This window comes from Candidatus Woesearchaeota archaeon, from assembly GCA_026394965.1.
In the GTDB taxonomy this organism is placed as follows: Archaea; Nanobdellota; Nanobdellia; order Woesearchaeales; family 0-14-0-80-44-23; genus JAPLZQ01.
The window spans coordinates 1-84,092 of sequence record JAPLZQ010000103.1; the positions used below are offsets into that span (position 1 = coordinate 1).

An 84,092-nucleotide genomic window follows, 5' to 3' on the forward strand; every position below is an offset into this window, starting at 1 on the left:
CGGCAAATATGTCACTGAGGAGAAGCCTGACTACTTCATCACCCGCGAGGAAGGCGAGCCGGACATCATTGAACAGGAGGTAAGGAAACTCAAGGATTTCCTCTTCGCGGACGAGAGTACGTTCTCGGACGAGAAATACAAAACCTATCAGAAGTTCACGAACGACAGAATCATGCGACAAGTATCGGCCATGGCCAAGCGCTTCATCGTGAAAGGCCAGAGCAAAGCCATGCGGGCAGCGCTGCAAGGCAATTCAGTGCTGAGCTTCCTGAACAGCATCGGCATCATCGTAGAATATGAGAGCGATGTGGTAAGTAATGAGAAAAGAAGCTTATAGGTTGTGGGGGTTAATCAGCGCAGTAGTTGGCGGGCTGGTGATTGCGGTTGCTCCAGAAGAATGGCTTGGGTATATTCTCCTTTTGTTGGGTTTCCTCATGTTCACACAACACAAGATCCTCGCCGAGCCGTGGGGTTGGGGTGGTACTCGTGAGCCAATCAAGCGTGTATGAACTATTGGAGCAATACAAAGAGCACGCACTGACCTGTAAGCAGATAAGCCAGATGCTCGGGTTAAGTAAAGGCTCGGTGGTAAAGTCGCTCAATGTGCTTATCCATCTCGGCGAGGTTGATATTGCGTTCCAGGGAGGAATCAACCGACCAGTATATAGGTGGAAGGGATGAGGGCGGCTATATATGTTCGGGTGAGCACAAGCAAGCAGGATGCAGACAACCAACTGCTGCAGCTGCGGCCCTATTGCGAGCGCAGCGGCTATGAGGTAGTATGTGAGCATAGCGATGTAATGAGCGGCAAAGAGACGAGCCGGCCGGCCTACGATCGGCTCTTCCAGGAAGCGCACCAGCACCTCTTCGATGTGGTGGTATTTTGGGCATTGGATAGATTCAGCCGCGCCGGCACGCTCTACACGCTCCAAAAACTCAAGGAGCTTGAGAATCTCGGCATAGAGTGGGATAGTTACCAAGAACCATACCTCCGCAGCGCAGGGCAGTTTAAAGACGTGGTGCTGGCAGTGATAGCCACCGTGGCAAGAATGGAGCGCGAGCGGCTCAGCGAGCGCACCAAGGCCGGCATCAACAAGCCCGGGGTGCGTGAGCGGGTTGGCAAGCGCGGGAAGGACAAGAGACCCAGGAGCAGGGCAGGGTACTTTAAGCCAAAAAAAGGGTATCTAAAAAAGAGCCCCTCTCCTACGAGTGAAATCCCTGCAGGAATCCTCTGAGAAAAAACGGGCGTTTTTTTAGAAAGATTAATATACTACCTTTAATTCCTTTTTAGTAGCTAATTTTAGGGTTTGATTTGATGGAAGAATCGCTTACAGCTCTACGGTTCAGAAAGCTCAAGGAGGCATTTCTCTATGTCACCCTCGGAAGAAAGACCTTTTCCGAAAAGAAGAAATATTCTCTCACAGACTTATTCTTCCCTTTTTGGCCTTTAAGATTAATCAGGCTTTGTGTAGTAAGTGACTCCTGTGTATAAAGTCCGAAAAGTGTGTAAAAAGTAGGCAGATTCACTTAAATATGATTTTTGGAGCTTCCAATATTTGAGTTATTGCCTCTATTTCCTGGGCTCTTGCATGCTTGGCTTTTTCAATGTTCAGCATAATTGCCTTTGTGATTTTATCTTTGTCCTTTGGAATTGGAATGATAAGATTTTCTTTCAGGTATTCATCATTAAGCTCTCGTTGAGTATAACCACTACACAGATGAAAGAATTGCTTTTGAATGATGTCTGAACGGAATATTGCCCACAAAAGAGAAGCCTCTGCATAATCTTGTGGTCTAATACCATAAAATCCGTTGCTTGCAAGCTGATTGTCCAATTCTTTTGGTATGATAACTACCTTTTTTAATGACCTAAAAGGTTTAGAGAACAATACATCATTCTCCCGAATGGGAAGTTTAGCTCTTGCCGCAAGTTCCTTTCTCGTTCCCATCTCCCAACCATCTGGGACTATGAACCCTCTCTCCTTATCAATGGCACTTATTTCTATATACTTATATTCCCTATCGTCCTCTACATCATCTTCGCTAGTAACGGGGATTTGTATTCTTGAATAATCAGCTAGTTTTTTAAGAATACATGTGCCCTTTCGTTCTCTTTCGTTAAGCGTTTTGAGAAGGCGATTATATGACGGCTGGTGAAAGAATACATCAATCCTGTCAGTCAGTCTTTCAGGACTAATCAGAAATAAATGGTCGTTCTCGTATTCTCTGATGGGCTTTTCTCCTCCGAGGAATAACTTACCTTCCCGTTCATATCTTTCATATTCTTTCAGCACTATATCAAAATCATCTGTGCTTTCTTCCTTACCTGAAACATTATGACCTACATTGTCAATAACCCTAGCAAACACGCATGGTTGTTCTTGTTGCTCACTCTTACGCTTTTCCAAATAGAGTATAGAAGTGATACCTCCCGCCTCTTGATTGACGAACATGTGAGTTGGCAGTTGAAATACAGCTTTAATGAGGTAATTACGCCTAATGAAATCCCGATATTCTTTGTGACTAAAAGTGTTCAACACGCTGTTATCAAGAACAATTAGAAGCTTTCCACCCTCTTCGAGCAAGTCAGCATACCTAGCAATGAAAAGCACATTGGACTTCACGCTTGCTTTAAGTTTTTGAGTTCCTGCCTCGAATGTAAGATTTTCCTTTTCATTTGTGCTGCCATACTGTTCAAGAATTGCTTTTTCTCCCTTCTCCTTTTTCCGATAAGACATACTGAATGGTGGGTTTGAAAGAACAACCTTGAACTTCCTATTTTTTGTAACGATTATGTTCTTGAGCTCCTCAATTTCTCTCTTGAGTTCGGGTTTAGTGCCAGACCTTATAGTAATTTCTTTATCAAGTGAATCCGAGCAATATATTCTACTACCCCCATCCCCATGAACATACATGTTCATACGAGCAATGCGAGAGATTTTGGGGTTGGCTTCAATTCCAAAAATTGCTTCGGTCTGTATGGCTTCAAGTGCTTCCTTCTTATATGGTTTTAAAGCAGGATTATCCTGCACTTTATCAAGCAAGTCAGCCATCGCATCAATCAGAAAACCGCCACTGCCACAGCAAGCGTCCATCACGGAATCAATTTCAATCTCACCATTAACTCTCCTAATCCTTAAATTGGCGAGTTTGGTCATGAATTTAACTGCTTTTCTTGGTGTAAAATACTGTCCGAGTTCCCTTCCTCTAATTGTTGCGTTAAGAAATGTCTCAAACATACGCCCATTTAGGTCTTCGTCAATACTATATAGGTCATAGTTTTGTAGCACCTTCACAACTTCAGCAATGGTCTCTGTATGCAGGTCAATACCTTCGTTTGGGGTGAAAATTGGTTTTTTCTTGTTTTTCTCAATTTGTTCCTGAAGTATTTTTTGTAACTCTGCGAAAAGTATGCTACTTAACGGGTTTTCCGTCTCGGTTTCTCTCTCTTCAAGCCAGTCCATTGAGAATTTGAAATCATTGCGTTTTGGTTCCCGTCCAGCATCAATAATTGCCCGTATTCTTTTGTCTTCATTAAGTTTCACAAAGATGATTTTTGAAAATTCATAAAATGCATCAGTTGGGCTAATCTTTTCCTTTTTCCAAATGATTTGGTGGCATTTGTTAAAAGCGTTCTTGACTTCCTCCACTGTTGGTTTTGAGAAGAAAGTAGCAAGGGCAATTTCATTCTTTCCTGTCTGCTCTTTTATATTCTCAAAACTAATTAATTCATAGAGCTTTTTATATTTAACATTGTCAGGAGAGAAGTCTTCAAACTTCATGTTAAGGATTGATTCTTCCTCATCCCATTTATAGAGTTTGAAAGTCCCGCCATTCATGAGTATGGTAAACCTTACAGGATTTTCACCTCTGAACTGCTTGTTCAATGCCAACGCATATCCTGATACTTGATATGTGAAATTATCAATAATCTCATCAGGATGTTTGGCATCCACAACTATTTTGGGTTTGCGTTCACAGAAGCAAACATAATCAGGTTTGTAGTTTTCTTTATGCGACCCCTTACTTACAACCAATTCTGACAGGGATTTCTTTGTCTTAATATTCTTGTCTTCATATCCCAGCTTTTGCAGTAATCGTATTGTGAAGAACTGTTCAACATCACTCTCATTTTTTAATGTTGATTTGTCGCAGAACATATTTGTAGTCATGCTTAACTCACCTCCTGATAGTTGAACTTATAGTATTTTCTTTTCCCTTGCTTGTAGAGGATGACAACATTTTTTACCATCAATTTTGGTATGTGTTTTTTGACTGTTACCCAACTCACTCCTGCTAATTTGGATATTTCCATCATACTCATTGGGCGATGTTCCTGATACATGGCTTTTAAGATGAGTTTCTGGGTTTTTGTCCATTTCTTTTTCATTCTTTCATCCTACCTATCAAAGCGAACTTATCGCCTTCTCTGATGGCTCTGAACTCAAATTCTTCGCCACCTTTGAGGTTAAACATCCTGACGAATTTTTTGGGTATTCTGATGGAGTATTGGGTTTTGTCGTAGATTATCGTCATTACTTTCGGCGGTAATTCCTTTTCTTCTTTCAAAAACTCCTTCAATTCGTCTTTTTCGTCCTTCTTTAACGTCATTATATGAATAAGTATAGTCCTACTAATATTTAAGCATTGTTGTTGTTTACGATATAGTTTAATAAAAATAGTCCGAAAAATAGTAACATTTATATAGTTAGGCGTATTATCTATTATTAGTCCGATAAACTATAAAGGAGATACAAAAATGGAACAAGAACAAATCCAAGCAAGGAAACAAAGGGGCTTACAATTAGCCCAAACAACAACAATCAACCGCACACCAAGAGGGTGGTGGAAAGTGCCGAGCCAAAGTGGGCGTGGCTACTACTATGTTAAGAGCAACGGAGCAGAAACAAAATGTTCATGCCCCGACCATGAATTGAGAAACTGCAAGTGTAAGCACATTTGGGCAGTTGAATACATCGTAACGAGAGAGATAGACAACGCAGGAAACACAATCGTCAGAGCAGTCAGGCGAACTTATAGTCAGGACTGGAGAAGTTACGATATGGCGACTATAAACCAAAAGGCTCTTTTAATGAAGTTTTTAGGAGATATAACCAACCAGATACCTAATCAAGAGTATAAGTTTGGCAGACCGCAGTTGCCTGTGGGCGACATGGTTTACAACAGCGTGATGAAAGTGTTTACAACCTTTTCTTTGAGGCGGTTTATGAGTGATATGGCGATAGCACAGGAGAAGGGATATATCAAAACCAAGCCCTGCTACGCTTCTGTGGGACATTTCTTGCAGAGGGAGGACATCACACCAATACTACAAAGGATAGTTACGCTTACAAGCCTACCCTTGAAGTCGGTGGAAACTACTTTTAGTGTGGACAGCACAGGCTTCGGGACTTCGGTGTTTCAGCGATGGTTCAGTTTCAGGCATCAGAGGGAAATCAGTAGTAGGAAATGGGTAAAGTGCCATTTTATCAACGGAACAAAGACCAACATAGTTACAGGAGTTAAGATAACCACAGAGTTTGACAACGACTGTCCTGAACTGCCTGAACTTGTGAGAGCCACAGCACAGCATTTTGAGATGGATGAGGTTAGTGCTGATAAAGCGTATTTGAGCCAAGAGAATATGGAGCAGATAGCCGAGCAGGGTGCAACACCTTTCATTCCGTTTAAAAGCAACAGCAAGGCGAGAAACAATGGAGCAGTATGGAAGCGTATGTATCATTTCTTTATGCTGAACAACGAGGAGTTTTTACAGCACTACCATAGGAGAAGCAACGCTGAAACCACAGTAAATATGATTAAAAGCAAGTTTGGGGATAGTGTAAGAAGCAAGGAATGGACAGCACAGGTCAATGAAGTCCTGTGTAAAATCATCTGCCATAACATCTGTGTAGTGATACAGGAAATGCACGAACTCGGTATTGAACCGCTATTCTGTGTAGAAAGTCAAGCATCTGTGTAATAAGTCAGGGCTTTTCCCTACTTCTTACACAAAGCCCCAATCGGCACTCAAATTGTTAATTGCAAATTTTTATAAAAGAAACGGGTTTAGAAGATTGGATGACAGACAAGTTTGAAAAAGAGGTTCTCGTGGTTCCCAGGGCAAAGCTTTTTTTGGAAGATGAATTCACCGGATTCAGAGAGATGAAAGGCGCAGAATATCTAAAGCGCATAAAAAACTCGTTTGAATTCATAAAAAGGGGGCTCGCTGAAACAAACCCTTCATACAAGCAGATAATCCCATATGCAGTGATAGCCAACAAGAAAAAGGGAAAGGCATATCTCTATACACGGGGCGCGGGAAAGGGGTATTCTGAAAAGAGATTATATTCAAAGGGCTCAATGGGCGTAGGAGGGCATATAGAGCACGAGGACTGCAACGAAGGGGAAAAGGGATTCCTGGAAAAGGCAATGCTCAGGGAAATCTCAGAGGAAATCTCAATAAAAGGAAAAATGGAATACAAGCTCTTCGGATTCATAAACTTTGAGAACACAGAAGTAAGCAGGGTGCATTTCGGCGTTGTTTACCTTGTTGAAACCGATGCAGAAGAGGTATCCTTCAACAACGAAGAGATAGCATCTGGAAAAATGATTTCAGGAGAAGAGCTGGAAAAAGCAGCAGGAGAGATGGAGCTTGAGGAATGGACAGAGATTCTCATTGCCCCGATAAAGAAATACCTTGCTGAAAAAGTTCAGGCCAGAAAGAAAGAAAAAGGAATCAAGGAACTTAGTAGGAAATAATATGCAATGACAATATCATCTGCCTGTATTTAAGAGAAACTAATTATTGTTTTTTATAGTTAATATAAGTTAATATAGGTTAATATATACTATAATATAACAATACTTATATATAACCCTAGTTTATTTTTAGATCTAATTAACTCCCTTCTGTTGTAAAGCCTAAAAACTTTACAACGGAAGGCACCATTTTCTTAAATAATTTAAAACGAATATTTAATAAATGAGTAAGTAATTTATTAAAACAATGGAAATTAAAAAACAGAGAGTAATTGCTTATTATGATGGTAGTAACTTTTATCATTTAGCTAATGATAATTTTGGACTTAAAGGATTCAATTTTCTTACTTTAACTAAAGATTTATTGCAAATTAATGAAGAATTAAAATTGATAAAGTATTTTACTGCACCAGTGAATCAACAAGAAAAACCAGGTGATGCAGTAAAACAACAGAAATTTTTAGCTTATTTGGAAAAAGAACCCTTAATCAAAGTATACTATGGTAATCTTGTAACAAGAAATTTAGAATCAATTAAGGTACATTGTAATTATTGTAAGAAAGATGTAATCACTGAAGATGTGAATTGTCCAATATGCGCTAGGCTCATAGATTTAGCTTACGCAAAGAAAACAAGAGAAAAAGGGGTTGATGTAAAACTTGCTATAACTTTAATGTTAGATGCTATTGAAGATAAATATGATACTGCTCTACTTATAAGCAGTGATGCAGATTTTGTACCCGCTGTAGAATATATTATCCAACAAAAGAAGAAAAAAGTGGTTTATTGCCATTTTCCTGAACCATTTACCAGCGATTTAGTGCATACTTGTTCAGATACACACCTTTTAACAAAGGATCTCCTTCTGAAGCATCATGTTTAATGCTTTAAACCTGATTTTAATGTTCCCATTTTGTTTTTCAGATACATTTTTAAAGTAATTAAAATCCCAAATCTTCTATGCGGGGATGCCGGAGCGGTCAAACGGGACAGGCTTAGGACCTGTTGGCTTAGTGCCTCCGTGGGTTCGAAACAACCGGTTACGCTCAGTTGACGCGCAAGAGCGTGGCGGGACATTCCTTCGGAAGTCCCGCAGTAGAAAATGTAACTGGTTGGCGAAAGTCCTACTCCCCGCACTTTTTTACAAAAAACTGCGCTAAAAAGAGATGAGACATAAAGCCTCATAACCGCGATATCAAAGTTGCATTGATTTCGCGGTAGTGGAGCCTTGTGCTCCACCTTGCGTATTAATCGAGCGTAACCAATTATTTTAAAAAAAGATGCATTAAAACTAGTCAAGTGGGACATAAAGTCCCACGAAATATCCAAAGATTTTAAACTTGCATCAAAACTAGTCAAGGAGGGCGTAAAGCCCTCCGAACTTAACGAAAAACAAAAACCTGCGCTAAAAAGAGATGCAGCGTAAAGCTCCGTTTTGCAGCGCATCAAAGTTTATTCATGAAATATTCCGCCGGTAAATTGGTATTTTAACTATTATTGCGTGGTATGGATTAATGAATTTGGCGTTAAATTTTCTACTTTATAGTTACATCATAATAGCGCAAGATTTATAAAATAATGGCGCATCTCCAATGATGAAAGCAGTGATTACAGGGAAGTAAGCCTTGAAACTTTCCTCGAGACATAGTGATAGCCGAAACGTTAGAAGTGAATTCTAATTGGAAAGATAGCCCAACAAAAGAACTTGGACAAACACTAAAATGGAGGTGTTTTAATTGAATAAAGCAATAAAGAGAATTATAGCATTAGGAACTGGAGTAGCCATGCTTGGCGCAACAGTGCTTGGTGCTATGGCTGCAGCTGATCTGTCTGCATATCCCAAGCCATTTGTACAGGATGGGAAATTCAACGGACTGATCGTTGTAGGAGCAGGAGCAAAGACTGAGGACGTAATCGGAGCCACAGAAGTTGCCATGAGCCTACAGGCAGCAAATGTAGTGACAAAATCACTACCAGGAACAGCAACAACAGCCGTCGAAGGCGGAGCTGGAGTCCTGACAAGCGGGCAGAAGTTGTACTTAACAGACAACATGACCTCTGTCAAGGAAACCATAACCGCAACAGACCTGCCAGTTTTCCTGAAGAAGGGAACATTAACTGACACAGACGGAACAAGCTATGAATACACACAGCAGATAAAAGTTGTGAACAACAGCGCAATGGTAAAGTTCGGAACACCATCTGGACTCAGCAATGAGCCACAGGTTTACCTTAACTTGCCAGACAACGCAGTTTACACAATGGAACTTGTGTTCCCAACAGCTGTTGATACTCTGAAGCTTGACAACAAGGTAATAACAATATTCGGAAAGGAATACACCTTCGCAGGAACAGATTCCGATCTGAATGCCTCAGGGACAAACGGACTTGTCATGTACGGAAGCGGAGTTGACAAGACCTTAACAGCAGGAGAAGCAGCAACAATATCTGTTTCAGGCGCTGACATCCCAGTTGAAGTGATTGGAGTCAACACAAAGACAACAACAGCAACAGCAACAATAAAAGTCAATGGCGAGCAGCAGGCTGTAACAGCTGGAAGCACCTATCTCCTTGGAGGAGTCAGGGTATATGTAAGAGACATCTTCGCATATACAGTTCCAACAGAACAGGGAGCAGTAAGGCTTTTCGTCGGTTCTGACAAAATCAGAATCAAGGATGGTGCTGAAATCAGAAAGGGCTCAGTAGACATTGACGGAACAGCTGCACGCGTAAGCGCAACAGGCGGAACCTCTGTCTCAAAGATAAGGTTCGATGTTGAGCCATACGGAGTTGACCCAGAAGTGAAATACCTCAAAGAAGGAAAGGAAATGATTGATCCAATCTTTGGAACCTTCAAGGTATCATTCACAGGACCAACACCTGCATTTGAAGCCAGCACAAGGGACAGCATAAAGCTGATGCCAACTGCTGAGGACAAGGCAGCTATTGAGTTCACCAACAGGGCAGGACAGAAGTATTCCAGCTTCAACATCCTGGCGGGCAACGAGACATCAGGAGGAACATTCCTCGTAAAGCACGACGAATATGACATCATAACAGACACAACAACTAATATTGATGTCGGAGACTTCTTTGTTGTCACACCAGGCGGCGGATACTCCCACATTTTCGAGCTGAAGAAGATTGATACAAGCCCGAAGATAATAAGAGTCAAAGACGCTGCAGTTGGCGGAGAGACAAAGGAAATCTCATGGGATGCCACAAGCGGAGCAGGAACATTAAATGTCGACGGTTATGACGTAACCTTGATAGTTAATGACCTTACAACTCCAACAAAGCTGAACAGCACAACTTATGGAACAGACTATGTCTACACCAAGAGCGGAGCAAAGATAACCCTGCCAGCCAACAACGGACATGTGCACATCAGAGAAGAAACTGACTACAATGACGGCACATACAAGTGGGCTAGCGGAACAACTCTCGGCAATGCAGATGTAACTGTTACATTTGCCTACTCATCACAGGCAAGCACCTATGATATGCAGGTAAATGCGCCAACAGGAGAAGGAATTAGCGTCCAGAGCATCGGAAGCACATATGACCAGAGAGCTTTGACCTACTACGGCACATTTGTGAAGTACAACACCAATTCAGACCAGCTTGAATTCTTTTATTCAGGCGAGGCCACACACTTTGGAGTGTACTTTGCACCAACTGCTGCATTAACAACAACAACTGGCGGATCCACATACACAGAAGTGCAAAGGATAGAAGTTGGAGCAGCTGTGCTTGACACAGAAGTGGCTGACTACACAGCACAGAATGTGATTGTTGTAGGAGGACCATGCGTCAACTCCATCGCGGCTGCTTTGATGAAAAACCCAGCTGACTGCACCACAGGATTCGAGCAGGGCAAGGCAATCCTCAAGTTGTATGAAAGCAACGGAAAGGTTGCACTGCTTGTAGCTGGTTATTCAGCAATGGATACCAGAAGGGCTTCAAGAGTCCTTGCTGACTACAGCAAGTACAAGCTCGCAGGCGCTGAAATGGAAGTTACTGGCACAACAATGACTGATATTGCAGTCGCTGTGCCACAGACTGCATAAGTAAGCAAGTGAAGGCTTTGTAAAAAAACAAAATTTTTTATTTTTTTTTATTTTTCTTCTAATTTATTGTTGAAACATATTGAATCTTTATTGTTATAAAAAAGATTCAAGAATGGGCTCATTGGAATTTAACAATATCAAGTTTTAAGAATAGGAACGAGCAGGATTAACACTTTTCTTTGATTCTATTACGCACAAAATCAAAGATTTTGTTGGCTAAATATCTCTTCAATCTTTGTAATAAACTCATCAGCATCATCTAATGCGGTTTTTGCCATTTCTTTGGAAATTGCAGGGGTTGCATCGTATTGCGCAGTTTCTCTCTTTGTCTTTGTCTGGATAAGCTTTGTTATTAACTGTTCGCTTAAATCATAAGCTTTTGCGAGTTTATGAATGTCTTCTGTTTCAAGCTTCTTGTCCTTGACAAAGTTATGCTCCAAAACAGCAATTGTTGCTGCATGGCTTTTTGATTTATATCCAAGCTTTGCAAGTGCAGATAAACTGGAAGAGTACATTGAATAATAAGAAACTATAATTACCCAATCATATATTTCAAAATCAGATGCGAGACTGAGCATTTTTCTCATTTCTTCCTGCTCTGAAATCTTAAAGAGAAGATTAGCAACCGCAAAGTTCTTTCTTGCTTTTGCCAAAAACGGCTTTTCGAGTTTTTTATGCTCATCATTCCTGAAAAGCTGTTCTTTTTTCTGATAACCCTCGATTTTTCCTTTTAAGAATTCATGCCTGCTTTTCATGAGATAATCCTCCAGAACATTTCATGCCCGTATAAAGAAATTCCGTGTTCTCTGGCTTCTTTTCCTACATTTAGCTCTTTTGCTCTTAGCATTTTTTTTAATTCCTCAACATCTGTAATTAAAGGGCTTATTTTGATATTGTATGAATATTGATAGCTCGCACTTTCTCTTTCTATTGATTCTCTCAGGTTTTTATTCTTTAGATTATTCACTATGAACATTAAATCAATGTCAGATTGCTTTGTTGTTGTGCCTTTTGCATAGCTTCCGAATAAAATAACCGAATGGATTTCAGAAAAGTATTTTTCAGCAAGTTTTGAGATTAAGCCCTCTATAATCGCGTTTAGCTTTGAATGCTCTTGGTATAGCTCTTCTTTTTTTATGATATCTAAGGATTCAAGCAAATGTCTTGTTTTTGCACCAGCAAGATTTAATTTGCACTGTTTTGAATGCCCTATCTTTTGCACCTGAATTATCTGTTCTTTTTCCATTTCAATAATATGATTGTATGCTGGACGGTACCCTATTCCAAGCTGCTTGGAGATTCCTAATATAGTCTGCCCTTTGTCTAATTCTTTTCTCATGAGCCTGATAATTTTAATAAGTGTTTTTTGCCTCATTTTTAATTATTCACCTAATGAATAATATTATTCACTTTAGTATTTAAATGTTTCGTTCATCCGCCCTCTCGTTTGCCGTTTAGAAATGACTCCCAGACAAATAATGAAGTGTTAAAGTAATAGCAAGACATTCTTTTCCATTAAATGCGAATCCTGGTTTATATGCACTGCTGGAGAAAAACAAAGGAATTTCCGGAATACACATTTTTGCAAAGCAAAAGTTTATATATCCGAAGTATATACTATGGATATATGACTACTCAAATGATAACTCTGAAGCTTGATTCAATGTTCCTGAAGAGAATAGACGCTGCTGTAAAGGAAAATGCATACCAGAACCGGACTGAGTTCATACGGGCATCGCTTCATGAGAAGATAGACCCAGAAAGAGAAGCAGAGGTCAGGAAAGAGCTTGAAAGCGCATTAAAAGAAATAAGAAAAGGGATAAAGCACAGAAAGCCAATAACTGATGAGGAGTTTGAGCGGACAAGAAAAGAAGTATTCAATGAATCCTCAAAGAAAAGGGAAAAAGACCCGCTTTACGGGAAAAAACGTCTGGAAAAAATCCCAGGAAAATTCATTGAAGAAGTTCCTCGGGCTTGAAATGCTTGGATACATAATCCAACAAGCAAAAGTGATTATCCCTTGAGATGAGGATTGAATTTGTTCTTTTTGCAAGCAATGCGTGCAGTGCATCGCCGGAAGGCACATTTTTTAAGGACGCAAGCAAAGCTGCTTCCCTTCGCTCTTTGGAAGTTGAGAATACCTTAAGCATGTTTTTCTCAAACTGGCGAAAAAGCCCGTTTAGTTCCTCAAGAGAAAAATATCTTAAAAGCTCATCCAAGACTGCATCAGATATCACAATCTTGTTTCCTGAGGAGATGATTTGCTCCGCGAGCTTCAAGCCATATTCACCCAAGGGCTCATTCTGAAAGCCAACCCTGTCATTAAGAATATCAATCCAGATTGCAGTATCAAAATAATAACGGGGCATGCCATTATCTGTAAATTCTGTCTTTATATGCGTTGCCTGAGAAAAGCACAAAATTTTCGGCACGCTCACAAAATCAAATGCTTTTTATATCCCTGCTGAATTACTGATTTTATGGCTGAGCTTAAGTTCCAGGACATTTCCTTCTCAGAGGGAAAGGATTCTGTCAGGGCAAATTTTCTAAGAATATTCTGCTTTGAAATCCCAAAAGAAGAGCTTTCAGGAATAGCTCCGTTTAAGATAGATTCCCACAGCATAAGCTTTGAATGCCCTGAAAAGAGAGCCAGCAGCAGGTTCTACAACCTGCTTGAAAGGGGCTTTCTAAAATTAAAAAATTCCATAAACGGGAGAAAGGCAGTTTACATTCACAGGAACTCAGGAATTCCCCTTATCGGGAGCAATGCTTTTGGGATAGTGGACAGAAACACATCCTGCGTTGAAGTCAAGCCAATAACAGGATGCAACATTGACTGCGGCTTCTGCTCAGTTGATGAGGGGCTCACGGGAAAGAAGACAAATGACATTGTGGTTGAGGAGGAATACCTCATCAGCGAATTCAGGAAGCTTGCTGAGAAGAAAAAGTGCGGGCTTGAGGCGCACATAAACGCAAACGGCGAGCCCCTTCTTTATTCACGGATTGTGGATTTAATCAGGGACCTTAAGGCAATTCCCAATGTAAATACAATATCCATAGACACAAACGCAACAATGCTCACAAAAGAGCTCGCAGGGGAGATGGCAGAAGCAGGGCTGACAAGGTTCAACATATCCCTGAGCGCAATTGACGATGCTGAGAGCAGCAGGATAAACAGGTGCAGACTGGACACACGCCATGTAATGGAAATAGTAGAGTATGCTGCAACAATCGCAGACGTTATAATTGCGCCTGTCTGGATTCCAGGGCTTAATGACTCTGAAATCCCGAAGATAATAGATTTTTCAAAAAGAATCAGGAACAAAAGCCAGAAAACTCCATTTATCGGAATCCAGAACTTCCTGAACTATCCCCACGGCAGAAACCCCGTGAAGGGGATTGAAATGGAGGAATTCCGGAAAAGGCTGGCTCTGATTGAGAAGAAATCAGGCGAAAAGCTTATTCTTGGAAAAGAGGATTTCGGGATAAAAGAAACAGAAAAGCTCCAAAAGCCGTTCAAAAAAGGGGACATTGTCTCAGCAGAGATAAAGTGCGAAGGCAGGTTTCCCAGAGAGAGGATAGCATGCGCAAAGGACAGGAACATAACAATCCTCAGCTGCGACAAGGACTCAGGCATTGTTAAAGTGAAAATTCTAAGAAGCAAGCACAACATCTTCCTCGCAAAGAAGATATAGATTATCCGTGTGCATTTTTAAGCAATTTCAAAAAACTTAAATAATCAGACATTTCCCAAGAGTTTTATGGGAAATGCGGGGGATGGCGACAAAAGCGTTGTGATAACATATGAAACCCTCTTTGAGATTCAAAGGAGGGAAAAAAACAGGGACGACCTCCAGAAGCTTGACCCGACCTTTTTCTCAGATGTGGTGAAATACCTTCAGGACAAGAAGAACATACTTTCGCAGGCGCAGTCAACCCTTTTCTCATCAGAAGAAAAGGAAAAGACAGAGATTCAGGTTCAGAACATAAGAAAAATCATAAAAGACCTCTATGACAGGAGGGAAAGGAAGATAATTGAGACTGCAATAATAAAATCAAAAACCAAATCCTCGGCAATAGCAATAGAAAACATGCTCCCTGAAGAAAAGCACATATTCAATGAAGTTGTAAAGGTTCTTGACCTTGCAAGGGAAGATGTGCTTTACAGCATAATAAATGCAAAAGAGCCCGAGCTTATGCAGGAAATCCGAAAAGAGAAAAATGAAGAGCATGAAATTAAGCATGAAGACGAGAATGCGCCTGAAAAGAAGGCAGAGGGAAAAGACGATAAGAAGGAAACAAAGATGGTGAGGTTCCTGCAGGCAGTCCCGAGATTCTACGGATTTGACTCTGAGATATACGGCCCCTTTGAGCAGGAGGACATAGCGTGCCTGCAGAAGGAGCTCGCAGACGTATTAATTCTGAAAGGGCGCGCAGAGCAGATAAGCGACGGAAAATAAGAAAAAAAGAAAAAAGGGAAAATTGTCCCTCAACATCATTAAAATATGAATAGCCCCGCCCGGATTCGAACCGGGGTCCCCAGCTTTCCTCAAGCAATTTTATATTGCCTCCAAAGGCTGGGATGATTGGCCACTACACTACGGGGCTTTGCGAGGTAAGTCAAATTAAATGCCGGTTTTAAATATCTTTGCAAAAATAAAAAATTACTCCTCAGGAATCATCGTCCAGCCGAGCGATTTCATCTTTCTGGATAAAGAGCCTTTCACAAGCACCTCAATATGGTATCCCTGCGGGCATGTCTTGCACGCATCGCAAACTGCAGTTCCATCAGGAACAGCAATTCTCCTGTAGCCGAGAACCTCAATATCAAAGGAGTTTGAAAAGTATGCTGTAATCAGCTGCTCCTCAGTCGGCGCCTTTACAAACTGCACATGCCCCTCAGAATACCACTCCTCCCATGGAGTTTTCTCGCACTGCATTGGCTGGAATCTGAACCAGAGCTCCTTGGAATATGCGCAGGAAGAAAGGACAAGTGAAGCTATGCAAAGCGCAATTATAATGTATTTTCCATTCATGAAAATTCACCCCTTTTTTATTACAGATAATCAGAAATTGTTTTTTATTTAATAAACTTATTCAATTGCTGTCCTTCAGCGGATTAATCTGATAATCTGAGTTCCGAGCAATTGCACTTTATTCCGAAAAATTTATAAATGCACCCCTGTTCTTAAAAATAAGCCTTTCTAATGATTCTATCCAAATTAGAGGGGACTAGAAAGATTGAAACGCTCACAAAAACGGAAAAAATGAGGGATTGTAATGGCAATAAAGAAAGGGGATTTTATTGAGATTGCATTCACAGGAATGCTTGACGACGGAATGGTTTTTGACACAACAGATGAAAAAACAGCAAAGGAAAGCGGAATCCACAATGCAAATTCAGAATATGGTAATTTAATCATGTGCGTTGGCGAGGGGCATGTGCTTTCCGGGCTTGACACAAAACTCATCGGGAAGGAAACAGGAAAGGAATACGATTTCAGGCTTACTGCCGAGGAAGGATTTGGAAAAAAGGACACAAAGCTTCTGAGGCTCATTGCAACAAGCAAATTCACAAAGCAGAACATAATGCCCCAGCCAGGGCTTCAGGTCAGCATTGACGAAATAATGGGGACCATTAAATCAGTAACAAGCGGAAGGGTGATAGTTGACCTCAACCATCCCCTCTCCGGAAGAGCCCTTGAATACAAGGTGAAGATTGGAAGGCTTGTTACAGATTCCAAGGAAAAGGCAAATGCAATCCTCAAGATGAGGCTTGGAATAAGGGATGCTGAAATCACAATTAATGAAAGCGCGTGCGCAATAAAACTGAAGAGCAAGGTTCCAAAGACAGTTTTAGACACAGTCACAGAAGAGATAAAAAGATTATGCGGATTTTCAAGCGTTGAATACACAGAGCCGGAAGAAAAGAAGGCAGAAAGCGCAAAAGAGCCGGAAAAATCCAAATAGAACTTTTTGAAAGGTTATTTGCAACAATTCATGTTCAAGGGATTTGCGGAAAAATTTAAATACCTGAAAAACCAAAGGTAAAACACAGGACAATTACGCTTAAAGAGGTGCACAAATGGCTTATATCCCGGGAAATGCAGTACACAGAAAGACTCTGCCGATAGACGCTGAGCTGGAAGAGATTGTCGGAAGGCAAAAGGCAACAATAAAAGTCGTCGGATGCGGAGGAGCAGGCAACAACACCATAAACAGGATTACTGAAGTGGGGGTTACCGGAGCAGAGACAATAGCAATAAACACAGACGCCCAGGATTTGCTTTACACAAACGCTGACAAGAAGATAATCATAGGGAGGGAGCTCACCAAGGGATGGGGAGCTGGTTCAGACCCGAAAATCGGCGAGCAGGCTGCAAGGGAAAACGAGCACGAAATCAAGGAAGCCCTTATCGGCGCTGACATGGTTTTTGTAACATGCGGGCTTGGCGGAGGGACAGGAACCGGTTCATCGCCGATTGTAGCAGACCTGGCAAAAAAATCAGGCGCGCTGACAGTCGGGATTGTTACGCTTCCATTCTCAATGGAAGGGAAGAGAAGGTTTGAAAACGCAATAACCGGGCTTGAAAGACTGGAAGCTGTCGTGGACACTCTCATTGTGATACCAAATGACAAGCTTCTCGAGCTTGCGCCTGACCTTCCGGTCCAGACTGCATTTAAGATTGCTGACGAGGTATTGACAAACGCAGTCAAGGGAATTGCCGAGCTTGTGACAAAAGCTGGGCTGATAAACCTTGACTTTGCTGACATAAAATCAGTAATGTCAAACTCGGGCGTTGCATTGATAGGAATGGGAGAGTCAGACACAAACGACAGGGCTACAGAGTCAGTTGAAAAGGCGCTGGAGAGCCCGCTCCTCGATGTGGATGTAAGCGGCGCAAACGGAGCATTAATCAACATATGCGGAGGGCCTGACATGACTCTTGAAGAGGCAAGGAAGGTTGTTGAGACAATCTCAGACAAGCTTGACCCCAATGCAAAAATCATATGGGGCGCCCAGATAAGCGAGGACCTTGCAAAAACAGTGAGGACAATGCTGATTGTAACAGGGGTTAAGTCCCTGCAGATTTTAGGCCCTGTCAATAAGACAGTTGACCGAAAAAGAAAGGACATAGAAAACGAGCTTGGAATAGAATTCATAAACTAAAAAAATAACAGGCAAAGGTGGAATGAGATGAGCTTTGGTTCAAAGGTAAAGGATTCAATGAAAAGGATTAAGACATTTGTGATTGAGTGCAGGAGGGTGTTACAGATTACAAAGAAGCCCTCAAGGCAGGAATTCAGCGCAATAGTCAAGGTGGCAGGGCTCGGAATGATAGCAATCGGGGCAATTGGCTTTGTGATACAGCTCGCAAGGACTCTTCTAACCCAGTAATTATCTGACAGCACATAGTCTAAATAATCTAAAAAAAAGAGATTTCAGGAAGGTATTTTAAAATGGCAGAAGAAAAATCAGGCGAATCAAAGATATTCGCATTAAGGGTTACAGCAAACAGGGAAGACCAGATAATGGACTTCGTTTCAAGCAATGTTGAAAGGAAAAAGATAAACGTTTTCTCAGTCATAAGGCCGCACGGCATGAGAGGCTACATTTTCCTCGAAGCGCCGACTGCCCAGGATGCAGATGAGGCAGCGAAGAATGTGCCATACGCAAGGGGGCTTCTACCCGACACAGTGGCTTACGAGGAAATAGAGCACATGCTTGAGCCCAAGAAAAAGTCTGAAAGCGGCGTTAAGAAGAATGACATAGTTGAGATAATAGGCGGACCTTTCAAGAGGGAGCAGGCAAAAGTCATGAGGATAGACAAGACCAAGGAAGAGGTTGTTGTTGAGCTCCTTGAGGCAGCTGTCCCAGTCCCGATAACCCTGAAGCTTGACTCTGTCAAGACAATAAGAAGAGAATCTGAAGAGGAGGAAGAAGACAAGGATGATTCTAGAGATGATTACTAAAAGCCCAAATTTAGAAATCTTTATAAATTAATCCTTAATCCCAAAACTCAAAATGACAAAAGACACAATTGAAGTTTTAGTAGAAGGCGGAAAGGCAACAGCAGCGCCTCCGCTTGGACCGGCATTAGGACCTGCAGGAGTGAACATCGGGCTTGTTGTGGCTGAAATCAACAAAAAGACAGCAAGCTTCAAGGGCATGCAGGTGCCTGTAAAGGTAATAATTGAAACAGACACAAAGACCTTTGAGATAAGGGTGGGAACACCCCCGGCATCACAGCTGATATTCAAGGAAGCGGGAATTGAGCACGGCTCAAAGAACCCGAAAGACGAAAAGATTGCTGACATCAAGATTGAGCAGGTAATCAAGATTGCAAAGATGAAGGAGGATTCCCTGCTCGGGAAAAACCTCAAATCAAGGGTAAAGGAGATAATGGGAACATGCAACGGCATAGGAATCCTTGTTGAGGGAAAGCCTGCAAGGGAAAGCATAGCAGATGTTAATTCCGGCAAGTTTGATGAGGAAATCAGGCTTGAAAAGACAGAAATCTCAGCAGAAGAAGTAAAGCAGCTCCAGGAAGAAAAGACTCACCTCGCAGAAGAACTCGAAAAGAGAAGAGAGGAGTTCATGGCAAAAGCGAAGGAGATAATGAGCGCAATGCAGGGCAAGGAGAAAAAGGCAATAAAGATGAAGATGAGGGAAGCAAAGATTCCAGACGAAATCATCACAGAACTCCTGCCGGCAGAGGAAGTGCCGGGAGCAGCAGGCGCTCCAGCTCCAGGAGCAAAAGCCGAGGCAAAGCCGGAGCAGAAGCCGGCAGCAGGGAAGAAATAAAACACTTCCCGCTTTTTTATTTTTTTAAAACTTCTTATTTTTTAACCTGATTATTTGAACACTCACCATAATTACTGAAAAGAATTTGTTTTTCTGGTGTTGACGATTACAATTTTTTAATAATTATGATGAGACGTTTGTTTTACGTTGTTGACGAATACGAAAACAACTATTTTTTTATAATTATAATTTTAATATTTTCTCTGAAAGTATTTTCGCATAATCCGATAATGTTAAATATCACCTCAAATTTTGGCATTGAGAGAAAAAGAGAGTGAAAATAGGATGAATGGGCTGGGAATAAAAGATTCAGGAAAAGCTTCTTCAAAAGAAACTGCCAAATTGAAAGAGGATGAGAAAAAGGCAGAAATCGCATCCAAGCTCAAGCCAGTCATTGAAGAGGAGAATCCAGAAAACAGGATTCTGATAACAATCCCGAAAGATGCAATAAAGGAGCATAAGAAGGGGATTTTGGACCGGATTATACCTGATGACGGCAAAAACAATGAGACCAGCAAAAAAAGCCTCAAATACTCAATAATTGAGGGCTCTGCAAACTCAGTGATGACTGGATTCGGAGAGAACTACATAAGCTCATTTGCAGTAAAGCTCAATGCAACTGATGTCCAGCTCAGCTTTATTGAGACATTCCCTGTTCTCATAGCATCATTCTTCCAGCTCTTCAGCGTGGGCGCAATTGACAGGATAAAAAACAGGAAGAAGATAATACTCTCGGGAATATTCGCACAGGCGTGCACATGGCTTCTTATAACCTCAATTGCGCTGTATTTCAAAAACCCAATTCTTCTTTTGATATTCTTCACAATGGAAGTGAGCTTCAGGATATTTGTCAATCCCGCATGGAGCAGCATGATGGGAGAAATTGCCGAAGAAAAAATAAGAGGCAAGTACTTCGGGATAAGAAACAAGATTGCCGGCGCAATAAACTTTTTTGCAATGCTCATAGCAGGAAGAGTGATATACCTGTTCTCAATAAATGAAAAAAAGGACTTTGTGCTATACGGCTTTGCAATTCTCTTCGCGCTTTCATTTGTCGCAAGGATGATATCCTGGCATTTCATGAGAAAAATACATGAAAAGCAGTATATCATTGAGGAAAAAAACAAGTTCACCCTCTGGCAGTTCATAAAGAACATGCGGATGAACAACTTCGGGATATTCATAATTTTCCTTTGCATCTTCAATTTTGCAGTTTATGTGTCATCCCCTTTTTTTACAGCATACATGCTGAAAGGGCTCGGTATGAATTTCTGGCTTTACACAATAGTCAACAGCGCAACAACAGTTGTGACATTCCTTGTCATGAGCTACTGGGGGAAATACTCAGACATATTCGGGAACAGGCACATATTTGAGATAACCGGATATCTAACACCTTTAGTTCCAATACTTTTCATACTCTCCCCAAACCCTTATTACCTTTTCATAATCAATGCATTCTCGGGATTTGTGTGGGCTGGATTCAACCTGAGCTCATCAAACTACATTTATGACGCAGTAAGCCCCCAGAAGAGAGTTAGGTGCCTCTCATATTACATCTTCCTTGACGGAATTGCAATATTTTCAGGAGCACTTGCCGGCGGCTTAATAATGTCTGCGATAAAAGCGCCGATAGCGCTTCCGATAATCTCCCTTTCAAAATACCATGTCATATTCATTGTATCAGGGCTTCTAAGGCTTGCCGCAGTCGCCTATTTCATGCCGAAAATCAGGGAAGTGAGGCTCGGGATAAAGGAGGTTGCGAGCGAGGAGCTTTTCGTGAAGCTTATTGCAATAGAGCCAGTGAAGAGCTTCTTTTACATGACGACAAGAAACATAAACTACGGGGTCGGAAAGATAGAAGAAATGGGGAAGAACTTCATAGAGCTCACTGAACTGGACAAGATTGTGAAAAAGAAAAAGAAAGAGTAAGCCATTAATAGCAGAGATAAATCAGATTGCAAAAAAAATGGTTCCTTAAATGCCTAAAGGTTGTTTTTTACCTTGTCAATATTCTCGGCAACATCCTGCCCCTTTTTTGTAAGGGTAAGAAGCTTTAGTCTGCCCTGCTTCTCGAAATTGATAAGCCCTGCCTTCTGCATCTCCTGCAGAATCTTCACAACATGTGAATAGGTGCAGTCAATCACTTTTGCAAGTGATGAGGCGTATATCTCAGACTTGGCATTCCTGAGCTCCACGAGCATCATTGCCGGCTTCTCTCTAAAAATCACATTAAAAATTTTCTTATTTTCCATAAAGTCCACCCCGCACCCATCACCTCGGGTTAAACCAGCGTGAAATCAAAAAAAACTCTTTATTTCCCCAAAAAAAATAATTATTAACTAATATTTAAATCTTTGTTTTTCCAATAGTTATTTAGAAATGGTTATATTAAAGAGTTATTTCGGGCAGTGATAAAACAGGGCAAAAGGTTTATTAATAGAGGGGGAGTATTTTTCAGCATGCGCAAAGCCAATGAGAAATTCAAGGTGTGGGGGGATGTATTTGACAATTTCGCGCTTGTTACCATAGAGAAGCTTATAGACAAGAACTGCTTTGATGAGCTGGAAAGCCCGATATCAGTTGGAAAAGAGGCGAATGTGTTCTCAGCGAAGCGGGGCAGTGACAGGGTTGCAGTAAAGATATACCGCCTTGAGACCTGCGACTTCAACAGGATGTATGACTACATAAGGGCAGACCCGAGATACATCGGGATGAAGAAAAAAAGAAGGCAGGTGATACTTGCCTGGTGCCAGAGAGAATACCGAAACCTGATGAAGGCAAGAGAAGCTGGCTTAAGCGCACCCTACCCGATAGCGTTCCTGAACAATATTCTCGTTTCTGAATACATCGGGGATGAAAACCCTGCGCCAAAACTCAAGGATGAAATCCCAAAAGAGCTTTCCGCATTTGCCATTGAGGTATTCACGCAGGTTAGAAAATTTTACAAGGCAGGGTATGTCCATTCAGACCTTTCGGAATTCAACATCCTCATTTTTAATGAAAAGCCGGTGTTCATAGACTTCAGCCAGGCAACAACAGATAGGAATCCAAATTTTTCAGAATACCTGAAAAGGGACATAAAAAACATGTGCCACTTCTTCAGGAAAAAAGGACTATCTCTCGATGAGGATAAAATTGCCGCTTACATAAAGGGCGACAAGGAAAAGCTTATAATATAAATTGAATAAAGCCGCAGAAAATAAAAGGTGAAAATGATGAATACATTTTTATGGATACTTCTTGCAACCGTGATTGACGGGCTTCTTGCATTTGTAGGGATATTCACATTCTTCATGAAAAAGAAAACTCTTAAGAGCACAATCTTCTCCCTTGTCGCATTCTCAGCAGGCGCCCTTATGGCAGGAGGGCTTTTTCACATGCTTCTCGAGGGGCTTGAAAAGATGAAGGCAGAGCTTGCCCTTTCACTTTTCCTTCTTGGCTTCCTTATCTTCTTTGCAATAGAGAGAGTCCTCAAATGGAGGCACTGCCACGAGGAACACTGCGATGTGCATCCGATGACATCCCTTGTTGTTATTGGCGACAGCGTCCATAATATTGTTGACGGGCTTGTAGTTGCAGCTGCTTTCATAGTAAGCGTAAGGTTCGGGATAATCACAAGCCTGATGCTTTATCTGCACGAAATACCCCAGGAGCTCGGGAATTTCAGCATAATGGTGTACGGGGGCGAAAAGAGGAAAAAGGCGCTCCTGTACAATTTCCTCGCCCAGCTCACCTGCATAATCGGAGGAATCATCGGATATTTCTTCTCGGCAGGCTCATCATTCAGCACATACATGCTCCCGATTGCGGCAGGAGGATTCATTTACATCTCTGCTTCTGATTTAATACCTGAACTTCACAAAGAGGCAGACCTGAAAAAGTCAATGCTGGCATTCGGGATGTTTGTTATCGGAATGGCGTTCATGCTTGCAACAAAGTTCCTGCTTGGGGCATAAAAGCAATAATCAAAATGTTTAAATAGGCGCCCTTCCCTCTAAAAAAAAAGAAAAAGTGTGTGACAGAATGCATAATAAAAAGGCTCAGCTTGCGGTTTTCGTTCTTATTGGAATTGTGATATGCGTGGCATTCGGAATATTTTACTTTGCGAGCCAGAACATCAAAAGCTCAAAGGAAATCCCGTCAGAAGCAATAATGAGCCAGTCAATAGAGTCATATGTCAAGAGCTGCTTTGACTTCACATCCAAAAACGCAGTATTCCTTATCGGAAGATACGGCGGATACCTTTACCCTGACATTAATGTAAATGAAATAAGCACTGACTTCGGCAAGGCAACCTATCTGTATGATGAGAACAATCCAAACGGGAAGAAATGGCTTCTCTCAATTGAAGAGATGCAGCAGGAGATTTCATACTATGTCCAGGGTGAAATCAGGAACTGCGTGGATTTTGAGATTTTCAGAAAGCAGGGCTACGAGATAGAAGAGGGAATTCCTGAAGTAACCTCAGTGATAAGGGACAGCTCAGTCCTGCTGAAGATGGACTACCCAATAACTGCAATAAGGGGAAGCACCTCAATAAGCCTGAACAGCTTTCAGAATGTGGTTGATATACAGCTCGGAAGGATAGTCAAGACAGCAGAGAACATAATTGAAAGCGTTGAATACTCAGAAAATGAGGCAGATATTGCCCTAATCGCAGAAACAGGCGGCAGCCTTCAGAACAACCCCTTATTTTCCTACAATTTCCTGTTCAGAATAGTGACTAAGATGGAAACAGAATGGGCATTCCTTAATGACAGGATAAGCACGCTCTGGGTGATTTACGACAGGAAGGCAAATCCTGAATACATGTTTATATTCGCAACACGGCACAAAAAGATAATATGAGAATTATGAAATGGATATATACGAGAGGAAAATAAAAAAGAGATAAGAATTATAATATCATAATGAGATAAAAGGCATCAAAAGCGGTAAAATATTATGATTATATTATGATTAAAAAAATTGAGATGCATAAGATGAGAAAAAGGGATTTATGGATGGCTGCTCCGTTAATCATATTGCTTCTCTTCATAGAACTTTCAATTGCAGAGTGCTCAAAAAGCGAGGGAACAGACCCAAATTCAGAATATCCGCTGAGATTTTTTGCAGGAGTATGCACAGATAATATTGGGGCGCATCCTGACGAGATAATTGAAAAAGAAGGGAAGTATTACCTTGCAGAGCAGGTATGCAACATATCATCGGGCTTGTGCACTGACTATTTTGATATTAACGGAGCATATGGAGGAAGTGTAATAAGCGGGAGAAATGCCCTTTCCTGCAGCTATGATCTTCCTGAAAAAGGGCTCAGCGAAGAGGAGAAAAAGGGCTCTGCTGAAAACTTTACAGTAAAAATCGGAGAAATTGAGTATCAATCAGCAAGATGCTGCAGAAATGAAAATTCAGTATGCACTGATTCTTCTGAAAATCGCACTGATTTGAGGGCATGCTGCGCAGGATTTTCATGCATAAGCGGAAAATGCGCAAAAATTCCTGAATGCATCCCTTCTTCTGAACTCTGCTCAGACGGGATTGACAATGACTGCGACGGAAAGGTTGACTGCGATGACACAGACTGCTTCAGCCAGGATGAAAAGCCCCTTTTCTGGGATGCGATAAAAGATACTGACTGCAAGAGCTCATTTGCAGAGGGCTTTCCAGGATGCAGGCTTGCGCAGTGCGGGGAATGCATGCCTGACGGAACAGGAACAAGATGCGAATGCAGCATATTAACTGCTGAAAAAAGGGAAGAAGGAAAAGAATATGTTCCTGCTGTAAAGAGCTGCATCCAGAAAAATGATAATTCATGCATAAAAAGCGAGTGCGCAAAACTTGGAGGGATGTGCCTGAACAAGTCAATACTCACAAACTGGAACTGTGGGGAAACAGAGGGGCTCTCTGAAGCAATTGGCGTTCCAGAGAGCGCATGCGGAAACTGCGAATTTGACTGCTGCATTCCAAAGCAGGAGCCATCATGCGGAGCTGAAAACCAGCCCTGCTGCATATACGGCTGCGGATTTTTCAATGAGGGATTAAGCTGCTGCGCAGACAATGTCTGCAGGAAATCCTGCACTGCGCCTTCAAGCGCTATTGAAAGAATAACAAAAAATGAAGAGGGCATAATAACTGTATATGCAACCTTGCTGGATGGAACATATGTCAGGGTAACAATAGCAAATGACGGAAAGATAATATCTGCGGAAAGCGACGGAAACATTGAAGACACAGCAAAAGACGAGAGAGAAGGAAAATTCAAGGCAGATGAAAACTTGAAGAACAACATTAAACTTCCTGAATCAGTAAAGGCATATGCAGAAAGGAATAATGTAACAAGAACTGATGAAAAGCCGAAAAGCGCAGAAAAGCGCTCATACCAGGAACAGTGCTCAATTGACAATGAACCCAAATGCGATGATTCCGCAGGGCTTGTCTGCGTGAAAAAGGCGCTTTATGAGTGCGACTGCATGGCTGATTTCAAATGGGATGATTCTGCAAAAAAATGCATTGAATCAGAGCCAGAAGAGGTATTTGACACATGCAGGTTCAGGAACCCGACTGGAATTGCAGTAAGGTCGAGAGATGAGATATTTGTAACAGACACAGGAAACAACAGGATTATAGTTTTCAAAAGGCCTGTTGAAACTCTTGATGATGAAAAGCCATCTTTTGTCAAAAAATACATTTTTGGAAATCCTGACGGAAGCGCAGGGACAATTCCGGGAAAAGAGTTCAATGCTCCTACAGGAATATCAGTTGACCAGGGCGACTACAACAGGGTTTATGTTTCTGACTCAAACAACAACAGGGTGCAGGTGCTTAACTACTGCGAGCCCTCAAAATTATACACTTTCATAAAGCAGGAAAGCTCTGCCGGAGGAACACAGTTCAGCTTCCCTGCAGGGATAGAGGTTTATGATGAGAATCTCTTCATAGCTGACCTTAAGAACAACAGGATTGTAGTATTAGGAAGCAGCAGGGACAGGACTCTGGAATTTATCAGGCAATTCGGCTCGCACACTGAATCAGAGTTTGAAGAGGGAAAATTCAGGGAGCTTTCAGACATTACAGTTTATTCAAACGGGATATTTGCAGTGGACAGCCAGAGCAGAAGAATCCAGGTTTTTGACAGCCAGGAATATTTCTCAAGCGGCAATTTCAAGCTTAAAGGAACAATTGAATTTGAGGAAAGCGCAAGGATTTACGCAATTGCCACAAAGGGAAAATACATTTATGTAAGCGATTCAGTCAACGGAAAGGTATACCAGATAGACAGCGACGATTACAGCAAAAGAAAGTCAATTGACGGCTTGGACACTCCAACAGGGCTTGATGTGATTGATGAGCCAAGAGACAAGGGCTTTTCCTACCTTTACATATCTGAATCAGGAAAGAACAGGATACTTGTCTACAACACAAAGTCCTATTTTGAGGAAGGGATAACAGAGCCGGCTGCGATAATCGGCCCTGTAATCTGCTGAGAAAAAGCGAAGGGAAAAAATGAAAAGCAAAAAGACAGAGTTTATAATCATAACATTTTCAATTCTGATAATCCTATTTGCTTCATCAGGATGCATGAAGAAAACACAATGCTCCCCTGACGACCCAAAATGCGCAAACACATTAAAGGACAGCGATGCAAGGCGGGAATGCGCCTCAGACTTCTGCTACTGCCAGGTTTGCGAGAAGGGAGAATGGCTTAAAGTTAACAAGGCAGAAAATAACATAAATAGCTGGGGCGACTGCGCAGACTACTGCGAAAGAACAGGCAGCTCGCCTGACTCTGACAAGGGCTACTCATTTGTGTGCAGCGATATTGTATCCCATGTTGCCCCAAAATGCAACTGCCCAAATGGATATAGGTGCTGCAGAGTAAAGGCATACAAGGCAGAGAACCAGTGCATTGACATAACTGACTTCTGCCCTTACACCTGGCAGCCTGACGAACTGTGCAGCAGCTGAAGACATTAAGAAAGAGAATTAAGAAAGAACGCCTTTACTAAATTTTGTTTTATTCTTTATTGGGTTTTTAATTTTTCTTCCTGAAGGAATAATTTTTTTCTGCTGTGTGCCAGAATGCATCAATGTCATCTGTTCTTTCATAGGGGCGAACAGCAGTTTCAGAAAGACTCTGCCTTGCCCCTTTCTGGTGCTCAAGAAGCCCGAGCCATGAAATCATAGCCCCGTTGTCCACAAGAAGCTCAGGAAGAGGCGAAAAGCATTTTGCACCACGCTCATCGCACATTTTTTTTGCCATCTCAAAAAGGCGCTTGTTGCAGGCAACCCCTCCGCCCATGAGAAGCTCGCTCTTTCCGCAGTGGGCAATAGCCCTCTCAGAAACCTCAACAAGCATTGCAAAAACAGTCTCCTGAAGGGAATAGCACAAGTCAGGAACAGAATATTCCCTGCTTTCATACTTTTTCCCGATGTTGGTGAGTATCCCGCTGAAAGACACATCCATCCCTTTAACCACATAGGGCAGTTCAATGTAATTCTTTCCTTCAAGGGAAAGCTGATAAACTTTAGGCCCTCCTGGAAATCCCATCCCAATCTTCCTTGCAAAGGTGTCAATCATGTTTCCAATTCCCATGTCAAGGGTTTCCCCGAAAATCCTGTATCTCCCGCCTTCAAATGCGATTATCTGGGTGTTTGCGCCTGATGCATACATAAGAACCGGGTCCTTTGAGTCAGTAACAAGCCGCCCAATTTCAAGATGCGCTATGCAGTGATTAACACCTATAAGCGGCTTATCCAAAAGCACTGAAAGTGTTCTTGCAACAAATGCTCCAACCCTTAGGCAAGGCCCTAATCCGGGCCCTTGAGAGAAGGATATCAGGTCAATGTCGGAAAATGAGACATTTGCATCAGAAAGCGCCTGCCTTATAACAGAGTCAAAGCATTCAGAATGGTGCTCTGCCGCCTCCCAGGGGATAATTCCCTCCTTTTCAGAAGTGTATGCGGACTTCACATTTGCAAGAATTGAGACTTCGCGATTTTCCTCTTTCACGATTCCCACTCCAAATGTGTGGGCTGTGCTTTCAATCCCAAGGCATATCATTTTATGGAATTAAAAAGAGGTTGGTTAAATAACTTTTTATTGCATAAGAAGAAAATGATAAAAAGAATAAAAGGAGAAAAATAATGGGAGTTTACTCCTCATTAATCTTTATTGCAGAGTGCGGGCACTGAACCTCGCATGCCCTGCATCCTATGCACTCATTTGGCTTCTTGACGACTGTCTTCCCCTTTTCCTCGGCATACACGCTCATGGGGCAGACGCTTATGCATGTCTTTGTATTCTTGCATTTCTTATAGTCAATAACAGGTTTGAAAGAAATTTTAATCCGCCTCCAAAAAACTTATTCCGAAGATTCCTTCTCTTCTTCAATATCTATTGGCAGGTCTTCCGGATGCTTTTCAGAATCAGACTCCTTCTTCTTGATGTTCTCAATTATCCTCTGATCCTCTGACTCGCCTTCCATCTCCTCATCCTCTTCAGGATTGGAGAGAATCTCATCCTGCTTCCTGAGCTTCTCAATCCTGACTGCCCTTGTCGGCTGCAGAACAGAGAATGCCCTTATGTCACACACCTTCAGGGGATATTCCTTCCTGATGAACGAGTTCATTTCGCTCTGGAACTTTCCCGAGATTATTTCAGAAACAATGTCATCATAATTCTTCTCAGTTGCGCTCTTTATTATGAAATACCTTTCAGCCCTCCTGAGACTTGCAATTACGTTCCTGCTTGTGTTTCCCGATGTTATGAAAACCGGCTTGAACTGGACAATCTTGCCGTCCAATGTCTTGACTATGAACGAGTCGCTTATCTTGTCCCTTCCGCGCCTTACAATCCTCTTTATCATGGCAGGCATCATTTCATACCCGATAAGTTCGGTAAGGGCGTGCTTGTTGTCCTTTATTTCAGTAATCCTGAACTTGACATTTATGTTCTGCTTCTTGATGTTCCCTGTGATATTCATCAGGTTGACGCTTATTGTCCTTCCGATAAGCGAATTTGGGGAAGCTGTAACAGTCTCTCCCATAGAGACCTCATTGAAGTTCTTTGAAGCGAGAATCTCATACCATTTCTTTTTCTCTTTCTGTGTCTTGTCTAATTTTTGTGCTTTAGCCATCTTAATGAAAGGGAAAAAACACCTGTTTATAAAGATTTTCATTTTTGAGGAAAAGTTTGGAGAAAAAGCATATTCCGGTTTTTAGAATGCGGCTCTCAGGAATTGAGCTGAAAATAACCCCGGCTCACCAAAAGGTATTTATATAAAACTGATTTTCAAAAAAGCATGCTATACCTAACAAAAAAACCAAAAAACGCAGTTGTGATAGAGGCTTTCCCGGGATTCGGGCTTGTCGGAACAATAGCAGTTGAATTTCTCATAGAGCACCTCAAGACAGAGCATATCGGAAGGATAAGCCTGAAAGAGGAAATACCGCTTGTGGCAATCCACGAGGGAAAGCTTGTTGAATCCATGGGAGTCTTCTACAGCAAGGAATACAACATAATTCTCATTAGAAGCGTGAACAAGATTACCGGGCAGAACTTCCGCGAGCTTTCAGAGGACTTCATGAAGCTGGAAGAAGAGCTTGAGGTGAAGGAGTTCGTAAGCCTTGAAGGCGTTAATTCCCCTGCAGCAGGAGGGGATGTTTTCTTCTTCTGCAAGGAAAAGGAAAAAGAGAAGGACTATGAATCTCTCGGGATAAAGCCCCTGAAAGAGGGGATAATCCTTGGGACAACAGCGGCGCTCCTCACATGCCTGAAAAGCATAAGCGGGCTTTTTGCAGAAACAAATTCAGAGCTGCCTGACAGCAAGGCATCTGCCGAGCTGATAAAGATTCTTGACAAGCGCTTCAGCCTCAAGGTTGACTACCAGCCGCTCCTGGACAATGCAAAGAAATTTGAGAACAAGCTCAAGCAGGTAATAGAGAAGAGCAGGGCTGCAACAGACGAGCAGGAAAAAAAGAAGCTTAACTACGTCGGATAAAAATCCGGCATTTGATTCTGCTGCTGTTTTCTATGCTTTTTTTTTCAATTCTTTTAATTTCAATCCTGCAATATCCCGGCAATTCTTTTTAGAAAAGTTTTTAAATACCCCCTTAATCCTCATCATTCATGAAGATTCCAAAGATAATAAAAAGGTATTGCGCGCACTGCAAGAAGCATACGCCTCACAAGGTATTCCAATCCAAAAAGAAAAAGCCAAGCTCCCTGAGCTACGGCTCAAAGTACCGGGCCAGGAAGAGGGGGCGTGCCAGAGGGCAGGGCGGGCATGGAAGGTATTCCAAGCCAGCAGTAACCGCCTGGAAGATGGCTGGAAAAAAGCAGTCAAAGAAGACTGACTTCCGCTATGAATGCAGCGTGTGCAAGAAGAGCAGCGTGCAGAAGGAAGGAAAAAGGGCAAAAAAGGTTGAATTCGTATAAACCCTGATTTTATGCTTTTATTTTTTTAATAAAACAAAATTGATAACGTCGAGAGGCAGACCGGTGAAAGCTTGTCTGCGCTGGAGAAACAGTTTTTGATTTCTCCTATATTAAAAAGGCAGGATATCATAAAAATCCGCTGAGAGCGTTTGATCGGACGCTCTCTTAATCGCGGATTTTTAGGATACAAAAAGGCGCTGTATCTCGCAACTAAAGTAATGAGTTTTAGCGCCTTTTTTGTATAATCTCTGCTGAAAAATGCGAGGAAGGACAAGAATGGCAAGAATGCATTCAAGAAGGAAAGGAAAAGCCGGAAGCAACAAGCCGAAGGAAGCAACCAAAAAAAGCTGGATAAGATACGCTCCCAAGGAAGTTGAAATGCTTGTTGCAAAGCTCGGAAAAGAAGGCAAGAGCGGCTCAGAGATAGGAATGATTTTAAGGGACACATACGGAATCCCTGATGTAAAGGCTCTCACAGGAGAGACAATCTCAAAGATACTCGGAGACAAGAAGCTCCTCCCAAAGCTCCCTGAAGACCTTATTGCGCTCCTCAGAAGGATAGTCCTGATAAGGAAGCACATTGAGAAAAATGCAAAAGACCAGAGCGCAAAGAGAGGGCTGATACTCACTGAGTCAAAAATCAGAAGGCTTGTCAAATACTACAAGATAACAGGAAAGGTTCCTGTTGAATGGAAGTATGAGCCTGAAAAGATAAGGCTTTACATAGAGTAAGCGCCTTAAATTATTTTATTATTTTTTATAATATTTTTCATTATTTTATTATTTTTAATCTGATTATCTGAATTATATTCTTTTTAACTTATTTTGCAGATACAATATATTTAATAAGCGGCTTCCTTAATTTCAGATTCTGCTTTACTGCGAATCTGTGCGGTTTTAATTTTAAGAGGTGGATAGGAAATTGGGCGATGTTGAAGAGTGCAGGGCAAAGGACTCTCTTGAAGCATTCATGAAGAATGTAAAGATTGCTGCTGATGAATTTCTGGCGCTTGACAAGGGGGAAACAATAAGGCTTGTGTCCCACCTTGACTGCGACGGAATAAGCGCTGCATCAATAATGATAAGGATGCTGAACCGGCTCAACCGCAGATACGCCCTTTCCATAATTCCCCAGCTGGATGAAAAGGCAATATCCGAGCTTTCCAGGGAAAACTACAAAACCTTCTTCTTTACAGACATAGGCTCGGGGCAGATTTTCAGGATAAGAAAGTTCATGAAAGAGAAAAAAGTATTCATACTTGACCACCACGACATTGAAAGAAATTCTGAAGAATCTGAAAAATCAGACGGAATAGTTCATTTAAACCCCCACCTTTCGGGAATAGACGGCGATTCGGAAATATCAGGAGCAGGCGTTGTATTCCTTTTCGCAACTGAGATTGACAAGAAAAATGAGGACATGGCGCACATTGCGCTTATAGGCGCTATCGGGGACATACAGGACAGGAACGGATTCTCAGGCATAAACTTATCCATCATAAAAACCGCTGAAAAAAACGGCAGGATTAAAGTGGAAAAGGGATTAAGGCTCTTCGGAGCCCAGACAAAGCCCATCCACAAGCTCCTTGAGCAGAGCACAGACTTCTTCATTCCCGGAATTACAGGCTCTGAAAGCAGCTCAATACAATTCCTGAAAAGCCTTGGGATAAATCCCAGGAACAGCGAAGGGAGCTGGAAAAAACTCCCAAATCTTTCAAGTGAAGAAATGAAAAAGCTTGTTACAGGAATAATCCTTATGCGCCTTGAAGAGAAAAATCCAGAGGACATCCTTGGACAGGTCTACACAATCCTGGGAGAGGAAGAGGAATCGCCCCTGAGAGATGCAAAGGAATTCTCAACCCTTCTCAATGCCTGCGGAAGGATGGGAAAGGCATCATTTGGTATAGGCGCATGCCTTGGGGATTCGCGCGCAAAACAGCAGGCGCTCTCAACGCTTGTTGACTACAAAAAGGAGATAATGAAATCCCTAAAGTGGTATGAGGAGAACAGAGAATCAAAGGCAGTTGTGTCAGGCGACGGCTTCATGATAATAAATGCCTCGGACAAAGTGATTCCAACAGTTATTGGAACAATGGCTTCAATCATCTCAAAGTCAGGAATGATACCTGAGGGAACAATAATTGTGTCAATGGCTCAGGCAGAAAGCGGAAAGACAAAGGTGTCTGGAAGGGTTGCAGGGAGAAAGCAGTCAGAGCATGACATGAGCGCTGTTATGAGAAAGATAACATCCATTGCAGGCGGTGAAGCAGGCGGGCACCGGAATGCTTCAGGCGCAGTGATACAAACAGAAAATGAGGAAAAATTCATAGCAGCAGCCCAGAGCGTCCTCTCAAACATCTGCAAGGAAGAAAAGGTATTCTAAAAAAAGGCATTCTGAATTATTGGAAAAATCAGCCCGAAAATATTTCATGCTTTTAATTTTTAGAAATTGATTCTGTAGTCCTGCCGCTGCTGCTATTTTTTAAAAAAAAGAAAAAAAAGAAAAAATAAAAAAAAAGTTCTCCATTGCCTCACGGCAAGGAGACAAACGTTTTTGCCTTCATTTAGGTTTGTGGGGGTGGGAAAATGAAGGCAGAAAGTCAACACCCGAAGGTGAGCGTGAATAAGTGACTTTTTGCGATCCCTCTCAATCATGAATTTGTGAGCGTGAAAATGCTATAAGGCTCCGGAAAAGCCCGGAGCAAAAAACATTTTACTGATTTGCCTTACTGAAGGATTTCAATCCCCAGCTCGTCGCTGACATGGTTTGCAACAGCCCTGTTCGCAGCTGTCATGCTTCTCTTGTACTCGTCTTTTCCGAGGAGCCATGGAGATTTTACGCCTGTTATTATTGTCATCACAACAAGCTTGCCCTTCATGTCCTCCTGAATCCTTGCTCCCCAGATGACATTTGCATCTGTGTCCATGGATTCTGTCACAAGTTCGCCTACCCTGCTGACTTCTTCAAGAGTCATGTCTGGGCCTCCTGTCACATGGATTAAGGCTCCTGTTGCTCCCTTGTAGTTGATGTCAAGAAGCGGATTTGAGAGCGCTCCGTTAACTGCCTCTTCAACCCTGTTGTTGGTATCAGATGAGCCGACTCCGATTGCTGCGACTCCGCCGTTGCTCATGATTGCCTTTACATCTGCGTAATCCAGGTTTACAAGGCTTGGAACCGCAATTGTCTCGACAATTCCCTTAATCATTGTTGCAATGAGCTCGTTTGCTACGGCAAATGCCTGCTGGATTGGAAGCCCGCCTGCAATCTGGACAAGCCTGTTGTTGTCTATAACGACAACTGTGTCAGAAACCTGCCTTAACTGCTGGAGCCCGAATTCTGCCTTGTCAACTCTCACTCTTTCAATCTTGAAGGGCATTGTTACTGTTCCTATGACAATTGAGTTTATGTCCTTTGCAATCTTTGCAATGACTGGAGCTGCTCCTGTTCCTATTCCTCCTCCCATTCCTGCGCACACAAAAACCATGTCCGCATCCTTGAGAGCCTCTTTCAGCTCCTGCATGTTCTCCTTGGCTGCCTCAGCTCCCTTTTCCGGGAATCCTCCGCATCCGAGCCCTCTTGTCACATCCCTACCGATGATGAATTTGCGATCAGCTTCAGTTATGTCAAGGTGCTGCTTGTCTGTGTTACAGGCTAGAATCTCAGCTCCGCGTATTCCCTTCTGGTAGAGCCATGAAACCATATTGTTTCCTGCGCCACCAACGCCTATAACCTTAATGTTGGCCTGCCCTTCAAGTCCCTCAACTTTCCTGTCCGAATGTTCCAATGCGTTCTGTATTATATAGTCCATTTTTTCAACCCCCTTTTGTCTGTTTTTGCTATTTGTTTGTAAAAGCCCACACATCGTTCCAATCTATATTCTGGAAAAAACATAATACAAAACCATAATATTTATATTCTAGTATGGTTTTTACTACTTTTAGAAAAAGATACTTGCGCCAACAGGTAACCTTTTCGGTAATTCAACTATTTTACGCCAAAATTCAAGAAACGATTGCTTCAAACGAGGTTTCGCCAAAAACTTTGTTTGAAAATTTTATATTTTCTTCATAGTTAATAAGTATATAAATATTTCTGGAATCTGAAATATATTTTCAAAAATCTATATCCATATAGCGCATTTATATATTAATACTCAAAATGGGCTCTTTAGTATTTCAGTATACCTTTAATTATATTCAAAAAACGGGGTTTTCCGACGGGAAAAAAGCGCAGCAGATTATCATAAAGATTTAAATATTGAATCAAAATAATTCCAAACTGGATAAAAATGGCGCTTTACCTCATAGGACTAGGGCTGGGTGACGAAAGGGACATAACCCTGAAGGGGCTGGAATTTGCTAAAAAATCAGATTATGTCTATCTTGAGAGATACACTGCCATCCTTCCTGCTGGAAAGGAGAAGCTGGAAAAGCTCATCGGAAAAAAGATTTTAGACGCTGAAAGGATTGATATGGAGCAGGGCTCGTCTGAACTGATTGAAAAGGCAAAGAATTCTGATGTTTCAGTCCTTGTCGTAGGAGACCCCCTCAGCGCAACAACCCACGCCGAGATAATGCGTGAAGCAGAGGAAAAGGGGGTAAAGGCATTTGTGGTTAACAATGCCTCAATCCTGAATGCAATAGGGAGTGTTGGGCTTCAGCTCTACAAGTTTGGAAAAACAACAAGCATTCCCTTTCCTGAGGAGGGCTTCACTCCTGAAACTCCCTATGATGTTCTTGCAGAAAACCTCTCAATAGGGGCTCACACCCTCATTTTGCTGGACCTGCGCCCGAAAGAAGGCAAATTTATGACTGCAAACGACGGCATAAAATACATGCTTGATATTGAGGGCAGGAGAAAAAAAGGGATATTCACAGAAAAAACCCTCTGCATCGGATGCGCAAGGATGGGCTCAGATGATTCAACGATAAAATCAGGAACAGCAAAACAACTTCTTGCCGAGGACTTTGGAAAGCCGCTTCACTGCATAATAATCCCGGGAAAGCTTCATTTTGTCGAGGAAGACTGCATAAAGAGATGGAGAGTTTAGAATGCGGAAGGTTTTTAATAAAAAAAAGCAGGAAAAGAAAAAGCCATGCGCGATAGATAAAGATGATTCAGGAATGGCAAGCGCTGAGGAGCTTTTTGAGCTTGCAAAGAGCGGGGTTGAAACAGTAGAATCCCTTAAGAAGAGAATAGAGAACATGGAGAAGTGGTTTGAAGAGGAGATAAAGAGAAGGGATGCAATATTAGACAATGTGCACAGGGAGAAGCAGATGCTCTTCAACTCAGCTGTGAGCGAGGCGAACAAAAGCGGGGAGATGAAAATTATAATTGAGCGCTACAAGAAAAAGGTAATTGCGCTTGAAGAGGCACTCTCTGAAAAAGAAAGCCCGAAGAAGAGGGCAATAAGAAAAGAGATATGATTAACATATTGTGCATAAATGAATGAGCATCAATGAATTTTCAAAATCAAACAGCAAAACAGGATAATTATAAATAAACTAAAAAAAACAATCCAGATAAAATGAAAGAAGAGATTAATGAAAAAAAGAAAATCGCTTCCCTCCTTGCAGAAGCAACAGGGAATAAGGAAGAGGATATTGAAAGCCTGATTGAAGTTCCTCCGAAGATGGAGATGGGCGACTATGCATTTCCATGCTTCTCATTTGCAAAGTCAATGAAAAAGAGCCCGGCGCAGATTGCCATGGATATAAGCAAAAAGGCAAATTCGGCGCTTTCTGAAAAAAATTATCTGTTCATTGAAAGGGTGGAAAGCACAGGGCCCTATCTTAATTTTTTCCTGAAAAAAGGGATTTTTGCAGAAAAGGTCCTTAAAGAAATAATAGCAAAAGGCGATTCATACGGCTCAGGAGAAAAGAAAAAAGACAAGGTGATGGTGGAGTTTTCTGACCCCAACACCCACAAGGCATTTCACATCGGGCATCTCAGGAATGCATCAATCGGGGACTCCCTTGTGAGGGTTATGAGATTCTCAGGATACAATGTTACAGCAGCCAACTACATCGGGGATGTCGGGGCTCATGTCGGAAAATGCCTCTGGGCTCTTGAAAAATTCCACAGCGGAGAGCTTGGAAAGATTCCAAAAAATGAAAGGGGGGAATTTTTGGGGCAGGTTTACACTGATGCAACAAAAAGAATAGCAGAGGCAGAGGAGAAAAAGGATTCCTCGCTAAAAGAAGAGGCTGCCCTCATTGCAAAAAAGCTTGAGGAGGGCGACAGCTCACTAACAAAACTATGGAAAGAGACAAGAGAATGGAGCATTGAGGAATTCAAGAGGATATACAGGGAGCTCGGGATAAATTTTGATATTTATTTCTTTGAAAGCGAGGTTGAAAAGAAGGGAAAGGAAATAGTCAGCGAGCTCCTGAAAAAGAAAATAGCAGAAGAAAGCCGGGGCGCAATAATAGTTGACCTGAAAAAATACAATCTTGATGTTTTTCTCATACTCAGGACAGACAAGACAGCCCTTTATGCCACAAAGGACCTCGGGCTTGCAGAGGACAAGTTCAGAAAATATGAGATAGACAGAAGCATATATGTTGTCGGCTCAGAGCAGAAAATGTATTTCCAGCAGCTCTTCAAAACCCTTGAACTCATGGGATTTCCCAATGCAAAAAAATGCTACCACCTTGCGCACGAGCTTGTGATGCTTGAAGAGGGAAAGATGTCCTCAAGAGAGGGGAATGTTGTAACATACGGAACTCTTGCATCAGAGATGATGAAAAAGGCAGAAAGCGAGATTGAGAAGAGGCATCCTGAATGGGCAAAGAAGGAAAAAGAGGATACAGCAAAAAAGATAGCCATTGCTGCAATGAAATTCTCAATGCTCAACCAGGACAACAACAAGCCGATAATATTCAGCATAGTAAAAGCCCTTGACTTTGAGGGCGAGACAGCATCCTATGTGCAGTATGCCTGCACAAGGGCTTCATCAATCCTGCGAAAGGAAAAGGAGGAAAACAAAAAGTTCATCCCTGCTGAAGAGATTAAATCAGCTGATTTATCAGTCCTGAATTCAGCTGAGGAAAGCGCGCTCATCAGAAAGCTTTCAGAATTCCCTTCAGTAATCTCAAAGGCAACTGAGGAATACAAGCCGTTCATAATCCCGAAATACCTGCTTGAGCTTTCAAAGCAGTTCTCAATATTCTACCGCGAATGCCAGATTATGAAAGCAGAAGAGAAAGTCAAGAAGGCAAGGCTGATTCTCACTGAAAGCGCAAGAACAGTCATAGCAAACGGGCTTTCCCTGATTGGTATTCCGGCGCTTGAGAGAATGTAAACAGAAATCTTTATTCTTTTTATTCCCTTATTTCAACATTGTCAATAATCCCGTCTGAATCCAAATCAACCCCTTCCACAACCTTTGCGCCTTGTCCCAGAATACCTTCTCCCTGCAAGGATAAGAATGCTTTTTCCGGGGTTAAACGGGTTCTTCGCCTTGACAATTATCCCGATCTCGTCATTTGAGTATGATTTGCCTGAAAGGGTTGAATAAACGCTCCACACATCCTTTTTCTCAAATCTCACAGGAAGCTTTGGATTTACCTCCTTCACAATCCTGTTTGTCACAGGACCTCCTATCAGTATAAGATTCTCCTTAAGGTCCTCATCCTTTACTTCAGTATCGAGCTTTACAGTAAATGAGGGCACATAATTGAGAAAGGTTCCAAGGAAAAGCGCAAAGTCAACTGCATAATATCCGTCCCTTGAGCGCGCCTTGTCAGGGCCGTGGGGGTCAGGGCTTCCCACAATGAAGAAAGCATCCAGCTGCCCATCCTTTATGAAGGGCTCAAAAAAAGGGCTTTCTCCCCCAAGGTGAAGCATGTTCGGGCTGTTCTCAAAATCCCGGAACTTGACTACAAAAGAAGGCTCCTCAAGAGCATAGTATTTTGCAAGAGCGCCCTGCTTGCTTTCGCTTTTCACAACTTTCACAATGCCTGCCTTTTCAAGCTTTCTGACGTGGTAATACACCTTCTGCTCATTCACCTTCAGCGCTTTGGAAATCTCAATGACATACATCTCTTTTGCTGAGAGAAGATTCAGGATTTTTACAGCAAGCTCAGATGAAAGATGCCTGGAATCCCTTGCGCTTATCTCCTTTGCAGGGAGGGAAAGAATCTCATTCTTGTTTTTCTCAACTATGAACATTAATGCGCCTCTCTTTGCTCTTATTAAACAAACACTATTGATAAGAAGAGCTATTATAAAAAATTTTTTATTTCTGCTAAAAATCATAAAAATCCGCTGAGAGCGTTCGGACGCTCTCTGATTCGCGGATTTTTAGGATGCCAAAAACGGCGCTTTATCTCTAAACTAAAGTACCAAAAATTCGCTAAGCGAATTTTGGAATCATAAAAATCTGCAATGGCAAATTTTTAGGATGCAAAAAGTGGCTTTGCCGCTTTTTTGCACATGAAAATCAAAGATTTTCAGTTCAAGAAATCATTTGATTTCTTTGTATTGAGTTTTAGCGCCGTTTTTTAGCATAAATTGCAAGTAAGATAGAAGATAAGATTTTTAATTAATTCTTTCTGTTCAGAAATCCTTTGTCCGCATCACTTTTATCCCGCGCGCTTTTGAGATTCCCTCTGCAATCGCATCAACCTTTTCCTTGTACTGCCCCATGCCCTTCCAGTCCAGGATTATTGACTCGGGCTTTGGAACAGTCCTTTCAATTGCCTGAAGAACTATTTCCTCATCAATATTATCAAGCATGTATTTTGGGCATACATGCCCGACTGCAATCCCGGATTCTATTATGATTTTCTTGAAATTTGAAAGGGTGTGAAGCCCGCCTATCCCGACAGCAGAAGGGCACTCCGGAACCTCATTTGAAAGAAGCTCAAAAAGGGCTTCCCCTATGATTTTGCCTGCTTTCCTGTCTTTCCAGCGCTCAAGCTCAGAGCCGATTTCAATGAACATGCACGGCTTTTCAAGGAAAGGGCCGTGGTGGGTGCACTCCTGGACAACATCATACCCCGAGCCATTTCCCCTTATTTCAAGAATCTGCATCGCCCTCTTAAGAAAGGATGCCGGGCAGACGCAAAGCTCCCTATCCCTGCCGCCAAGCCCTGCTGAACCCCAGTTTCCTGGAGAGTGCACGCTTAAACTGGGAATTCCAGATTCGCTTCGATGCTTGCTCATGAAGATGAAAAAATCCGCTGAGATAAGCCGGTCAAGGTTCTCGTAATGCACAAGCTCTGAGTCAGTTGTATAAATCCTTGCCTTGACTTCATTAGAGCCCGCATGAAAAGTTCTCTCAAAAACAGGGTATGAATCAAAAACCCCGCATTTCATAAATTCAGCTGTTTCAAGGAAAGAATCCTTTATGTTCATTCCTGCATGGTCCTCTGTTGAGCAGACTAATGCGATATTGTGAAACATGGCAGTTAATTAAGGGGGTTTAAGTTAAAAATATATCTAAAAAGAGGGGGATGGATCAACAAGAATGTTTCATTGGTGAAAAAACAAAAAAATTTATAAATTTGGAGGTAGTTAAATCAAAAATCCGATGAATCTGCAACAGATAATTCAAAAAAAACACTTAAGGCTTTCTGTATTATTGGCTCTTCTTTCAATAATTGTAATTTTTATGGGGGTATTTATAATAAGGCCGTCAATAACAGGATACGCGGTTTACCAAGAGATGGTCAAAATAAATTCTTCTTTTGAAGAATATATACAAAATCTGGATGAACTTCACGAAGAAATACTTTCAAAAAATACAAACTTATCTGTATGCTATAACTTCAATGAACAACTATTTTCTGAATTTGAAAAGTGCAACAATATTAGTCGGGAATACAAAGCAAAACTGGATGTTCTAAGTTTGAACTGCAGCAAGTTAATGGAGAATAAAAACGCAAAAATAGAGGAGCTGCAATCGCAAATTGATTCAAAAACAAAGCAATATGAGGAATTAAAAACTGATTATGACCTTTTTGTAAAAAGCGTTGCTGACAACATCTGCTGCAAGACAAAGGTTGACAACCCTAATATAAAATATTACAGAATAGAAAATCACAAAGTTCTATGCCTTGAAGAAGGAACCCAGCAGATAAACTGTTAAAAAAACTAAACCATCTCATTCTGATAGATATCTAAGTAATTTCACTCATAAGATTATTTAACAATTAAAAAAGAGAATAGAACATAGAATTAAGAATATTCAAATCTTACTCTATGACTGCGCCGCACTTCTTGCAGTACACTTCATTGTCCTTCCTGACAACTTCTGTGCTTCCGCATTCCGGGCACTTCAGGATTCCCTCGCCGCTCACGCTCTGAAGCGACTTCTCACTCGGGGATAATGCCATGCCTAACTTTAGAATTTTATGATATTTAAATCTTTTGAATTACTCGCAAAAGAAGAAATCTGAATGCCAAAAAGGGCTTTTCAGCCATAAAAGAAAAGCGCGACAAATGAATTAAAAAAGACAACGCAACAGGATAGTATAACAGAATAATAAAATAATAAAATAATAAATTAATAAAATAAAAAAAGCTTATTTCCTCTTCTTTGCCTTTTTTACCACATGCTTAACAGTGCTTTTTTCAGTTTTCTTATCCTCGCAGAAAACCATTGCAAATGCAGTAATCGATGTTATCCCCGCAGTCATTGAATAAATTGAAGAGGACAGCATTTCAAGGAAACCTGTTGCGCTGTAAAAAATCATGGAAAGAAGCACTGAAATAATGGCGCTGTAAATCCCTGTGAAAACTGATGTCAGAAAATACTTTGCTGAAAAAGCCCTCCTGAAAACCTCTTTTATCCTGAATGCTTCCCTTATCTTCCAGTCCTTTGCATATTTCAGCCATGCTGAAGGCATGACATACACTGCAAGAATGAAGAGCACTGCAAAAGCAGCAGAGAGGGGGACTGGAATTAACTTAACCACTTCCCTTATGATTTCAGGAGTCAATCCTGATGCGTCAACTACTCCTGCAATGTCAAACAGGTATGAAACCTTTGCAATGAATATCGCTGCTGCAGCTGAAAAAACAGCAAGAGCAGGAATCAGGTAAATTATGGATATAAAAATGGAGCAAAGCCCCCTTATGAAGAGATTTCCCCAGTCAACCCATTCTGGAAGCCCAAGCTTTTTCTTGAGCGAAAGGTTTCCTGCGGTAAGAACGTAGCCCGAGACAAAAAGGTTCACAATGGGAATGATTCCGAGAAGAATCCCGATTATCAGATTCCTGAAATCTGAAAAAGGGCGCTTAATTGCGCTGATATAATCAACCATTCAAAACCACCTCTTTAATTTTATGACATCCCGAAAACGGACATTCTGATTTCAATCATTTATTGATTAAAAATCTTTTGATTCTGCGCATCCCAAAGTTTCATCAAACGGGAATATAAGTATTTTTTTAAGTATAAAAATAATAAAATAGAAAAGTATTTAAATAAGCATTAATATAAGTATATTTGGCCGAATAAAACCGAATCAGAAAATGAGAGAACTCACAAGAAAACTTTACAGGAGGGGAAGCAGCTACGAGACAACTATTCCAATGCCTCTCCTATTTTCACTTGAGCAGAACAGGAAGTATGAGGTTGTGTTCTCATTGGAAAAAAACAGGTGGTTCATAGATTTCCGCGAAAGGAGGGAAAAGGGACGGAAATAACCGGAAAAAATTCACGATTAAAAAAAGAGGTGGTGGAGATAACAGAAGGAGAAGAGGTGAATAAATGGAAAGGAAGCTTACAAGGATAATGGAGGATATTTCCTACGAAGACCTCTACAAGATGAAAAATGACCTCGAGAGCGGGGGAGACCACCTTAAAAGGCTTGTAGAAAAGAAGATAAAAGAGGTTGAAAGCCAGGAAGTGAAAACATGCGCGACATGCGGGAATCCTGTGAACCTTATAACAAATAAGTATTACAGCATAATCTTTGGACCCCCTGACTTAAGGAAAAAGGCGTATTTCTGCGCTCTGGACTGCCTGGACTATTTCATTCAGAGGCTGAAAGAAGTGGAATCAAAGAAGATAAAACTGATGCAATGAACAATGCAATTATTAAAAAAATCCTGCGCCCAAGCAGTGCGCAGGTGAAATACGCTTTTATTTTAATCAAAAAAAACATTTTGAAAAAAACAAAGGTTTAAAAGAAGCCTGATTTTCGCAAGAAAGATGAGAGAAAAAAATGATGAAAAGGGAAAAGTGAAGATTTCTGAAGAGGAAAATAAAAAACATTCCCCTTTGGATGAGCCAAGTGCAGAATCATCTGATGAGATTGATGAGGATGAATTTTCTGCAGAGATAGACTCAGTCAGCCCTATGAAGCACTCAAAAAGGGCGGATGAGGAGCTTTTTTCATACACAATAAAAGTGCCTGGCGACAGGATAGCCGCAGTAATCGGGAAGGGCGGAGAAACCAAAAGAGAGATTGAGGCTGAAACCGGCTGCATCCTGGACATTGACAGCCATGAAAATGAGATTGAAATCTTCAGCAAGGACTCAATAAAACTATACACTGCCAAGGAAGTGATAAGGGCAATAAGCCGCGGCTTCAACCCGAAGATTGCAGTCCAGATGCTCAAGTCAGACTACACTTTTGAAGTGATAGAGCTGAGGCATGTGATAAGCTCTGTTTCCCAGATGAAAAGGCTGAAAGGCAGGGTTATTGGAGAAGGCGGAAAGGCAAGGAAGACAATAGAAGACCTGACTGACACAAACATAAGCGTCTACGGAAAGACAATAGGCGTAATAGGCGAGGCATCAAGGGTTGCGATAGCAAGAAAGGCAATAGAGTTGCTCCTCAAGGGAAGCGCCCACCACTCAGTATACACATGGCTTGAAAGGAAGAGGAGAGAACTAAGGGATGATGAGTTCAAAAGTGAATTCGGCGCAACAGACGAGAAGGAAATAGCCGAGAAAAAAACAGGCGCGAAAAAGGATGAGGCTTCTAAAGAGGATTTTCCAAAATAAAGCAATTGCTTTAATCTCATAAAAACCATTCAATTTTTTAAAAAAGCATATGCTGAAGAAAAGATAAGCTTATAAGAAAGACATTAAAATTGCAGGAAGGCAAAATGGCAGAGAAAGAAAAAGCGGAGAAAAAGCCCGAAGGCAAAATCACCGACTACATTGAGAAAAAGCAGGAAAAGAAAACAGAGGAGAAAGAGCATAAAAAAGAGATTGAAGAGAGTAAGAATAATGGTTCAGATAATGTAATCGCGTTTGAGCTTGCAAAAAAGCAGCAGGAAATCTCAGTTGCGGAATTCTTTGAGAAAAACAGGCACCTTCTCGGCTTTGACAACAAGAGGAAGGCACTCCTCACTGCAATAAAAGAGGCAGTGGACAACTCGCTTGACGCCTGCGAGGAGGCAAGAATACTTCCCGAGCTCCTTGTTGAGATTGTGGAAATGGGGGAGGAAAAATTCAGGGTGTCAGTTGCAGACAACGGACCTGGAATAGTTAGAGAGCAGATTCCAAACATATTCGCAAAGCTTCTCTATGGAAGCAAGTTCCACACGCTGAAGCAGGCGAGGGGGCAGCAGGGGATAGGGATATCTGCTGCAGCGCTCTACGGACAGCTGACAACAGGGAAGCCGATAAGGATAATCTCAAAAATTTCCCCAAAGCATCCTGCATACTACTACGAGCTTCACATTGACACGAAAAACAACAAGCCGGAAATCCTGAAGCAGGAAGAGCGGGAATGGGATATTGAGCATGGCACAAGAATAGAAATAGACCTTGAGGCAATTTACCAGAAGGGCGACCAGTCAGTTGACGAGTATCTCAAGCAGACAGCAATCATAAATCCGCACGCGACAATAACCTACACAAACCCCAAGGCAGAACAGTTCATATTCGCAAGGGTGTCAAAAGAGCTTCCTGCTGAAGCAAAGGAGATAAAGCCCCACCCATACGGAGTGGAGCTCGGGCTTCTCCTGAAAATGCTGAAGAGCGCAGAGGAAAGGACGCTGCAAAGCTTCCTGACAAGCCAATTCTCAAGAGTAGGCGCTGGAACTGCAAAAGAGATATGCGAAAAGGCAGCAATGCTTCCAAATTCAAAGCCCCATGAGATAGACCGGAACCAGGGAGAAAAGCTGATTGATGCGATAAGGAACACAAGGATAATAGCACCCTCTCCGGACTGCCTTTCACCTATAGGCGCACAGAATCTTGAGAACGGGCTCCGAAAGGAGATTAATGCTGAATTCTACACTTCAACTGCAAGACCGCCATCTGTCTACAGGGGAAACCCGTTTGTGATAGAATGCGCAATCGCATACGGCGGGCAGATTCCGGGAGACAAGCAGGCGACAATTCTCAGGTTTGCAAACAGGGTTCCCCTGCTTTACCAGCAGGGAGCCTGCGCAGCAACAAAATCAATAACAGCCACAAACTGGAAATCATACGGGCTATCCCAGAGCAACGGGGCAGTGCCTGTAGGACCATGCGTGATAGCAATACACCTTGCATCTGTATGGGCTCCGTTTACAAGCGAGGCAAAAGAGGCAATAGCCCACTACCCTGAAATAATCAGGGAGATGAAGCTTGCCCTCCAGGAATGCGGGAGAGAACTTACAAAATACATACACAAGAAATACAGGGTAAATGATGCGATAAAGAAAAAGTCCTACATTGAGAAATACCTTCCTCACATAGCACTAGCGTTAAAAGAGCTTCTCGGGCTCACTGAAACCGAGGAGAAAAAACTCCAGGCGGCAATAAAGGAGCTCCTTGAAAAGACAAGGCAGATTGAAAGCATTTCAGATGAAGGCTCTGAGGAAGAGGACAACGGAAGGGAGAAATTCGGGATAAAAGGGAATGTTGAGGAAGAGCTTGAGAATGCCGAGGACAGCGATGATGAGGGCAGTGAGTAAGGAGCGGAAAAATGAAAGATGAAATGATAAAAAGAATAAAGGAGCTCTCAAGGAATCTGTATGAGAGCATAATTCAGCAGAAGAAGCCCCAGCTTTCAATGCCTGTTCGCTCGCTATCAAACGTGGATTTTGACAAGGCAAAGGGATATTTTGAGATAGGAAATGAGAAGAAGACAAGGACTCTTACTGTAAACACATCAAAGACATTCGCTCAGACATTAAGAATGTTGTCGCTCTCAAAAAGCCTTATTGAAACAGATGACATTGCAACAAAGAGAGAGGCATACTATGTGTCAAAGAACTGGGGCGAGGCAAGGTTCCTTGAGCAGCCGGAATCAGACATGGTAATGGATGACATTGAAGCAATGTTCATGGTTAATAGGGAGCAGATAGGGTTCATTCCTGAGGAAAAGGGGGGCGATGTCTCAGGAGAACTTATTGTAGTGGATAAAGACCCCGAAACAGGAAAGGAGATAAAAATTGACTGCACCAAGATGGGAACAGGCGCATACTCAATCCCGAGCAGCGTCGAGCACCTGCAGTTCGAGACAACGGCAAATTTCATACTTGCAATAGAGACAGCTGGAATGTACCAGAGGCTTGTAAAGCATGCCTATTTCAGGAAATCAAAATCAATACTGATATCGCTTGGGGGAGTCCCGACAAGGGCATGCAGGCGGTTCATAAGAAGGCTTTCTGATGAAAAAGACATTCCAGTCTATGTGTTCACAGACGGAGACCCATACGGATACCTGAACATCTACAGGACTCTTAAGGTGGGAAGCGGAAATGCAGCCCACATCAACAAGTTCTTCTGCGTCCCAAAGGCAAAATACATGGGAATCACCCCGGGAGACATAAACGATTACAAGCTTCCAACCCATCCCCTCAAGGAAGTGGACATAAAAAGGGTTAAGGACGGATTCAAGAACGACCCGTTTGTCAAGGCATACCCTGAATGGCAGAAGGCCCTAAACCAAATGGTTGAGATGAAAAAGAGGGCTGAGCAGCAGGCGCTTGCACAGCACGGGCTCAACTTTGTGATTACTGACTACCTTCCGCAAAAGCTGGAAAACCAGAAAACATGGCTTCCTTAAAATTTCCTAATAATAATAAAAAAAATTTATAAAGCAGCAAGAAAATAAATTTATAAAGTTTAACGAATTGTACAAAGATATGAGAAGTTTCAACAACTTGTTTAAGAAAAAAGTTATTGAAGAAAATAAAAACAACAGAGTTATTCCTTCTGGTATCACTTTTAAAATTATAGTAAATCCGTCGTTAAGTGAGGATCATCAAAAAGCGTTAAGATATGTTATCATCAAAAATTCTGGGTTAGATCAATATTTTAAAAATATTGATGTGACTTTTTATGATAGCTATAATGGGAATAATGTGAGCAATGATAAACTTAAGGGAAAACAAATGCTGGTTAAAGTTTTTTGCCCAGAACCCATTGTGAGTATAGAAAAAGATAAAGAAGACGAGTTCTATAAACAGCTAAAATCTAAAGTTACAGAATATATAATAAAAGCTATTCAAAAAAACACTGAAAAAAAATATAAAGCTAATTTAGAAGAATTTCTATTTACATACAGATTAGAATTTTAAATACTTTATTTCTTAAAAAGTAATCTATAAAATAAAGAGGAGATAAACTAAATTTATTTTTCTGCGAGCTTGACCAATTCTGCGTAGAATCCCATTGAAGAGAAATACACTGCTGAAATAACAAAGCTGAGCGCGAAGTAAACAAATGAAAGATCAGAGCCTTCATCTGTTTTTAAAACAGAGGGGTTTTTGAAACACTTTACTCCGCAATTGGCGCATGCAGTGATTGAATCAATGTTGGGGCATGCAGCAATTGAATCAATGCTTTTTGGCATCTGGCCCTTCACTTCAGAAATTGAATCAATGCTTTTTGACGCACTGCCTTCCTGCCAAGAAATTCCAAGAGTCATAATTGAAGCAGCAGTGCGTGGAGAGATTTCATACTGCGGGTAAGTGTTCAGCCAGTCATGCTCTCTGTTTTCATTTCCCCATCTCATTTTTATCACTCGAAAAATTCTTTTAGATTTTTTCAGATACCCTAACTCCCTCGCTCTGATTTTGCAGGCATAGCCAGATTAAATAGAGAAGGATATTTTAATTTATCGGGAAAAAATAAAAAACGGCTTGGAAAAGAGAGAATTATCATAAAAATCCGCATAAACTTCAAAGTCCAAAGAATTACTGCATGGACTCGTTTTGAAAATATCCTGCCAATTTAAAAGCTATGAGGGATTAGTTACCATTATTTGATAGTGAAAAAACCGAAATATTTATAAACCCTTTCTGAATTGTTATCACTGCCAGTCAATAATAAACCGGCAATAATCTCATTTAAAAGGATTGGGGGTAATAACATGTTAGGCATCGGACAGAAGGCGCAGGCAAGTAATTACCAGCAGCAGATAAGGGATATGGTTTCTTACATAAATCAGCATTTCATAGCAGAGGCTCCAAAAGACATATACCTCAATGAATCGCAGGAGGGTATAGGCGGGCACACAAAAGGAGCCCTTCTTAAAGAGGCAATAGAGAGCGCAAAAAGCAAAAAGCCGATTTCAGAAAATATCCTTCCCATCACAACCACAATGCTTGCATTAAACTCTTGCATCGGAAACAACACCCTCATTTCAGGAGATGTTGGGACAGGAAAGACAAGGCTCGCAAGCGTAATAGGCTCAATGGTTTACCAAATCCCAGTTGAGATTTTTGACTGGAGAAAAATTGTCGGAAGCCCGGGAGCAACAGTCAATGACATTTATGCAACTCACGACATCGCTGAACTAAACAAGGGAATAGACATGGCATTTCTTTATCTCCCATTCCATATGCCTTACCTTATCATAGATGAACTCAACAGGTTCTCTGAACTTGAGCAGAACAGGATAAGAGAGGGCGTTGCAAATGATGTGTGGAACTATGCAAACCACTCATGGAAGATAGACAAACAGGTTGTTGTATCAGCAATGAACCCCGATGTTTACGGAGGCACATTCTCCCTCAATGAAAATCTTGTGGACAACTACTCAATTCTCCTTTGGCCGCCAACATACAATCCAATAGCGCACCAGCATCTTGTAGAGCACGCCGATGAGAAGATAAAAGAGGGGCTGGGGCTTGAAGACAAGGTGGGCGAGTTTTTTGAATTCTACAAATCCCACAAGAACGATGCAAAAGCAATCAAAGATAAGATATCAGATCTTCAGCAGGCAACTGTCCAGGAATATGAAAGAAGGAAAATCCCGATAATCAAGAACGGATTTGTGTCAGAGATAAAAAAAGAGATTTCGGAAATAAGGTTTGCAGACGAGCCTCTTCTCTTCTTCTATTCAACGCTTTCTGAGATATCCCAAAGCACAAAGTTCGGGGAAAACCGGTTTGAGGATCCAAGGTCAGATGACGAGCATGACAAGAGATACCTCTCAACAAAAGTGCTTAGGGGGCTTGCAGGAAGGTTCATGAAGGACTGGGAAATGATGTCAAAGGGGCTTGCATGGTACCTTGGAAGGGACAGAGTTACAGTTGAGGATGTGAAAACAGCATTTGTATTCACATCAGCAGCAAGGATAAACCCTGAAGAAAGATTCAAGCAGAAGGTATGGAACAGCCAAAGAAGCCTCCCCATAAGGCACGCTATTGCAAAGCAGGTTATTGATGACTCATTCAAAAACTACACTGATTACACAAGCGCAGACAAGTCATTTGAGCATGTCAGAAAGGCAATACTCATGATAACTGAGAATGAGCTTAATGCAGAAACAATCTCTGAAGCAAGAAAAGACCTGGAAATGAGCGACCATCCTGTTGCAAGGACAATTGAAGAAGCTCTCCTTTGCATGCAATATGAAAGCATGCAGAACAGAAAGTAAGCGAATCACTTGGCTTGAGAATAAAAAAAATGACTCTTTTTGACATGTCTGGAATAGAGAAAAGGGAAACAAAGGAAAACTCTCACGGATTAGAGGCGCTCCTCAATGCAGGAGACGCATTCTTCAATGAATTCGGGAGGTTATCCTGGAAAGAAATGATTGACTTAATGAAAAAAAACAGAAATTATGCCAAAGAGTTCATAAAAGAAAAACTTAATGGGACAGAGTATTCTACAGAAGACATAGAGGACTATGTTATCATAAAAAGCGCAGAAGGAACAAGGAATTCAAGCTCCCTAAATTCAAATGTTCTTGGTGAATACTCGGGAAAAATTCTCAGCCTTCTCACAGAGGAAAATTCAAGTAAAGGAAAAAAAACAGTGATAAAAATTGACGGAAAAGGCGGGACTTTTGACCGTCTTTTTTACGGCGCAGAATTCTTTGATGAAGTATACATCTCAAACATGAATGGAGAGGGAATATGCTCATCAATGGCGAACGGCAACATCCTTGCCCTAAACAACTGCAACGGGGGTAATACTGCAACATTCATCGGCGCAGGAAGCAACGGAGGCGTTAAGGCAGCAATACTGAACAATGCAAATAGCACGCACAATCTATTTTACGATGCTGCGTTTATAAACGGGCACATAGGGCTTGCCATGCTCAACAACTCAACAGACAGTTACCATATAGAAATGGCCCTTTCTCTGATATACCCGGGAATAGAGCGGCTTGTAATACGAAACAAATTCAATCCCGAAAAATTCCAATTTGAAGATTTGCCTGTTGAGGATGGAAATGAAAATAAAGATTTCAAATTTTATGCTGATGAATATGCATTTGGAATAGAAAACGATTCAGAGATAATGGTTGCAAACAACGTCAGAAATAAAAGAGAATATGGCGGGCATCTATTCGGAAGGATGATTGAGCCAAACACTGAACTGCAGGAATTCCTGAAAAAAAACGGGATTGACAGAATGGCTGAGCTTTCAGACAAAATGGTGGATGCGGACTTAGACACTATTCAGGAAAATGCCAGAATGATTTACCATATTCACAACGAAACTGCAACAAAAGAAATGCTCGAAGGAAGAGACAGATATTATCATACAATAAGACTTTTTGAAGAAATTGTTCCTGATGTTCTTGAAGAAATCCCCAGAAAACCAAAAGATGATTCAAATAATTATCCAAATCAGGAAAAAATCTATGAAAACGCCGGAGAAAAGATACAGAAGAAGGCAAGCAGGTGGATTAAAAACACATGGTATGACATAAGAGAAATATTTTTCATAAATCAGATAATGGACAAGATAAGGGGCAGATGAAATTCGGTGAAAAAAATGGCATTCAGCGATCTTACTGGAATAGAGAAAAGGGAGAAAAAGGAAATAATTTCTTCTGGATTAGAGATGCTTCTTCAGGCAGGAGACGCATTTCTAAACAAATTTTCCAGACTATCAATTGAGGAACATGTGGATTTGGAAATGAACAACCACAGTTATGCTGAAGATTTTATAAAAGAAAAACTGAGAGGAGTTGAGTATTGCGCTGCAGACATAGTGGACTATGTTATCATAAAAAGCAGGGAAAACGCACAGGAGCGCGGATATCTCGAGGAAGAAGATCTTGCCAGATATTCAGGGATAATTCTAAGCAGGCTTACAGAGAAAAATTCGAGGAAAGGAAAAAAAACAGTAATAAAAATTGACGGAAAAAATGGTACCTTTAACAATCTTTTTCGTGGAGCAGAATTCTTTGATGAGATATACATCTCCAACATGAACGGGGGATGGCTGTGCTCAGCAATGGCAAACGGCAATATTCTCGTGCTAAACAACTGCAGCAGCAACGGCGCTGCAGCATTCATAGGAATGGGAATGAACGGCGGAGTCAAGACAGCAATATTGAACAATGTAACCGAACCTTCATATAAATTAAGACAGGCATTTGGATCAGTCGATAAATCCGATAAATTTTTTAATATTGCAAATTTAGAGGGGCATGTCGGGCTTGCTATGATCAACAATTCGGCAAACGATGAGGTCATGCAGTCTTATGATATTGAAACGTTGCATTATCATTCAATCACACATTATTCAATAGCAGAACAGCTGGTAATACGCAACTTCCCTTATCAAAAAAACCCATTTAAAGAATGGCATCTTAAGAGAATAGGCGACTCTGCAAACTGCGGATTGTATTCTGAAAGCGGGGCGGTATTATTTTCTTACAACATATCCCCCTTACCAGTAATCGACTGCTCGCAGGTAATTATTGAAAATAATTTCTATAATTTAGGATTATATACTAACCATCAATTCGGAGAAACAACAGACCCAACTGCTGAAATCCAGGAATTCCTGAGAAAAAACGGGATGGACAGAATCATTGCGCTTGCAGATGAAATGACTGAAGCAGACTTAGACACAATACAGAAAAACGCCAGACAGATTTACCGGATTCACGAAGAAACCGCAACACCAAAAATGCTCAAAGGAAGAGAAAACTACTGTTTCTCAATGAGACGCTCCAAAGAAAATATTCCCGATGTTCTCGAAGAATTCAGTTCAAACATTCAGAATGGTTCAGATTCAGGAAAAATCTACGAAAGCGCTGAAGAAAAAATACAAAAGAAAAGAGACAGATGGATTAAAAACGCTCAGTATGACATAAAAAAGATGTCTTTCATAAAATGGGCAATAGACAAAATAAGAAGATAAAATTCGGTGAAAAAAATGGCAGAAGACAAAAAGCAGGGCGCGGAAGACAAAAAGCTTGAGGAAATCATAAAGAAATGCTTTGAGGAGACAAAGGACCGGTATCTCAGACCTCCGATAAGCGGACCTCTGATAGTTGACTCTGAAATTGAAATGAACGGCTTGGGAACAGCATTTCTGAACTTCCTTGACTTATCCATTGGAATAAATGCCCCTTTTCTTAAAAAAATGGCAGGATATGCCAATGGTGATATTGAAAAGATGGCAAAGGGAATTTTCACCCACGAAATCGGGCATTATATGTTTTTTCCCCAGAATGTAAGCCTTTCACTTTACCTCTCATATGAGGCAGAGGAGAATTTCAAGGAAAACAGCGCAATAATATACGCCCTTTTCGCTGACTATGTCAACAATTCTCTCATCTATTACCAGCAGGTTGAGGCAGAGAGTTTGAAAGGGCTACTTGCAAGCTCATATCTCGACAAAAAAAACAGGGCAACAAACAGCGCAATGGCCTTAAGCTACGGAAAAAGGATGAAAGAGGAATTCTCCGTTGACCTAAGCGGCTTTGAAGAGGAAACCATGAAAAAAATAATCAAGGCAGCAGACGAGATTGATTCAGTAACAGTTAGCATGAGCAGGAACTACAACCTGCAGTATTCCCAACTCCGAAGATTCGGAGAGGCAATACTTCCCCTTCTTAATATTGACAGGCAAAAAATGAAGGAGAATCAGAAGAATAACTGCGACAAAAATTGCCAAAACAACGGGGGGCAGGGTGAAAACCCTTGCAATTGCCCTTCTGGCGGGGGCTCAAGAATAATAACCAAGGAAGATTTTGACAAGCTTCCCGCTGAAGATAAGCAGAAGATAAAGCAGGCAATAAGGGAAATGATAAAGCACATGGACAAGAAGAAATATGAAAAAATAAAGGAGCATTTCCTTGGAAAAGAGAGCGCTAAGAAAGACAGGGCTCCTGGAATCGGAACAGGCATAGAAAATGTGGAATCTGCTGAAGATAAAACAACTGAGTACTACAAGGAGCTTGCAGCAGAATACGGGATATTCATAAGGCCCAAGAAAACAAGAACCTTATCCTCAACAAAGCAGGTTTTCGGAAAAGAGGACTTCAAGATGGACAGCCCGCCGATAGGGATAGACACAAGATACTCCGGCGGAAAAATACTTCCGGGGCTTACAAAGAAAATCAGGATAGAGTCAATACCTTACCTAAAAAACTCACAGTCGCTCCCTTCTCTCATAATATACAAGGACGCATCAGGAAGCATGCCTAATCCCCAGCAAGAGACATGCTATGCAACCCTTGCCGGAACAATATTCATAATGAGCTATTTTCGGAGCGGATGCAATGTGGGAGTTTCCCTGTTTGACTCGGAAATGACAGACATATTCAGAAGCGAGGATGAGGATGAGCTGATAAAGATGATTTGCAGCTACAAGGGCGGCGGAACATCAATTGATTTGGACAGGTTAAAAAAAGACATAGCAGAATCAAAATCAGAGATTCCAATAGACCTGAAGAAAATAAATGAGGAAGAAATCAGGAAAAACCCGCTTTTCAGGAAATACCTGAACAAAAACGGAAGGATAAGCCTTCAGGAGCTCACAAGCCAGAGCTATGTTGACCTGATGATAATAACAGACGGCGGAATCATGAATGTTGATGAGCTGATTGACTTCATGAAAAACAACGAGAAATACCGCCCTACAATAATACACACCGGCACATTCCAGCTAGATATACCGGGATATGACCAGCAGCACACCTGCTCTTATGGGGGAATAACCGTGTTCAAGGCGGACTCAAAAGAGGACCTTGTGAGAATATCGCAGGACATAATTGAAAAGAACCTTATTTCAGGCAACTAAAAGCAATAGGGGTGATGGGGAAGTGAAAAATGCCAATAGAAGAACTATCAAAAGTGGAGAAGAGGGAAACAATAGAGCACAAAAGCACCGCAGAGGAATTCATAAAAAAATGCGGGGAAGCAACAGAAGAGATAAGCGCATTATGCGCCCAGAAGAAAAACCGCGGTTTTCAAATTGACACAATACGCGACGTATACACCCCGATGGACCGGCTTCTTGAAAAAAGCCTTTCAGAGCTCGACTATTCGGCAGCGGACATTGAAACATTCATAAGTTCAGAGTACCATCGAGAAATTGCAGACGCAAAAAGATTGCCGCTGGGAGTCTGCACCAGAATAACACTGGAAACCCTCACAAAAAAAAACAGGGCAAAAGGAGAAAAAACAGTAATAAAAATTGACGGCAGCTGGAATGAATTTAACTACTTATTTTTCGGCATACAAAACTTTGACGAGATATACCTCTCAAACATGAAAGGAGAGAGAATACTCTCAGTATCTGATGGAGGCAAGTGCGGAACAGCTGTCCTAAACAATATTGAAGGAAGCGGTTTGTGCTCATACCTTGATTACAACATTGGTTCACTTGATAATCTAATCTGCAATATGTCTAAGACGTTTTATTTTAAGGATATGCACCGGTCTAAACCAAGAAATATTGGCTTTGCCCTGTTAAGCGATTGCATGGTAAATTCTGATGATCAATTCAACTGCTGCTATTTCAGAGAAATTTTGGGAGAAAAAGAACCAATTAAGGAAGACAAGGAAAAATATGAGATTATCCTTGAGCTTGCAGCAAAGATGACTGACTCACCAATAGATGAAATAGAAAACCTTAGCCGGCAGATAATACAAATCTATCGCTCAGATAAAGAGGATGAGAATATCATAGAGAAAACCAGCAAAACAGGATATGCCCATTTCAAATGGCTTAAGAGATGAAAAAAATCAAAAAGAAGTGATAAGGAAAACAAAAAATGCCGCTAAACGAGCTTACCGGAATAGAGAAAAGGAATAAAAAGGAAAAGGGAGAGGACAGGACTGAATATTTCACAAGAATCAGCAACGGAATAGTCAAAAGCATGCTCAAAGAGTTCGTGAGAATGAGAAAAAGAATCCTTGTCAAGTTCATTGAGGAAACAGATGAGGAAAGAAAGGAATTTGTCAAAAACGCTATTGGAAGCTTTGAATACAATGAGAGGGATTTGGAAGGGTTGATACAGGCAAAAATTGAAGATGAGAACAAATCGCCAATGCTCGGTTACTATACAGGAATTCTTCTGGAAATGCTTACTGAAAGGAACAGAAAAAAGGGAATTGAGACAACTGTCAGGATTGACGGATGCGGAAGGGACTTTCCCTACCTTTTCATGGGAGCAAGAAACTTTGACAATGTCTACATCTCCAACATAACCGGAGATAAAATACTTTCAAATTCGCTTGATGGAGGAAGGGGAAAGACAGCGGTTATAAGCGGGCTTAAGGGAGATTCTGCAGCATACTGGATGGCGCGCAAGGGAATGCTTGACCTGCTTGTGATAAATGATTCTATCGGCGAATTCACTGCAGCAGGAATCGCTGAAGGAGGCTGCATAAAAAGGGTGGTTCTAAGGAACATTACAAGCGACACTGGTTTAACACTTGAATTCGCGAAAATGAACAACGGCAAAATCCCAGAACTGATTTATGATGCAAAACCGGGAATGTTATCCGGCATAGGCGATTATATCACTATGAAATTCGGGCGCGTTCCAAGAAGGAGGGGCTCCCTTGAATGCGCAGCCAAGATGAGCGGCGCATCAGTTTATGACATAGAGAAATACGCAAATGAGATAAACAGCCTGTTCAGAGAAAAAAATGCCACTAAATGAGCTTATTGGAATAGAGAAACGGGAGAAAAATGATAACCCAGAGAGCCAACTTGAAAAGCTGCTTGAAATCGGGGAGGATGTTGTAAAAAAATTCGGGAAAAGCGAGCTTGCGGACAGAATTACATATGACAACCGGTTTGAGCCGATTTCAAAATTAAGGGAGAAGATAGAAATCTACTGCATGAGAAGCATTGAAAACATTGAATACACAGAAAAGGACATAGAGTCATTTGTGAACGGCAGATTGGGCGTCTCACGGGATACTGGTGAGCAGGTAACCATAGGAACTTATTCTGGAATCATTTTGGACATATTAACCATGAAAAACCGGGAAAAGGCAAAAGGAACAAGAATAGCGATTGATGGGAAAGGCGAAGAGTTTGACTATCTGTTTTCCTGTGCGAAAAACTTTGATGAGGTTTATGTCTCAAACATAAAAGGAGACTACATCTGCACATATGCGGGGGCAGAAGGATATGGAAAGATGATAGTCCTGAATGATATTAAAGGCGACTACATTGGAAAATCAATTGCTGCATTGCGCGGAAATGTTGAGATTGCAGTTATAAATCGCGCAGAAGGATTAGGAACCGGGCATGAAATCGCCTCATACCACGGGAATGCTGGATTAATTATTGTAAACAATGCGATTGGAAGGGAAACATTGATGGACGTGGCTGTTGAAGGCGGAAGCATAGGGCTCGCTTTGATAAACAAGGCAATTGGCGATTATACTGCCTGGTGCGCAGCTTATGATTCAGGGAGCATTGGGGACCTCGTAATAACAAACTCAAAAACCAAATCAGAAAAAGGATTTGATATTGATGTAACCAGGATAAAAAACATCCTCCTGAAAATGAATAAATTCAACTTCTCAAACAAAACTGGCAAAGGAATGCTTATTGGAAACAATGAAGATATGGAAAAGAGTTTCAATGAAGATTACCGAATAAATGAATTATCAGATGCTGTTAAAAAAATCGTAAAGAAAAAAGAAATTGAAGGGATTATAAAACAGGCAGGAAAGATACAGTCAATATATGAAACCATAAAAGAGAGAGTTGAAGGAGACCTGGCATGGATAAAGGAGCATTCGGAGATTTAGACGCAATAGAGAAGCGGGAGAAGAAGGAATACCCGCACACACTTGAAGCGCTGATAGAGGCAGAAGAGAAAATAAAACCAAAAATCCTGGGGAGATACCCGTCCTATCCAAGAGAGACAGACAAGTATCTTGATGTGCTTTCCCTTGCTGGAGAAGCCCTCAAAAAAACTGATTACACGGAAAAAGACATAGAAAACTTTGTGCTTTCCCAATCAGGAAGCGGGGAAAATGAAAGCGAGGAAATGTTTATTGGGATTTACGCGGGAGCAATTGTGGAAAACCTTGGAAGGAGAAAAGGCAGGAAAAAAACAATAATTGCAATTGACGGAAAGGGAAGGAAATTCAACTACCTCTTCCACTGCATAAGGAATTTCGGGGAGATATACCTCTCAAACTTCAACGGCACATACATATGCCACAATGCAGCAAGCTACGGAAAGGGCGAAATCCTTGTGCTCAACAGAGTTAAAGGAAATGGAAACGGCGGATATGCCGGCTCAAAGGGAAAAATAGGGCTTGCAATACTTAATGAAACAGGCGCTGTAAATGAATTCACAATTCTCAGGCAGATGATAAATTTCGGGTACAATGAAAAATTCAACATAGAACGCTTTGTGATAAAGGAAAAAAATGTCAAGCTTAGCAAAATGGCGCAGGTTTTCAAAAGGGAAATTGAAGTTCCTGAACTGCTTGAGGTTTACAAACTGTCAGAAGAAACAATAAACGGAAACAAACCAGGCAGTTTATACGAAACTACAAGAGTCCAGAAAATCAAAATCAAGAGTAAGGAAAAAAAAGAGATAAACAGTTTAACAGAAGAGATGGAAAGCGCAGAAATCGGAGAAATGGCAGATATTGCAAAACGCATAAGGGAGCTGTGCTATGAACAATAGAAAAACGCCTTTTGATGAAATGTCAGGAATAGAGAAAAGGGAGAAGAAGGAATATTCGCACACACTTGAAGCCCTAATTGAAGAATCTGGACATTCTGTAAAGAGGATGCTTTCAATGATGATAAAAGCAATGGCTTGGAATGACCTTAGCGGAATGTACATTCACGCATTTCATGAAGCATCAGAAGAACTTGAAGGGGTTGAATACAACGAAAGAGACCTGTCTGACTTCATAACAGCAAACAGTGGAATTCCAATGGAAAGCGATGAAGAATGCGCTCTTGGAGTATACTCTGGGATACTGCTTGACCTGCTTACAAGAAGGAGAAGAAAAGAGGGGAAGAAGTCAGTTGTAAAGATTGAAGGCGCAGGAAAGGAATTCCATTATCTCTTTTATTATGCAAAAAACTTTGATGAGGTTTACATATCAAACATTGAAGGCGACAAAATCTGCTCAAGGATGGGAAGCCACAGCGGAAGCGGAAATTTCATAGTGCTTAACAATGTGAATGGAAATTTCATCGCAGACACAGTAGGATACAGCAGCGGAAAAGTGAATATGGTTGTGATAAACAATTCTCGCGGAATAATGGCTGGAAACAGCATTGCTGAACGCGGAAGCGCTGGATTAATAGTCCTGAACAGCATAAATGCTGCAGGAGATATAGGATGCGCAATTGCAAAAGAGGGGGAAGCCGGAACAGTCATATTAAACAATCTTAACGGAGACAGGATAGGAGATTACTGCGGAAGCGCTAAAGGAAAAATCGGGAATATTGCATACCTGTCAATAAAAGCAAAAGAATCAGTCGGCGAATTTGTGCCTGATTATGAGAGCGAAATCGGGAAGATGATAATACTGGACAGCCATGTTAAAAATCGCAATGTTGGGGCGGAATTCAGCGGATTCGGCAGATCTGAAATAATAACTGAACAGGAAAATGAAAAAGCAGAAAGGGCGCTGGAAGAAACAGGGATTAAAGAAATAATCCTGCTTGCAGATGAAATGGGAAAATTTGGCGCTGAAAGATATGAGGAATACGCTCATAAGATTTATTGCTCATACAAAATGGCAGGTGGAAAATATGCCTTTTGATGAGCTTTCGGGAATAGAGCTGAGAGAAAAAGCAGGGCAGGATAAAAATGCTCTTGAAAAAATCCTTGAAATCTGCGATTATCTTTGCAGAAACACTTCAGAGGTATACCGCTACCTTTTCGACACCATGAACTCTGATTCAGAATTCTATTCACATGTGCGCTCCTTCGCTCTCTCAAAAACCAGGAATATTGATTTCAATGAAAAAGACATTTGTGACTTCATTATTGCAAAATCCTATGAAAAGCAGGAAAAGGAAGGGGTAATAGGGCTTTTTTCAGGAGTTCTCCTTGACATACTTACAGAAAGAAACAGGAAGCAAAAAAAGAAGACGATAATCAAGATTGACGGCAAAGGCGCAAAATTCAGCTACCTGTTCTACGGCGCAAGAAACTTTGACGAGATATACCTTTCAAACTTCAACGGCAGATACATCTGCGCAAAGATAGGGAGCGAAGGGAGAGGCGGGATAGCTGCGCTTTCCAGAATTGACGGAAGCTACACAGGAGAATCGGCAGGGGCATTCTCTGGAGGAATAGATGCGCTGATTGTAAACTCGGCAACTGACAATGAGCTCTGCTCAAAAATTGGTTTTTCCGGGGGAAAAGCAGGATTAGTGCTGATAAGCAATTCAAAAGCATTTCTTGCAGGAAGCTCAATTGCAAGAGATGGCTCTGCAGGCATGATTGTCCTTAACCAGATAATTTCAGAGCACATTGGCGATTACATAGGAGAAGGAGGGCATGTTAAAAAGCTTGCAATGAACAGCCTGTCGGGCTCCTATGTTGGCAGAAACATCGGGACAAATAATGGAGAGGTAAGCGAGATAGCGCTCAGGGATATAAAAGCGAGCTATGTTTTTTCATCAGCAAATTTTGAAAGGACAAGGAGCCTCATCAGGTACAATGATAATGAAGCTGAAATCTATTTCAGGAAAAACCGCATTGACAGAATCATCTCGCTTTCAGAGGATATTGATTTGGCAGATGATATTGATGAACTGGAAAGGATATCAAAAAAGATTTATCGGGAATACAGAAAAGGGATGAAAAATGGGGCTTGAAGAGCTTTCGGAAATAGAAAAGAGAAAACCCAGCATCGCAAATAAAAGCGGGCTTGATGCGGTAATATCTGGAATGGAAGAATGCGTGAGCAGGGTAAAGACAATGATGATTCTTCCTTTTCCACTCTATTCCATACAAAAGGTCTATGAGATAGCAGAGAAAAGGCTGGAATCAGCAGATTATTCTGAAGATGAGATAATTGACTGCATAATTGCAGGCAGGAAATATGAAGATTATGGGAACAAGGCAATAGCAGGCGCATACACAGGAGCTCTCCTCAGCATCCTTACTGAAAGAAACAGTAAAAAAGGCAGGAAAACAATAATGTATGTTGATGAAAAATGCAGCGGGTTTGACTATCTGTTCTACAATGCAAGAAGCTTTGATGAGGTTTACCTGAATAATTTCAACGGCGATTATGCATGCTATGGAATGGAAAACGGAAGAAGGGCAGTTGTTAACAATTCGCATGGAGACACAATGTTCTGGGACATTGCATCTGGAAAAATTGAAAAAAGAGACAATGCGCATCCAAATGCGGAAATGATACTTATTAACAATTACCAGCCAAATGTTTATTTCAATACTGAGATAGGCTCTTTTGCAGGAGCATACGGGGGCTCAATAGGGCTTTTCCTTGCAAACAGCTGCTGCAGCTGGCAGACAGGAAGGGACATTGCCTACAGCGAGGGCTTTGCAGACACGGTAATACTCAACAAGACAAAAGGGGATGAAATCGGGAATGGAATTGCATGCAACAGAGGAAGGGTGAATAATCTTCTCATAATCGGAGGAAGCCAGAATTTTGTAGGAAATGACATTGCTCAGGTAGGCGGCTCTGTCGGAAACCTTCTTGTGCAGGGAAAGAAAGGAAAGGTGATGTGCGGGGCTAACTTTTACCGGGTTGAAAGGCAGATAAGCAGGAGCAGGAACAAGAGAAGGTTCATGGAAAAAAGGGGAATACCAAAGATTCTTGCATTAGCCGAGCAGATGAAAACAGCTGGAAAAGATGAGATTATCATGCTCTCTGAGCAAATCTGGCAGGAATACACAGAAAACAGAAAATGAATTTTTATTAAAATCAATTATTTAAAAACATATTTATATTGCAACACTCATTTCCTGTGATTATGATTAAAGCAGTTGCTTTTGACCTGGGAGGAGTGTTGTTCTCATGCGGAACACCTATTGCAGTTGAAAGAATCTCTAAAAAGCACGGCTATGAAAAGAATCTCATAAGCGACCTGCTATCCTCTGAAAAGAGCATAAAGTTAAGAAAGGGGAAGATGAGCGATAATGCATTTTGGAAATGGGCTGAAAAAACCCTGCCTGCGGGATACAATGTTGCGACAATCAAGAGGGAATGGTATGACTGCTACATCATAGACGGAGAGGTATTTCAGCTGATAAAAGAGCTCTTCATGAACAAAAGAATAAATCTTCTTGTTTTCTCTGGAAACATACGCTCAAGGGTGCTTTATCTTAACAAGAAATACGGCTTCCGGAAGTACTTTGACCATGAGGTATACTCATTTGACCACGGCTGCATGAAGGGCAGCAAAGAGTTTGTGAAGAAACTCATATCCGAGGCAGGATGCAAACCGCCTGAAATCCTTTACATTGATGATAATCCAATCCAGGCGAAGCCTGCTTCTATGATGGGAATAAACCTTCTCATATACAAAAAGGGAAAAATTGAAGAACTTAAGGAAGGGATAAAAAGATTCGGGATAGCGCTGAGATAAGAACAGGAAAGAATAGCAAGCTTTAAAAACAGCTTTTTAATTCTCTCCTGCATCGGGTCCATTGCCTAGCCTGGATAAGGCGACAGCCTTCTAAGCTGTAGATCGGGGGTTCAAATCCCCCTGGACTCACTTATTATTTATAATTTATTTTTAATTTCTAAATTATTCAGTCGTTTCTTTTTCCATCCATGCTTTTTCTTATTAAAGAAAAAGGATGGGTGCGCTAATCCCCCTGGACTCATTTTTCTTAATTTATCATATTAACTTTTAGAAATAATAAGATTTAATAATTAAGAAAAAAAAATCAGAGAGAATTTCTTATTCTTTCTCCCCGAGGAAAGAGTATTCCCCCTTTCGGTTCACGATGAGCCTTATGCAGGGAAGGAAAATGAGCTCGTCAAAGATGTCCTTTTCTGCAGCCCCTTTTATGGCATAGTAAGAGGCATTGTACTGGACAACACCGATTGCAGTCTGGTTGTTCTTGTGAAGCCGCTCAAGCTCTATAATCTGCTCAGTCTCCCCTATCTCAGCATATCCTGGCTGGGATTTCTGCTCAGGGAAAGACACATCCTCTACTTCCAAATATTCAGAGCTCCTGTCTCCAACAAGATATGCAACGCCTATGTTGCTATCGAATCTTCTTGAGAGCTTTCGCACAATCATGTCTATTGCAGACTTGTCAATTTCCATAAAAAAACACCCCAGAATATAGAAAATATACGAGGTTCATATATAAACTTTTATCTTTTTAAGCATATACAATCCCCTGTGAAATATGGGAATTTCAGGGGGAAATCAATTCAGAAATGTTTATAAACCACCTAGGTTTTATGATTTTTAAGGCGCGGGGGTAGCCAAGTGGCTAAGGCAATCGCCTGCAGAGCGATCATTCGGGGGTTCGAGTCCCTCCCCTCGCTTTTTATTGTTTATGAATTAAATTATCATAAAAATCCGCGGAGAGTTTCCTGCTCCGCAATAAAGCACAAAGACATCTTTAAATCTCACCAAAAGTTTAATAAACTTAAGAACATATTTTATATTGCATGGATACGCCTGCAACTGCTGAGCTCATTAAGTGGGTATTCAATGGAATCACATTAGTTCTTGTAACCATCGCGTCTTCATTGGCAGCAAAGAAAAAGCAGCATATAGCCATCCTTATCGTGTTTGTAGCAAATGCAGTTGCTCTTTTTGTTCTTCTCTCTCCTCTACTGGCTTGGATAGCTTCAATTGTATGCATTATCCGGATATCATCACTGAAAGAAGCAGGGCAGAATGAACAATCTTTAAAAAATCCAAAGCCTTCTACAGGCAATAATAAGAAGGCGGGAAACATAATTGGGCTTCTTTTGGGCATAGGATTTGTAGCTGCACCTCTGATAGGATATATCAGGAAAGAAGCGTCATTTTATGATCCCAACAGCCAGGGCTGGATTATTTTATTTGCATTGATTGGCGCTTTTATGATAATAAATAATATCTTTGCCCTTCTAAAAAAAGAAGAAAACACTCAACCAGCTGTCACACCCATTGTACAAGAAACCAAAGACACTGCAGAGCCGCCTTCTAAAGAAAATCCTGTTGCCAAAAAAGAATCTGAAAAATCTGCGGACAAAGTCAGATGCCGTTACTGCGACAAATTGTATAATGCCAACTATAACGGTTGTCCATATTGCAAGAAGAAATGAATATTCTTTAATGGCGATATTGCCCGCCCCTAACTTTTTTATTCTTTCTTGAAAAGAAGCCAGTTCTTCTCGCCGGTTTTTGCAAACTTTAGAAGCACATACTTTCCAATCATTTTTTTTCCTTTGAGAACAAAAACAATCTTTTCATCCTTCCTTGACTCAAGTTCAAATGTTCCAGAGTCCCAGATTTTAACTGTTCCAGCACCGTATGAGCCTTCAGGAATTACCCCCTCAAAGTTGATGTAGGAAACATCATGGTCTTCAACCTGAACAGCAAGGCGCTTGATTCCAGGCTCAAGCGGTGGCTCTTTTGGAACAGCCCAGCTCTTGAGAACAGAATCAAGCTCAAGCCTGAAATCCCAGTGGAGATGGGATGCATTATGCTCCTGGACTACAAACCTTTGCGTTATCATAGGATAAAAGAATATTATGAGATTAATAAATTTGACTCCTTATTTGAGAAAATCAAAGTTTCCGTGGATTGCATTCTTGTATATCCCAATTCCGTGCGTAAGCTCCTTAATTAAAAAAAATGCATTTCCCGTTGCGTGGTTTGATGGTGTTCCAAGGTCCATCATCAGCGAGAACTCTTCCCGTTCATTTGATGTGGGCATAAGATAAGAAAATTTCGTCCGGTTTTCGTTAAGCTCCCTGCACATCCAGAAATAAACTGATTTTAGTTCACCCAAAGTGCAGTCTGAATTCCGCCGCACATACTCCTTGTTTCCTGTCTTTTCAGAATACTGCTTTCCAATCTCCCTTTGAACGCCTAATGCGTGCCCTTCTTCAAAGAAATAAAGGCCTCCGCTGAATTTTCCCATTATTCCGCTTTTCTGCTGGAGGTAGTGAGTATATTCATGCGCAAAATAAAGGGCTGTGTCAACTTCATTCGCCCTGTGGAGAGTGATTTTTGAATTTCTTGCGTTAAATGTGTTATCAGAAGAAAGTTGATTGCGGTATCCTGATGCAAAACTTATCATCCCCGCAGATAAAAACAGCGCAGGTATTGAAATTGCACCTATGTTTCCTGAAAGGATTTCAAAAAGCGATGCTCCAGCTCCAAAAGAGCCGGCAGAGTAAAGTCCGAGAATTGATAGCTTATACCGGTCAACATCTCTGAAAATGCTGTAAAATGAAGTATCAGGCATTTTCTCATCGGTTTTAAGAAAAGAGTCAACTGCGCTCTTTGAATCAGAAAGTATTGATTCAAGCGCTTTTTTGCCATCAATCTTTTTTGAATCATGATTGATTTTTCCAATTTTCTCAATCTCATAGGAATATTGCACGAGCAGGTGCTCAAGAACAGGAATATTCTCCTTTCTCTTAATGAAATCCAAGATATTCTCTCCTGTTAATTTAAATTCATCAGACATTACAGCAAGAATGCATTTCCCATTTATAAATGTTACTCATAAGTAGTTACATAATTCAAGTAAACCTTTTAATACTGAGCAATTTTCCATTTGAGAATGGAAAGCGTAAAAAAGATTCTTGTGTCAGAAGAGGGAAGGACATTTTACATAAGGGACATAAGCCAGGACTTTCACACCCAGTTCGGTTTCATAAAATCAAAGGACTTAAAGAAGAAGGACGGCTCAGTTGTTGTCTCAAACACAAGCCAGAAATTCCACATATACTCACCAAGCTTCATAGATTCTTACAGAAGGATAAAGCGGGGCCCCCAGATAATACCTGCGAAGGATGTTGCAGCAATAATCGCTGAAACAGGGCTTGGAAATAAAAGCGTGATTGTGGATGCTGGAACAGGTTCAGGAGCCCTCGCCTGCTTTCTTGCAAACTACGCAAAGAAGGTAGTCAGTTATGAACTGCGCGAGGATTTCTTCAAGATTGCATCAGAAAATGTCAAGATGCTCGGGCTTAAGAATGTTGAGCTGAAAAACAAGGATGTGTATCTGGGAATTGACGAAAAGAATGCTGACATTATTGTCTTTGACCTACCTGAGCCGTGGCTTGGGATTAAAAACGCAGAAAAGGCGCTTAAGATAGGAGGATATCTTGTCTCATACAGTCCGACAGTCCCCCAGATAATGGACTTCGCATCTGAGATTTCAAAGCACAAATGCTTCAGCCACATTAAGACAATTGAAATAATGGAAAGAAGATGGGATGTGCTTGAAAGGAAGGTAAGGCCTAAGAGCCAGGAAATAGGGCACTCAGGATTCCTTAGTTTCTACAGAAAAATCTGCTGAAAAAAGCAGTTAAATATCTGATTCATACAATATCCTCTTTTACGATTTCTCCTGGGCGTGTTGATTTTCCAGCCCAGATTTTCCTTCCCGGATAAATTGAAGTATTAATTCCTGTATGGACATTGTCCCCGATAATTGCCCCAAGCTTTCTCCTTCCGGTGTCAACAAGAGTTCCATTTACCATTGACTTTATGCTTGAGTTGTCATGCCGAAGGTTTGCGACAATTGTTCCAGCCCCAAGGTTTGAATCATATCCAATCACTGAATCGCCGACATAAGAGAGATGCGCAACATTTGTCCTGTCGTAGATTATTGAGTTCTTGATTTCAACAGCGTTTCCCACATGGCAGTTGTTCCCAATTGTTGTTGAAGCGCGGATGAAGCAGTTTGGGCCTATCCTGCAGTTCTCACCTATGAAAACAGGGCCCTCAATGTATGCGCCGCTTTTCACAACGCTCCCTTTCCCCACATAAACCTCGCCATTAAGGGTTGCGCCCTTTTCAACAACCCCCTCAATTTTTCCCTTCATCTGCTTCAGGAAGAACTCATTTATGTCCAGAAGGGACCATGCATATGTTACAGGAAGCCAGTAATCCCGCACTTTCTCAACAAAAATCTCCTCGCGCCGGCAAAGGTTCCTAAGAAGGTCTGTCAGTTCATACTCTCCGCGCTCTGATTTCTCAATTTCAGAATTAAAAATCTTCTCATCAAGAACATAGCATGCTGTGTTTGCAAGATTGGAAAAAAACTTCTTCGGCTTCTCAACAACATCCTTTAAAATCCCGTTTTCCGCAATGAAGATTCCGAAATTCTCTGGATTCTCAACCTCTTTTGCAAGGACGCAGTATTTGTGAGCAAGGCATGATTCAATGTCTTTCCTGCTGAAAAGGTCGTCTCCCATAAGCACAATGAACCTGCCCTTCAAAAAATCTTTTGCCTGCATAAGGGCATGCCCTGTTCCCAGCTGCTCTTTCTGCTCAACATACCTTATTTTCATGCCATTGTAGCTCTCTCCAATGTATTCCTCAATCATCTCATGCCGAAATCCAGTGATTATGATTACATCTTCAACAAGCCCGGAAAGCTCTCCAAGATTGTGCTCAAGAAGGGTTTTTCCTGCAACTTTCAGGAGAGGCTTTGGCCTTTCAAGAGTCAGCGGGTAAGTTCTTGTGGATTTGCCTGCAGCAAGTATAACTGCAGTCCTCACTTTTTCAGTTTTTTCCGAAGAATAATTTTTTGGCATTTTACCCTCCTAAAGAAGCTCCTTTTTTGCTGTCTCTGCAAGAGATTTTGCAATTGAATCTGTCTTTCTCTTATCTTTTCCTTCCACAAGTATGCGCAGAAGGTTTTCAGTTCCTGAATACCTTACAAATATCCTTCCGCTTCCTTTTAATTCCTTCTCAAATTTTTTCATCTGCATTGAGAATTTCGGCATTTCAGAAAATTGCTTCTTCTGGCTTACGGGAATATTCAGGAGTGTTTGGGGAAATTTCTTCATGCACTTCTTAAGTTCAGAAAGGTGCTTCTCATTTTTCTTCATAATTTTAAGAATCTGAAGCGCAGCTATTGTTCCATCACCTGTTGTTGAGCTCTCAGTGTAGATTATGTGCCCTGACTGCTCTCCGCCAAGATTAAAGCCGCCTTTTTTCATCTCGTCAACAACATACCTGTCCCCAACATCAGCCCTTATCATTTTTATGGCATTCTTTTTCATGAGAATCTCCAAGCCCATATTGCTCATATGGGTTGCAACAAGGGTGTTTTTTTTAAGCATGCCTTCCTTTTTAAGATAAAGGGCAGATATTGCCATAATCTCATCGCCGTCAACAAGAACGCCGTTCTCATCGCACAGAATAACCCTGTCAGCATCCCCGTCAAGCGCAACTCCCAAATCAGCATGGTATTTCTTCACAGCTGAAACCATAACTTCAGGATGAAGGGCTCCGCAGTCCTTGTTTATGTTGACTCCGGAAGGATTGTTATTCAGGACAATGACATCGGCGCCAAGCTCTGAAAAGGTTTTTGGCGCTGTTTTGTATGCTGCGCCGTTTGCGCAGTCAAGCACAATCCTAAGCCCTGCAAAGGAAATGTTTTTAACAGAGGACTTTGCAAACTCAATGTATCTATCAGAGGCATCGTTAATACGATAAACCCTTCCAAGCTCAGATGGAGGAACCTTAAAATTGATGTTTTCCGAGAAAACAAGATTTTCTATTTCTTCCTCAGCAGAATCAGGGAGCTTGAAGCCGTCCCCTGAGAAGAATTTTATCCCATTGTATTCTGAGGGGTTGTGCGATGCCGAGATTACAATGCCTGCATCAGCTGAAAAGCTCTTTGTGAGATGCGAAACAGCAGGTGTCGGCATTGGGCCAACTGCAATTACATCAGCTCCGGCAGAGCATAATCCTGCAATAATTGCGTTTTCAAAGATGTAGCATGAAAGCCTTGTGTCCTTTCCGACAACAATCCTGCTTTTCCTGTTTTTGCCCTCAAAATATTTTCCTGCAGCAAGCCCAAGCCTCAATGCAAGCTCTGCATTCATTGGATACTCATTTGCAATTCCCCTTATTCCATCTGTTCCAAAAAGCTTTCTCATTTCATGCACCTTTCAAGGAATTTCTTATTAATCTTTTTTCTGTCTCTGACAATAAAATCTGCCTCTGAAAAATCCTGGCACTCGCTGTATGAATGGGGGACAGCAACGCACTTCATCCCGGCACGCTTTGCAGAAGAAACGCCGGAATGCGAATCCTCAAAAGCAATGCAGTCCTCAGGCTTAACCCCGAGCTTCTTTGCAGCAAGGAGATATATTTCAGGGTCCGGCTTCTTGCTCGCGACTTCATTTGAGGTAACCATTATTTCAAAGAATTCTGAAATGCCTGTCTTTTCAAGCACCTTTTCAACAATCTCCGTTCTCGTGCTTGTGGCAAGAGCGAGCTTCAGCCCTTTATTCCTAAAAAACTTTATTGCATTAACAAGGAAGGGGTTTGCCTTAATCTTTGAGCTTTTCAGGAGGGAGAGAAAAAACTTCCTTCTTTCAAGCACAACATTTTCAGAATCAGATTCCTTTCCAAGAGGGGAAAGCGCAATCCTGAATTTTTCAAGCTCATCCTTTCCTGTCCAGTTGCAGTACTGGGCCTTTGAAATCCTTATCCCGTATTTCTTCAGGGCAAAGTTGCTGGATTTGAGCCAGAGCGGCTCTGTCTTAACTAAAGTCCCGTCCATGTCAAAAATAACTGCCTTAATCATTCATTTCACCGTAACTGATTTTGCAAGGTTTCTCGGCTTGTCAGGGTCGCAGTTCCTAAGAAGCGCAAGGTAATATGAGAGAATCTGGATTGGGATTATTGAAAGGATTGGGCTGACAAAACCTGCATCTGGAATTTTTATGAAATAGTCAAAAACCTTGCTTTCAACAGAGTCAATCCCGATTATAAATCCGCCCCTTGCAGAGATTTCCATAGCATTGCTGATTATCTGCTTTCTCGTTCCCTTGTCTGAGAAGATTATCGCAGGAGTGCCTTTCTCAATTAAGGCGATTGTCCCGTGCTTTAATTCTCCACCTGCAAAACCCTCTGCGTGAATGTAGGAAACCTCCTTTATCTTAAGCGCGCCCTCAAGCGCAGTTGGATAGAAGGAATTCCTTCCAATTAAAAAGATATCCCTTTTTTCCTTAAGCTTTTCAGAAAGTTTGTGCAGGCTTTCCCTGTTTTCCCTTATAATTTCAGGAACAAGGGCTGCTGCCTTTGAAATAAGATTCTTTCCCTCCTCTGCCTTTCCTGCTGCTGAATATGAAAGAAGCGCAATTATTGCAAGCTCAGAAGTGTAGCTTTTTGTGGAAAGCACGCATATTTCAGGCCCGGCATTCATCATTATTGTGTAATCAGAGAGCCGAGTAAGTGTTGAACCCATAACATTGACTATTCCTATCACTTTTGCCTTCCTTTTCCTCGCTGACTTGACAGCCTCAAGAACATCTATTGTTTCCCCTGACTGCGAGACAGCTATAACAAGGGTTTTCTCATTGATAAATTCCTCAAAATTCGGAAATTCAGATGCCAGCACATAGTTAACATGCTTTTTTGCAACATGAGAGAAGACATAAGAGGCAAAGATGCACGCGTGGTAGCTTGTCCCTGCGCCGATGAAGAATATGCCTGACGCTGAGTTAATCTCTTTTGAGACATTTTCAATAAGCCCTTTTTCCTGCGCAATTGCGTTCCTTATTGTGAATTTCTGCTCATCAATCTCCTTCATCATGAAGTGCTCATACTCGCCCTTGCTTGCCTGCTCAGGACTCCAGTCTATAACAGAAATTTCTTTCTTGATTTCTTTTCCGTCTGAATATCTCAGGAATCTCGGCTTTTTTTCAAGGACAACCATATCGCCGTCATCAAGGAAAACCGCTTTGTTGGTGAATTCCAGAAAAGCTGTAACATCTGAACCGATGAAGTAATTTTCTTTTTTCTCATCAATCCCGAAAACCATTGGGGAACCGTTCCTTGCACCCACAAGAGTGTCATTGCATTCAGCAACTATTGCAAAACAGCCCTCAATTGAATTGAAAGCAAGCCTGCAGGCTTCTGTAAAATCATTGCCTTCCTTCATGAATTCCTGAATTAGGTTTGGAACTGTCTCTGTGTCTGTCTCGCTCCTGAAGAAATAGCCCTTTTCAATTAGAGTGTCTTTTAATTCCTGGTAATTCTCAATTATTCCGTTATGAAGGACTGCAATCTTGTTGTTGTTTGAAAGATGAGGATGGGCATTTTCAACAGTAACTCCGCCGTGAGTTGCCCACCTTGTGTGCCCCATGGCAATTTTGGAAACTGTTTTCTCAATTGAGAAATCCCCTATCCGCCCAACCTTCCTTATAAGATTAAACCCGTCTTTACCCGGGTATGCAATCCCGAATGAGTCATAGCCGCGGTATTCAAGGCGCTTCAGCCCGTCAACAATAACTGAATTCACGTCCAATCCTTCCTGCGACTTAAAAGCGATTATCCCGCACATTATTGCACCTCTCTATCTGAAAAACAAGAAAAAGGGGGAGGAGAAGGCAGTATTTAAATATTATTAAAAAATTTATAATACCATTATAAAAATATTTATAATACTCTTTTCAGCAAAAAGAATAAATCCTGGAACGCATTTAACCTTCCTATGAAGCCGGAATCAAGGATTCTTGGGGTTGATGACAGCCCTTTTGACAAGTTCGGGAAAAAAAGAAATGTCCTCATAGTTGGAACCCTCTACCGCGGAGGGAATTTCCTGGACGGAGTTGTCTCAACTCAGGCAGAGATAGACGGAGCAGATGGAACTAAAAAAATAGGGAATATGATTACGGGGACAAAATTCTTCCCTCAGATAAGAGCGGTATTCCTGAAAGGGATTGCAGTTGCTGGATTCAATGTGATTGACATAAATGAGCTCTCCAAAAAAACAGGAATTCCAGTGATTGTTGTGATGAGAAAATACCCTGACATTCCAGGAATAAAAAAGGCGCTTTCCAATCTTAAAGACAGAGGGAAAAGATTTGCGCTCATAAGAAAAGCAGGGAAGATAAGCAGGGCAAAGGTTTTTTACAGAGGAAAGGAAAACACCTTGTTCCTGCAAATCGCAGGGACAACCTTGAAAGATGCGCAATCCTTCCTGAAAATCAGCTGCACCCACTCAATAATTCCCGAGCCATTAAGGACTGCGCACATAATCGCGTCTGGAATTGTGCTTGGGGAAAGCAGGGGAAGGGCGTAAATTCCAAACAAGAAAAAATATTTACAATTTAAATTAGAAAAATAAAATTATACAATATCCACGTCTTTTATGCAGTTCTGGATTATGTTCTGGCAGTCATCCATCACAGTAATGAGATTCCTGTCATTTGCCGCATTCCTTATCTGCCCAATCCTGTCTAAAATCTGCCTGAAAAACCTCATGACATCCCCTTCGAGCATTGTCGTGTTCTTTATCACTTCAAAAATTGATTCCCCTTTGTATGCCGGATAAATCAGGGAAGTCATCTCGTTGAAATAATTAAAGCGCCTGTCCTTTTTCATGAATCCCTTATCAATAAGTATTCTTCTCAGTGCAGCCACATCCTTTGACTTAACCTCGTTTTCAAACTCTGTCTTTTCAGATGCCTCATTGCATATGCATGCAAGCACAATCAGGATTTGGTATTCATTAAGGGACTTGTAAAAGTCAGTTGCGAAAATCTCCCCGAAAAGAATCTCGTCAGCGTAAATCCTTGATGAAAACTCGCCCTTCTCAGTTAATTCATTTCCGTCTATGTAGCCGAGGCGCTCAAGCTTGCTTTTTATGTTTTCAAACGCCCTATGACTTCTCTTGTTCTTTATCTCAGCATAATCCATCCCGTATTTCTGGAATGAGTTGAAGCTCTTGCAGAGGATTTCCTGAATCTCATCAGGGGGATGGTTCTTTATGAGATTAAGAACTGTATTCACTGAAAGCCTGAACTGCGAGACAATAGGCTCCTTGTCCTCATCTGTGATTTGTCTTAATTTCCCATAGTCAAAATCGCGCCTGTCAATCATTGCAAATGCAAATCCTTCCTTATCAATGCCTCTCCTTCCGGCTCTTCCTGAAATCTGGAAGTATTCCTTTGAATAGAGAAACCGAAAATTTATCCCGTCAAATTTTCTCATGGAGTCAAAGCAAACTGACTTTGCAGGCATGTTGATTCCAACTGCAAAGGTTTCAGTCACATAGAGAACTTTTATCATTCCCTTTCCGAAAAGTTCCTCAATCATCTCCTTAATCACGGGAAGTTCTCCTGCGTGGTGAAACCCAATTCCATATGGAAGGGTTTCTCTGAGAATCTTAGTTGACTCAAGCTGGCTTATCTCAGGAGGGGCTGATGCTAATTTCTGCCTTATTATTGAAGTAATCTCAGCATTTGGAGGAAAAAGATGCTCTTTTGAAAGGGCAAGTGCGTTCTGCTGGCAGAGGTTTCTTGAGAATGTGAAAAACAGGCAGGGAAGCTTGTCCTTGATTTCCCTGATTAATGCGATGTGATTCGGCTTTTTTACCTTTTCCCTTTGCCCTTTGTGGCGCATTGCATGATGATATTCAGGAATGTCTGCTATGTCATTTATCTCATCAAGAGAGCATATTCCCAGTTGGGCATCGTAAAAATAGCGCTTAAGGGGAACTGGTCTTACTGTGTGCTTTATCACAACAACCTTATGGTTGCTTATTGCCTGAATCCATGCTGCGAACTCCTCTGCATTTGGGATTGTTGCAGAAAGGCATAGGAATCTAACGTGAGATGCAGAGAAGATTATTGACTCCTCCCACACATAGCCGCGCTCAACATCATTTATGTAGTGAATCTCATCAAAAATCACATAGGAAACATCCTTTATCAAATCATCTCCTGAAAGCACCATGTTCCTGTAAATCTCAGTAGTCATTATCAGAATCTGCCCTTTTGGATTGATTACAATGTCCCCTGTCAAAAGCCCGACAGCATCTTCCCCGTAATCTGCTGAGAATTCGCGGTATTTCTGGTTGGAAAGCGCTTTTATCGGCGCTGTATAAATGACTTTTATTCCCTTTTTTATGTCCCTGTTGATTATGTAGTCAGCAATCAGGGTCTTTCCTGAGCCAGTTGGCGCAGAAACAACAACAGAATTATTGCTCTCAATTGCCTCAATTGCATCTTCCTGGAATTTGTCTAAAGTGAGCCCCTTATACTGCATGGCAGGGGAAAAGAAGGCGCCTGTTTAAAATCTTTCGGAAAAAAAAGATTGCCAACAATAAAGTTTATTAACAAGCGCATCAGATTCAACTGCTGGTGCATAGATGGAGATTTCTGTAATAGCTTCAGGAAGCAACGGCAACTGCTGTATCGTGGAAGAGAAAGGGACAAGCATCATGATAGATGCCGGAAAGAGCATAAAAGAGATAGAAAAGAGGATGAACAAACTTGGGAAGAGCATTGAAAACCTGAATGCAATCCTTTTAACGCACTCTCATATAGACCACTCTATGTCTGCTGGGGCAATTTCAAGAAGGTTCAAAATTCCCCTTTATCTCACAAGCGAGACATACAAGGAGATTTCAGGAACCCTTCACAATGCAGAAATCAAGAGATTCTCAGCCAAAAGCCACTTTCACATAAACGGAGTTGCAATAAAGCCAGTTGAAACATCACACGATGTCCCAACCTGCGGATTTGTAATCGGGAATTTCGGGATTTTCACAGACACCGGGATTGCAACAGATGGAATGAAAGAATCAATTCCCAATCTCAAGGGAGTTTTGCTTGAATCAAACCATGACATTGACATGCTCATAAACGGTCCATACCCTCCATACCTGAAATACAGGATTCTTTCCTCCCATGGGCACCTGAACAACATAGTCGCAAGCCAGCTTTTGGAAGACAAGGGAAAGGGGCTTTCTTTTGCGCTTCTCGGGCACCTTTCAGAAATTAACAACTCTCCGAAAATTGCGCATGAAACATTTGAGACAATTGTCAGGAAAAAGATTGAATGCGCTGTATGCTCAAGGGAAAAAGAAACAGGCGTTTGGGAATTATGAGGATTATGCTTTTCTCCTGCTTTCCCCTTTAATGAGCCCTGATGCGAGTATGTGCGCTGCCTGAAGCGGCTCTGATATTGCAGGATGCGCGCATTCTTTTTCTCCCATCTTCTCGTTTGCAGAATAAAGCAAATCCTCTGCGTCTCTTTGTATCAGGATTGGAAGGTTCTTTGTGTCAAGCCCTGCGATAACCGCATCTTTGGTTTTTAGCTCAGATATACCTCTGTTTGCGAGCTGCGTAGGGTCCAGGAAATAAATGTCCGTGCTCAAATCCATGTTTATGTGCACTGCCTGAATGTAGGAATGTCTATAGTCGCTTATGTTGTCTTCTTCAACCCCGAATTTCCAGTTTGCGAATTTCTCCGGCTGCATAGGAATTAAGTATTCCCTAAGATAATGCAGTGCAAGAGCAGTGTAGTCAGTGCATTTTCCAGTCACTTCTTCGCTTTTTTTCCCAGAGAATATGTCTTTGATTGTATCCTCTAATTTTTTGTATTTTGTTATGACATTTCTTGCAAAATATGCTGAAAGCACCAGCGCCTCTCCGACAGAGTATTCTGAAAGCGGCTTGTTTATTCCTGAGGTGAGCCCTTTTTTCTCTTCGTCGCTCGCAAGTATCTTTGCAGTTATCTCTGATGCGAGCCGCACAAATCTTTCCCTTGATTTTATCGGAAGAAGCCTATCAACATCATCATATGTTGTCCCCTTAATCTCTGAAAGCAATGACATTTTTATTTTTCTTTTCAGGCTCTCGTTTGGATTAAGAGTTTCTATTTCGCCTGTTGCCTCATTCGGCTTTTCATTTCCAGTGTAGTCAAGAAGGGTTGAAAGGTCTTTTATCCTGGCTTTTCCAACGGTTTCAAGAGCAGTCAAGTATGAGAATCTTACAAACTCAAGCCCACTTATTGCTTTCTTCTTCCCATCTTCGCTTATTTCAGGAAGCTCGGATATAAATCTCACAATTTCATTGTAATTTGAGAGAAAGTCAAGCGGTTCAAAGCTTATACCAGTATAAGTATACCAAGTCTTATTTATATGCGTAAGGGTGGTTGCCTCAACCATTATTTTATGAGCTTCAATCATTTTCTTATGTGCCTCAACATCTTTTTCTTTTGGGTCAAGAAGGTTATTCAGGTGAAAATTGAAAGCGCCGTTCTGTTGGTTTATCCAAGAATTGCCAACTGCATCGTTTAATACTTTATTGATGCCTGAAAAGTTAAGCCCCAGCGGGAAATTCAGAAATCCTTTGTCCAGCTTGTGCATGTATTCTGCAGGATGCGCCTGAAGCTCAGCCATTGTGATTATTGGAGAATCATACCCTCTTTCAAGCGAGGGAGAAAATCTCTTAAAGTCATATCTCTCAACTACATCAGCTGCCTTTAGCGCAGATAATGCTGCCTCTTTTGAGTTTTCAGTAATCGTTATATTCATACTTGCAAGAAAATCATTTGCTTCAGAGCCCAATTCTGCCTGGGCAACACTTCTTTCAACAACGCTTTTTACTAGCGCCTTTTTGCTTTCAGCGTCTATAACTTTTGCTTCAAGATCTGCCTTTCCGCTTATCATGATAGACACTTTGTTTTCGAGTTCGTCTATTCCGAGCATTTTTTTTATCCATTTTCCTATCATGGAAGAACAAGAGAACTCTCATTCTTTATAAACTTTTCGTTACTAATCAGTAGTTATAATTACTTTTCAACCATTAAAACTGCCTTGCCTGATTCGCCAATTAAGCGCAAATCTCCGCCTTTTAACATGTTAATTACAGAATTCGTTTTTCTCCTTATCTTCTAAGAAATGGTTTACCCGTAATACAGTTTTCCTTCTGCTTTCTGCTCCCTGTCTTTTCTGAACTCTTCCTTGTTTAAAATATGTCTAATTTAGCACTCCCAATGATGAGGATAGGATAAAAGCCCATATTCTTCGCCTGCATTTCCTTTTAATACAAAAAAGGGCCATTCTTTCAATCTGCAATCAAAGAACCTTTTTCCATTTTTATCCATCAGAGTAGCGCTGAAGAAATATTTGCCGGTAAGAAGAGGTGACTTGTCTATTACAAACTTAATCTTGCCTTTGCCTTTTATTTCAGGAATAATCATTCCAGAAGAAATTGTGTTCTGTCCAAAGAGATAAGCACCGTCTTCAGAGTGTATTGCAATTCCAAACATTGGATACTTTATTTTTTCTCTTGCATTATAATTGATTTCTGCGATGAACGGGGCGTTTGTCTTAAATTTTTGAGTGCCAGAAGAAGATAATTTTACTGATTCTATCCGCGCTTTATCTAAACCTGTTGCCTTTCTAAAACCGCATTTTTTATCTGATGTTAACATTCTTAATTCAGAATAGATTAGTTTTTCAATCCTCAATATTTTTTTCCTTAATTTGCCCTCTTGCGTTTTCCTCAGAAGATTTGGCACTGCAACAAAAATAACGCCATTTATTGTGTTATAAATAATTCTCATCTGATCATGAGACAAATTCTTTATGACTTTTCTATATTTGTGAAGTCTATAATAAAAAGCTTCAATGCCCCGTATTGAAATAGAATTGGGAAGCTGTGTTATAAAATTAATTATAATGTCCCTTTTTTTATTTTGCACGTTTTGTATTTCTGATAAGATTTCTGTCTTATTTCTCAATTTCTTTTTAATACAAAGATCCAATAATTTACAAACCTGCTCGAGCAACCTGATCTTTTTAGAAAATCCCCTTTCTTTATCAATTAGTTCAGATAAGTTGCCGCCACAAAGATCCAATATTTTATAAATCTGCTCGAGCAACCTGATCTTTTTAGAAAATCCTCTTTCTTTATTCATTAGTTCAGATAAATTGCTGCTCTGTTCAATAATCTGATAGTACTTATAAAGAATTCCTGCTTTTCTTAACGATGCTAGCTGTATTATGCCTAAATTATGAGATGCGGCTCGTATTAAGTCTTGTTCTATGCTCTGGTGTATTGCTTGTATTATTTTTATACTCCAACTCCGGTTAAAATTTTTTTGAGGCAGTTCAATTTTATTGTCTATCGCAATTTTCTTTATGATTTCCTTTGAAATGCTTATAGTTTTTTCAACTGCACTTTCAACTAAATTAGGATTTATGTTTTCGCCTTTTTCAATACTCTCAAAAATCAGGGCAATCTCTTCTGGTTTTTTCTTAAGTGATTTTATATTATGTGATTCTTGCACTGATCGATCTACTGTAGGCAAGCGGTTATTAATAAGGTATAATGCGTCAACCAGAAGCATTATTGATGATATCAGAGTGTATTCTGTTATTAGGCGATCAGCACATTTTTTGTTTGAAACCGCGCTTATATTCCAAGCAGAATAGAAAAGATACTTCGTCAAAATATAAATCCTTTCTTCAGGATAGATTTTGGAAAAAATTCTTGAAATTTTTTTTATCTTACATTCAGGATCCCAAACCGGTTTTAAATTTTTATAATGATCTTTCATACCTCTCCATTCCATAGGATTTAAAAGAATGCGAGGGATTATGTCTTTTTCTGACTGGGATATGTCTTCTTTTATAATATGTATAGTTATTCCGGACTTATCTTTCCAAAACTCGCAAATTTTTTTTTTCTCCGGATTATCAAAGAAACAAACAATGTCAATGTCTGAATCTTCTCTTATATTCTTATGAACGATTGATCCGCTAAGGGCGATTCCTTTTATCCCTTTTCTTTTCTTTAATTTTTTTATCTGCTCTCTTGCAACTTTTTCCATCAGAGCTAAATGTTTATTCTGATTAAATCCGTTGTTGATGTTGTTCTCTACCATTTTAATCGTAATACAGCTTCCCTTCTGCCTTCTGCTCCCTGTCTTTCCTGGAGTCCTCCTTGTTTATCCTCGGGCGGTTGGACTCCAAATCCCTTCGCAGGGTTATTCCCAAGTCCATTAGGAAAGCGTTCATCCCGTCTGACATCGACTTCACTTCTGAGACATTTCCTGAAAGGGCGGGCTTTCCGTCAAACACGATCAATCTTTCAGAAAGGTAGTCAATGAACATCAAGTCATGGTCAACCACAAGCACAGTTGAGCCCTTTCTTTCTGCAAAGTCCTTTATGGTTTTTGAAACAACAAGGCGCTGCTCAACATCAAGGTATGCAGACGGCTCATCCAGAAGATAAAGCTCAGCATCTCTTGACAGGCACTCTGCAATTGCAACACGCTGCAGCTCTCCACCTGAAATCTCCCTTAATCTTTTTGTAAGAAACTGCTTTAGGGCAAGGGGCTCAATTAAATCTGCTGTGTGCCTCTGGACCGCCTCAGAGAGGATTGTCATGACAAGCTCATTTGAATCAGATGTTAAATACTGCGGCTTATAGGAAACCCTCACATTGGAGGAAACGCTTCCCTCTGATTCAAGGATTCCTGCAAGGATTTTCACAAATGTGGTTTTTCCAATCCCGTTCTCTCCAAGAACTCCTATTGTCTGATGCCGATAAAGGGTTCCGTGTGGAGCTGAAAGGGAAAATTCCCCAAGATTCTTCTTTATCCCATTCCAGGAAACAAGCTCAACCTGCCTCTTTATGTCAATAGGAGGCTTTGATGCAAACTTTATTTCAGAATCCCTGAACCTCATGTTCTCCTCTTTAAGGAATCCTGAAAGGTAGATGTTTATTCCGATGCGCGTGGTTTTTGGAAGGGAGCATACTCCATAGCAGTCCTCCTTTCCATACATTATGTGGATAAGCTCAGTCATGAAATCCAGAATTATCAAATCGTGCTCAATCACAATCACAGCTGTCTTCTCATCTGCAAGCTCCCTTATGAATTTTGAAACTTTAACCCTCTGCTTTGCATCAAGGTAGGATGACGGCTCGTCAAAGATGTAAAGATTGGCATCCTTCAAGGAAGATGCTGCAATTGCAACCCTCTGAAGCTCTCCACCGGAAATATCCTTGACATTTCTATCCATTATTTCTGCCAAATCAAGCTTTTCAGCGATTTTTTTAAGATTTTTTTTCTCATCTGCCTTCTCAAGAAGGGCTCTCACTGTTCCATTATAGAACTTTGGAATCATCTCAACTGGCTGAATCTTGTATGAGGTTCTTATTTTTCCTGCTTTCACTCTTTCAAAGAAAACCTGGGCTTCAGTCCCCTTGTAGAACTCAATGAGGGAATTCCAGTTTTCAACTGCGCTTTCAGTTGGCTTTTTATTGTAATCCCCGAAATTAGGGGCAAGAACGCCTGAGAGAATCTTTACAGCAGTGCTCTTTCCAATCCCGTTCCTTCCTATGATTCCAACAACCTTCCCAAAGATTGGGATTGGAAGGGAGTATAATGCAAACCCGTTATTGCCATACCTATGAACCGGTGCTGACTTTATTTCCTCTGGAAGGTTGATGATTGAGATTGTCTCAAAGGGGCATCTTTTAACGCAGATTCCGCATCCGATGCACAGCTTTTCATCTATTGAAACCTTGCTTTCTGGGAAATTACGGTTTATCTTATTTATGCACTCCTTTCCTGTCCTGTTAACAGGGCAGGAACTCATGCACAGGTAAGGGCAGTCAATTCCCCCCTTGCAGTTCTCCTTCTTAACTATTGCAATCCTTGACATTTCAGAGAGGAGAAAAAATCGCCTGTTTAATAAATTTAACTGAAAAAAATCACTTTTCAAGAATTTTCTCAAGTTTCCTTAAGTCTTTAATCCTGTGCTTCCCGGATTTTTTCCCGCTTCTGTCGATTATGAAGCTTTTTATTCCTGCTTTCATCGGCTCAATATAGTCATATTCCTCATTGTCTCCCACATGAACAATTTCAGATGGTTTTATTTTCATTTTTTTGCATGCAGAAAGGAATGCTTCTTTCTCTTTATGATACCTAAGAAGCTCTGTTCTCGATGAAAAAGAATAGTCCACAAGCGAAAAAAGCCCGCTTGCCTTAACTTTTAATTCGAGAAAATTCCGCTCAGCATGCGAGATTACAGCAATTTTGTATTTTTTCCTTAAAGAAAGCAGGGCAGGCATCACATCGCGGTAAGTCCTAACTTCCTTTTCAAACCCGGAGCAGATTGTTTTCCAGCTCTTTCTTATCTTGAAATGGGAAAGCCAGAATTTAATGTCGCGCCACTCTTCTGTTTTTCCTTTAAGCCGGGTGTATTCTGAATAAACAATCTTGTGCGCTTTCTTAAAAGAAATATGATTCTTCTCAGCATATGCCTTTGGAATTTCCTTGAACCAAATTACATCATCAAAGCGTGTGTTGGTGAGGCAGTTGTCCAGGTCAAATGATATTACCTTAATCTTCATGCTCTTCCTCAAACTCCTTTATGAACTTTATGAGTTCGGCTGCCTCATCAAACTCCAAAAACTCCTTCTTTGTCAATGCAGGGATTCCCTTTGGCTTTTTTTTATCAAAGATTGCAAGCCGGTCAGCATCGATAAGCTTTGAAAAGTGCGATATTATGGGGTTTGGCTTGTCCCCGACTTTTGTGAGGATTACCTCTTTTTCCTTCCTTGCAATAAGGTCAAAGGGCACTTTGCTTGTTTCAGTTGCATCAAAACCCAATCTTCCGTATTTCCTTGCAAAAATCGAGCTTCCCTTCTCATAGGGAGAATCCTTTGCATTGAGAAGGTTCTCCTTCTGAAACACATTTCCGCCAAAGATATTGTAAACCTTGTTTGCCCTTCCAAGAGTTATGTCAGAATCTCCTTTTTCATAGCTCTGAACCATCCTCTTTGAAACCCCTATCCTTTTTGAGAGCTCATTTATCGAAAGCCCAAGATTAAGCCTTTCAAGCCTTAAGCGAACTGCATTTATCCTTGCAGTGAGCCCTGCCTTGCTCTTCTTAAGCATTGGAAGATTGTTGTCAACGCAGCGCCTGAATGTGCTGAAATTAACTGTGTAAATCCCGAACCTTGAATAGACAACATTGTTCTGCAATAACTCTCCTGCCTTATTGGCAATTACAAGAAGGGTTGTATGAAGGCAGGAGCTGACTTTCTTCATCTGCTCAGCATACTCAGGAGAGATTGAGTTAGCGTCCTCAAGCACCTTCAGAAGGATTATTCTCTCATTGTCCCTTGCAACAATGTCAAATGCGCTCTTGAGAGTCTTGACTATGAATCCCTTCTGAAGAAGGAACAAACTCAGCTCATCAAGTATTGTTTCCCGCATGAGAAAGCAATATGCGCTCTTAGTTTAAAAAAGTTTTTGAACGGAGAAGACAAATTTCTCAAGAATACTGCCCCTTTATTCTGCTGTGAAAAAGATGAAATAATCATATTTATATCTGCTTGCTTTGGAAATATGTTTTGTTAAAATCATTTCTGTATCTGTTTCTTTTATCTTCTGTCAGAGAATCTATGAATAAATCAAGCTCTTCAATGAAATTCTCTGATTTTTCAATTAATTTTTTTACATCATCTTTAGTTACTGCAAAATCCGCATAATATTGTTTATCCACTCTTTGTTCTTTTGCAAAAGATATGTCTTCATTGTTGATTTCGAATAATTCTTTCAGCAGAATTATTGCCGCTGCGTGGTTTTCGCATTTTATCCCGGTTAAGTAAAATAGTGAGTTTGTTTTATGATACATTGCGTAGTAGCTCATTGAGGTCGCTTCTTCCGGTAATTCCTGTTCATACAGGAGTTTTGCTGCCTTAAGAGAATTTTTTGATTTCTGATTGTAGGATTCTGAAATCTCTTTGCTTTCTTTCACCAAAAGAATTTTTTCTTCTTCAATGAGTTTTTGGATGAAATTTATTCTTTTCATGTTATCAACTGGTAGAATCTTTCGGCATTTTGGATTATCACATGGTTCTTAATTATCTCTTTTACCAGTAAATTTTCTTTATCAAGTTTTCCTATCTTTATGCTCAGTTTTTCCGATATTTCCGAAAGTTTCTCTTTTAGCTCTCTGTTCTGTGTTTCCAGATAAACATCAATATCGCTTTCGCTTGTCTCTGTTCCTTTTGCATAGCTCCCGAAAATAACTATTAACTCTCCTGCTGTTTGTTCTATTAGTTCTTTGGCGATTTTTCTCATTTTGGCATTTTGCATTAATTTTATAAATTTGTAATGCTCTGCCATAATCAAATAGCTTTTTGCTTCAGGGGTCTCTTTTAGCGAGTATTTTTTGTTTTTTCCTTCTAATTTAAAGTCAACGACATTTTCTTCTTCCAGGTGTTTCATGGTTCGCATTGCTGTGGAAGGGATTAATTTCAGTTCCTCTGCTATCAAGCGTATGTGCTTCGGCTCTTTTCTTAACTGCTCAACAATCTCAAAATCGTTTCTTTTTCGCAACATATGTTGCATAATTGCAACATAACTATTTAAATCTTTCGCTAGGAGTTAAAACTCTTATGAAACAAAATTTAAGAAAGAACCAATGAAAGAATGAAATTGAAAAAAATTTATATACTTCTGTAAAAGTCATCCTTATTTGCAATGATACTTTCACGCGAAGCAATTTTCAAAGAGATAAAAGCAAAACGAATTAAGATAAGCCCCTTTGACAAAAGCTCAATCGGACCTGCCTCAATTGACCTGACCCTTGACAATAAGATAAGGATTTTTGATAACATTGACAAGGCAGTCCGCGTTACAGGCCGCTCAGATTATAAGAAGATAACAAGGGCATTAAATGTGAAAAAGAGGTTCAGGATGAAGCCTGGGCAGCTCATTCTTGGGATAACCAAAGAGAAAATAACGCTTCCCAATGATATTTGCGGCTGGCTTAATTCAAGGTCCAGGTTTGCGCGCCTTGGACTGATGGTTCACATAACCGCTCCTTTCATCCAGCCCGGAATATCAAATAAGCAGGTGCTTGAAATCTATAATGCTGGGCCGAATAACCTTGATATTTTCCCGGGAGAGAAGCTCTGCCAGCTTATTCTTGAAAGGTGCGAGGGCTCTGCAGCCTACGCAGGAAAGTTCAAAAAACAGACACTGTAAGAAAAAAAGAGTTTTCCGGCATTTTCCCTGATATTTTCATCTGTTAAAACCGTATTTTCCTTTCAATGGCACAAAAACAAAATATCCCAGGCTCTTTGTTTCCAGCGAAGCTTCGTGCTTTCTCACTTTAAGCATTTCCTGCCCGAACATAGCTGCAACTGGCGCAACTATTATGCCTTCTAATTTCAATTGCTCAATCAGTGACTGAGGAATTTTTGGGCATGCTGCTGTGACAATTATCCTGTCATAAGGCGCTTCTTTTTCATAGCCTGTGCTGCCGTCGTAGCAAATTACTTCTGTGTTTTTTATTCCTGCGTTTCTAATGTTTTCTCTTGCAAATTCGCAAACTTCAGCTATTATATCTGTTGTGATGACTTTTCCCTTTTCTCCAACCAGTTCTGCCAGAATTGCTGCCTGATAGCCAGAGCCAGCTCCAACTTCAAGAATCTTCTGTCCTTCTTTTGCTT

Annotated in this window: 86 protein-coding genes, 4 tRNA genes and 1 pseudogene; 56 read left to right on the forward strand and 35 right to left on the reverse strand. The window is 41.1% G+C overall.

The features are described from left to right. The 4 genes from NTV63_04505 to NTV63_04520 all read left to right on the forward strand — a co-directional run. Positions 1–337, forward strand: a 337-nt coding sequence (locus tag NTV63_04505; GenBank protein MCX6710181.1) for a hypothetical protein, incomplete at its 5' end; no start/stop codon positions are given. 149 nt (positions 338–486) lie between these two features. Beyond that, entirely contained in the window at positions 487–681 is a 195-nt protein-coding gene (locus tag NTV63_04510) for a hypothetical protein (GenBank protein MCX6710182.1), read from the forward strand. Further along, on the forward strand, positions 678–1,235 hold the full coding sequence (locus NTV63_04515) for a recombinase family protein (protein ID MCX6710183.1): 558 nt from the start codon (positions 678–680) through the stop codon (positions 1,233–1,235). Before NTV63_04510 ends, NTV63_04515 begins: the two co-directional genes overlap by 4 nt. Positions 1,236–1,315: 80 nt before the next feature. Then, a complete protein-coding gene (locus NTV63_04520) occupies positions 1,316–1,492 on the forward strand; it encodes a hypothetical protein (GenBank protein MCX6710184.1) in 177 nt (58 codons plus the stop codon). A gap of 31 nt (positions 1,493–1,523) precedes the next feature. On the opposite strand, the gene NTV63_04525 is transcribed toward NTV63_04520, so the two are convergent. From NTV63_04525 to NTV63_04540, 4 genes are all read right to left on the reverse strand, one after another. Then, on the reverse strand, positions 1,524–4,172 hold the full coding sequence (locus NTV63_04525; protein MCX6710185.1) for an N-6 DNA methylase: 2,649 nt from the start codon (positions 4,170–4,172) through the stop codon (positions 1,524–1,526). Between the two features lie 2 nt (positions 4,173–4,174). Then, positions 4,175–4,390 carry a winged helix-turn-helix domain-containing protein gene (locus tag NTV63_04530; GenBank protein ID MCX6710186.1) on the reverse strand — a complete coding sequence of 72 codons (216 nt, stop codon included), beginning with the start codon at positions 4,388–4,390 and terminating at the stop codon, positions 4,175–4,177. After that, positions 4,387–4,611 (reverse strand): hypothetical protein, encoded by a 225-nt coding sequence (locus NTV63_04535; GenBank protein MCX6710187.1) that lies wholly within the window; start codon positions 4,609–4,611, stop codon positions 4,387–4,389. The genes NTV63_04530 and NTV63_04535 overlap by 4 nt, the downstream gene beginning before the upstream one ends. Positions 4,612–4,915: 304 nt before the next feature. Beyond that, positions 4,916–5,080 carry a hypothetical protein gene (locus NTV63_04540; protein ID MCX6710188.1) on the reverse strand — a complete coding sequence of 55 codons (165 nt, stop codon included), beginning with the start codon at positions 5,078–5,080 and terminating at the stop codon, positions 4,916–4,918. A gap of 291 nt (positions 5,081–5,371) precedes the next feature. Here NTV63_04540 and NTV63_04545 point away from each other — a divergent pair, with 291 nt between their 5' ends. From NTV63_04545 to NTV63_04565, 5 genes are all read left to right on the forward strand, one after another. Continuing rightward, positions 5,372–5,983, forward strand: coding sequence for a transposase (locus NTV63_04545; protein MCX6710189.1), 612 nt, complete (start codon positions 5,372–5,374; stop codon positions 5,981–5,983). Between the two features lie 98 nt (positions 5,984–6,081). Then, entirely contained in the window at positions 6,082–6,762 is a 681-nt protein-coding gene (locus NTV63_04550; GenBank protein ID MCX6710190.1) for an NUDIX domain-containing protein, read from the forward strand. Between the two features lie 247 nt (positions 6,763–7,009). Beyond that, on the forward strand, positions 7,010–7,645 hold the full coding sequence (locus NTV63_04555; protein ID MCX6710191.1) for an NYN domain-containing protein: 636 nt from the start codon (positions 7,010–7,012) through the stop codon (positions 7,643–7,645). Positions 7,646–7,724: 79 nt separating this feature from the next. Next, a tRNA-Leu gene (locus tag NTV63_04560) sits at positions 7,725–7,898 on the forward strand. Between the two features lie 600 nt (positions 7,899–8,498). Beyond that, on the forward strand, positions 8,499–10,832 hold the full coding sequence (locus tag NTV63_04565; protein ID MCX6710192.1) for an S-layer protein: 2,334 nt from the start codon (positions 8,499–8,501) through the stop codon (positions 10,830–10,832). A gap of 200 nt (positions 10,833–11,032) precedes the next feature. Here the strand turns inward: NTV63_04565 and NTV63_04570 are convergent, their stop codons facing one another. Both NTV63_04570 and NTV63_04575 read right to left on the reverse strand, forming a co-directional pair. Then, positions 11,033–11,587 (reverse strand): HEPN domain-containing protein, encoded by a 555-nt coding sequence (locus NTV63_04570; GenBank protein MCX6710193.1) that lies wholly within the window; start codon positions 11,585–11,587, stop codon positions 11,033–11,035. Next, entirely contained in the window at positions 11,584–12,207 is a 624-nt protein-coding gene (locus NTV63_04575) for a nucleotidyltransferase domain-containing protein (protein ID MCX6710194.1), read from the reverse strand. Before NTV63_04575 ends, NTV63_04570 begins: the two co-directional genes overlap by 4 nt. A 252-nt stretch (positions 12,208–12,459) precedes the next feature. Between NTV63_04575 and NTV63_04580 the strand changes: the two genes are divergently transcribed. Beyond that, positions 12,460–12,810, forward strand: a complete 351-nt coding sequence (locus NTV63_04580) for a ribbon-helix-helix domain-containing protein (GenBank protein MCX6710195.1) — start codon at positions 12,460–12,462, stop codon at positions 12,808–12,810. Here NTV63_04580 and NTV63_04585 read toward each other — a convergent pair. Beyond that, positions 12,785–13,201: a PIN domain-containing protein gene (locus NTV63_04585; protein ID MCX6710196.1), complete on the reverse strand. Its 417-nt coding sequence runs from the start codon at positions 13,199–13,201 to the stop codon at positions 12,785–12,787. The genes NTV63_04580 and NTV63_04585 overlap by 26 nt on opposite strands. 111 nt (positions 13,202–13,312) lie before the next feature. Between NTV63_04585 and NTV63_04590 the strand changes: the two genes are divergently transcribed. Both NTV63_04590 and NTV63_04595 read left to right on the forward strand, forming a co-directional pair. Then, entirely contained in the window at positions 13,313–14,527 is a 1,215-nt protein-coding gene (locus NTV63_04590) for a radical SAM protein (protein MCX6710197.1), read from the forward strand. A gap of 66 nt (positions 14,528–14,593) precedes the next feature. Further along, positions 14,594–15,292 (forward strand): hypothetical protein, encoded by a 699-nt coding sequence (locus tag NTV63_04595; GenBank protein MCX6710198.1) that lies wholly within the window; start codon positions 14,594–14,596, stop codon positions 15,290–15,292. Positions 15,293–15,342: 50 nt separating this feature from the next. On the opposite strand, the gene NTV63_04600 is transcribed toward NTV63_04595, so the two are convergent. Further along, positions 15,343–15,440 (reverse strand) — tRNA-Gln (locus tag NTV63_04600). A gap of 56 nt (positions 15,441–15,496) precedes the next feature. Further along, positions 15,497–15,868: a hypothetical protein gene (locus NTV63_04605; GenBank protein MCX6710199.1), complete on the reverse strand. Its 372-nt coding sequence runs from the start codon at positions 15,866–15,868 to the stop codon at positions 15,497–15,499. Between the two features lie 244 nt (positions 15,869–16,112). Between NTV63_04605 and NTV63_04610 the strand changes: the two genes are divergently transcribed. From NTV63_04610 to NTV63_04635, 6 genes and pseudogenes are all read left to right on the forward strand, one after another. Continuing rightward, the gene (locus NTV63_04610) at positions 16,113–16,802 is read left to right on the forward strand and encodes a peptidylprolyl isomerase (protein ID MCX6710200.1); all 690 of its coding nucleotides are present in this window, start codon (positions 16,113–16,115) and stop codon (positions 16,800–16,802) included. A gap of 115 nt (positions 16,803–16,917) precedes the next feature. After that, complete coding sequence (gene ftsZ / locus NTV63_04615) at positions 16,918–18,003, forward strand: cell division protein FtsZ (GenBank protein MCX6710201.1); 1,086 nt, start codon at positions 16,918–16,920, stop codon at positions 18,001–18,003. Between the two features lie 27 nt (positions 18,004–18,030). Further along, the gene (locus tag NTV63_04620; GenBank protein MCX6710202.1) at positions 18,031–18,231 is read left to right on the forward strand and encodes a protein translocase SEC61 complex subunit gamma; all 201 of its coding nucleotides are present in this window, start codon (positions 18,031–18,033) and stop codon (positions 18,229–18,231) included. Between the two features lie 62 nt (positions 18,232–18,293). Beyond that, on the forward strand, positions 18,294–18,806 hold the full coding sequence (locus NTV63_04625; GenBank protein MCX6710203.1) for a transcription elongation factor Spt5: 513 nt from the start codon (positions 18,294–18,296) through the stop codon (positions 18,804–18,806). Between the two features lie 52 nt (positions 18,807–18,858). Beyond that, positions 18,859–19,341 (forward strand): annotated as a pseudogene (locus NTV63_04630) (50S ribosomal protein L11). 582 nt (positions 19,342–19,923) lie between these two features. Next, entirely contained in the window at positions 19,924–21,570 is a 1,647-nt protein-coding gene (locus NTV63_04635; GenBank protein MCX6710204.1) for an MFS transporter, read from the forward strand. Between the two features lie 53 nt (positions 21,571–21,623). On the opposite strand, the gene NTV63_04640 is transcribed toward NTV63_04635, so the two are convergent. Further along, a complete protein-coding gene (locus tag NTV63_04640; protein MCX6710205.1) occupies positions 21,624–21,893 on the reverse strand; it encodes a winged helix DNA-binding protein in 270 nt (89 codons plus the stop codon). Positions 21,894–22,100: 207 nt separating this feature from the next. Here NTV63_04640 and NTV63_04645 point away from each other — a divergent pair, with 207 nt between their 5' ends. The 5 genes from NTV63_04645 (at position 22,101) to NTV63_04665 (ending at position 27,606) form a co-directional block, all read left to right on the forward strand. Next, a complete protein-coding gene (locus tag NTV63_04645; GenBank protein ID MCX6710206.1) occupies positions 22,101–22,820 on the forward strand; it encodes a serine protein kinase RIO in 720 nt (239 codons plus the stop codon). Between the two features lie 36 nt (positions 22,821–22,856). Next, on the forward strand, positions 22,857–23,597 hold the full coding sequence (locus NTV63_04650) for a ZIP family metal transporter (protein ID MCX6710207.1): 741 nt from the start codon (positions 22,857–22,859) through the stop codon (positions 23,595–23,597). A 67-nt stretch (positions 23,598–23,664) separates the two neighbouring features. Further along, complete coding sequence (locus NTV63_04655) at positions 23,665–24,489, forward strand: hypothetical protein (GenBank protein MCX6710208.1); 825 nt, start codon at positions 23,665–23,667, stop codon at positions 24,487–24,489. Between the two features lie 107 nt (positions 24,490–24,596). After that, on the forward strand, positions 24,597–27,125 hold the full coding sequence (locus tag NTV63_04660) for an NHL repeat-containing protein (protein MCX6710209.1): 2,529 nt from the start codon (positions 24,597–24,599) through the stop codon (positions 27,123–27,125). Positions 27,126–27,144: 19 nt separating this feature from the next. Next, positions 27,145–27,606: a hypothetical protein gene (locus NTV63_04665; GenBank protein ID MCX6710210.1), complete on the forward strand. Its 462-nt coding sequence runs from the start codon at positions 27,145–27,147 to the stop codon at positions 27,604–27,606. Positions 27,607–27,673: 67 nt separating this feature from the next. Here NTV63_04665 and NTV63_04670 read toward each other — a convergent pair whose 3' ends face one another. The 3 genes from NTV63_04670 to NTV63_04680 all read right to left on the reverse strand — a co-directional run bounded on the left by NTV63_04670 (position 27,674) and on the right by NTV63_04680 (position 29,777). Then, on the reverse strand, positions 27,674–28,702 hold the full coding sequence (locus NTV63_04670; protein ID MCX6710211.1) for a bifunctional N(6)-L-threonylcarbamoyladenine synthase/serine/threonine protein kinase: 1,029 nt from the start codon (positions 28,700–28,702) through the stop codon (positions 27,674–27,676). Between the two features lie 91 nt (positions 28,703–28,793). Next, on the reverse strand, positions 28,794–28,964 hold the full coding sequence (locus tag NTV63_04675; protein MCX6710212.1) for a 4Fe-4S binding protein: 171 nt from the start codon (positions 28,962–28,964) through the stop codon (positions 28,794–28,796). A gap of 39 nt (positions 28,965–29,003) precedes the next feature. After that, positions 29,004–29,777: a hypothetical protein gene (locus tag NTV63_04680; GenBank protein MCX6710213.1), complete on the reverse strand. Its 774-nt coding sequence runs from the start codon at positions 29,775–29,777 to the stop codon at positions 29,004–29,006. 165 nt (positions 29,778–29,942) lie between these two features. Between NTV63_04680 and NTV63_04685 the strand changes: the two genes are divergently transcribed. From NTV63_04685 to NTV63_04700, 4 genes are all read left to right on the forward strand, one after another. Next, on the forward strand, positions 29,943–30,641 hold the full coding sequence (locus tag NTV63_04685) for a PAC2 family protein (protein ID MCX6710214.1): 699 nt from the start codon (positions 29,943–29,945) through the stop codon (positions 30,639–30,641). 128 nt (positions 30,642–30,769) lie between these two features. Further along, positions 30,770–31,078, forward strand: a complete 309-nt coding sequence (locus NTV63_04690) for a 50S ribosomal protein L44e (protein ID MCX6710215.1) — start codon at positions 30,770–30,772, stop codon at positions 31,076–31,078. 276 nt (positions 31,079–31,354) lie between these two features. Next, the gene (locus NTV63_04695; protein MCX6710216.1) at positions 31,355–31,810 is read left to right on the forward strand and encodes a 30S ribosomal protein S15; all 456 of its coding nucleotides are present in this window, start codon (positions 31,355–31,357) and stop codon (positions 31,808–31,810) included. Between the two features lie 190 nt (positions 31,811–32,000). Beyond that, entirely contained in the window at positions 32,001–33,461 is a 1,461-nt protein-coding gene (locus NTV63_04700) for a DHH family phosphoesterase (protein ID MCX6710217.1), read from the forward strand. Positions 33,462–33,804: 343 nt separating this feature from the next. Here NTV63_04700 and ftsZ (NTV63_04705) read toward each other — a convergent pair whose 3' ends face one another. Further along, on the reverse strand, positions 33,805–34,887 hold the full coding sequence (gene ftsZ, locus NTV63_04705) for a cell division protein FtsZ (protein MCX6710218.1): 1,083 nt from the start codon (positions 34,885–34,887) through the stop codon (positions 33,805–33,807). A 480-nt stretch (positions 34,888–35,367) separates the two neighbouring features. On the opposite strand from ftsZ (NTV63_04705), the gene dph5 reads away from it, so the two are divergent. The 3 genes from dph5 (at position 35,368) to argS (ending at position 38,382) form a co-directional block, all read left to right on the forward strand. After that, positions 35,368–36,129 (forward strand): diphthine synthase, encoded by a 762-nt coding sequence (gene dph5, locus NTV63_04710; GenBank protein ID MCX6710219.1) that lies wholly within the window; start codon positions 35,368–35,370, stop codon positions 36,127–36,129. 1 nt (position 36,130) lies between these two features. Continuing rightward, on the forward strand, positions 36,131–36,505 hold the full coding sequence (locus NTV63_04715; GenBank protein ID MCX6710220.1) for a hypothetical protein: 375 nt from the start codon (positions 36,131–36,133) through the stop codon (positions 36,503–36,505). Between the two features lie 101 nt (positions 36,506–36,606). After that, positions 36,607–38,382 carry an arginine--tRNA ligase gene (gene argS, locus NTV63_04720; GenBank protein ID MCX6710221.1) on the forward strand — a complete coding sequence of 592 codons (1,776 nt, stop codon included), beginning with the start codon at positions 36,607–36,609 and terminating at the stop codon, positions 38,380–38,382. A gap of 65 nt (positions 38,383–38,447) precedes the next feature. Here the strand turns inward: argS and NTV63_04725 are convergent, their stop codons facing one another. Continuing rightward, on the reverse strand, positions 38,448–39,251 hold the full coding sequence (locus NTV63_04725) for an S-layer protein (protein ID MCX6710222.1): 804 nt from the start codon (positions 39,249–39,251) through the stop codon (positions 38,448–38,450). A 387-nt stretch (positions 39,252–39,638) separates the two neighbouring features. Next, on the reverse strand, positions 39,639–40,487 hold the full coding sequence (locus NTV63_04730) for a hypothetical protein (protein MCX6710223.1): 849 nt from the start codon (positions 40,485–40,487) through the stop codon (positions 39,639–39,641). Between the two features lie 178 nt (positions 40,488–40,665). On the opposite strand from NTV63_04730, the gene NTV63_04735 reads away from it, so the two are divergent. Beyond that, positions 40,666–41,172 (forward strand): hypothetical protein, encoded by a 507-nt coding sequence (locus NTV63_04735; GenBank protein MCX6710224.1) that lies wholly within the window; start codon positions 40,666–40,668, stop codon positions 41,170–41,172. Positions 41,173–41,278: 106 nt separating this feature from the next. Here the strand turns inward: NTV63_04735 and NTV63_04740 are convergent, their stop codons facing one another. Both NTV63_04740 and NTV63_04745 read right to left on the reverse strand, forming a co-directional pair. Further along, positions 41,279–41,419: a hypothetical protein gene (locus NTV63_04740; GenBank protein ID MCX6710225.1), complete on the reverse strand. Its 141-nt coding sequence runs from the start codon at positions 41,417–41,419 to the stop codon at positions 41,279–41,281. A 189-nt stretch (positions 41,420–41,608) separates the two neighbouring features. Next, the gene (locus NTV63_04745) at positions 41,609–42,349 is read right to left on the reverse strand and encodes a DUF4013 domain-containing protein (protein ID MCX6710226.1); all 741 of its coding nucleotides are present in this window, start codon (positions 42,347–42,349) and stop codon (positions 41,609–41,611) included. A 211-nt stretch (positions 42,350–42,560) separates the two neighbouring features. Between NTV63_04745 and NTV63_04750 the strand changes: the two genes are divergently transcribed. The 6 genes from NTV63_04750 to NTV63_04775 all read left to right on the forward strand — a co-directional run bounded on the left by NTV63_04750 (position 42,561) and on the right by NTV63_04775 (position 47,558). After that, positions 42,561–42,734, forward strand: a complete 174-nt coding sequence (locus NTV63_04750; protein ID MCX6710227.1) for a hypothetical protein — start codon at positions 42,561–42,563, stop codon at positions 42,732–42,734. A gap of 64 nt (positions 42,735–42,798) precedes the next feature. Then, a complete protein-coding gene (locus tag NTV63_04755; GenBank protein ID MCX6710228.1) occupies positions 42,799–43,116 on the forward strand; it encodes a hypothetical protein in 318 nt (105 codons plus the stop codon). A 126-nt stretch (positions 43,117–43,242) separates the two neighbouring features. After that, positions 43,243–44,040 (forward strand): KH domain-containing protein, encoded by a 798-nt coding sequence (locus tag NTV63_04760; protein MCX6710229.1) that lies wholly within the window; start codon positions 43,243–43,245, stop codon positions 44,038–44,040. A gap of 104 nt (positions 44,041–44,144) precedes the next feature. Beyond that, entirely contained in the window at positions 44,145–45,947 is a 1,803-nt protein-coding gene (locus NTV63_04765) for a DNA topoisomerase VI subunit B (GenBank protein ID MCX6710230.1), read from the forward strand. Between the two features lie 11 nt (positions 45,948–45,958). Then, a complete protein-coding gene (locus NTV63_04770; protein MCX6710231.1) occupies positions 45,959–47,044 on the forward strand; it encodes a DNA topoisomerase IV subunit A in 1,086 nt (361 codons plus the stop codon). 79 nt (positions 47,045–47,123) lie between these two features. After that, positions 47,124–47,558 carry a hypothetical protein gene (locus NTV63_04775; protein ID MCX6710232.1) on the forward strand — a complete coding sequence of 145 codons (435 nt, stop codon included), beginning with the start codon at positions 47,124–47,126 and terminating at the stop codon, positions 47,556–47,558. A 53-nt stretch (positions 47,559–47,611) separates the two neighbouring features. On the opposite strand, the gene NTV63_04780 is transcribed toward NTV63_04775, so the two are convergent. Continuing rightward, positions 47,612–47,995, reverse strand: a complete 384-nt coding sequence (locus tag NTV63_04780) for a hypothetical protein (protein ID MCX6710233.1) — start codon at positions 47,993–47,995, stop codon at positions 47,612–47,614. 357 nt (positions 47,996–48,352) lie between these two features. Here NTV63_04780 and NTV63_04785 point away from each other — a divergent pair, with 357 nt between their 5' ends. From NTV63_04785 to NTV63_04845, 13 genes are all read left to right on the forward strand, one after another. Further along, on the forward strand, positions 48,353–49,864 hold the full coding sequence (locus tag NTV63_04785; GenBank protein ID MCX6710234.1) for a hypothetical protein: 1,512 nt from the start codon (positions 48,353–48,355) through the stop codon (positions 49,862–49,864). A 29-nt stretch (positions 49,865–49,893) separates the two neighbouring features. Next, positions 49,894–51,198 carry a hypothetical protein gene (locus NTV63_04790; GenBank protein ID MCX6710235.1) on the forward strand — a complete coding sequence of 435 codons (1,305 nt, stop codon included), beginning with the start codon at positions 49,894–49,896 and terminating at the stop codon, positions 51,196–51,198. Between the two features lie 15 nt (positions 51,199–51,213). Beyond that, a complete protein-coding gene (locus NTV63_04795) occupies positions 51,214–52,593 on the forward strand; it encodes a hypothetical protein (protein ID MCX6710236.1) in 1,380 nt (459 codons plus the stop codon). Positions 52,594–52,608: 15 nt separating this feature from the next. Next, positions 52,609–54,480, forward strand: coding sequence for a hypothetical protein (locus NTV63_04800; GenBank protein ID MCX6710237.1), 1,872 nt, complete (start codon positions 52,609–52,611; stop codon positions 54,478–54,480). A 29-nt stretch (positions 54,481–54,509) separates the two neighbouring features. After that, positions 54,510–55,421 (forward strand): hypothetical protein, encoded by a 912-nt coding sequence (locus tag NTV63_04805; protein MCX6710238.1) that lies wholly within the window; start codon positions 54,510–54,512, stop codon positions 55,419–55,421. A gap of 35 nt (positions 55,422–55,456) precedes the next feature. Beyond that, on the forward strand, positions 55,457–56,350 hold the full coding sequence (locus NTV63_04810; GenBank protein ID MCX6710239.1) for a hypothetical protein: 894 nt from the start codon (positions 55,457–55,459) through the stop codon (positions 56,348–56,350). Continuing rightward, the gene (locus tag NTV63_04815) at positions 56,337–57,455 is read left to right on the forward strand and encodes a hypothetical protein (protein ID MCX6710240.1); all 1,119 of its coding nucleotides are present in this window, start codon (positions 56,337–56,339) and stop codon (positions 57,453–57,455) included. The genes NTV63_04810 and NTV63_04815 overlap by 14 nt, the downstream gene beginning before the upstream one ends. Next, positions 57,428–58,348 carry a hypothetical protein gene (locus NTV63_04820; GenBank protein ID MCX6710241.1) on the forward strand — a complete coding sequence of 307 codons (921 nt, stop codon included), beginning with the start codon at positions 57,428–57,430 and terminating at the stop codon, positions 58,346–58,348. The genes NTV63_04815 and NTV63_04820 overlap by 28 nt, the downstream gene beginning before the upstream one ends. Beyond that, positions 58,338–59,444, forward strand: a complete 1,107-nt coding sequence (locus tag NTV63_04825; GenBank protein MCX6710242.1) for a hypothetical protein — start codon at positions 58,338–58,340, stop codon at positions 59,442–59,444. Before NTV63_04820 ends, NTV63_04825 begins: the two co-directional genes overlap by 11 nt. Next, the gene (locus tag NTV63_04830) at positions 59,380–60,507 is read left to right on the forward strand and encodes a hypothetical protein (GenBank protein MCX6710243.1); all 1,128 of its coding nucleotides are present in this window, start codon (positions 59,380–59,382) and stop codon (positions 60,505–60,507) included. Before NTV63_04825 ends, NTV63_04830 begins: the two co-directional genes overlap by 65 nt. Beyond that, positions 60,497–61,576: a hypothetical protein gene (locus NTV63_04835; GenBank protein ID MCX6710244.1), complete on the forward strand. Its 1,080-nt coding sequence runs from the start codon at positions 60,497–60,499 to the stop codon at positions 61,574–61,576. The genes NTV63_04830 and NTV63_04835 overlap by 11 nt, the downstream gene beginning before the upstream one ends. Before the next feature lie 62 nt (positions 61,577–61,638). Beyond that, complete coding sequence (locus NTV63_04840) at positions 61,639–62,253, forward strand: HAD hydrolase-like protein (GenBank protein ID MCX6710245.1); 615 nt, start codon at positions 61,639–61,641, stop codon at positions 62,251–62,253. A gap of 54 nt (positions 62,254–62,307) precedes the next feature. Continuing rightward, a tRNA-Arg gene (locus tag NTV63_04845) sits at positions 62,308–62,382 on the forward strand. 189 nt (positions 62,383–62,571) lie between these two features. Here NTV63_04845 and NTV63_04850 read toward each other — a convergent pair. Next, positions 62,572–62,943, reverse strand: coding sequence for a hypothetical protein (locus NTV63_04850; GenBank protein MCX6710246.1), 372 nt, complete (start codon positions 62,941–62,943; stop codon positions 62,572–62,574). 154 nt (positions 62,944–63,097) lie between these two features. Between NTV63_04850 and NTV63_04855 the strand changes: the two genes are divergently transcribed. Further along, positions 63,098–63,170 (forward strand) — tRNA-Cys (locus NTV63_04855). 126 nt (positions 63,171–63,296) lie between these two features. Continuing rightward, positions 63,297–63,941: a hypothetical protein gene (locus tag NTV63_04860; protein ID MCX6710247.1), complete on the forward strand. Its 645-nt coding sequence runs from the start codon at positions 63,297–63,299 to the stop codon at positions 63,939–63,941. Between the two features lie 38 nt (positions 63,942–63,979). On the opposite strand, the gene NTV63_04865 is transcribed toward NTV63_04860, so the two are convergent. Both NTV63_04865 and NTV63_04870 read right to left on the reverse strand, forming a co-directional pair. Further along, positions 63,980–64,354, reverse strand: coding sequence for a hypothetical protein (locus NTV63_04865; GenBank protein MCX6710248.1), 375 nt, complete (start codon positions 64,352–64,354; stop codon positions 63,980–63,982). A 39-nt stretch (positions 64,355–64,393) separates the two neighbouring features. Beyond that, positions 64,394–65,314, reverse strand: a complete 921-nt coding sequence (locus NTV63_04870; GenBank protein ID MCX6710249.1) for a hypothetical protein — start codon at positions 65,312–65,314, stop codon at positions 64,394–64,396. Between the two features lie 96 nt (positions 65,315–65,410). Between NTV63_04870 and NTV63_04875 the strand changes: the two genes are divergently transcribed. Continuing rightward, positions 65,411–66,151: a methyltransferase domain-containing protein gene (locus NTV63_04875; protein ID MCX6710250.1), complete on the forward strand. Its 741-nt coding sequence runs from the start codon at positions 65,411–65,413 to the stop codon at positions 66,149–66,151. 22 nt (positions 66,152–66,173) lie between these two features. On the opposite strand, the gene NTV63_04880 is transcribed toward NTV63_04875, so the two are convergent. Genes NTV63_04880 through glmS form a run of 4 tightly spaced genes read right to left on the reverse strand, consistent with a single transcriptional unit; the run spans position 66,174 to position 71,161 of the window. Beyond that, entirely contained in the window at positions 66,174–67,394 is a 1,221-nt protein-coding gene (locus NTV63_04880) for a sugar phosphate nucleotidyltransferase (protein ID MCX6710251.1), read from the reverse strand. A 9-nt stretch (positions 67,395–67,403) separates the two neighbouring features. Continuing rightward, positions 67,404–68,747, reverse strand: a complete 1,344-nt coding sequence (gene glmM, locus NTV63_04885) for a phosphoglucosamine mutase (protein MCX6710252.1) — start codon at positions 68,745–68,747, stop codon at positions 67,404–67,406. After that, the gene (locus NTV63_04890) at positions 68,744–69,400 is read right to left on the reverse strand and encodes an HAD family phosphatase (GenBank protein ID MCX6710253.1); all 657 of its coding nucleotides are present in this window, start codon (positions 69,398–69,400) and stop codon (positions 68,744–68,746) included. The genes glmM and NTV63_04890 overlap by 4 nt, the downstream gene beginning before the upstream one ends. Next, positions 69,401–71,161, reverse strand: a complete 1,761-nt coding sequence (gene glmS, locus NTV63_04895; protein MCX6710254.1) for a glutamine--fructose-6-phosphate transaminase (isomerizing) — start codon at positions 71,159–71,161, stop codon at positions 69,401–69,403. 150 nt (positions 71,162–71,311) lie between these two features. On the opposite strand from glmS, the gene NTV63_04900 reads away from it, so the two are divergent. Next, a complete protein-coding gene (locus NTV63_04900) occupies positions 71,312–71,902 on the forward strand; it encodes a DUF99 family protein (GenBank protein MCX6710255.1) in 591 nt (196 codons plus the stop codon). A gap of 47 nt (positions 71,903–71,949) precedes the next feature. Here NTV63_04900 and NTV63_04905 read toward each other — a convergent pair whose 3' ends face one another. Then, positions 71,950–73,869 (reverse strand): DEAD/DEAH box helicase, encoded by a 1,920-nt coding sequence (locus tag NTV63_04905; GenBank protein MCX6710256.1) that lies wholly within the window; start codon positions 73,867–73,869, stop codon positions 71,950–71,952. Between the two features lie 103 nt (positions 73,870–73,972). Between NTV63_04905 and NTV63_04910 the strand changes: the two genes are divergently transcribed. Continuing rightward, positions 73,973–74,713 carry an MBL fold metallo-hydrolase gene (locus NTV63_04910; protein ID MCX6710257.1) on the forward strand — a complete coding sequence of 247 codons (741 nt, stop codon included), beginning with the start codon at positions 73,973–73,975 and terminating at the stop codon, positions 74,711–74,713. A gap of 3 nt (positions 74,714–74,716) precedes the next feature. Here NTV63_04910 and NTV63_04915 read toward each other — a convergent pair whose 3' ends face one another. From NTV63_04915 to NTV63_04945, 7 genes are all read right to left on the reverse strand, one after another. Continuing rightward, the gene (locus NTV63_04915; protein ID MCX6710258.1) at positions 74,717–76,342 is read right to left on the reverse strand and encodes a hypothetical protein; all 1,626 of its coding nucleotides are present in this window, start codon (positions 76,340–76,342) and stop codon (positions 74,717–74,719) included. 251 nt (positions 76,343–76,593) lie between these two features. Further along, the gene (locus NTV63_04920) at positions 76,594–78,501 is read right to left on the reverse strand and encodes a Wzt carbohydrate-binding domain-containing protein (GenBank protein ID MCX6710259.1); all 1,908 of its coding nucleotides are present in this window, start codon (positions 78,499–78,501) and stop codon (positions 76,594–76,596) included. A 1-nt stretch (position 78,502) separates the two neighbouring features. After that, on the reverse strand, positions 78,503–80,287 hold the full coding sequence (locus tag NTV63_04925; protein ID MCX6710260.1) for a ribosome biogenesis/translation initiation ATPase RLI: 1,785 nt from the start codon (positions 80,285–80,287) through the stop codon (positions 78,503–78,505). A 49-nt stretch (positions 80,288–80,336) separates the two neighbouring features. After that, positions 80,337–80,978, reverse strand: coding sequence for an HAD family hydrolase (locus NTV63_04930; GenBank protein MCX6710261.1), 642 nt, complete (start codon positions 80,976–80,978; stop codon positions 80,337–80,339). Then, entirely contained in the window at positions 80,968–81,846 is an 879-nt protein-coding gene (locus NTV63_04935; GenBank protein ID MCX6710262.1) for a helix-turn-helix domain-containing protein, read from the reverse strand. The genes NTV63_04930 and NTV63_04935 overlap by 11 nt, the downstream gene beginning before the upstream one ends. Before the next feature lie 109 nt (positions 81,847–81,955). Beyond that, on the reverse strand, positions 81,956–82,444 hold the full coding sequence (locus NTV63_04940; GenBank protein ID MCX6710263.1) for a HEPN domain-containing protein: 489 nt from the start codon (positions 82,442–82,444) through the stop codon (positions 81,956–81,958). Next, a complete protein-coding gene (locus NTV63_04945) occupies positions 82,441–82,911 on the reverse strand; it encodes a nucleotidyltransferase domain-containing protein (GenBank protein MCX6710264.1) in 471 nt (156 codons plus the stop codon). The genes NTV63_04940 and NTV63_04945 overlap by 4 nt, the downstream gene beginning before the upstream one ends. 207 nt (positions 82,912–83,118) lie before the next feature. Between NTV63_04945 and dcd the strand changes: the two genes are divergently transcribed. Beyond that, positions 83,119–83,625 carry a dCTP deaminase gene (gene dcd / locus NTV63_04950; GenBank protein MCX6710265.1) on the forward strand — a complete coding sequence of 169 codons (507 nt, stop codon included), beginning with the start codon at positions 83,119–83,121 and terminating at the stop codon, positions 83,623–83,625. Between the two features lie 36 nt (positions 83,626–83,661). Here the strand turns inward: dcd and NTV63_04955 are convergent. Beyond that, a partial coding sequence (locus tag NTV63_04955) for a methyltransferase domain-containing protein (protein ID MCX6710266.1) occupies positions 83,662–84,092 on the reverse strand: 431 nt, incomplete at its 5' end.

Excerpts from the sequence above, each read along its gene's own strand:
- NTV63_04515 (MCX6710183.1), top strand. The coding sequence starts at position 678 with ATGAGGGCGGCTATATATGTTCGGGTGAGCACAAGCAAGCAGGATGCA.
- NTV63_04520 (MCX6710184.1), top strand. The coding sequence starts at position 1,316 with ATGGAAGAATCGCTTACAGCTCTACGGTTCAGAAAGCTCAAGGAGGCA.
- NTV63_04525 (MCX6710185.1), bottom strand. The coding sequence starts at position 4,172 with ATGACTACAAATATGTTCTGCGACAAATCAACATTAAAAAATGAGAGT.
- NTV63_04530 (MCX6710186.1), bottom strand. The coding sequence starts at position 4,390 with ATGAAAAAGAAATGGACAAAAACCCAGAAACTCATCTTAAAAGCCATG.
- NTV63_04535 (MCX6710187.1), bottom strand. The coding sequence starts at position 4,611 with ATGACGTTAAAGAAGGACGAAAAAGACGAATTGAAGGAGTTTTTGAAA.
- NTV63_04550 (MCX6710190.1), top strand. The coding sequence starts at position 6,082 with ATGACAGACAAGTTTGAAAAAGAGGTTCTCGTGGTTCCCAGGGCAAAG.
- NTV63_04555 (MCX6710191.1), top strand. The coding sequence starts at position 7,010 with ATGGAAATTAAAAAACAGAGAGTAATTGCTTATTATGATGGTAGTAAC.
- NTV63_04570 (MCX6710193.1), bottom strand. The coding sequence starts at position 11,587 with ATGAAAAGCAGGCATGAATTCTTAAAAGGAAAAATCGAGGGTTATCAG.
- NTV63_04575 (MCX6710194.1), bottom strand. The coding sequence starts at position 12,207 with ATGAGGCAAAAAACACTTATTAAAATTATCAGGCTCATGAGAAAAGAA.
- NTV63_04580 (MCX6710195.1), top strand. The coding sequence starts at position 12,460 with ATGACTACTCAAATGATAACTCTGAAGCTTGATTCAATGTTCCTGAAG.
- NTV63_04585 (MCX6710196.1), bottom strand. The coding sequence starts at position 13,201 with ATGCCCCGTTATTATTTTGATACTGCAATCTGGATTGATATTCTTAAT.
- NTV63_04590 (MCX6710197.1), top strand. The coding sequence starts at position 13,313 with ATGGCTGAGCTTAAGTTCCAGGACATTTCCTTCTCAGAGGGAAAGGAT.
- NTV63_04595 (MCX6710198.1), top strand. The coding sequence starts at position 14,594 with ATGGGAAATGCGGGGGATGGCGACAAAAGCGTTGTGATAACATATGAA.
- NTV63_04605 (MCX6710199.1), bottom strand. The coding sequence starts at position 15,868 with ATGAATGGAAAATACATTATAATTGCGCTTTGCATAGCTTCACTTGTC.
- NTV63_04610 (MCX6710200.1), top strand. The coding sequence starts at position 16,113 with ATGGCAATAAAGAAAGGGGATTTTATTGAGATTGCATTCACAGGAATG.
- ftsZ (MCX6710201.1), top strand. The coding sequence starts at position 16,918 with ATGGCTTATATCCCGGGAAATGCAGTACACAGAAAGACTCTGCCGATA.
- NTV63_04620 (MCX6710202.1), top strand. The coding sequence starts at position 18,031 with ATGAGCTTTGGTTCAAAGGTAAAGGATTCAATGAAAAGGATTAAGACA.
- NTV63_04625 (MCX6710203.1), top strand. The coding sequence starts at position 18,294 with ATGGCAGAAGAAAAATCAGGCGAATCAAAGATATTCGCATTAAGGGTT.
- NTV63_04635 (MCX6710204.1), top strand. The coding sequence starts at position 19,924 with ATGAATGGGCTGGGAATAAAAGATTCAGGAAAAGCTTCTTCAAAAGAA.
- NTV63_04640 (MCX6710205.1), bottom strand. The coding sequence starts at position 21,893 with ATGGAAAATAAGAAAATTTTTAATGTGATTTTTAGAGAGAAGCCGGCA.
- NTV63_04645 (MCX6710206.1), top strand. The coding sequence starts at position 22,101 with ATGCGCAAAGCCAATGAGAAATTCAAGGTGTGGGGGGATGTATTTGAC.
- NTV63_04650 (MCX6710207.1), top strand. The coding sequence starts at position 22,857 with ATGAATACATTTTTATGGATACTTCTTGCAACCGTGATTGACGGGCTT.
- NTV63_04655 (MCX6710208.1), top strand. The coding sequence starts at position 23,665 with ATGCATAATAAAAAGGCTCAGCTTGCGGTTTTCGTTCTTATTGGAATT.
- NTV63_04660 (MCX6710209.1), top strand. The coding sequence starts at position 24,597 with ATGATTAAAAAAATTGAGATGCATAAGATGAGAAAAAGGGATTTATGG.
- NTV63_04665 (MCX6710210.1), top strand. The coding sequence starts at position 27,145 with ATGAAAAGCAAAAAGACAGAGTTTATAATCATAACATTTTCAATTCTG.
- NTV63_04670 (MCX6710211.1), bottom strand. The coding sequence starts at position 28,702 with ATGATATGCCTTGGGATTGAAAGCACAGCCCACACATTTGGAGTGGGA.
- NTV63_04680 (MCX6710213.1), bottom strand. The coding sequence starts at position 29,777 with ATGGCTAAAGCACAAAAATTAGACAAGACACAGAAAGAGAAAAAGAAA.
- NTV63_04685 (MCX6710214.1), top strand. The coding sequence starts at position 29,943 with ATGCTATACCTAACAAAAAAACCAAAAAACGCAGTTGTGATAGAGGCT.
- NTV63_04690 (MCX6710215.1), top strand. The coding sequence starts at position 30,770 with ATGAAGATTCCAAAGATAATAAAAAGGTATTGCGCGCACTGCAAGAAG.
- NTV63_04695 (MCX6710216.1), top strand. The coding sequence starts at position 31,355 with ATGGCAAGAATGCATTCAAGAAGGAAAGGAAAAGCCGGAAGCAACAAG.
- ftsZ (MCX6710218.1), bottom strand. The coding sequence starts at position 34,887 with ATGGACTATATAATACAGAACGCATTGGAACATTCGGACAGGAAAGTT.
- dph5 (MCX6710219.1), top strand. The coding sequence starts at position 35,368 with ATGGCGCTTTACCTCATAGGACTAGGGCTGGGTGACGAAAGGGACATA.
- NTV63_04715 (MCX6710220.1), top strand. The coding sequence starts at position 36,131 with ATGCGGAAGGTTTTTAATAAAAAAAAGCAGGAAAAGAAAAAGCCATGC.
- argS (MCX6710221.1), top strand. The coding sequence starts at position 36,607 with ATGAAAGAAGAGATTAATGAAAAAAAGAAAATCGCTTCCCTCCTTGCA.
- NTV63_04725 (MCX6710222.1), bottom strand. The coding sequence starts at position 39,251 with ATGTTCATAGTTGAGAAAAACAAGAATGAGATTCTTTCCCTCCCTGCA.
- NTV63_04730 (MCX6710223.1), bottom strand. The coding sequence starts at position 40,487 with ATGTTTCACAATATCGCATTAGTCTGCTCAACAGAGGACCATGCAGGA.
- NTV63_04740 (MCX6710225.1), bottom strand. The coding sequence starts at position 41,419 with ATGGCATTATCCCCGAGTGAGAAGTCGCTTCAGAGCGTGAGCGGCGAG.
- NTV63_04745 (MCX6710226.1), bottom strand. The coding sequence starts at position 42,349 with ATGGTTGATTATATCAGCGCAATTAAGCGCCCTTTTTCAGATTTCAGG.
- NTV63_04750 (MCX6710227.1), top strand. The coding sequence starts at position 42,561 with ATGAGAGAACTCACAAGAAAACTTTACAGGAGGGGAAGCAGCTACGAG.
- NTV63_04755 (MCX6710228.1), top strand. The coding sequence starts at position 42,799 with ATGGAAAGGAAGCTTACAAGGATAATGGAGGATATTTCCTACGAAGAC.
- NTV63_04760 (MCX6710229.1), top strand. The coding sequence starts at position 43,243 with ATGAGAGAAAAAAATGATGAAAAGGGAAAAGTGAAGATTTCTGAAGAG.
- NTV63_04765 (MCX6710230.1), top strand. The coding sequence starts at position 44,145 with ATGGCAGAGAAAGAAAAAGCGGAGAAAAAGCCCGAAGGCAAAATCACC.
- NTV63_04770 (MCX6710231.1), top strand. The coding sequence starts at position 45,959 with ATGAAAGATGAAATGATAAAAAGAATAAAGGAGCTCTCAAGGAATCTG.
- NTV63_04775 (MCX6710232.1), top strand. The coding sequence starts at position 47,124 with ATGAGAAGTTTCAACAACTTGTTTAAGAAAAAAGTTATTGAAGAAAAT.
- NTV63_04780 (MCX6710233.1), bottom strand. The coding sequence starts at position 47,995 with ATGAGATGGGGAAATGAAAACAGAGAGCATGACTGGCTGAACACTTAC.
- NTV63_04785 (MCX6710234.1), top strand. The coding sequence starts at position 48,353 with ATGTTAGGCATCGGACAGAAGGCGCAGGCAAGTAATTACCAGCAGCAG.
- NTV63_04790 (MCX6710235.1), top strand. The coding sequence starts at position 49,894 with ATGACTCTTTTTGACATGTCTGGAATAGAGAAAAGGGAAACAAAGGAA.
- NTV63_04795 (MCX6710236.1), top strand. The coding sequence starts at position 51,214 with ATGGCATTCAGCGATCTTACTGGAATAGAGAAAAGGGAGAAAAAGGAA.
- NTV63_04800 (MCX6710237.1), top strand. The coding sequence starts at position 52,609 with ATGGCAGAAGACAAAAAGCAGGGCGCGGAAGACAAAAAGCTTGAGGAA.
- NTV63_04805 (MCX6710238.1), top strand. The coding sequence starts at position 54,510 with ATGCCAATAGAAGAACTATCAAAAGTGGAGAAGAGGGAAACAATAGAG.
- NTV63_04810 (MCX6710239.1), top strand. The coding sequence starts at position 55,457 with ATGCCGCTAAACGAGCTTACCGGAATAGAGAAAAGGAATAAAAAGGAA.
- NTV63_04815 (MCX6710240.1), top strand. The coding sequence starts at position 56,337 with ATGCCACTAAATGAGCTTATTGGAATAGAGAAACGGGAGAAAAATGAT.
- NTV63_04820 (MCX6710241.1), top strand. The coding sequence starts at position 57,428 with ATGGATAAAGGAGCATTCGGAGATTTAGACGCAATAGAGAAGCGGGAG.
- NTV63_04825 (MCX6710242.1), top strand. The coding sequence starts at position 58,338 with ATGAACAATAGAAAAACGCCTTTTGATGAAATGTCAGGAATAGAGAAA.
- NTV63_04830 (MCX6710243.1), top strand. The coding sequence starts at position 59,380 with ATGAGGAATACGCTCATAAGATTTATTGCTCATACAAAATGGCAGGTG.
- NTV63_04835 (MCX6710244.1), top strand. The coding sequence starts at position 60,497 with ATGGGGCTTGAAGAGCTTTCGGAAATAGAAAAGAGAAAACCCAGCATC.
- NTV63_04840 (MCX6710245.1), top strand. The coding sequence starts at position 61,639 with ATGATTAAAGCAGTTGCTTTTGACCTGGGAGGAGTGTTGTTCTCATGC.
- NTV63_04850 (MCX6710246.1), bottom strand. The coding sequence starts at position 62,943 with ATGGAAATTGACAAGTCTGCAATAGACATGATTGTGCGAAAGCTCTCA.
- NTV63_04860 (MCX6710247.1), top strand. The coding sequence starts at position 63,297 with ATGGATACGCCTGCAACTGCTGAGCTCATTAAGTGGGTATTCAATGGA.
- NTV63_04865 (MCX6710248.1), bottom strand. The coding sequence starts at position 64,354 with ATGATAACGCAAAGGTTTGTAGTCCAGGAGCATAATGCATCCCATCTC.
- NTV63_04870 (MCX6710249.1), bottom strand. The coding sequence starts at position 65,314 with ATGTCTGATGAATTTAAATTAACAGGAGAGAATATCTTGGATTTCATT.
- NTV63_04875 (MCX6710250.1), top strand. The coding sequence starts at position 65,411 with ATGGAAAGCGTAAAAAAGATTCTTGTGTCAGAAGAGGGAAGGACATTT.
- NTV63_04880 (MCX6710251.1), bottom strand. The coding sequence starts at position 67,394 with ATGCCAAAAAATTATTCTTCGGAAAAAACTGAAAAAGTGAGGACTGCA.
- glmM (MCX6710252.1), bottom strand. The coding sequence starts at position 68,747 with ATGAGAAAGCTTTTTGGAACAGATGGAATAAGGGGAATTGCAAATGAG.
- NTV63_04890 (MCX6710253.1), bottom strand. The coding sequence starts at position 69,400 with ATGATTAAGGCAGTTATTTTTGACATGGACGGGACTTTAGTTAAGACA.
- glmS (MCX6710254.1), bottom strand. The coding sequence starts at position 71,161 with ATGTGCGGGATAATCGCTTTTAAGTCGCAGGAAGGATTGGACGTGAAT.
- NTV63_04900 (MCX6710255.1), top strand. The coding sequence starts at position 71,312 with ATGAAGCCGGAATCAAGGATTCTTGGGGTTGATGACAGCCCTTTTGAC.
- NTV63_04905 (MCX6710256.1), bottom strand. The coding sequence starts at position 73,869 with ATGCAGTATAAGGGGCTCACTTTAGACAAATTCCAGGAAGATGCAATT.
- NTV63_04910 (MCX6710257.1), top strand. The coding sequence starts at position 73,973 with ATGGAGATTTCTGTAATAGCTTCAGGAAGCAACGGCAACTGCTGTATC.
- NTV63_04915 (MCX6710258.1), bottom strand. The coding sequence starts at position 76,342 with ATGATAGGAAAATGGATAAAAAAAATGCTCGGAATAGACGAACTCGAA.
- NTV63_04920 (MCX6710259.1), bottom strand. The coding sequence starts at position 78,501 with ATGGTAGAGAACAACATCAACAACGGATTTAATCAGAATAAACATTTA.
- NTV63_04925 (MCX6710260.1), bottom strand. The coding sequence starts at position 80,287 with ATGTCAAGGATTGCAATAGTTAAGAAGGAGAACTGCAAGGGGGGAATT.
- NTV63_04930 (MCX6710261.1), bottom strand. The coding sequence starts at position 80,978 with ATGAAGATTAAGGTAATATCATTTGACCTGGACAACTGCCTCACCAAC.
- NTV63_04935 (MCX6710262.1), bottom strand. The coding sequence starts at position 81,846 with ATGCGGGAAACAATACTTGATGAGCTGAGTTTGTTCCTTCTTCAGAAG.
- NTV63_04940 (MCX6710263.1), bottom strand. The coding sequence starts at position 82,444 with ATGAAAAGAATAAATTTCATCCAAAAACTCATTGAAGAAGAAAAAATT.
- dcd (MCX6710265.1), top strand. The coding sequence starts at position 83,119 with ATGATACTTTCACGCGAAGCAATTTTCAAAGAGATAAAAGCAAAACGA.